The sequence below is a fragment of the Phaeobacter sp. JH20_34 genome (genome assembly GCF_048056095.1).
Classification (GTDB): Bacteria; Pseudomonadota; Alphaproteobacteria; order Rhodobacterales; family Rhodobacteraceae; genus Phaeobacter; species Phaeobacter bryozoorum.
Map to the genome: position 1 here is coordinate 169,741 of NZ_JAYMWT010000021.1, position 115,343 is coordinate 285,083.

A 115,343-nucleotide genomic window follows, 5' to 3' on the forward strand; every position below is an offset into this window, starting at 1 on the left:
CGGCGCAGCACGGCCCTGCCAGCGCCAGACCCATCCCGCCACAGCCCAGACAAAAGCGGCTTCTGGAACGGATCGGCAAAAACAATCGCGCTGTCGTGGATCCTATCTGAGCCGAGCAGCCAGCCGACCCGTCAGCGCTCTCCGGCCTGGAACACCGCCGCCACCTCAGCCCGGATGATGCGCGCGATCTGCGCACAGTCGGAAAGCGAGAAGGTCAATGGCACCCGCATGTCGATGATCCCGTGCAGCACACGATCACTTGCGGGCATTGCCGGTGCCGCCGCGTAGCGCCAGCTGTCATAGCGGGAGGTGAATGCGACCGGCTCAGCCGCACCAAACCATTTGAGTTCGACTCCGCGAGCGCTGCACCGGCGCAGCACCTCACGGATCTTGTCAGCCGACCAGTCCAGCAGCAGGAACTGGATGGAGGAGCCGACATATAGCTCCGCTTGCGGGCGTTCGACGACCTGCAGGCCGGGCGTGTCTCGCAGCCCTGTCTCGATCTGCTGATAGCGTTCGTTCCAGCGCTGCACCTGCTGGTCCAGTTGCCGCAGCTGCGGGCGCAGGATCGCAGCGCGCAGGTTGTCCATACGGCCCGAAATATTGGGGGTTTCATATTTGATCCGTTCGAACACCTCAGGTCCGGGCGCAGCCCGATGCCGTGAGTAGAGCATATAAGACCCCGACAGCATGATGGCGCGGGCCGCGATTTCGGGGTCCGAGGTGATCATCAGACCACCCTCTCCCGAGTTGACGTGCTTATAGGTCTGGCAGGAATAGCAGCCGACAGCGCCATGACGGCCGGACAGAACCCCGTTCCACCGCGCGCCCATGGTATGGGCGCAGTCCTCGATCACGGTGACGCCCGCAGCATCGCAGATGGCCATCAACCGATCCATATCGCAAAGATGCCCCCGCATATGTGACAGCATTAGAACCTTTGGGTGACCATCCGCCGCCAGCTGACGCTCAAGATCCTCAAGATCAAGGGTCAGCGCTTCGGTTACCCCGACATAGACGGGCTGTGCGCCAACAGCGGCAATCGACCCCGGTACCGGCGCGAGGGTGAAGGCATTGGTCAGCACCCTGTCGCCGGGCCGCACCCCGACCGCGCGCAGGGCGGTTGCCAGCGCATAGCCCCCCGACGCCACGGCCAGGGCATAGGGCGCGCCCATCTGTGCCGCAAATTCCTCTTCCAGCAGGGTTACCTCGCCCGCCTCATCCGCTACCACATTGTAGCGATGCAGGCGTCCGTGGCGCATCACCGCGACGGCGGCTTCGATGGCATCTTCGGGGATGGGTTCCTGCTGGGTAAAGCTACCGCTGAATATCTCTGTCATGGTGTTTTTGTCTGCCCCTGATCACAGGAGGTCAAGCCCTGCCATGGAACCACCCGAGAATACGGCGACGATGTCACGACGACATCGCCCGGACGACATCGCCTGACATCAAAGAGGCAGCAAGCGGGCCGCCAGTGCCGGAAGATCCTCAAAACGCTGTAACAGCGCCTCGGGGCGCAGCGCCTCAAGGTCGTCGCCGGACGGACCAAAGGTCACCAGCACCGAGGCCACCCCGGCCGCTGCCGAGGTCTTGCGGTCGGTGTCCGTATCACCGATCAGAATTGTACGCTCAGGATCACCCCCGGCCCGCCGGGCAGCCTCCCGCAGCGGCTCCGGGTCAGGCTTGCGCACCGGCAGCGTATCCGCCCCGACCAGAGAGTGGAACGCATCACGTACGCCCAGACTCTGCATCAGCTTCTCCGCCAGCGCCTCCGGCTTGTTGGTGCAGATCCCCACCCGGAACCCGTCGGTTTTCAACTGCTCCACCGCCGCCATGGCGCCCGGATACAACACCGTGTGATGGTCAATCGCATCGCGGTAATACTCCAGAAGCCGCGGATAGTATTCCTCGACGGTTTCTTCACGATACTCCCCGGCGCGTTTCAGCCCGGTGGTCAACATGCTCTTGCCGCCGCGCAGGGCAACCGCAGCATCCCGTGGCAAGGACAGCAGATTCCCCAGTCCCATCTGACGGAAACAGGCATTCGCCGCAGCCAGAAGATCACCGGATGTATCCGCCAAAGTACCATCGAGATCGAAGATAACAGTTCGCATATCTGCCCTCCCTCGGCGCGTTTCCGCCACCGCTTGTTGCAAGCCGCAACCTTGTTTGATGGCGCTTTGCCTTGCGCGCCTGCTGTTAGCGGATAAAACGGGGGCGCTGAAAAGACAAAGAGAAAACATCACATGAGCACCGCCCTCGTCATTCTGGCCGCAGGCAAAGGCACCCGGATGAACTCCGACCTGCCCAAGGTTTTGCATCCCATTGCCCACGCCCCGATGCTGGAACATACGCTGTCCGCCGGTCGCGCGCTGGCCCCCGAGCGCACCATCGTGGTGGCCGGCCACGGCGCGGATTATGTACGGGCAGCCCTGGCCGATATCGACGAAGATGTCGAAATTGTCGTTCAGGAAGAACAGCTTGGCACAGCTCATGCCGTCGCGCAGGCGCGTGAGGCACTGACCGGTTTCGAGGGCGATATCGTCGTGCTTTATGGCGACACGCCCTTTGTCAGTGCCGAAACGCTGGAACATATGATCGCCGCACGGCAGAACGCCGATCTGGTGGTTCTGGGCTTCACCGCAGCTGATCCGGCACGCTATGGCCGCCTGGTCATGAATGGCGACAGCCTGGAACGTATTGTCGAATACAAGGACGCAACCGAGGCCGAGCGCGCGATTGATTTCTGCAATTCCGGGCTGATGGTCGGCAATGCGGCGCAGATGTTTGCGTTGATTGACCGTGTCGACAGCGCCAATGCCTCCGGCGAATATTATCTCACTGATCTTGTGGAGCTGGCCTGCGCCGATGAGCTTCGGGTCACTGCGGTCTCCTGCGATGAGGCCGAGACCCTTGGCATCAATTCCCGCGCGGATCTGGCCGAAGCCGACCGCATTTTCCAGCGCCGTGCACGTGCCGCGCTGATGGAGGATGGCGTCACGCTGATGGATCCGGAGACGGTCTATCTGGCCTTTGACACCGTCATCGGCCGCGACACGATCATCGAGCCCAATGTAGTCTTCGGCCCCGATGTCACGGTCGAAAGCGGCGTCTTCATCCGGTCATTTTCACATTTTGAGGGCTGCCATATCTCGCGCGGCTCCAAGGTCGGCCCCTATGCCCGCCTGCGCCCCGGTGCAGAGCTGGCAGAGAACACCCACATCGGCAATTTCGTTGAGATCAAGAATGCTGAAATTGCCGAGGGCGCCAAGGTCAACCACCTCAGCTACATCGGCGATGCCAGCGTTGGTGCCGGTACCAATATCGGCGCGGGAACGATCACCTGCAACTACGACGGCGTGATGAAACACCGGACCGAAATCGGAGCCGGTGCCTTTATCGGGTCCAACACCATGCTGGTGGCCCCGGTGCGCGTCGGCAATCAGGCCATGACCGCGACCGGAGCCGTGATCACGAAATCCGTCGAGGACGGCGCATTGGCCATTGCGCGCGCCGAGCAACAGAACAAACCCGGGCGGGCGCGCAAGCTGATGGACATGCTGCGCGCCAAGAAGGCCCGTCTTGGCAAAGGAGCCGAATAATGTGTGGCATCGTCGGCGTTCTTGGCAATCATGAAGCGGCCCCAATCCTGGTCAAGGCTCTCGAGCGGCTGGAGTACCGCGGCTATGACAGCGCCGGGATCGCCACCGTCAGTGACGGCGCGCTGGACCGCCGCCGTGCGGTGGGAAAGCTGGTGAACCTTTCCGATCTTCTTGTTCATGAACCGCTGCGCGGCAAATCCGGTATCGGCCATACCCGCTGGGCCACCCATGGGGCGCCGACGGTCAGCAACGCCCACCCGCATCGGGCCGGCAGGGTTGCCGTTGTCCACAATGGCATCATCGAGAACTTCAAAGAGCTGCGTGTGGAGCTGGGTCAGAAAGGCATCACCTTTGAGACCGAGACAGATACCGAAACCGTCGCCCTGCTCTGCGAGGCGCTGATCAGCGACGGCAAGTCCCCGGTCGAAGCGGCGCGCGAAACCGTGTCGCGTCTGGACGGAGCGTTTGCCCTGGCCTTCCTGTTTGAGGGCGAAGAGGATCTGATGATCGCCACCCGCAAGGGTTCGCCGCTTGCCATCGGCCATGGCGAGGGCGAGGGCGAAATGTTCGTCGGGTCGGACGCGATAGCGCTGGCTCCGTTCACCGACCAGATCACCTATCTGGAAGAAGGCGATTTTGCGGTACTGACGCGGACCAGCCTCGATATCTGGGACCAGCGCGGCGCCATCGCCAACCGCGAAAAACGCCAGATCCAGCTGGCAAATGCGCGCGTCGACAAGGACGGCCACAAGCATTTCATGGCCAAGGAAATCGCCGAACAGCCGGTTGCCATTGACCGCGCGCTGAAAGCCTATCTGAGCGAGGATGGCCAGCTGGCGCTGCCGTCCGAGCTGGACTTCACCAGGATCGAGCGGCTGACCATGGTGGCCTGTGGCACCGCCTATTATGCCTGTATGGTTGCGAAATACTGGTTCGAACAGATCGCCCGGATGCCGGTCGAAGTCGATGTCGCCTCTGAGTTCCGCTACCGCGAGCCGCCGGTGTCGGAGAAGACGATGGCGCTGTTTGTGTCACAATCGGGAGAGACCGCCGACACCCTGGCCGCCCTGCGCTACATGGACGGCAAGGCGCAGCAGATCGTGGGGCTGGTCAATGTCCCCGAAAGCTCCATCGCGCGGGAAAGCGATGTGCTTCTGCCGCTGCACGCCGGCCCGGAAATCTCTGTTGCCTCGACCAAGGCATTTACCTGCCAGCTGACCATCCTGCTGCTGCTCGCCCTGCGGGCGGCCCAACAGCGCGGCATCGCCCTGCCTGCCGGAATGCCCGACGATCTGCGCGCGCTGCCCGGTCTGATCAACCAGTCACTGACGGGCGCCAAGCAGATCACCGCTACGGCACGCGGGCTGGCGAAGGCACGGGATATCATCTTCCTCGGGCGGGGGCAGCTCTATCCGCTGGCGCTGGAAGGCGCGTTGAAGCTCAAGGAGCTGAGCTATATCCATGCCGAAGGCTACGCCAGCGGCGAGCTGAAACACGGCCCCATCGCGCTTATTGACGAGAAGGTGCCGGTGGTGGTTCTGGCGCCGCGTGATGCACTGTTCGACAAGACAGTGTCAAACATGCAGGAGGTCATGGCACGCGGGGGCAAGGTGATCCTGGTGACCGACACCGAAGGCGCCAAGATCGCCGGTGATGGCACCCATGAGGTGATCGTGATGCCGCAGGTACCCGATGCGCTGGCCCCGATCCTCTATGCGGTGCCGGCGCAGCAGATCGCCTATTACACCGCGATCGCCAAGGGCACCGATGTGGACCAGCCCCGCAATCTCGCAAAATCGGTGACGGTGGAATGAGCGATCTGACACTGGAGGTGGCACTCGCCGCGCTGGAGAGCGCCGCCGAGCCTGCGCGCGCGGCTCAGATGGCCAGCTATCACAAGCAGAAGCGCGTTGTGCTGGGGGTTCCGAATCCCACCATCAACAGCCTGAGCCAGGAGTGGCGCAAGCAGCTGAGTTCGGGCGACGATGGGGTTGCCGCGCGCTGCGCGCTGGCGCAGGAGCTCTGGGCCAGCGATGTGTTCGAGGCGCGCATCGCGGCGGCAAAGCTGCTGACACAGGCGCGGATCAGGGACGACGCACCGGTCTGGGACCTGCTGCAAAGCTGGCTGCCGGATTTTGACAGCTGGGCCATTGCAGACCACGCAGCCTCGGCCATCCAGAAACGCCTTCAGGCTGCGCCCGCACGTCTGGATATCGTCGAGGGCTGGACCGGCTCTGATCACATGTGGACCCGCCGGGCAGCCCTGGTTGCCACCCTGCCCTGGGCCAAGCTGCCCAACCCAAAAGCTGAAGAACTGGCCGCACGCGAGCGGATCCTCGGCTGGGCCGCTGGCTACGTGCCGGATCGCAACTGGTTCATTCAGAAATCCATCGCCTGGTGGCTGCGCGATCTGAGCAAACATGACGCTGAGCGCACCCGCGCATTCCTTGCCGAACATGGCGCAGCGATGAAGCCCTTTGCCCGCAAGGAAGCGGCCAAACATCTGCCCGCTGCCAGTCACGCCGACTGAACCGCGCAGGCAGGAAACTCGCAACAGCTGTTACCAACAAAATAGGCGCGCAGGAGCTATCCTTCGCGCCATTTCTTTTTTGGGGGGGCTCGCCGGAGGTGACAACCTCAGGGCCGATCAGGCGGCAGGCAGCACCTCAACTTCGACCAGCTCCGTCAGCGGCAGCCCAAGTGCGCGCATCGCATCAATCGAAAGCCGACTTCCGGCGCCGGTGTCTCCACCGATTGGACGCAGAGTCAGCGTGACCTCGGTGCCCCGAGGCGAGCGCACGCGCGCCACCTGCGCACTATCGACCAAAGGCGTGTCCATCCACAGGCCGGGCTGCGAGGGATCCCCGAGGCTGGCCACGGTTGAGGCGCGCCCGGTATAGCCCGCAGCCGCGCCGACCGGGGCAACCGAACCGTTAGCAGCGTCCAGCGGTGTCTGTTCGACACCCGGCGCCAGCGGGACCGTAGCGGCCGTATCACTGACCGGATCACCAACCGGGCCAGAGGGCCTACCCCCACCCAGAACCGAGGAATTCCACTGCAATTGGCCACAGGCTCCAAGCAGCACGACAGACGACAGGATCAAAACAGAATAACGCATATCGCGACACTAGCTCCGCGCTCACGGCTTTGCCAGCGGCAATCCCGGGTTCGGCCAAACTCAGCCCTTGCCGCAAGCGCCGCCCCGCTTTACCTAAGAAGAATGACAGCGCCACTCATCGATCCCTTCGCCCGCGCCATTACGTATCTGCGCGTTTCGGTCACCGACCGCTGCGATTTTCGCTGCGTCTACTGCATGTCCGAAAACATGACCTTCCTGCCGAAGAAGGATCTTCTGACACTGGAAGAGTTGGATCGCATGTGTTCGACCTTCGTCAATCTTGGTGTTGAGAAACTGCGGATCACCGGTGGTGAGCCACTTGTGCGCCGGGGCATCATGACTTTCTTCCGCGCCATGACCCGGCATCTGGAAAGCGGGGCGTTGAAGGAGCTGACGCTGACCACCAATGGCTCGCAGCTGGAAAAATACGCGCAGGATCTTTATGATGCCGGTGTGCGGCGGGTGAATGTCTCGCTCGACACCATCGACGAGGCCAAATTTGCCGAGATCACCCGCTGGGGCCGCCTGCCCCAGGTGCTGCGCGGGATTGATGCGGCCCAGAAGGCCGGGCTGCGGATCAAGATCAACGCTGTTGCCCTGAAAGGCTTCAACGAGGACGAGCTGCCCGCCATCACCCGCTGGTGCGCCGAGCGCGATATGGATCTGACCTGGATCGAGGTCATGCCGATGGGCGATATCGGCAATGAAAACCGACTGGGTCAATATTGGTCGCTGAAAAACGTGCGCCGCGCCTATGAGGATCACTACAGCGTCACTGATCTGACCGAACGGACCGGCGGACCGGCGCGCTATGTCCGCCTGGAGGAGAGCGGCCAGAAGATCGGATTTATCACGCCGCTGTCGCATAACTTCTGCGAAAGCTGCAACCGGGTGCGCCTGACCTGCACCGGTGAGCTATACATGTGCCTGGGGCAGGAAGACATGGCGGACCTGCGCGCGCCGCTACGGGATCACCCCGAGGATGATCAGGCGCTGGAAGCGGCCATACGGGCTGCGATCACGCTCAAACCCAAGGGCCATGATTTCGACTATTCCCGGCAAAAACTGGACGGGCAGATGCCACGCCACATGAGCCATACCGGCGGCTGACATGGCCAGCCGCAGGACCAGCGCGCCGACGCTGCTGTTTCACCTCTACCGTGGCGTCACTGCGCTGCTGGCACCATTCGCGTTTCGCAAGGTGGCGGGCAAGCTCGCCGACCATGGCGTTTCTCCCACACGGCAGCGCGAGCGTCTGGGCTATGCCAGCCAGCCGCGCCCGACCCCACGCGGACCGGACGGCAGGCCTGCGCCTCTGCTTTGGTTGCACGGGGCATCGGTCGGTGAAAGCCTCGCAGCGCTCAGCCTGGTTGACAAACTGGCCCCACGGCTGCCCGGCGCGGAGTTTCTGCTGACCTCCGGCACCGCCAGCTCGGCTGAGATGATGGCTAAGCGTATGCCCGCCAACTGTCGCCACCAGTTCGCCCCGCTGGATGCCACCGCCCCGGTCGATCGGTTCCTGCGCCATTGGCAGCCCGATGCAGCGCTTTTTGTCGAAAGCGAGCTTTGGCCGGTAACGCTCCATGCCGCTGAACAGACTGCTGTGCGGCTCGCGCTGGTCAATGCCCGCCTCTCGGCCCGGTCTGTGGCGCGGTGGAAATCGAAACCGGCCACCGCGGCGTTTGTGATGCAGAAGTTTGATCTGCTGCTCAGCCAGAACCCGCAGATGGGGGAAAGCCTGATCGAGCTGGGCGCCGCACCGGACAAAGTCCATCCCAGCGGCAACCTCAAGGCCGGTTCCGCTCCACTGCCCGTCGATCAGGCGGCCCTTGATGCGGTCCGCGCAGAGCTTGGCGAGCGCCCGCTCTGGGTGGCCAGCTCCACGCACCGGGGCGAGGAAGAGACCGTGATCGCCGCGCATAAGGCGCTGCTGGCCGAGGACCCGGACATCTGCCTGCTGCTGGCCCCCCGCCACCCGGAACGAGCCGAGGACATCATCGCGCTGATCGAGCAGGCAGGCCTCAGCGTTGCGCGCCGTAGCGCCGGTCAGCCGCTGACAGCGGATACCCAGGTCTATCTTGCCGACACATTGGGCGAAGTCGGCACCTGGTATGCGCTGTCGCCCATCGTGTTTCTTGGTGGCTCCCTTGCGCCCATCGGCGGCCATAACCCCTTTGAGGTGGCACAGGCAGGCGCTGCCGTGATCACGGGTCCGGGATACTCCAACTTCGCCGAGACCTATCCGCCGTTGATCAGCGCGGGCGGCGCGGTCGAGGTCAATGATGCCAAGGGGCTAGCAGGTGCCGTAAGCCACTGGATGGTTGATGATGCCGCCCTCAACGCAGCGCGCAACGCGGCGCGGGGCGTGGTCGCGGCACAGGCGGCAGCGCTTGATGGCGTGGTTGATCTGCTGATCGACAATCTGGCGCTGTCGCCCGCCAGCCAGCCCCATTGAACGGGACCCGCAGATGGCCGACCTTCTTGTCACCAATTTCAATCGCAACTTCACCGGCGTCTCGGCAACCGCCGCCAATGTGATCCGTCAGCAGGCGGGCCGCTATGATATGGCGCTGGTCGGACGCCCCCTGCCCGGCTGCCCGGACCCCATCAGCATCGCCGCTGCCCGCGCGGCCTCACGCAGGCATGATCCCGCCAAACCCTTTGCCATCTGGCATGTGAGGCGCAACACCGAAATGCGTGCGGCGATCTGGGCACGCGACGTCCTGCGCCTGCCCATCCGCATTGTCTTCACCTCGGCGGCGCAGCGGCGCCACTCGGCCTTTCCGCGCTGGCTGATCTCGCGCATGGACGCTGTGATCGCAACCACCGAGGCCGCAGCGGCCTATGTCCCGCATGTCCGCGCGGTGGTGCCACATGGCGTCGATACAGATCTGTTCACACCGGCGGAAAACCGCAGTTCCGCCTGGGCCGCGATGGGGTATGGAGGCCAGCAGGGGATTGCCACCATCGGGCGCATTCGCCCCGAGAAGGGCACCGATCTATTCGTGGACGCCATGCTGCGCCTGCTGCCGGATCACCCCGGTCTGGTGGCTCTGGTGGTCGGCCGCGCCGCGCGGGAGCATCAGGGCTTTCTGAAGGGACTGCAGGCCCGGATTGCGGCGGCTGGCCTTGGCGATCGCATTCTTTTTCCGGGTGAAATTCCGGCTGGCGATCTGCCGCGTGTGATACGGGCGCTGTCCTTGGTGATGCAGCTGCCGCGCTATGAGGGCTATGGCATGGCTCCGCTGGAGGGGCTGGCAAGCGGCGTCCCCTTTGTCGGGTCAGACACAGGCTACTACCGCGCGTTCTCCGCACAGGGAACGGTTGGGACGGTGGTGCCGCTGGGAGCTGCCGAGGCCGCGGCGGCAGCGGCAGATCGCCTGCTGTCGACACCCGATCAGCTGCTGGATTTCGGGCGCGCCGGGCGTGACCTCGCGGTAACGGCCTTTAGCGCAAGCGCCGAGGCCGATGGGATTGACGCGGTCTATCAGGACCTCTGGTCCGCAGGCTGATCCAGCTCCCCTCCCCCGGCGAGAACGCAAATTGCCTGCCCCGATGGGACAGGCAAGCAGGTCACCGACTGGATGACGGGCTGATCAGGCAGCAGGCATGCGCTGCTCGACGATTTCGGCCCACCAGCTACAGCCCGCCGGGATCGCCTCATCGTTGAAGTTGTACTCCGGGTGGTGCACGGCGGCGGTATCGCCGTTGCCGACCAGAATATAGGCACCGGGGCGCTCTTCCAGCATGAAGGCAAAGTCTTCGCCCCCCATCACCAGCGGCGCGTCATCGCAGCTGCCGGAGATGTCGCGGGCCACTTTGGCTGCAAATTCGGTCTGTTCTTCATGATTGACCATCACCGGGTAGCCGCGGTGATAGGTCACCTCAGCCGTGCCGCCATAGGTCGCTGCCACACCGGCACAGATCTCTTTGATGCGCTTCTCCGCAAGATCCCGCATATCGCCCGACATCGTACGCACGGTGCCTTTGATCTGGACACTCTGCGGGATCACATTGAACGCCTTGGAGGAGGTTTCAAAGGAGGTTACGGACACAACGATCTGATGCACCGGGTCTGCATTGCGCGAGGCGATGGTTTGCAGCGCCAGCACCGCCTGCGCCGTCATCACGGTGGTGTCGATGGTTTCCTGCGGCTTTGCGGCATGGCCACCGCGCCCTTCAAAGGTGATGTCGAACTGGTCCGTCGCTGCAAAGAAAGCACCCGGGCGGATCGCAAAGGATCCAACCGGCCGACCCGGCCAGTTATGCATCCCATAGACCTCCTGGATATTCCAGCGATCCATCATGCCGTCGTCGCACATTTCCTTGCCGCCGCCGCCGCCTTCTTCGGCGGGCTGGAAGATCACCACGACAGTACCGTCGAAATTGCGGGTCTCAGACAGGTATTTGGCCGCCCCCAGCAGCATCGCAGTATGGCCGTCATGGCCACAGGCATGCATCGCGCCATCGGTTTTGGAGGCATAATCCAGACCGGTCTGCTCATGGATCGGCAGCGCGTCCATATCGGCGCGCAGACCGATGACCTTGCCGGAGCTGTCAGACTTGCCCTTGATCACGCCCACAACACCGGTCCGGCCAATGCCGGTGACAATCTCGTCGCAGCCGAATTCTTTCAGCTTCTCAGCGACCAGAGCGCTGGTGCGATGGGTCTCGAACAGGATTTCGGGGTTTTCATGAATGTCACGGCGCCAGGCGGTGACTTCCTCTTGCAGTTCGGCAAAGCGGTTCTTCACAGGCATGATAATATCCTCTTTTTTGCTCAATGCGCCGACCGTCATGGTCTGCGCCGTATTCGGGTAATTGGATCAGGGCGCAGCGCGCCTGCCCGTCAGGGCAGCGGCAGCCGCTGCTCAATCAGGGTGACAAACCAGCTGCATCCGCTGGGAATTGCGTCATCGTTGAAATCATAGGCCGGGTGATGCAGCCCAGCAGAGGGACCATTGCCGACGCGGATCATCGCACCGGGGCGTTCCTCCAGCATAAAGGAGAAGTCCTCGCCCCCCATCGCCAGGGGCACCTCCGCGCAACGACCGGCCACAGCAACCGCAGCCGCATGGGCATATTCGGTTGCGGCAGCGTCATTGATGGTCACCGGCACGCCGTTCACGAACTCCACCTCCGCCGAACCGCCAAAGCTCTGCGCGATACCGGCAGTCACCGCGCGCAGCCGTTCCTGGATTTGCGCCCGAACGTCCGGAGAATGGGTGCGAATGGTGCCCTTTACCTCGGCCCGGTCGGGAATGACGTTATAGGCCTTCGATGACGTTTCTGCCGAGGTGACCGATAGAACTGCCTGCATCACCGGATCGACGTTCCGCGACACGATGGATTGCAGGGCGGTGATCAGCTGACACATCATCACCGTGGTATCGACGGTTTCCTGCGGTTTGGCAGCATGGCCGCCGCGCCCCTGAAGACGGATGATAAACTCGTCGACCGATGCCAGAATTGGGCCGGGCCGCAGCGCGAATTGGCCCAGCTCCAGCCCCGGCGAATTGTGGATGGCATAGACTTCGTCGATGCCGAAACGGTCCATCAGCCCATCCTTGCACATGGCCTCCGCACCGTTGCCGCCCTCTTCTGCGGGCTGAAAGATCACCACCGCCGCACCATCGAAATTGCGCGTCTCCGCCAGATATTTCGCAGCCCCGAGCAACATCGCAGTATGACCGTCATGGCCGCAGGCGTGCATTGCCCCGTCGATCTTCGACGCATGTGGCAGGCCGGTATCCTCCGCCATAGGAAGTGCATCCATATCGGCCCGCAGGCCGATCACGCGGCCCTGCGTGTCGCTGCGCCCCCGGATCACCCCGACAACCCCGGTCCTGCCAATACCGGTCACCACCTCGTCGCAGCCAAAGGCCCGCAGTTTCTCGGCAACCAGCGCGCTGGTGCGGTGCGTCTCATACAGAATTTCGGGGTGCTGGTGGATATCCCGACGCCAGGCGGTGATTTCAGCGTGCATTTCGGCAAAGCGGTTCTTCACGGGCATCGGATAATCCTCAGGCTGCGGGCAGACGTCGTTCGACCAGTTCGGCAAACCAGCTACATCCGAGCGGAATTGCCTCATCGTCGAAATCATAGGCCGGGTGGTGGCACATGGCGGTGTCCCCATTGCCGAGGAAGATATAGGCGCCCGGACGTTCTTCCAGCATATAGGCGAAGTCTTCGGAGGGCATGATCGGGTCGGTGTCATCGCTGACCTTGGCCGCAACAGCGCGCGCGGCCTCAACCGCGTATCCGGTCTCAGCCTCAGTATTTACGGTGACCGGATAGCCCGGCGTCCAGATGACCTCGGCATGGGCGCCATAGGCAGAGGCGATATCCTCGGCAATGCGGCGCACACGGGTCTCGGCCTGACCGCGGCACTCCGTTTCCAACGTCCGCACCGTCCCCTGCAGACGCGCAGTATGGGCAATGACATTAGAGGCGGTACTGTCTGTCTCAAATGTGCCAACGGTCAGCACCACACGTTTCAGCGGGTCGATATTGCGCGCCACGATAGACTGGAGCGAGACCACGATCTGTGCCGCGACCAGCGTGGTATCAATCGCCTCATGCGGGGTTGCTGCATGGCCGCCGACCCCAGTCACCCTAATCTCGAACTCATCGGAGGAGGCAAGCAGAGGCCCGGACCGGATGGCAAATTCGCCCACAGGAATCCCCGGAGCATTGTGCAGGCCATAGACTTCCTGAATGTTCCAGCGATCCATCATGCCATCGTCACACATCGCCTTGCCCCCGGCGCCGCCTTCTTCGGCGGGCTGGAAGATCAGCACAACCTTGCCGTCGAAATTGCGGGTCTCGGCCAGGTATTTGGCGGTGCCGAGCAGGATAGAGGTATGACCATCATGGCCACAGGCGTGCATCAGCCCCGGTGTCTGCGACGCATAGTCCAGCCCGGTCGCCTCGGTGATGGGAAGCGCGTCCATATCCGCGCGCAGGCCAATGACCCGGCCAGAGGTGTTCGCCCTGCCCTCGATCACAGCGACAACCCCGGTGCGGCCAATCCCGGTGGTGATGTCTGTGATGCCAAAGCTGCGTAGCTTTTCCTCGACGAAGGCCGCTGTCTTATGCACCTCATAGAGCAGCTCGGGCATCTGATGCAGGTGACGTCGCCAGCCGGTGATTTCGGCGTGCATTTCGGACAGGCGATTCTTGATCGGCATGGGTGTCTCCCTACACTTGATCCGTCGTTCCCCAACCGCACCGCTGGCTGATGCGCACTGAGCCTGCACCTGGGCGATGCGCGTTCAGTCAGGCAGTGCAGACCGGCGACAGCGCTAACCTCCGGGGTCTGCGGCCACTCTCTGCCAGAAAAGTTGCCTTATCAAGTATCGACGTGCAAGCAGATCTCCTTAGGCCGCGATCAGCCCAAACAGCTGCCGCCGACGCGCCGTTGTTCTGGGCTCAGGATGCCAGCCGGTCGACCAGCTGCTGCATGAAGTGGTGGCCAGCGTCGAACTGCGACACCTCGATATATTCATTGGGCTGATGGGCCTGGGCAATGTCACCCGGGCCACAGATCACGGCGGAATAGCCCGCCTCCTGAAACTGTCCGGCCTCGGTGCCATAGCTCACCACATGGGTGCCATTATCCCCGGTGAGCGAGCGCACCAGCGTCTCTGCCTCGCCCTCGACCTCGGGGACCAGCCCCGGAACGTTGAATTTCTTGCTGACGTCGATGCGGGTGTCGGGATGGATCGCCTGCATCTCCGCCTCAACCTCACGCACCCTGGCCAGATAGGCGGCCTCCCAGTCGGCGGCAGATTCGCCCGGCACCACGCGGAAATCCATCACGAAGCGACAGTCCTTTGCGGTGATATTATGCGCGGTTCCGCCGTTGATCATCCCGACATGGCAGGTGGTAAAGGGAGGCGTGAACAGCGCTGCAACCTCATCCGGCGCCTTGGCCATATTCTCGGCATTGCGGGCATTGGCCCAGTCGATCAGCCGGGCGCCCTGCATGATGGCGCTGACACCGGTGTGCATGAGCGAGCTGTGCACCTCAAAACCCACCAGATGGGTGCTGTAGCCGATCCCGCCCTTGTGCCCGGTCACCGGTCGCATCACCGAAGGCTCACCAACGATGACACAGGATCCTTTTGGCAGGACCTCCTGCATCGCGACAATCATGGGCGGCGCGCCGGTGCATCCGACTTCTTCGTCAAAGCTGAGCGCCAGCTGCAAGGGCCGCGCGACGCCGCGATAATGGGCGGCCACCAGCGCCCAGATCGCCAGCGCGTCAAAGCCTTTCATATCGCAGGTGCCGCGCCCGTAATACTTGCCATCCCGCTCGACCACGGTGAAGGGATCGCTGTCCCAGGGCTGGCCTTCGATGGGCACCACATCCGTGTGCCCCGAGAGCACAACAGCCCCCTCGACCTCGGGGCCAACATGGGCAAAAACCGCCGCTTTATGCGGCTGCTCGGGATCGACCCAGCGATGCGCGGTGATGCCGTGGCGTGCCAGATAGCCCTCAACCCAATCCACCAGCGGCAGGTTGGTTTCGCTGCTGACAGTGGGAAAGGAGATCAGCTTGGTCATGATCTCCAGCGGGCTGAGCTGATCTGCCATACCCTTAGTAGCCGCTGTCAGTCGTCAGAACGAAATGCCCCGGTTCCACCTCGATATATTGCGATGGCTCCGGCTCGTAGTTCAGATCATGGATCGGCGATGGGATCGGTTTGAAATTCAGGTCCTTCTCCGATTTGCGCTGATTTGGATCGGCAATCGGCACCGCCTTCATCAAGGCCTGCGTATAGGCGTGCTGCGGGTTCTCAAAGACCCGCGCCCGCGGTCCCAGTTCCACGATACGGCCAAGGTACATCACACCGACCTGATGGCTGACCCGTTCGACCACCGCCATATCGTGACTGATGAACAAGAAGGACAGGCCCAATTCTGATTGCAGTTCCATCATCAGGTTAAGCACCTGCGCCTGCACCGACACATCCAGCGCCGAAACGGCCTCATCCGCGACAATCAGTTTCGGGTTGAGCGCAAGCGCGCGGGCGATGGCAATGCGCTGCCGCTGACCGCCGGACATTTCGTGCGGATAACGGCGCATGAAGCTGCGCGGCAGATGCACCCTGTCGAACAGATTGGCGACGCGGTCCTGCAATTCGGAGCCGGAGGCAAGCCCATAGTTGCGCATCGGCTCCGCCACCTGATCCAGCAGCTGCATCTGCGGATTGAGCGAGGCAAAGGGATCCTGAAAAATCATCTGCATATCAAGGCGCGCCTTGTGCAGCTCCCGCGGGTTCAGACCCAGAATATCGCGCCCTTCAAATTCCACCGACCCGGACAGCGGCTCCACCAGCCGCAGGATCGACCGCCCGGCAGTGGACTTGCCGCAGCCGGATTCCCCGACCAGCGACAGCGTCTGCCCTTTGAACACCTTGAAGGAGACATCCTCCACCGCGTGAACATTGGCTATGGTGCGGCGCAGAACGCCGCCTTTTACCGGGAAGCGGGTCACCAGGTTGCGCACCTCCAGCAGCACCTCGTCGCTGCCCTTGATCGGCTTGATCTCCTGCTGTTCCACACCCATCAGCTTCATCGGCTCCGGGTAGTCCTTGCCGCGCATCTCGCCCAGTTTGGGAACGGCGGCCAGCAGCGCCTTTGTATAGTCGTGCTGCGGGTTCTCGAAGATTTCGGTGACGGTGCCTTCCTCGACCTTGTTGCCGCGATACATGACAACAACGCGATCCGCCATCTGCGCCACGACGGCCATGTCGTGGGTGATGAACATCACCGCAGTGCCGGTCTCGCGCTTCAGTCGGTCCATCAGCGCCAGGATCTCGGCCTGGATGGTCACATCAAGCGCGGTTGTCGGCTCATCCGCGATCAGCAGGCGCGGTTCGCAGGCCATGGCCATGGCAATCACGACCCGCTGGCGCATACCGCCGGACAGTTCGTGTGGATATTGTTTCAGGCGGCGCTCCGGCTCGGGGATCCGCACCTCACGCAGCAGTTCCAGCGCACGGGCCTCGGCCTGTTTCTTGTTGAGGTTCTTGTGGATCCGCAACCCTTCGGTCAGCTGACGGCCAACGGTGAACACCGGGTTGAGCGCGGTCATCGGCTCCTGAAAGATCATCCCGATCTCATTGCCGCGAATCTGTTTCATCAGCGCCTGATCGGTCTTGCCGAGGTCGACCTCCTCGCCGTCGCGACGGTCAAACAGCAGCTGCCCCGAGGTAATGTCGCCGCCGCCGAACTCAACCAGCCGCATCAGCGACAGCGAGGACACTGATTTGCCGGACCCGGATTCGCCAACGATGCAAACGGTTTCGCCGGGATTGATGTCAAAGGAGACATCCTTCACCCCCACAACCGGACCGTCCTTTGTCTGAAACTCCACCCGGAGTCCCTTAATTTGCGCGATTGGTTGATCCAGCACCGTGACGTCCCCTTCGTGTTCTTCTTTTTCGATGGCGTTAACAGAAATGTGTACGCACCTGCGTTGACCCCGTCAAACCCACCTCCTAACCCTGCGCGATTTTTTCTCCGACGGAAGTCTTGCAATTTGGCAGGAGTCTGTATTCGATACCTTCAGTGCAGCCACGCCTGCCTCCGGTTGCAAGCCATGATCGCGGTAACGTGATCGCAGCCATTGCCCGGCAGATAGCGCGTGCTCAAACGCACAGACCGCAGTGATGTGGCAAATCTCCGGGGCGCCAAAGCCCCGGTCATAAAGAAGGCACATACGTGTCCGACAAGGAGTGAATTATGAAAATCAAGACCCTTTTGCTGGGTGCAATTGCGTCAGCCGCGCTTGCTCCCGCAGCCTTTGCCGAACGGGGATCCGACGGCCAGGTTAACATTATTTATTGGCAAGCGCCCTCGATCCTGAACCCCTTCCTTTCGGGTGGCACCAAGGATGTGGAGTCCGCCTCCCTCGTGATCGAGCCGCTGGCCCGCTACGACCCGCAAGGTGAGATGGTTCCCTACCTGGTTGAGGACATTCCCACCGTCGACAATGGCGGCGTGAGCGAAGACCTCACCTCGATCACCTGGAAAATCAAACCCGGCATCCTGTGGTCCGACGGCACGCCCTTCACCGCGAATGACGTGAAATTCACCGCCGAATACTGTATGCACCCCGAGGGCGGCTGCGCGCAGGTGACCAAATTCGAAGGTGTCACCAATGTCGAGGCCGTTGACGATCTGACCGTCAAGGTCACCTTCGACAAGCCGACCCCCTTCCCCTATGGCCCGTTTGTCGGCGGCGAAAGCCCGATCATTCAGGCGGCACAATTTGCCGAATGCCTGGGCGCCAAGGCACCTGAGTGTACCGAAGCGAACTTTGCCCCGATCGGCACCGGCCCGTTTGTCGTGGATGAGTTCAAGCCCAACGACGTGATCACCATGTCGGCCAACAACAACTACCGCGACCCGGCCAAGCCGGCCTTTGCCAAGCTCCTGTTCAAAGGGGGCGGCGACGCAACTGCTGCGGGCCGTGCGGTGATGGAAACCGGTGAATTCGACTACGCCTGGAACCTTCAGCTGGCGCCCGAAGTGGTCGCCCAGATGGAAGCCGGCGGCAAAGGCGTGCCAGTTGCTGGCTTCGGCCCGCTGGTCGAACGCATCATGCTGAACAACACCAACCCCGATCCGGCACTTGGCCCGGATGAGCGTTCGGTGATCCGCCCGCATCCGTTCCTCAGCGATCCTGCGGTCTACAAAGCCATGTCGATGGCCATCGACCGCCCGCTGCTGGTGGAAATCGGCTATGGCAAGGCTGGTAAGGTCACCTGTAACTGGGTACCGGCACCTGCGGCCTTCAACTCCGACTCGATGACCTGTGACACCCAGGACATCGCAGGCGCAAACGCCATGCTGGACGAAGCAGGCTACAAGGACACCAATGGCGACGGCGTACGGGAAACCCCCGATGGCAAGCCGATGAAGATCCTGTATCAGACCTCGACCAACGCTGTGCGTCAGGACTTCCAGGCGCTGATCAAACAGTGGTGGAGCGAAATCGGCATCGAAACCGAGCTGCGCAACATCAACGCATCCGTCTTCTTCGGTGGTGATCCGGGTTCCCCCGACACCTTCCAGAAGTTCTATGCTGACGTCGAAATGTACGCCAACACCTTCAATGGCACCGATCCGCAGTCCTACCTGGGCAACGGTCTGTGCGACAAGGCACCGCGTCCCGAGACCCAGTGGCAGGGCGAGAACATCTCCCGCTTCTGTGACGAAGAGTTCGACAAGCTGCACGCAGAGCTGGCGCAGACCGCAGGTCTGGAAGCCCGCGCGGAAATCGCCAAGCGCCTGAACGACATCATTGTCGAAAAAGGTGGCATGATTCCGCTGGTGCACCGTGGTCGCCTCTCCGCGCGCTCCAACACCCTTGGCGGTGTGGATCTGAACGTCTGGGACAGCGAACTGTGGAACGCCGCTGACTGGCACCGCACCGAGTAAGCAGCGTCAAACGCCTGCAGAGGCCCCGGTTAACGCGCTGGGGCCTCTTGCCATTCACGTCCGAATGACGTCATTGCGTCGGCCAGAAATGGATCTCAGGCAAAAGACCGCCCAGTTCCACCCCATTCTTCCAATTGCAAAGGCGCCTACTGGATGCTGACCTTTACAATCAGACGCCTTGTCCTGTCGGTACCGACGCTTCTGTTCATCAGCCTGGTGATCTTCCTGCTGCTTGAACTTGCGCCCGGTGACCCGATGGCTCAGGTCCCTCTGACCGTCCCCCCCGAAGTCAAAGAAAAGATGCGCGAAGCGCTTGGCCTTGGCCAACCCGCGCATATCCGATTCTGGAAATGGATCGTGCAGTTCTTCTGGATCGAACCTCAGGTTCTGATCGATTATTATTTTGGCACCAGCTTCTCCGCAGGTGACCTGCGGGTGATCTCCTGGCAGACCCGCTCGCCGGTGATGGATATCGTCGTGCAGCGTATTCCCCAGACCCTGTGGGTCGTGGGCACCGCCTATCTGGTCGCCATCGCCATCGCCCTGCCCATCGGCATCTATTCGGCCTATCGCCAGTATAGCTGGTTCGATCAGGTCGGCACATTTGTGTCGATGGTGGGTTTCTCGGTGCCGCCCTTCTTCTCCGGCGTACTGGTGATTGTGATCTTCTCGGTCCAGCTGGGCTGGTTCCCATCGATCTACGACACCACTCATGTTGTGAACAGTTGGGAGTCTTTTGTTAAGCAGCTGCAACAGATGATCATGCCGGTCATGGTGCTGGCGCTGCAAATCACCGCACAGCTGAGCCGGTTCATGCGGGCCTCGATGCTGGACAACCTCAATCAGGATTACGTCCGCACCGCCCGCGCCAAGGGCCTCAGCGAATATGTGGTCGTCATGGTCCATGTTCTGCGCAACTCGATGATCCCGGTCGTGACCGTGATCGCGCTGGGGATTCCGTCGATCTTCGGTGGCGCCATCATCACCGAACAGGTGTTCAAGGTGAACGGCATCGGCCAGCTGCTGATCGGCGCGATCGAGGCCAACGACCTGCCGATGGTGCAGACGCTGACCTTCATCTTTGCCGTGCTGATCGTGCTGTTCAACCTGATTGCCGACGTGCTCTATGGCATTCTAGACCCGAGGATCCGCTATGACTGATAAGGACCGTCTGGTGCCCGACGAAGGGATTGTGCCCGCCTCGACCGCGCTACCTGCGGCAGGCGTGATCGAAGAACTGGACCAACCGCCCCGCAGCCAGTGGCTGGATGTGTGGGATCAGTTCAAGTCACACAAGGGCGCCATGCTTGGCGGGGCATTGTTCCTGCTGATCGTACTGGCCGTCTATCTCGGCCCGTTTTTCTGGGACATTGATGCCACCCGCATTGATATCCGTGCCCGCAACCAGAGCCCAAGCTGGGCGCATCCTTTTGGCACGGATCAGCTGGGGCGTGACATGCTGGCCCGGATGATGGCAGGCGGCGCGACCTCGGTCTCCGTTGGCCTGACCGCGATGCTTCTGGCGCTGTTCCTCGGCTCATTGGTTGGCGTTCTCGCAGGGTTCTTCAAACGTCTCGACGGACCGTTGATGCGCCTGACCGATCTGTTCCTGGCGCTGCCGCTGTTGCCGCTTCTGCTGGTGATGATGCTGTTGTTCCGCGAGCCGCTGAACGCCGCCTTCGGCCCGGAACAGGGGATCTTTATCCTGATCGTGGCCTCGATCGGCATCACCAGCTGGATGCCCACCGCGCGGATCGTGCGTGGCGATGTCCTGGCGATCAAGGAACGGGAATTCGTTCTTGCGGCCCGCTCCATCGGCACCACCAACAGCAAGCTGATTTCGCGGCACATCCTGCCCAACGTGCTGTCACCGATCATGGTTTCGGCCACGCTGGGGATTGCAACCGCGATCATCACCGAATCCGCCCTATCCTTCCTCGGCCTGGGCTTCCCGCCTGATTTCCCGACATGGGGGCGTCTGCTCTACGATGCGACGGACTATCTCCAGCAATACCCGGAGCGGGTGTTCTGGCCCGGTATGGCGATCTCTCTCACCGTGCTGAGCGTGAACTACCTCGGCGACGGTCTGCGCGACGCCTTGGACCCACGGATCCGCGGGCGCTGACCACACCAGAGATGTGAGGCCCGAACGGCTCAACACATTCAAATAAAAACATATCAACCGGCCACTTCTCCCAGGTGGCCGGTTTGTTTTTGCCCGCAGCGGCAGGGCTGGGACACATAGCCTGCGAAGGGCACCTAGCAGAGAACATCATTCTGCCGGATGCCGCGCCAGCTTGGTGCCATAGGGTTGCTCAGATCACAAAAACCGGCCATTTCGGGAAAATATTCCAAACGCGACGAATCCGCTCGCAGCAATGGAGGCCGCATATGTTCGAGACACTTGGCTTTGAAGACACCACCGCGCGGGCGGTTTCGGTTCTGTTTGCACTCTCTGTCGGTGTCCTGTTCGGCGGGCTGGCGCAATTGACCCGCTTCTGTTTCCGCCGCGCTGTTGTCGGCGCGGATCGCCGTCAGGCCGCAGGCGTCTGGACAATGGCGCTGGCCGTTGCTGTTCTGGGCACGCAGGCCGCCGTGGCGCAGGGCTGGATCAGCTTTGCCGAGCACCGCCTGATGGTCGCGGATCTGCCGATTGCTGCGGTGGTACTGGGCGGCCTTATGTTCGGGGCCGGCATGGTGCTGACCCGTGGCTGCGTCTCGCGCCTGATGGTTCTGACCGGCAGCGGCAACCTGCGGGCGCTGGTTGTGATCGTGACCTTTGCAATTGTCGCCCACGCCACGCTCAAAGGCGTGCTGGCACCGCTGCGCAGCTGGATCGGCGGCATCACGGTGCCGATTGGGGATTTCGCCTCTCTCACCGCACTGCCCGGCGGCGCGCTGACGGGCGCCGGGCTGATCGTTGCGGCCGCTCTTGTCATCGCTCTGCGCTCGGGCAATCATCCGCTGATGCTGGCCGGGGGGGCCGCCATCGGCGCGCTGGTGCCGCTGGCCTGGGTCGGCACCGGCTATGTGCTGTATGATGAATTTGACCCGATCGCCATGGAGAGCCTCTCCTTCACCGCGCCTTCGGCGGAAACACTATTCTACACGCTGGCGTCCAGCGCCGTGCCTGCGGGCTTCGGGACCGGGCTGGTGGGCGGCGTGCTGATTGGCGCGCTGGTCGCCGCCCTGCTGAGCGGTCGCTTCCAGTGGCAGAGCTTTGAAAGCCCGCGGCAGACCGGCCGCTACCTCACTGGCGCGGTGCTGATGGGGATTGGCGGTGTACTGGCTGGCGGCTGCACAGTCGGGGCCGGTCTCGCCGGTATCCCAACCCTCAGCCTAGCGGCTGTTCTGGCACTGCTGTCGATTGGCGCAGGCGGTTTGGCGGCAGACGCCCTGCTCAATGCAGCCGCTTCCGGATCTGCCGCACCGCGAGCCAGACCAGCAGCACAACCGGCAGAGTAAGTGCTGCCGTCATCATCCCCTTGCTGAGGTCCAGCACCGCCGCGAGGGGATAGAGCGCATAAGACGCCAGCGACACAGCGTAATAGCTGATCGCCACCACTGACAGCCCTTCCACCGTATGTTGCAGCCGCAGCGCCATATCGGCGCGGCGGTCCATGCTTTCCAGCAGGGCCTGGTTCTGGGCACTGCGTTCCACATCGACACGGGTTCGCAGCAGCTCCCCGGCGCGACGCGCCCGGTCTGCCAGCGTAGCGAGCCGCCCTTCGGTTGACTTCACCGTGCGCATCGCCGGTTCAAATCGGCGCAGCATGAACTCAGCAAAGGTCTGATACCCTTCAAACCGGGTCTCGCGCAGCAGGGCGATCCGTTGGTTGACCAGCGCATCATAGGCCCCCGTCGCACCAAAGCGGAACGCTGCCTGCGCCGCCATCGCCTCCAGCTCAGCCGAGACCGTGAGCAGCTGCGCAAGGGTCTGTTCCGCCGGCATACGATCCCCGGTCATCTCGGCCATCATCTCGCTCAGATGGGTGTCGAGCGCGCCAATCGTCGGACTCAGCCCGCGCGCCCGCGAAAACCCGAGCATCGACATCGCCCGATAGGTCTCAATCTCGCAAAGGCGCTGCACCACCCGGCCGATCCGCTGGGCGCCGGTTTCCCGGTTCGGGAAAACCGCAAACCGCATATGCCCAGCCGGATCAATGCGGAAATCCCCCGCCACCACGCAGCTGTCGTCCAGCACTCGGGCCACGGCGAGGCTTTCCGGCACAAACCAATCGGTCAGAGCCGCCCGAACGTCAGAGGTTTCGCCACGAGGCAAGACCCGCAGCATGATCGAAGTGATGCGCTGACCCGGAGCCTCCGCCAGCCAGTCCGACGGGAAGACATCAAAATCCGCAGGATCATACGGGCGGGCGCTGATACCGTCGAAATACAGGGTGTAGGACACAAATTCAGTATGCTGTTCCCATTTGAGCGTATGGCGGCCCAGCTGCACCGAATGATGGGTCGCCCCCGGCGTCGGGTGGGCGACACCGTGACGGTCCAAGAGATCGACCAGATGCGCAAGGTCCCGGCTGCGATCCCGATGCACGGCCTCCTGCGGCTGCTTGATCGCCAGGTAGATCACCGTCGAGGGGTTGCTCATCGTCGGGAACGGGCGGGCGTGCAGCTCATTGGCCAGCTGGTAGCGCAGCGGGTGGTCTTGGATCGGCGGCATCTGTGGTCTCCCTGAGCAGCAGACCACAGGTTAGCCGAGGTGGAGCAACCTGTAAAGAATTACGTTTTTTCAATACCTTAACTGGATACAACCGTATACAATTATGGGGCAGCCCTCGACTCTCGCCGACATTATGCCGCCTCGAACACCTCAATCGCCGCATTCAAACCATTGATGGCCGCAGGCATGCCGCCATAGACCGCCATCTGCCAGATGACCTCCAGAATCTCGCCTTCACTTGCCCCTGCGGCGAGGGTGTTGGCGATATTCACCTTGAGCTGCGGCGCGGTCTGACCGCCAAGCGCAGTCAACGCCGCAACCGTACAGAGCTGCCGTGTCCGCAGGTCCAGCCCCGCGCGTGCGTAGTGGCGCCCATAGGCCCATTCCACCAGGCTCTCCGACATTCCGGGCAGATGGGCGTCATAGCGCTCTGCCAGGATATTCTCCAACTCCGGGTTCAATTCGGCCAACAGATTACGGCCCTTGGTCACTGCGTCAGACATCTGCGCTTTCCTTCTCCAGCTCGTGGTAGATCGCAACCTTGCGATCCATCAGGGCAAGCGTGTCATGAAGCTGCTCCAGCTGCTGGCGGATCACCTCGCGGTGGGCCTCCAGCATTGCGCGGCGTTCGGCCAGGGTTTCGCGCCCCCGCGCCCGCAACCGGGCATAGCGGACCCGATCCGCCTGTTTCATTCCGGTGGCGTTCAACTGCCCCAGAAAGCGGATCCAGCCGAGGATTTCGCGATCATAGACCCGCCGCCCGGCGGCATCCCGCGCCGGCGGATCAATCAACCCGATCTTCTCGTAAAAGCGCAGGGTATCCACGCTCAGCCCCGTGGCCATCGCCACCTCTGAAATCTTCATGCACATCTCTCTTGCTGCCCACCCCTCATGGGTGAGTCGGGACACCCTAGCGGTTGGAGTACACTCCAGCTCAAGCGGTATCTGCGGCGCGTCCGATCGGCTGCCAGAGTTCTATCGGATTGCCCTCCGGGTCATGCAACCGCGCGAAATAGCCAATCTCGCCGTCCCACTCCGGCCGGGTCTCAACAGCGATACCGGCGGCGGTCAGCTGGGCGATCATCGCGGCCAGATCCGTTACCCGGAAATTGATCATCCACTGTTTGCTGGTATCTCCGAAATAATCGGTATCCTCGGCAAATGGAGCAAAGACGGTGTAGCCGCCGCCCTGCATCCAGGGGGTTCCGCCGACGGGGTCAATCCCCAGATGGTCATTGTACCACCGGCTCAGCGCTTCGGGGTCTTTGGCGCGGAAAAACACGCCACCTATGCCTTGGGCCTTTTCCATATCATCCTCCTCGGCTGGCGAATGATACCACAGGATCACGAAAAAAGAGCGCCCCGGCAGGAGCGCTCTTTCGGTATGTGCAGCGATACGCCGAACAATCAGCTGATCATGGTCAGCAGTTTATCCAGGCTGGCCTTGGCATCGCCATAGAACATGCGGGTATTCTCCTTGAAGAACAGCGGGTTCTCGATGCCCGAGTAGCCCGTACCCTGCCCGCGCTTAGAGACGAACACCTGTTTCGCCTTCCAGCATTCCAGCACCGGCATACCGGCGATGGGCGAGTTCGGGTCTTCCTGTGCCGCCGGGTTCACAATGTCGTTGGAGCCAATGACGATCGCCACATCCGTGTCCGGGAAGTCCTCGTTGATCTCGTCCATTTCCAGCACGATATCGTAGGGCACTTTCGCCTCGGCGAGGAGCACGTTCATATGACCCGGCAGACGACCGGCAACCGGATGGATCGCAAAGCGGACGTTCTTGCCCTTGGCACGCAGACGGCGGGTCAGCTCAGCCACATTCTGCTGGGCCTGTGCCACTGCCATACCGTAGCCGGGGATGATGACGACACTGTCGGCCTCATCCAGGGCAGCGGCCACACCATCGGCATCAATCGCGATCTGCTCGCCGTCGATTTCCATCGCCGGACCAGCCGTGCCGCCAAAGCCGCCCAGAATCACCGAGATGAAGGACCGGTTCATCGCCTTACACATGATGTAGCTGAGGATCGCACCGGAGGAGCCCACAAGCGCGCCAACCACGATCAAGAGATCGTTGCCGAGCGAAAAGCCAATCGCCGCCGCGGCCCAGCCGGAGTAGCTGTTCAGCATCGAGACAACCACGGGCATATCCGCGCCGCCGATGCCCATGATCAGGTGGTAGCCGATGAACAGCGCTGCCAGGGTCATCAGGAACAGCGGGAAGAAACCGCCAGTGTTAAAATACCAGATCAGACAGATCAGCGAGAGACCCGCAGCACCAGCGTTCAGCATATGACCGCCGGGCAGCTTGGTCGCCGCCGAGGACACTTTGCCTGCCAGCTTGCCATAGGCAATCACCGACCCGGTGAAGGTCACGGCACCGATGAAGACACCGAGGAAGAGTTCCACCCGCAGGATCGCGATCTCGACACCGTCTTTCTTGGCCAGAAGCGCACCAAAGCCTTCGAGCGCCTTTTTCGCAGTGTCATCCATCGCCAGAACGCGGCCCAGCTCGATATGGGCGATGAAGCCCACGAACACCGCAGCCAGACCCACCAGCGAGTGCATCGCCGCCACCAGCTGCGGCATTTCGGTCATCTGCACGCGTTTGGCGACGTAGTAGCCGATGATACCGCCTGCGGCGATCAGGACGATCGACAACAGCCAAAGACCGGCACCGGGACCAATCAGGGTTGCCAGAACCGCCAGCGCCATACCCGCAATGCCGTACCAGACCGCGCGTTTCGCACTTTCCTGACCGCTCAGGCCGCCCAGCGACAAGATGAAGAGAACAGCCGCAACCACATAGGCGGCAGTTGTAAAGCCAAAGTCCATACTCCCGGCCTCCTTAAGATTTCTGGAACATGGCAAGCATGCGCCGCGTGACGAGGAACCCGCCGAAGATATTGATCCCGGCCATGAACACCGACAGCGCCGCAAGGAAGATCACCAGGAACGACCCGGATCCGATCTGCATCAACGCGCCGAGGATGATGATCGAGGAAATCGCATTGGTGACAGCCATCAACGGCGTATGCAGCGAATGGGCAACGCCCCAGATCACCTGGAAGCCCACGAAACAGGCCAGTGCAAACACGATGAAATGCTGCATGAAGCTCGCGGGGGCAAACAGCCCCACAAACAGCACCAAGGCACCGCCCACAGCCAGCAGGGTGACCTGGTTCTTGGTCTGCTGCTTGAAGGCTTCGACCTCCTGCGCCCGCTTCTCTTCGGGCGTCAGTTCCTTCACCTCTTTCTTCGGCTGGGCCGCGATGGCCTGCACCTTGGGCGGTGGCGGCGGGAAGGTGATTTCCTTCTCGAAGGTCACCGTGGCGCCGCGGATTACGTCGTCTTCCATGTTGTGATTGATCTGACCGTCCTTCTCGGGCGTCAGGTCAGTCATCATATGGCGGATGTTGGTGGCATAAAGCGTCGACGCCTGCGCGGCCATCCGGCTCGGGAAATCGGTATAGCCGATGATGGTCACGCCATTCTCGGTTACCACTTTCTCGTCCATCACCGTGCCTTCGACGTTGCCGCCCTTTTCGGCTGCAAGGTCAACGATCACCGAACCCGGCTTCATCGCGGCGACCATATCCTCAAGCCACAGCTTGGGAGCCTCACGGTTGGGGATCAGCGCGGTGGTGATGACGATATCGACATCGGGAGCCAGTTCGCGGAACTTCGCGAGCTGCGCTTCACGGAACTCCGGGCTGGAGACCGCAGCATAGCCGCCGGTTGCCGCGCCATCCTGCTGGTCTTCCTCGAAATCCAGATAGACGAATTCGGCCCCCATGCTTTCGACCTGCTCCGCCACTTCGGGGCGCACGTCAAAGGCGTAGGTCACCGCACCCAGGCTGGTAGAGGCGCCAATCGCCGCAAGGCCTGCAACCCCTGCACCAACCACCAGAACCTTGGCCGGAGGAACCTTGCCCGCAGCTGTGATCTGACCGGTGAAGAACCGGCCAAAGTTATTCCCGGCCTCAATGACGGCGCGGTAACCTGCGATATTGGCCATCGACGACAGCGCGTCCATTTTCTGGGCACGGCTGATACGTGGCACCATTTCCATGGCGATCACATTGGCGCCCTTGGATTTGGCGAGTTCCAGACCTTCGCTATTGCCGCCGGGATTGAAGAAGGAGATCAGCGTCTTGCCCGCTGTCATCCGCTTCAGCTCCGCTTCGGTGGGCTGACGCACCTTGGCAACGATATCGCAGGCTTTCCACAATGCGGCCGGTGTCTTGATGATCTCGACGCCGACAGCCTCGTAGGTGGCGTCAGAAAAACCTGCCGCTGCCCCGGCACCGCTTTCAATCGCGCAGTCGTACCCCAGCTTTTGCAGTTGAACCGCGGAGTCCGGGGTCATCGCAACCCGCGCCTCGCCGTCAAACACTTCTTTTGGTGTGCCTATTTTCACCTTGTCGGTCCCCCTCTTTGTGTCCGCATCAGACTGACTGAGCACGGATCGCAAATATTTTGACTACATTGCGCAATATTTTTGCGCAACAGTTTCGCTGCGTCGCCGCAACACTTTGCTGCGGTGCCGCAAATCCGTCACAGCCATCGTCCTGTGTCTTTTTCGTAGCGCCCCCACTGCGCCCTGAACTGCCGCCGCAACCGGTTTTCCTCGGGCAGGATGAAACGGCGTTCCAACACCCAGACAAAGACCGGCAGCAGTATCAGCGACAGCACCGCGTCAAACCGCAGGATCAGTCCGAGCAGCAGCAGGCAATCACCTAGGTAGATCGGATTGCGGCTGCGTTTGAAAATACCCGATTGAACCAGCTGGCTTGGCTGCCCGTGTGGATGCAGCGTCGTCCTATGACGCCGCATTTCCATCACCGCGAGCAGCATCAGAATGACTCCCGCTCCGATCAAGAGGCCGCTGACCAGCCCGACGACGGCGCCGATCACGCCATGCGACAATTCGAGCCCCATAGGCAGGAAACGTGCCTGACACCAGGCCAGCACTGCAAACCCCAGCAACCACACAGGAGGCACGTCAATCCATTTCATTGCAGACGGCACTCCGGGTGATCCTTGTCGGTCTTGATGCGCATCAGCGGCAGTTTTCCCTCATGTGGCCAGAACGTCCAGCCTTCGGAGATGACTTCCGAAGGATAAGGACAGATTGCCCAAAATGGTCGTGAAACGGCGAATCCGTTCCGTTTGCGGCATGATCCTGCATATATTGTTGCGAATGACCACGTATACTTTTGCATGCCTGCCGCAACTGATCGGCATGCTGAGTTCTGCTACCGCTCACAGTTCTTGTCGCAAGGATCACGATGGGCGCAGATCACCGGGTGGGCGCGCTATTCCCACTCCATCTCCTCATAGACACGCCCGGCATTCTTGGTCGCCAGTTCCTCAAAAGTATCGAGCTGCTGCCAGCGGGCCTGATCCACGTAATAGGCCGAGGCCAGATCGCCGCCCTCCTCGATATGGGCGCCAATCTTGCTGCGCAGATCGAGCAGATACTCCAGAGTGTAGCGCCGGACCTGATCCAGGTTGGTCGGATGACCATGGCCGGGGATCACATAGGTCGGCGCCAGCGGTTCCAGCTTGTCCTGCCAGGTCTCGATCCAGCAGCTGGTGCAGGTATGTTCAAAAATCGGCAACATCCGCTCGTGAAAGGCAATATCGCCTGCGATCAGCATCCCCCACTGCGGAATCCAGACCTGCGTGTCACCCGGATCATGGGCCGGACCAAGATGCAGGACCTGAAAGTCGATCCCGCCAAGCGACAGATCGTAACGATCTTCAAAACTCAGGTTCGCAGGCTCCACCCGCGTGTCCCCGGCCCTGTCCTTATTGTAGCCTTGCATCCCCTGAAGGATAAAATGACCGTTCTGCGTCACCTCGGCCGTGGCATCTACATGCGCCAGAACGTCAACGCCCCGATCGCGCCAATAGCCGTTGCCCAACATCGCATGGCCCTGCCCGTTTTCATTGATCACCAGAACCACCGGCTGATCGGTCACCGCCTTGATCTCGGCATGGAGCGCGGCAGCCAGCGCATCAGACGCCCCCGCATTGATCACCACAACACCCGCCTCGGTCACAACGAAGCTCAGGTTATTGTTATGGCCGGCATTTTCATAGGTTGGCGGCGCGGTGGCTCCAATAGCCGAAAACACATGCGGGATCACCTCCACGGGCTTTGAGTACAACTCGGACTGCGGGTATTGATCCGCGATATCTTCGCTGGCCAGCCCGCATAGAGGCAACATCAGCGCGGTTGCCACGCCACAGACAAGAGCTTTCATGGGATCCTCCGTCAGCCTTGGTGGCGGTTCGTCGCCACATGCCGTTACATTCACACATAGGAATATTTCTGTAAACCATTTCTCCGAGACCCGCCGCCGCAAGCGTTGTGCCCGTGCCGGTTGATAAAGTGACGGAACGGAGATCTTGCCAGCCTCCCTGCGGCGGTTAGGCTCATATCAAGATCCGGGTTGCATGTGGGGATCACCCGCATGGCCCCAACAGTTACGAACAACAGCGGAGCAACACCATGACACTCAAGGGAAAACACGCATTGATCACCGGCGGAGGCACCGGCATTGGTCTGGCGATGGCCAAGGCGCTGGCCGCCGAGGGGGCTGCGGTGACGATCACCGGCCGTCGGCAGGAGGTGCTGGAGGAGGTCGCAACCGATGGGCTGCATCCGCTCGCCATGGATGTGCGCGACGAACAGGACGTGATCGCAAAAATTGACGCCGCCACCGCAGCTCGCGGTCCGGTGCAGATCTGCGTCCCCAATGCAGGCATCGCCGAGGGCAAGGCCCTGCACAAGATGTCGATGGACTTCTGGCGCAACATGATGGCAACCAACCTCGACGGCGCTTTTCTGACGATCCGCGAATGTATGAAATCCATGCGCCAGACCGACTGGGGCCGTGTCGTCACCGTATCCTCCATCGCAGGCCTGCGCGGGCTGCAAGGCGCGCCCTGCTATTCGGCCAGCAAACACGGGCTGATCGGCCTGACCCGATCGCTGAGCGAGGATTATCTGGGCACGCCCTATACCTTCAACGCGCTCTGCCCGGGCTATGTCGATACGCCGATCATCGACCGCAACGTCACCTCGATCTCTCAGCGCGCCGGAGTGAGCGAAGAACAGGCGCTGAAGATCATGGTCTCTGCGAACCGGCACAAGCGGCTGATCCAACCGGATGAGGTTGCCGCCGCGCTGCTGTGGCTCTGTGGTCCCGGCTCTCAGTCTATCAATGGACAAACCATCGAAATCGCAGGTGGGCAGACCTGATGACCCGCGAGGAGTTCAACGCCTTCTGCGCCAGCTTCCCCGCTACATCGCATGTCATCCAATGGGGCGATGCCGACGTGTGGAAGGCAGGAGGCAAGGTCTTTGCCATCTGCGGCTGGGCCGAGGGCAAGGACGCCTTTACCTTCAAGACGGGCGAGATCGCCTTTGAGGTTTTGCAGGAGCGACCGGGCGTCCGCCCGGCGCCCTATCTGGCCTCGCGCGGAATGAAGTGGCTGCAACATTTCAAAGATCCCGGCCTGACCGATGCCGAGCTGAAAGAGCAGATCAGCCTGTCGTACAGTCTGGTGACCGCCGGTCTGTCGAAACGAAAACGAACTGAACTGGGCATTCCGGAACCGCAGCTGGATCCCACCAGCCGCTAATCTCTGGACAGGACAGATCCGATGCGGTAGCACTCGAGAAGCTTTAAGCCTAAAATAAACCACTCCGTCCGTCAGGCCGCCCATGATCACGAGGTTCAGATGACCGATTTCGCCGCAACCAAGGCTATGTTTTCCCTGCCCGAAGGGATGATCTACCTCGATGGCAATTCTCTGGGTCCGATGCCGCGTGCAACCGCCGAACGGGTGCGCAGCACGATCGAGGACGAATGGGGCGAGATGCTGATCACCGGCTGGAACAGGGCCGGGTGGATGCAGAAACCAACCGCCATCGGCGACCGGATTGCCCGGCTGATCGGCGCAGAACCCGGCCATGTGGTGATGGGTGACACCCTGTCGATCAAGGTCTATCAGGCCGTCGCCTCGGCACTGGAGCTGAACCCATCGCGCAAGGTGGTCCTGTCTGACAGCGGCAACTTCCCTTCCGATCTCTATATGGTCGAAGGTCTGGTGAAATCGCTTGGCCCGGACTATTCGCTTCGCGTGGTCGCACCGGAGGAGGTCAGCGCCCATATCACCGACGACATTGCCGTGCTGATGCTGACCGAAGTCGATTACCGCAGCGGTCGCAAGCACGATATGAAGGCGCTGACCGAACAGGCCCATGCTGCCGGTGTCGTGACGGTCTGGGATCTGGCCCATTCCGCAGGTGCGCTGCCGGTCGATCTGGCAGGCTGCAAGGCCGATTTCGCCGTAGGATGTACCTATAAATACCTCAATAGCGGCCCCGGTGGTCCAGCGTTCATCTATGTGGCGCCGCGCCATGCCGACACGGCCCGCCCGGCGCTCTCCGGCTGGCTGGGTCACGCCGCGCCGTTTGAATTCGACCTGAATTACAAACCAGGCAGCGGGATCGAACGGATGCGCGTCGGCACGCCGCCGGTGTTACAGCTGGCCGCACTCGAGGCCTCGATGGATATCTGGGACATGGCCGATATGGCCGATGTGCGCGCCAGATCCATCGAACTTTGCGATCTGTTCATTGCCGAGGTGGAATCCCGCTGCCCCGATCTCACTCTTGCGTCGCCGCGCGACGGCAACGCCCGTGGCAGCCAGGTGTCCTTCCGCTTCCATGAAGGTTATGCCGCCATGCAGGCGCTCATCGCCCGTGGTGTGGTGGGAGACTTCCGCGCGCCGGATATCATGCGCTTCGGCTTCACCCCGCTCTACATTGACGAAGGTGACGTCAGGGCCGCTGTTGATATCATCGAGGACGTGATGACCAACGCGCTCTGGGATCGCCCGGAATACAAAACCCGCAACGCCGTCACCTGATGGCGAGCCTGCCCGCATATCGCCTGCCACTGTGTCGGCCAGCGGGCTGGATCGCCCTGTGGCGACGACTGGCCCAATGCGGTACGCTCAACGCAAGAAAGGCCCCCGTTCCCGCAATCTGATACACTACCGGAACACCAAGGAGCCTTTCCATGTCCACCCCCTATGATCCCGCCAAGGAAGGCGCGCAGATGTCGTTTGACGGGCGCATGTCCTATGGCGACTACCTGTCACTCGACACGCTGCTGACCGCGCAGAAGACCTGGACCAACACCCATGACGAGATGCTGTTCATCATCCAGCATCAGACCTCAGAGCTTTGGATGCGCCTCGCCATTCACGAGCTGACCGCCGCGCGCGCGCGCCTGCTGGCGGAAAAACCGCATGAGGCGTTCAAGATGCTGGCCCGCGTTGCGCGGATCTTCGAACAGCTGAACTCTGCCTGGGATGTGCTGCGCACCATGACACCCTCGGATTATTCTGCCTTTCGCAATGAACTGGGGCAGAGTTCCGGCTTTCAGTCGCATCAGTATCGCCAGATCGAATTCATGCTCGGCAACCGCAACAAGGCGATGCTGCGCCCGCACGCCCACCGCCCCGACATTCTGGCGCTTCTGGAAGAAGAACTGCGCCAGCCCTCGCTCTATGATGTTGCCCTGCGCGCCCTGTCCAAGCGGTTTGAGCTGCCCGAAGAGGTGCTGAACCGTGACCTCTCCGAAACCTATAGCCCCAATCCGGCGGTTGAGGCGGCCTGGACCGAGGTCTACCGCAATACCGAAGTGCATTGGGATCTCTACGAGCTGGCCGAGAAGCTGGTGGATTTTGAGGATTATTTCCGCCGCTGGCGTTTCAACCATGTCACCACGGTGGAACGGGTCATCGGCTTCAAACGCGGCACCGGCGGCACCGGTGGCGTCAGCTATCTGAAACGTATGCTGGAGGTGGAGCTGTTCCCCGAGCTCTGGCACCTGCGCACCACGCTCTGACGCCAGATGGGATCGGCGGCAGGCCAGCCCTGCCCGCCCCCCCCAGGCTGCCCCATTTGGACCTGCCCTCAGTCAACCTGCTCCAGTCAGCGCGGCGACAGCGCAGCCACAAACAACAGCGCCAACTGGCGAACGCCCGAGCGGTAGGCGGCATAATCTGCCGAGGTATGTTTGACGCCCTTCATGGCACTGCAAAAGCTGCGCGCCACATCCTGCGGCGTGCCGGCCAACCGCACCAGTCCCGCAGCCGCCATATCCTTTAGCCAATCCGCATAAACCCCGCGCATCAGGCATTCGCCGGCCTCAATGTGATCGCCGGCCGCGTTCATGCTGGCTTCCAGCGTTTCCATCCCGTGGGGCGTGCTCAGCATAGCCTCTATAGCCGGGCCGCCCTGCGCGTCGAATGCGTTCAGAACCTTCGACTGAAGTTCCCCGTCTGCGGTCAGCGCTGCGTGGACCGCTCGCGCTGTCTCGGCGTAATAGGCATCAATCAACGCCTTCAGGATGGCTTCCTTGTTCTTGAAATGCAGATAGACCGCAGGGCGAGACATCCCCGCCCGCTTGGCAATGTCATCCATTGAAGTCTTGCGAAACCCATAGGTCGCAAAGGCTTCCCAGGCGGATTCCAGAATGTTGCGCTGTTTGGGGTCGATCTGCTGCATGTCCATAGCGCAGTTCTGACATTCGATACCAAATTTGTCAATTGACACACTGACACATATGCATCATTTTGTCACGAAGTCACGCAGCCAGCACAGAAAGGACACCCAATGTCCACCAGCCTTCGCATCAACGGGAAATCCCATCAGATTGACCTGCCTGACGACGTGCCGCTTCTTTGGGTCCTGCGCGATGAAGTCGGCCTGACCGGCACCAAATTCGGCTGTGGCGTCGCGGCCTGTGGCGCCTGCACCGTGCATATTGACGGCGAGGCCGTGCGCTCCTGCCAGGTGGCGCTGTCCGATGTCTGGGGTGAGGTCACCACCATCGAGGGGATCGGCACACCCGACGCCATGGTCGCTGTGCAAAAAGCCTGGGTCGCCAATCAGGTCGCGCAATGTGGCTACTGCCAGTCCGGCCAGATCATGCAGGCCGCGAGCCTGCTGGCGGAAAACCCCGCCCCCTCGGATGCCGATATCGACGAGGCGATGCAGGGCAACCTCTGCCGCTGTGGCACCTACCCCCGAATCCGCGCCGCCATCCATGACGCCGCCAAAATGATGAAGGAGGTCTGAGCCATGGCCAGCATTCGCAGAATCGCCCGCCGCAGCTTTCTCATCGGCTCTGCTGCCATCGTAGGTGGCGTCGCCTTTGGCACCTATAAGTACCACCAGCCCGCTCCCAACCCGCTCGACCAGAAGGATGGTCGCGCGGTGCTCAACCCCTTTGTGTTTGTGGATCAATCCGGCGTCACTCTGATTGCGCCCCGGGCGGAGATGGGACAGGGCGTCAAATCCGCCTGGGCCAGTCTGATCGCCGAAGAGCTGGACGTCGATCCGGCCAAGGTCACGGTCCTGCACGGCCCCGCCGCCAAGGCCTATTACAACAGCGCCATGATGTCAGAGGCGCTGCCCGGACGGGGCTATGACAGCTCGCCTCTGCAGCATTCACTGGGCGAAATCGTCGGTCACATGGCCAAGTTCCTTGATCTTCAGGTCACCGGCGGCTCCTCTTCCATGCGCGACGGCTTTGAGCGGATGCGCCATGCGGGCGCCAGCGCCCGCGAGACCCTGAAACAGGCCGCTGCGGAGCAGCTGGCAGTCGGACGCGATCAGCTCGCCACCGAAGATGGTCATGTCATCGCGCCGGATGGCACCCGCCTGCCCTATGGCAGCCTTGCCGTTGCAGCCGCCGCCCTTGACCCTGTCGAGGCGGATCTGCGCCCGGCGTCGAGCTGGCGCCTGATCGGCAAGGATGTGCCCCGCATCGACATGGTTGCCAAATCCACCGGCACCGCAGAATTCGGCGTCGACGTCCGCCTGCCCGGCATGAAATTCGCCGCCATCAAACAAAGCCCGCATTTCGGCGTGGGCAAGACCGCCTTTGACGCCAGCGCAGCCGAAGGCATGGCCGGTGTGGAAAAGGTACTGGATCTTGGCGATGCTGTCGCGGTGGTTGCCAGCAACACCTGGCTCGCGCAGCAGGCCGTGGATGCCATTGACGTAACGTGGGAGGCAGCCCCCTACCCCGAGACAACCGGCGCGATTTTTGACGAGATCGCCCGCAGTTTTGACACTGCCCCCAACTCGACCCTGCGCGATGACGGCGATGTGGACGCGCTGCCAGAGGGCGCAACCGTGATCGAAGCGGAATATCGCCTGCCCTATCTGGCCCATGCCACGATGGAGCCGATGAACGCGACCGCGCTTTACACCGGGGATGCGCTGCAAATCTGGGCGCCCAATCAGGGGCCAACCGTGGTGCAGAAAAACGCCGCAGCGCTTGCCGGGCTCGATGCCGAGGCGGTTGAGGTCAATACAACCTACCTCGGCGGCGGATTTGGGCGGCGGATTGAAACCGATTATACCGACCGCGCCGTTCAGATCGCATTGCAGATGCCCGACACCCCGGTGCAGCTGACATGGAGCCGCGAGGAAGACATGACCCATGACTTCTACCGCCCAGGCGCCATCGCCCGCTACCGCGCCGCGGTAAAGGACGGCAAGGCGGTGATGGTCCACGGCAAAATCGCCGCGCAATCGACCACCGTCGAAGGCGCTGGCCGGATGCTCGGCCTGCCAATGTCCGGCCCGGACAAGGGGCATGTGGATACCGCTTTCAACCAGCCGCTCGCCATCCCCAATTTCCGCGTCGAAGGCTATCTGGCCAAACCGATGATTCCCGTCGGCTTCTGGCGCTCGGTGGGGGCCTCCTTCAACGGCTTCTTCTCCGATTGTATCATCGACGAAATGGCCCATGCCGCCGGGCGCGATCCGCTGGAATTCCGGCTGGAGCTGGCCCGCGCCGAGTGGGAGCCTGCTGCCAAGGTGCTGGAAACCGTGCGCGACATGTCCGGCTGGACCGGCAAGACAGCCGATGGCATCGGCCGGGGTGTGGCGCTTGCCTATAGTTTCGGCACGCCAGTCGCGCAGGTTATCGAGGTCGCCGACCAGGACGGGCAGATTCGCATGACCAAAGCCTGGATCGCCGCAGATCTGGGCCGTGTCATCGACCCGCAGAACACCCGCGCGCAGATGTTTGGCGGCATGGTCTACGGTCTGTCTGCGGCCTGCTTTGGCGAGATCACCTTTGACGGTGGCGCGGTCCAGCAGCAGAATTTCCCCGACTATGACGCCCTGCGCATACACACAATGCCCGAGGTGCAGGTCGCGCTGCTGGAAAACCAGCCCCGCATGGGCGGCGCCGGGGAACCCGGCACGCCCCCGGCGGCCCCGGCGCTGGCCAATGCGATCTTCGATCTGACCGGCAAACGCGCCCGTCAGCTGCCGCTGATACATGAGTTTGATCTGCTGGTCTGAAAGACCAACGGCACCGCCCTAAAGGCGGTGCCGATTGAGGTGTCTACGGGTAGTCAAAGACCGGATGCCTCAGGCCGATGTCGTGTCTCAGGCCGATTTCCGTTGGGTTGGTCTGCCCGCACCCTCGGCCCAGGCGCGCACCGCGTCACCAAAGGCGGTGAACAAAGGCCGCGACACCGGGTCATTCGCGGCGTCCCACTCTGGATGCCATTGCACCGCAAGGGTAAAACCGGGAGCGTCTTTCACATAGATCGCCTCGGGCGTGCTATCAGGGGCGGTTCCGTCGATCACGATCCGCTTGCCCGGCACCTTGATCCCCTGCCCATGCAGCGAATTGGTCATCACCTCCGCCGCACCGAACAGACGATGGAAAACGCCGCCTTCACTCAGCTCAACGATGTGGCGCATGGCGAATTTCTCTTCCAGTGTCCCGTCGGGGGGCATCCGGTGGTTCATCCGTCCCGGCAGATCGCGGATTTCCGGGTAAAGCGTGCCACCCATGGCCACATTCACCTCCTGAAAGCCACGACAGATGCCAAGAAATGGCTGCCCCCGCTCGACGCAGGCGCGCACCAGCGGCAGGGTGATGGCATCACGCGCCCGGTCAAAGGCGCCATGGGCATCCGTCTCGGCCTCGCCGTATTCATGCGGGTGCACATTCGGCCGCCCGCCGGTCAATAGAAAGCCATCAAAGCTCTCCAGCAGCTCCTCCACCGTCAGAAACCGGGGATCCGACGGAATCAGCAGCGGCATACAGCCTGCAACCTCGGCCACCGCCTCGGAGTTCATCGTCCCCCCGGCATGGGCGGGGTATTCATCATTGATGAGATAGGAATTGCCAATAATGCCGACTTTGGGGCGTGTCATTCTGTCCTCAGCGGTTTGGGCGCCGGCCCTTCTGTCCATCCTCGGACAGCATCTCCGGGTCACGGCAATCCTACAGCCCTGCCGCGGCGGGTTGCAATTCCCCTATGGGGCGCAACCTGCCGCTTTGCCGTAAAAAGCTGTATCTCCGCCGCAGCTTTCGGCAGATCGCGATCATCTGCCAGCTCGTCAGCGGGCGCCTCGGCTCACGCTTCCCCGGTCAGCCCGGTGGCGCGGATCCCGGCCATCGCCGCCTCGGCGTCATTGTCGGAGGTATCGCCGGTGACCCCCACAGCCCCGATCACCGCACCTGCATCACTGCGCAGCAATACGCCACCGGGGACCGGTACGACCTGCCCGCCGTAGACACCGTTCACGGCCGCCATGAAATAGGCCTGCTGTTCAGCGCGCGCCATCTGCGCAGTGCCAGCCATGCCCAGCATCACCGCGCCATAGGCCTTGCCATGGGCGATGGCAAAGCGGCCGGGCGCGGCGCCGTCCTCGCGTTCAAAGGCAAGCACATGTCCGCCCGCGTCCAAGACGACGACAGAGAGCGGTTTCAGCGCCATCTCCCGCCCCTTGGCGCGGGTATGTTCGATGATGCTGCGGGCCTGATCCAGAGTGAGGGTCATGTCTATTGTCCTTGATGTGCACATAAAAAAGGGGCCGGGCAGACCGCCCGACCCCAGTCGTTTTTCTCAGCCCTGCGCCTTCAGCTCCAGGCGGCGGGCGTGCAGCACCGGCTCGGTATAGCCGGAGGGCTGGACGCGACCACGGAACACCAGATCGCAGGCCGCCTGAAAGGCAACCCCGTCAAATCCGGGTGCCATCGGCGTATAGCTCGGATCACCCGCATTCTGCTGGTCCACAACCGCCGCCATTTTCTGCATCGCGGCCATGACCTGCGCCTCGTCCACCACGCCATGATGCAGCCAGTTGGCCAGCGCCTGGCTGGAAATCCGACAGGTCGCCCGATCTTCCATCAGCCCGACGTCGTGGATATCGGGCACCTTGGAGCAGCCGACGCCCTGATCAACCCAGCGCACCACATAGCCCAGGATGCCCTGCGCGTTGTTCTCGATCTCTTGCGCGATATCGGCGTCCGAAAGGTTCTGACCATCCATCACCGGAATGGTGAGCAGATCCGCAAGGGTTCCGCGCGCACCGGCTGCCTTCAGGCTGTCCTGCACCGCGTGGACATCAACATGGTGGTAATGGGTGGCGTGCAGGGTCGCCGCCGTCGGCGACGGCACCCATGCACAGGTCGCGCCGGATTTCGGGTGGCCGATCTTGGCCTCCAGCATCTCGCCCATGCGATCCGGCATCGCCCACATCCCCTTGCCGATCTGCGCCCGCCCCTTCAGACCGCAGGCCAGACCGATATCGACATTGCGATCCTCGTAGGAGGCAATCCAGGGGGTCGATTTCATCTCGCCCTTGCGCAGCATCGGGCCTGCTTCCATCGAGGTGTGGATCTCATCGCCGGTCCGATCCAGGAAGCCGGTGTTGATAAAGGCCACACGATGCTTGGCCGCTCGGATACATGCCTTGAGGTTCACCGAGGTGCGGCGTTCCTCATCCATGATACCAATCTTGACCGTGTGGCGCGGCAGGCCCAGCGCGTCTTCGACATGGTCAAAGATCCGGTTGGTAAAGGCGACTTCCTCGGGCCCGTGCATCTTCGGCTTCACCACATAGACCGAACCATGCAGCGAATTGCCGCCCTCCGCCTGGAGGTCGTGCATGGCGCAGAGCACGGTGATCATCGCATCCATGAAGCCTTCGCCCGCCTCACGGCCTTCGCTGTCCAGAACCGCTGGATTGGTCATCAGATGGCCGACGTTGCGCACCAGCAGCAGCGAGCGCCCCTTCAGCCGCAGATCGGACCCATCCGGCGCGGTGAAGGACAGATCGTCATTCAGCACGCGGGTAAAGGTGGTCCCGCCCTTGCTCACCTCCTCGGAAAGGTCACGCTTCATCAGGCCCAGCCAGTTGGAATAGGCCGTGACCTTGTCCTCACTGTCCACGCAGGCAACGGAGTCTTCGCAATCCATGATGGTCGACAGCGCGGATTCCAGGATGATATCGTTGATCCCAGCCTGATCGCCCTTGCCGATATTGCCCTCGGCATCGACCACGATCACTGCATGCAGCCCGTTGTTTTTTAGCAGGATCCTGCCCGGCGTGGCGGCGGCGCCGTCATAGCCTGCAAACTGCGTCGCATCCTTGAGCGCAGGCACCAGCGCGCCATCCTCAACCGACAGGCCAGTGCAGTCCGACCACGACCCGTCAGCAAGCGGGAAGGTCTGATCGAGGAACCCACGCCCCCATGCGATCACCCGCGCGCCCCGCCCGGCATCATAGCCTTTGCCCTCCGGCAGGTCGCCCATGGCATCGGTGCCATAAAGCGCATCATACAGGCTGCCCCAGCGCGCATTGGCCGCATTCAGGGCAAATCGCGCGTTGGTGATCGGCACCACCAGCTGCGGCCCCGGAACATTGGCGATTTCATCATCAACATTCTGCGTCTCGATCTCGAAATCATCCCCTTCGGGCAGCAGGTAGCCGATCTCGCGCAAAAACGTCTCATAGGCCGCCGCGTCATGGGCCTGGCCCCGGCGCGCGATATGCCAGGCATCAATCTGTCCCTGAAGATCGGCGCGTTTGGCCAGCAATGCGCGATTTTCGTCACCCATGCCGTTGACCAGACCGGCCAGACCACCCCAGAAGGCATCTGTCGTGACACCGGTGCCGGGCAGCGCCTTGTCCTCGATGAAGGACACCAGCGTGTCAGCCACCTGCATATCATGACGTTCCTGCATCCCGCTCATGGGGCCATCCTCCTGTTAACTGGGCGTATTACTGCCCCCGATACACCAATAGTTCCGTATCATCAACGTCGGCGGTAATATTAGTTTACCAATTCATGCGAAACTGCTTCAAATAATCTCTACAGATGCCCGACAGCGCTGACCCTCTCTCAGACTAGCGACACTCTCCAAACAGAAAAAGCCCGGTAGCGAGCTACCGGGCAAGTCGGGGAGGAATATCAGATTGTCATACACGGTCAGTCACCGGCGATGGTCGCCTGCACTTCGGCGGCGGTCTGCGGTGCTTCGACCACGTCCTGCTCGCCACCTTTGTTGAAAACCCACAACAGGAAGACGGCGAACATCAAAAGCACCGCAACAACGACGCCCCGAATGCCCAACAGGGCCGGTTTGTGCAGTTTCTCTTCGCGTTCAACATTGGTGTCAGGTGCCGACATGGGCCGCTCCTTTGTCTACAAGTTTGCGCGGTTGCTGGCGCGGGGCCGCAGCCGCTGCTACATAGTCTTGGTATAGATACGCTGACGGACCCATCCGGGTTCCATGGAACAGGAAAAAACCATGAAAGATGCCGCGCCCGCCACCGCACCGGAGACGATTTATCTAAAGGATTACAAACCCTTCGGATTTGAGGTGGAGAAGGTCGAGCTGACGTTTAAACTCTCGCCGAATGCCACCCGCGTTCTGAGCAAGATCCGGTTTTCGCCCAAAGCCGAGGCCGCCGATCCCCGGTTCTTCCTACATGGCGAAGCGCTGAAGCTGATCTCGGCCAAAATCGACGGCGCGCCGGTGACACCCGAGCTGATCGACGGCGGGCTGACCTGCGCCACCCCCGATACCCCCTTCGTCTGGGAGGCCGAGGTGGAAATCGACCCCGCCGCCAACACCGCGCTGGAAGGGCTTTACATGTCCAGCGGCATGTATTGCACCCAATGCGAGGCCGAAGGGTTCCGCAAGATCACCTACTACCCGGACCGCCCGGACGTGATGTCGACGTTCTCGGTGCGGATTGAAGGCGACGCGCCGGTGATGCTGTCGAACGGCAACCCGGTGGGCGCAGGCGAGGGTTGGGCCGAATGGCACGACCCCTGGCCCAAACCGGCCTATCTCTTTGCGCTGGTGGCCGGCGATCTGGTGAACCACCCCGACCGCTTCACCACCAAATCCGGCAAGGATGTCGAGCTGAACATCTGGGTCCGTCCGGGGGATGAGGGCAAATGCGCCTTTGGCATGGAGGCGCTGAAGAAGTCGATGAAATGGGACGAGGACGTCTATGGCCTCGAATATGACCTCGATCTGTTCAACATCGTCGCGGTTGACGACTTCAACATGGGTGCGATGGAAAACAAGGGGCTGAATATCTTCAACTCCTCCTGCGTACTGGCATCGCCCGAAACCTCCACGGATGCCAATTTCGAACGGATCGAGGCGATTATCGCCCATGAGTATTTCCACAACTGGACCGGCAACCGCATCACCTGCCGCGACTGGTTCCAGCTCTGCCTCAAGGAAGGGCTGACCGTCTATCGCGACGCCCAGTTCACCGCCGACATGCGATCGGAGCCGGTGAAGCGGATCGAAGACGTCATCGCCCTGCGCGCCCGCCAGTTCCCGGAGGACGGCGGCCCCCTCGCCCATCCGCCGCGCCCGGAACAGTTTCAGGAAATCAACAACTTCTACACTGCCACCGTCTATGAAAAAGGCGCCGAGGTAATCGGCATGCTGAAGCGGCTGGTCGGCGATGAAAACTACTACAAGGCGCTGAAGCTCTATTTCGAGCGCCACGACGGGCAGGCCTGCACCATCGAGGATTGGCTAAAGGTGTTCGAGGACGCAACCGGCCGCGACCTGACCCAATTCAAGCTGTGGTACAGCGAGGCAGGCACGCCGCGGGTAAAAGTGTCCGAGGATTACGCCGACGGCACCTATACCCTGACATTTGAGCAATCAACGCCGCCGACACCCGGCCAGCAGAACAAGGCGCCGCGGGTCATTCCGATCGCGGTGGGCCTGTTGTCCCCCAACGGCGACGACCTGCGCGGCACCGAAGTGCTGGAGCTGACCGAAGCCAGACAGAGCTTCACCTTTGACGGCCTCGCCTCGAAACCGGTGCCCTCCATCCTGCGGGAGTTTTCGGCCCCGGTGATCCTGGAGCGCGAGACCACCAACACAGAACGCGCCTTCCTGCTGGCCCATGACACCGACCCGTTCAACCGCTGGGAGGCCGGCAATCTCCTCGCGACAGAAACCCGCGTCGCCATCGTGACCGATGGCATCGCCCCCGATACGGCCTATCTTGATGCGCTGGTCAAACTGGTGCGCGACGATGCGCTGGACCCCGCCTTCCGCGCGCTGGTTCTGTCTCCCCCCAGCCAGTCGGAAATCGCCCAGACCCTGCACGATCGTGGGGTCACACCCGACCCGCAGACAATCTATGACGCGGCGGAGACCTTCACCCAGACCCTGGCGCAGCAGCTGGAAACCAGCCTGCCCCGGCTCTATGCCGCCACCACTGTCGATGGCCCCTATCAGCCCGACGCCCATGGCGCGGGCCTGCGGGCGCTGAACGGCCGTATTCTGGCGCTGCTGACCCGTCTCGACGGTGGCGATCAGGCTGCGCGCCAGTATCAGACCGCCGACAACATGACCCAGCAATATGCCGCACTGGCAAGCCTGATGAAGGCGGAGAAAGGCGCGGACCAGAGCCAGGCCTTCTTTGATCAGTGGCAGGACGACCGTCTGGTGATGGACAAATGGTTTGCCCTGCAAGTGGCCTGCGCCGCGCCAGACGTCGCCGCTCGCACGGCCGCAGAGCTGACCCAGCACCCGCTGTTCAGCATGAAGAACCCCAACCGGTTCCGCGCCGTCATGGGCGCGCTTGCCGGCCATCACGCAGGCTTTCACCACGACAGTGGTGCAGGCTATTCCCTGCTGGCGCAGAACCTCATCGCGCTGGACCCGCTGAACCCGCAGACCACCGCACGGATGTGTGCTGCCTTCCAGACCTGGACGCGCTACGACAGCACGCGTCGGGCGCTGATCCGGGCCGAGCTGGAGCGCATTCTGGCCACTGATGGGCTGAGCCGGGACACCCATGAAATGGTCAGCCGGATCCTGAAGGGGTGATGCGACAGGCCGCGCAGAAGAGCGGGCCATATCATGGCCCGTTCGCAATCCGCCGCCGCTCCTCCGCGCCCCGGCGCGAACCATCTGTCATCGAGGCCCCGCCTCATGGCTGATGCTCCGATGACAGATCCGCCGACGAGCCGCCGGGCAGTCATTCCCGCCTATCGCTACAGCCGGGCCGCCCGCTCGCCACGCCTGCTGCTCGCCCTCGGCCTGTGGGGGGCCGGGATTGCGGCGCTGTCGCTGGCGCTTTCCGTCGCGCTCTGGATCTCGCTGCTGCTGATCCTGCCAATGCTGCCCGGCCTCTGGGAACTCTGGCGCAACCCGACTGCCAGTCTGAAGCTGGATGCAACACGGCTCTGCTGGCGCAATGCCTCCGGCGCCGTAGACCTGCCGATCAATCGGATAAGCCATGTTACGCTCGACCGGCGCTGGGACTTTTCTCACCGCGCCACCGTTCATACGGAGGCGGGCAAGCGGTTGCGCATTCCCCCCAATTGCCTGCCACCGCATCAGATCCTTGAACAGGCCCTCACCGCAGCAGGCCTGCCCGTCAGGCGGCATCACTTCCGCATCTATTGAGCGCGGACCTCCCCAAAACGACTCCCCGCCGCCACGCAGGCAAATCTTAACCCCCGTTAACCTGCCACTGGAATATCCCAATCGTCCATCGCAATGGCGCGCGCCCGCCATGATTGCGCCCCAAAGAACGGCCAGTCTGATTGCAGTGATTTCAGCTGCCAGCACGCGGACATGGATATGCTCAACAAAAACACCCCAGCGCGCGACCTTATCAGACAGGTATTTTCAACTCTGCTACCCGGTGAAGGCCGGGCGACCCTCACGCAAAACACAGCGGCGCACCCCTGCGCTGCCGCCCGCAGCAGGCAGGATCAGGCAACCGCCCCCCGCCGCGCCGCAGACCGCCCGGATCACCCGCCGCAGCAGCTCATCGTGCCGGTCTGCGAGCCGGATCAGGGCGAAAGCGACTGCGCAACGCTTCAGGACAAGGGACAGTTTCTGGCCCGTCAGGACCGCTGGACCGACCTCTCCGCAGAGATCGCAAAAGCCGACAAGGCCCGCCAGAATACGCCGCATGGCCTGCCCGTTGCCGAGCTTCTGGCCCATGGCGCGCGCAGCGATGTGGTCAATGCCGTCGAACATGCGCTCAGCCTTGGCCACGCCGGAGACCGGCGCAAGATGATCGAAGGCGTCATGGGGCTGGAGACGATGTGCGTGGAACACCGCGACGATCCCTATCTGCGCACTCTGGTGGCCCTCGCCCATATTGATGTGGCCTGGATCTGGCGCGGCTATTCCGATGTCCTGTCAATCACCGTGGCCAATGGCCAGCGCTGCGCCGCCCATTTCGACAGGGCAGCCGCCTTGCTGCATCCGCTGGATGGTATTGCCCTCGACAGCCCGTTTATTGCCGCAGCGAAAACCGCGCTGCTCGCCGGGCAACGATCCGCCAGCGCGACGCAGGTGGCGGATGATTTCGCCGCACTCATCGACCTGGACCCCGACAATCACCGCCACATGCGCAGTCTCGGCACCCATATGCTGCCGCGCTGGTTCGGCAGCTACGATGCCCTCGACCTCGAAGCGCGCCGCATTGCCGCCCGTACACAAGAGATCTGGGGCGACGGCGGCTACGCCTGGGTCTATTTCGACGCCATCGCATTGGACCCGGAAGCCTGCGCCCGCGTCGACATCGACTTCTTCATGGATGGCTTGCGCGATATAGTCTCACGCCGACCGGATCAGGAAATGATCAACCTGCTGGCCTCTTACTGCGCGGTGGCGCTGCGTTATGTCGAAGAGACCGCAACGACCACCACCGGGCAGCGCGCCGAGATCGCCGGGGCGGCGGATTGGCTGATCCGCGACCACCTGCGCGAAATTCATCCGCTGATCTGGGCCCACGCCGCGCAGCGGTTCGACAACAACCTGCGCATCGCCTCACCGCGCCGGTTTGCCGACCATGGCCGCCGGGACGCGCTGCGCTTCATCGCCGGCCTGTTTCGCAGCGAAATCGAGGCCGGCCAGCGGGTGGAGTTTTCCGCCAAAGGGCTGCGCGTCTCGCCTGACTAGGCGGGCCGCGCAGCATCGCTCAGGTTTTTTTGAACGCATCCAACAGGGCCGCACCCAGCGCGCCCGTGGTTTGGCCAGAGCTTTGCCCAGAGCCTTGACCTGAACCCTGCCCCCTGCCCTGACCACCCTTTGGGCCAGCGGACGTCTGGCGCTTGCCGCCGCCCGAATGCCCACCGGGCTTGCCACCACGCTGCGGAGCTGCGCCCTTGGCCGGGCCGCGAGCATTGCGCTCCTCTCTGGCTGAGGCACCGCCGTCCTTCTTCATGGTGAGCGCGATCCGCTTGCGCGGCACATCCACCTCGGTGACAGTGACCTTGACCACCTGTCCTGTCTTCACCACCTCATGCGGGTCTTTCACGAAGCGGTCGGCCAGCTGGCTCACGTGCACCAGCCCATCCTGATGCACCCCAATGTCTACAAAGGCGCCAAAACCCGCGACATTGGTGACCGTGCCCTCCAGCACCATGCCGGGTTTCAGGTCGGTGATCGTCTCCACCCCATCCTTGAAGGACGCCGTCACAAAAGACGGGCGCGGGTCACGGCCCGGTTTCTCCAGTTCCGCAAAGATATCCCGAACGGTCGGCAGGCCCACGTCGCCGCCCACGAATTCCTCTGCCCGCAAGGATTTAAGCGCCGCACCATCGCCCATGATCTGGCGGATATCACGGCCGCAGGCCGCCACGATCTTGCGCGCCACATTATAGCTTTCCGGATGGACCGAGGATGCGTCCAGCGGCTCCTTGCCATCGCGGATCCGCAGGAATCCCGCGCATTGCTCAAACGCCTTGGGGCCGAGGCGCGCCACCTTCAGCAGCTGCTTGCGCGAGCTGAATGCGCCGTTCATGTCGCGGTGCGCCACAATCGCCTCCGCCAGGCCGGGACCAAGCCCCGAGACATGCGACAAAAGCGGCGCCGACGCCATGTTGAGGTCTACCCCAACGGCGTTCACCACATCCTCGATCACCGCTTCCAGCGATTTCGAGAGTTTGTGCTGGTCCACATCATGCTGGTACTGGCCAACGCCGATGCTCTTGGGCTCGATCTTCACCAGTTCCGCCAGCGGATCCTGGAGGCGGCGGGCAATCGAGACCGCACCGCGCAAGGAGACATCCAGATCCGGGAACTCCCGCGCCGCCAGCTCAGAGGCGGAATAGACCGAGGCACCAGCCTCAGACACCACCACCTTGGTCGGCGCCTTCACCTTGGCCGGCAGGTGTTGCAGCACCTCCGCCACCATCCGCTCGGTCTCGCGGCTGGCGGTCCCGTTGCCAATGGCGATCAGCTCAACGCCATGTTCGGCAATCAGCTTCACAATCGACACCTGCGCCCCGCGCAGATCGTTCTTCGGCTGGAACGGGTACAACGTCTCGGTGGCCACCAGTTTTCCGGTTGCGTCAACCACCGCCGCCTTGACGCCGGTGCGAATGCCCGGATCCAGCCCGAGCGTCGGCCGCGCACCGGCTGGCGCGGCAAACAACAGATCCTTCAGATTGCGGGCAAAAACCTGAATCGCATCTTCTTGCGCCCGGCCGCGCAGATCGCCCATCAGCTCCAGCATCATCGAGAGCGACAGCTTCACCCGCCAGCACCAGCCCGCGACCTTGCGCAGCCAGACATCTCCCGGCCCGTTGCCGCCCGCGCCCAGCACCGCCGCCACCATCGCCTCGGCGCGCGCCACGCCTTCCTCCGGCTCCGGCCCGACGTCCAGCGTCAGCACGCCCTCGTTTGATCCCCGCAGCATCGCCAGCGCCCGGTGCGAGGGCACATCCGCCCAGCGTTCGGAATGCGCGAAATAGTCGGAGAATTTCGCCCCCTCCTGCTCCTTGCCCTCGACCACCTTGGCGGTGAGCACCGCCTCCTTCTGCAGGAACTCCCGCAGTCGACCCAAGAGGGTTGCATTCTCCGTCAGCCGTTCGGTCAGGATATCCCGGGCGCCGTTCAGCGCGTCCTTCACCGTCACGACCGCCTCGGTAACATAGCCTTCGGCCAGCGCCTCCGGCTCGGTGCTGCGGTCGGCCAGAATGGCATCCGCCAGCGGCTCCAGCCCGTTCTCCTTGGCGATCATCGCCTTGGTGCGCCGCTTCGGCTTGTAGGGCAGATAGATATCCTCCAGCTGCGCTTTGGTCTCCGCCTTGGCAATCGAGGCGGCCAGATCGTCGGTCAGCTTGTCCTGCCCCTTGATCGAGTCGAGGATGGCCGCCCGACGCTTTTCCAGCTCGCGCAGATAGTCCAGCCGCTCCGCCAGCGTGCGCAGCTGGGTGTCATCCAGCCCGCCCGTGGCCTCCTTCCGGTAGCGCGCGACAAAGGGCACTGTGGCGCCTTCATCCAGCAGCGCAACGGCGGCACTCACCTGTTTGGCGGCGGCGCCGATTTCCGTAGCAATGGTCTGGCTGATGCGGGCGGATGTGTCCAAGGCGGCCTCCTGAAAATTCTGCTCGGGCTGCCAGTACTAGCCCTGCCGGAACGTCTCGCCAAGAGGCTGAATCAGCCCCGAGCGAACCATTGCGAAGGGCAGAGTCCGTCCCGAGGGTGGGCGTGAAGCGCCCGTCCATGGGCACGGGACGGGCGCTGCCCGGACCTGCGGCCCATGCAAAAGGGCAAATCAATGTACCCTTCTGCCCCTCAATGCCCCCTTGCCCCTGCCCGCGCGGGGGCCTAGAACGCTTGCCAACATCGGACATTCGGATACGGCGGAAAACCATGCTCGACCTGACATATGAACTCCCCAAGCCCAAGGTGATCGCGGGCGCCAAGCATGACTGGGAACTGGTCATCGGTATGGAGGTGCATGCTCAGGTCAGCTCCAATGCAAAGCTGTTCTCCGGCGCCTCCACCAAATTCGGCGCCGAGCCGAACTCCAACGTGGCCTTTGTGGACGCGGCGATGCCCGGTATGCTGCCGGTGATCAACGAATACTGCATTGAACAGGCGGTGCGCACCGGTCTGGGCCTGAAGGCCGATATCAACCTGTGGTCGGCTTTTGACCGCAAGAACTACTTCTACCCCGACCTGCCGCAGGGCTACCAGATTTCCCAGCTTTACCACCCGATTGTGGGCGAAGGCGAAGTGCTGGTGGAACTGGGCGACGGCACCGCGCGCAACGTGCGTGTGGAGCGGATCCACATGGAGCAGGACGCGGGCAAGTCGATCCACGACATGGATCCCAACATGTCCTTTGTCGACCTGAACCGGACCGGCGTCTGCCTGATGGAGATCGTCTCGCGCCCCGACATCCGCGGCCCGGAAGAAGCCGCCGCCTATATCGCCAAGCTGCGCCAGATCATGCAGTATCTCGGCACCTGCGACGGCAATATGCAGAACGGCAACCTGCGCGCCGACGTCAACGTCTCCGTCTGCCTGCCGGGCCAGTACGAGAAGTACAAGGAGACCCAGGACTTCAGCCACCTCGGCACCCGCTGCGAGATCAAGAACATGAACTCGATGCGCTTCATCCAGCAGGCGATCGAGGTCGAAGCCCGCCGCCAGATTGCCATCATCGAGGCAGGTGGCGAGATCATGCAGGAAACCCGCCTGTACGATCCGGACAAGGGCGAAACCCGCTCCATGCGCTCCAAGGAAGAGGCGCATGACTACCGCTATTTCCCCGATCCCGACCTCTTGCCGCTGGAAATCGAACAGGCCTGGGTGGATGAGATCAAAGCCAATCTGCCGGAACTGCCGGACGAGAAAAAGGCACGTTTCATCAAAGACTTCGGCCTCAGCGACTATGACGCCTCGGTACTGACCGCGGATGTGGAATCCGCCGCCTTCTTCGAGGAAACCGCCAAGGGCCGCAGCGGCAAGCTGGCTGCAAACTGGGTCATCAACGAGCTGTTCGGCCGCCTGAAGAAAGAAGACCACACGATCACCGACTCCCCGGTCTCACCTGCCCAGCTGGGCGGCATCATCGACCTGATCGCCTCCGACGCGATCTCCGGCAAGATCGCCAAGGACCTCTTTGAGATCGTCTATACCGAAGGCGGCGACCCCGCTCAGATCGTCGAAGAGCGCGGCATGAAGCAGGTGACAGATACCGGCGCCATCGAAGCCGCGCTGGACGAGATCATCGCCGCCAACCCCGCGCAGGTGGAGAAGGCCAAGGTGAACCCGAAACTGGCAGGCTGGTTTGTCGGCCAGGTGATGAAGGCCACCGGCGGAAAGGCGAATCCGGCCGCCGTGAACAAGCTGGTGGCGCAGAAACTGGGCGGCTGATCCGGCCACCGGGCACGCAACGCCCCTCAGATAAGAACCACGCAAGGGCGCCCCGGTGGCGCCCTTTGTCGTGTGAAAGGCGCTGCCACCCCCCAACCCGAACGCGATGATCTGGAAGCCGCAGCGGCAATTGGGGTATACTGCCGCCCGACAGGTCCCCGCCCATGGGGAACGCGGACGCTTGACCCCCCGCACGCTTGCGCTAAACCTGCCGCCGACACAGGAGACGTTTATGCAAGCTTTTGAATACAAAGTTGTCCCCGCCCCCGCCAAGGGCACCAAGGCCAAGGGCGTCAAAACCGCCGAAGCCCGCTTTGCCAATTCCATTGATATCCTGCTGAACGACATGGCGGCAGAGGGCTGGGAATATCAGCGCGCGGAGCTGCTGCCATCCGAAGAGCGCAGCGGGCTGACCGGCTCGACGACGAACTGGCGCAACGTGCTGATCTTCCGCCGTGCGCTGCCAGCCGCCGCCGAGCAGTTGCAGGCTCAGGCCGTGGCTCAGCTGGCCGCCCAGATCACCGCGCAGCTCGCAGCGCAGTCCCCCGCCCAAGCGGCGGATCACGGCACAGCAGCAGCTGCCACAGCGACCCCCGCGGAGGAGACACCAGCAGTCCCGACGCTTGGCCCGGCCACCACCAGCGCTGTCGCGCCACCCATCGCCATCGCCGGCGACCCAGAGGCCCCGGCAGGCGCAATTGCCGTTCCGGGCCGGGGCGCCCGCTCCATGGTCGCCGATGACGGCGTCGAGGAGCTGAGCCCGGTCTCCGGCCTGACCGCCGCCCTGAAAGCCCGCGCCAGCCTTGCCGCCACCCCGAAAGATGGCGCCGCCAAACCCGCGCCAAAAGCAGAACCAAAACTGACCAGATCGGAAAAATCCTCCGAGGATCCGGCAAACAGCTGACCAGCCCCCGGATGCAATTCCCCGCCAGCGTTGCCATTGTGGCACATCGGCGGGGCTTTGCCTGACTTTGGCCGCTAGACTCCGATATCCAGCGCCAGCGCGTGGATGCGCGGCACGATATCGCCCAGCGCCTTATGCACGGCGCGATGCTGCGCCACGCGGGACATCTCGGCAAAGCCATCGGCCCGGATATATACGTTGAAATGGCTTTCGCCACGCCCGTCGTGACCGGCGTGGCCGACGTGCTGGTCGCTCTCATCCTCAACCCGCAATGCGCGTGGTGCAAATGCGTCGCGCAGACGCGTCTCGATCTCTTCACGGATGCTCATTCTGGCGTGTCCTGCATAAAAATCCCCGTATTAATTTTCCCAGCCCCCTTCAATCTGCCGCCCCTTAGACTAAACTGCTGCCTCCGAGTCGAACAGTTGCGTCTAGAAGGTGCGCCCCATGACCAAGTCAGATCCCTTTGGTTTCGATATGTCCATCCGGTCAGCGAAGAAAAAGAACCCCCGCGGCCGGCGGGCCGCCACCGGCGCGTCCGAGACCTCGCAGCGCATCTGCGACAAGGATGGCTGCGATGAACCCGGCAAATTCCGCGCGCCCAAGGCACCGGATGTGCTGGATGATTACTACTGGTTCTGCCAGGAGCACGTGCGCGAATACAATACCAAGTGGAACTTCTTTGAAGGCACCACCGAGGCCGAATTGAACGCCCAGCAATCCAAGGACAAGGTCTGGGAACGCCAGACCAAACCGATGGGTGACCCCGAGGCGCGCGCCTGGGCGCGGCTGGGCATCGAGGATCCGCATCAGGTGCTGGGCCAGAACGCCACCCGGAATCCGGGTCGCTCAGCCCAGGCCGGGCGCCGCCTGCCCCCGACCGAGCGCCGCGCGCTGGAAGTGCTTGAGGCCAAGGACGACTGGAGCAAGGCAGACATCCGCAAAGCCTATAAGAAGCTGATCAAGGTGCTGCACCCCGACATGAACGGTGGCGACCGCAGCCAGGAAGAACAGCTGCAAGAGGTGGTCTGGGCATGGGACCAGATCAAGGACAGCCGCAGTTTCAAATAAGCGGTGGTTGCGCCCCGAACCAGCCAGACAGAAAACCAGAGCGTCGCGCAAGCGGCGCTTTTTCTTTGTGCAACCTCTGGGCTTTGCAACGCCGGAAGCTTGCAGCGTTCAGACGCCCGCCACGGGACAGCTACGGATCGGCGCGGGGCAGAGATTTGTCCCCAAATGAAAAAGCCACGGCAGATCGGTGCCGTGGCTTTCTGTCTTGCTGACAGGCTCGGATGTTAGCTACCCTTGCGCTGCGGCCGCGCCGCTCCGCCGGTTTTGGCAACTGCTGCCCGGGCCTTGTTCTTCTTGCTGGTCGGCTTGCCCTTTGGTGGCGGTGCGCCCTTGCGGCCCGATTTCCCCGGATTGGACCAATCGCCCTTGGGCTTGCCCGGAACCGCCGGTTTGGCGGGTTTTGAGGGGCTTGCGGCACGATCCGACGGGCCGCGCGCAGTCACCGTGGCCTTGCCGCCTTCGCCAGTACGCTTTGGTTTGTCAAAGCGCGGCTTGTCGCCATAGCTGGGCTTGTCGCCACGGGGTTTGTCGCCATAGGGCTTGCTGCTCCGTGGCTTGTCACCATAGGCAGGCTTGTCACCATAGGCAGGCTTGTCGCCCCGGGGTTTGTCACCGCGCGGCTTGTCATAGCTGGGTTTGTCGCCGTAGGGCTTGCGCTCACCACGATCCTGGCCACGGGGGCCACGCTTGTCATCGCGGAAACCATCGCGGTCCCGGTTCTGCGGGCGCGGCGATTTCGGCAGATCTGGCGCCTTGTCCAGACGCGTTACCGTGGCGCCCTCTTCCAGCTCACCATGTTTGACCGCACCCCAGAACGCATCGGCACTGCTTTCGCGCACCTCGACATAGCTCTGGTCGAACTGAATGCGGATCGCGCCGATGTCGTCTTTGGTCAGATTGCCGGCATTGCACAGCATCGGCAGCAGGCGGCGCGGCTCTGCACCGGCCTTGCGACCACCACTGACCGCAAACCAGACGGAGGGGCCAAAGGGCGCCCGCTCTTCCCGCTCGCGCTTGTCCATCTGCGGATCGCTCAGCTCTTCCGGCGCGCTGTGGCGGTCGTGGAACAGGCGCAGATAGGCGGCGGCCAGCTGCTCGGGAGAGAAACGCTCGACCAGTTCCGCCACCGGGGCGGTCTCATTTTCGCTGACCGGCTCGCTCCAGGCCTTGTCACCCAAGAGACGTTCAAAGTCGCGGGCGCGCACATCATCGGCACTGGGGGCCGGGCTGGTTTCTGCGGTGATCTTGGCGGCACGCAGCAGGCGCAGGGCCTTGCCCTTGGCCTTTGGGGGCACGATCAGCGCGGACACACCCTGGCGCCCGGCACGGCCGGTACGGCCCGAGCGGTGCAACAGGGTTTCGTGGCTGGACGGCAGATCCGCATGAATCACCAGATCCAGCTTCGGCAGGTCGATCCCGCGCGCCGCCACATCGGTGGCCACGCAAACCCGCGCCCGCCCGTCGCGCAGCGATTGCAACGCGTTGCTCCGCTCCGCCTGGGACAGCTCGCCCGACAATGCAACCACGGAAAATCCGCGATTGCTCAGCCGCGTGGTCATCCGGTTCACCACCGCACGGGTGTTGCAGAACACGATCGCATTGGGCGACTCGTGGAAGCGCAGCACGTTGATAACGGCGTTTTCGACGTCGCGCTGCGCCACAGCCAGCATCTGGTATTCGATATCCGCGTGCTGCGAGGCTTCAGCCACGGTTTTGATCCGCTGGTGATCCTTGAGATAGGTCTCCGCAAGACGCGCGATACCGGTCGGCACAGTTGCCGAGAACATCAGGGTGCGGCGGTCTTCCGGGGATTCGCCCAGAATGAACTCCAGATCCTCGCGGAAGCCCAGATCCAGCATCTCGTCTGCTTCGTCCAGCACCACGGCGCGTACCTGCGACAGGTTGATCGAGCCGCGCATGATGTGATCGCGCAGACGGCCGGGGGTGGCCACGACGATATGCGCGCCACGCTCCAGCGCGCGGCGTTCGTCGCGCATGTCCATACCGCCCACGGTGGAGACGACCTGCGCACCGGCCTCGGCATAGAGCCAGCCCAGTTCGCGTTTCACCTGCAACGCCAGTTCGCGCGTCGGCGCGATGACCAGCGCCAGCGGCAGCTCGGCCCGGTCCAGTTTCTCGGCCTCACCCAGCAATGTAGGGGCCATCGCCAGGCCGAAGCCTACGGTTTTGCCGGAACCGGTCTGCGCCGACACCAGAAGGTCGGACTGATCCAGCTCGGGCGCGGTGACGGCCTGTTGAACGGGTGTCAAATGCTCGTAGCCGCGCGCCTGAAGCGCTTGTTCGAGTGCTGTTTTCAAGATTTCATTTCGCTTGCTGCGGGGCGCGCCGCCAAAGGGCACGCCGAATATCGGGAATGTCCCCGACTGCGCAGGAACGCGGATGGCATCATCCAAGTGCGCGCTGATATCGGCTTTGCCCCCTTTTGTACAGGGTTCATTTGGCTCATCCGGCACCAGAAGCCACCAGCAGACGCAACCCCGCTATGCGTTTGCCGCCACACCCTGCCACCGGCAGAACACAGGGGCGCGGGCCGGAATGCCCCCCCGACACGCGCGCAACTGGCCCGGCCAGGCGCGGCCTTAGTGCCAGATTGAGACCAAACGTCACGACAGCTGGTCAAACCCGGCCTTGGCCCCTTGCGATTGCAGACAAGATCAGGCACCAATCCACCGGATTGCCGCCAGCCGACGGACGCTGCGCGGATGAGGATAAGGATCGATTGCGATGACCGACGGTATGCTGGATATGAACGCGAAACCCACCGAGACCCTTTCGGTGCGCGATGTGTTCGGAATTGATACGGATATGACCGTCAAGGGCTTCGCCGACGGCTCCGACCGGGTTCCGGCTCTGGATCCGACCTATAAATTCGATCCCGAGACCACGTTGGCCATTCTGGCAGGCTTCAGCCACAATCGCCGCGTGATGATCCAGGGCTACCACGGCACCGGTAAATCGACCCATATCGAACAGGTCGCCGCGCGCCTGAACTGGCCCTCCGTCCGGGTGAACCTCGACAGCCACATCTCCCGGATCGACCTCATTGGCAAGGACGCGATCAAGCTGCGCGACGGCAAGCAGGTCACTGAATTCCACGAAGGCATCCTGCCCTGGGCGCTGCGCAACCCGGTTGCCATCGTGTTCGACGAATATGACGCGGGCCGCGCGGACGTGATGTTCGTGATCCAGCGCGTTCTGGAGCATGACGGCAAGCTGACGCTCCTCGATCAGAACGAGATCATCACCCCGAACCCGTTCTTCCGCCTGTTTGCCACCGCCAACACCGTTGGTCTGGGCGATACCACTGGCCTCTATCACGGCACCCAGCAGATCAACCAGGCCCAGATGGACCGCTGGTCGCTGGTGGCCACGCTGAACTACCTCAGCCACGACGCCGAAAGCGCCATCGTCCTGTCCAAGGCGCCGCATTACAACACCGAGAAGGGCCGCAAGACCATCAGCCAGATGGTCACCGTCGCCGATCTCACCCGCACCGCCTTCATGAACGGCGATCTCTCCACCGTGATGTCGCCGCGGACGGTGATCAACTGGGCGCAGAACGCCGAGATTTTCCGCGATGTGGGCTATGCCTTCCGCCTGTCGTTCCTGAACAAATGTGACGAGCTGGAGCGCCAGACCGTGGCCGAGTTCTACCAGCGCTGCTTTGACGAAGAGCTGCCGGAAAGCGCCGCGAGCGTTTCGCTGGGCTAACAGCAATGTGCCGCCCGGCCGCAAGGCCGGGCAGCGCCCGAACTGCCCCCGCCAGACCGAAGGTTTGCCTCCGGCAAAACGGGCGGGCGCTTCGCCTCTCACCCCGCCGGGACCGGCGCTGCCCTATCCGCAGCAGTGCCACTGGACTTTTCCGACACGAGGGGGGATGCTCACAAGGGACTAGGTGCGACCATGAAAAAGCCCAACGACAACCCCGCCGATCCGTTCAAGAAGGCGCTGGCCGAAGCCACAAAGGTCATGGCCAATGATTCCGAGCTGAACGTCTCCTACTCGGTCGACCCTGCCGGTCTGTCCGGCGACAATATGCGGCTGCCTCAGGTCTCCCGACGGATGACCCGCGAAGAGGTGCTGCTGGCCCGTGGCACCGCCGATGCGCTGGCGTTGCGCCACAAATTCCACGACCCCGCCACCCATGCCCGCTATGCCCCGCCCGGCGACATGGCGCTTGATCTCTACGAGGCGCTGGAATCCGCCCGCTGCGAGGCGATGGGCGCGCGGCACATGCCCGGCACCGCCTCCAATATCGACGTTAAGATCCAGAACGAAGCCCTGCGCAAGGGTTACGACCAGATCAAATCCGCAACCGAGGCGCCGCTGGCGGTATCCGCCGGCTATCTGATCCGCCATCTGGCCACCGGCCGCCCGATGCCCGAGGCCGCCGCCAACGTCATGGAACTGTGGCGCGGTTTCATTGAGCAGCAGGCCGGCGACACGCTGGCCAATCTCGGTGACACCATCGAGGATCAGGCCGCATTCGCCAAATTCGCGCGGCAGGTGATCACCGATCTGGGCTATGGCGACCAGCTGGGCGACGACCCGGATCAGCTCGACGACGAACAGGACAGCGACGCCGAAGACGACGCCGAGGAGCAGCAGGACCCCGACAGCAGCGGTCAGGACGACTCCGAAGAGGAAGAGGCCGACGCCAACCCCGAACAGGCCCAGGAGCAGCAGCAGGACGAAAGCCAGGCGCAGGTCTCGATGGACGAGATGGCCGATGAAGAGCTGGCTGAAGATACCGAAATGCCCGATGGCGAGGCTCCGCTGGACCCGCCACCGCCGCCGGCCGTGTCGGAGGCTGATCCCGACTATAAGGTCTTCGATGATGCCCATGACGAGGAAATCGCCGCCGAGGATCTCGCCGAACCGGCGGAGCTGGAACGGCTGCGCGCCTATCTGGACCAGCAGCTGGAACCGCTGAAAGGGGCCGTCTCGCGGCTTGCCAACAAATTGCAGCGCCGCCTTCAGGCGCAGCAGAACCGCTCGTGGGAGTTCGACCTCGAAGAGGGCATTCTGGACGCCGGCCGTCTGGCCCGCGTGGTGGCCAACCCCACCACGCCGCTGTCGTTCAAACGGGAGAAAGACACCGAATTCCGCGACACCGTGGTGACGCTCCTCTTGGACAACTCCGGTTCCATGCGCGGTCGGCCAATCTCAATCGCCGCGATCTGCGCCGACGTTCTGGCCCGCACTCTGGAGCGCTGCAACCTGAAGGTCGAAATCCTCGGCTTTACCACCCGCGCGTGGAAAGGCGGGCTCGCGCGTGAGGCCTGGCTCAATGACGGTCGCCCGCAGCTCCCCGGCCGTCTGAACGACCTGCGCCACATCATCTACAAAGCCGCCGATGCGCCGATGCGCCGGACCCGCGACAATCTTGGCCTGATGATGAAAGAGGGCCTGCTGAAGGAGAATATCGACGGCGAGGCGCTGGAATGGGCGCACCGCCGCATGGTCGCCCGTCAGGAAGCCCGCAAGATCCTGATGGTGATCTCCGATGGCGCGCCGGTGGATGACAGCACGCTGTCGGTGAACCCGGCCAACTATCTGGAAAAACACCTGCGTGATGTGATTGCGATGGTGGAGCGGCGCAAACAGGTCGAACTGCTGGCCATCGGCATCGGCCATGACGTCACCCGCTATTACGATCGCGCCGTGACCATCACCGATGTTGAACAGCTGGCAGGCGCCATGACCGAGCAGCTGGCCGCTCTCTTTGACAGTGACCCGCGCGCTCGCGCCCGGGTGATGGGCATCAAACGCGCGAGCTGAGCACGCCAGCCGCGCCGCTCTGAATCAAAGCCCCGCGCCGCTTCGGTGCGGGGCTTTGTGTTACAGGGGTTGCGGGACGTCGCCGGATTTGGAACAAGTGTTCGCGACAGAGCGCGCCGTGACTGCCGCGCCATTTCCTTGTTCCTGCCGACGTTGCGCAACACCCGCCCAGAAGGGCCGGCCGCTGCGCCCTGACCAACCGTCGCGGACCACCCGAAACAGATGGAGGGAGCCGATGTTCCAGACCTTCGACGTGACAGCCCGCCCGGAACAGGGCCCGCCCCGCCTCAAGGCTTTGCGCACTGAATTGCAGCGCGAGGGGCTCGACGGCTTTCTGGTGCCGCGCAGCGATGCCCATCAGGGCGAATATGTCGCCCCCGGCGACGAACGTCTGGCCTGGCTCACCGGATTTACCGGCTCTGCGGGCTTCTGTGCCGTGCTGCGTGATGTGGCCGGGGTGTTTATCGACGGGCGTTACCGCACGCAGGTAAAACAGCAGGTCGCGGAGGTCTTTACCCCGGTGCACTGGCCCGAGGTACAGCTGGCCGATTGGCTGAAGGAGCAGCTGCCGACCGGGGGGCGCATCGGCTATGACCCCTGGCTGCATTCGGCCAGCCAGATGCAGGGGCTCGATCTGCACGGGTTTGAATTCGTGCCGGTCGACAATCTGGTGGATCGCATCTGGCAGGATCAGCCCACCCCGCCGGTGCAGCCCGTCATCGCCCATCCGCTCAGCTATGCAGGTACATCCGCCTCCGAAAAGACCGCCTCTCTGGCCCAAGAGCTGCGCGACGCCGGACATAGCGCCGCCGTGATCACCCTGCCAGATAGCATCATGTGGCTCCTGAACATCCGCGGCAGCGATATCGCCCACAACCCGGTCGCCCACGGGTTTGCCATCCTGCACGCCGACGCGCGGGTCGATCTGTTCATGGCGGAAGAGAAGCTGACGGGTGTCAGGGATCACCTCGGCGCGGATGTGGCCGTTCATGCGCCGCAGACCTTCCTGTCAGCCGTGGCAGAGCTGGCACAGGCCAAAGATGCCTCCGTCACCGTCGATCTGACGACCCTGCCCCGGATCGTCGCCGATCAGCTCGGCGATGCGCTGGTTGCGGCCGGTGACCCCTGCGCCCTGCCCAAGGCCCGCAAATGCGCCGCCGAGATCGCAGGCAGCGCCGCCGCTCATCTGCGCGATGGTGCCGCCGTGGTGGAAACCCTCGCCTGGCTGGACGCCCAGCCCCCCGGCAGCATCACCGAAATCGACGTGGTCAAACATCTCGAAGCCACCCGCCGCAAGGATCCGAAGCTGCGCGACATCAGCTTTGAAACCATTTCGGGCACCGGCCCCAATGGCGCCATCATCCACTACCGGGTCAGCGAGGACAGCAATGCCGCGCTGCTGGACGGGCATCTGCTGGTGCTGGACAGCGGCGGGCAATATCTGGACGGCACCACCGACATCACCCGCACCCTCGCCATCGGCACCCCACCGCAGGAAGCCCGCGAGGCCTATACCCGCGTTCTGCAGGGCATGATCGCCATGTCCCGCCTGCGCTGGCCCAAGGGGCTTGCCGGTCGCGACATCGAGGCGGTGGGACGAATGCCGCTCTGGCTGGCCGGGCAGGACTTCAACCACGGGCTTGGCCACGGGGTCGGCGCCTTCCTCAGCGTACATGAAGGCCCCCAGCGGCTCAGCCGTGCCGGCACCGTACCGCTGGAACCCGGCATGATCCTCTCCAATGAACCGGGATATTACCGCGAAGGCGCTTTTGGTATTCGCATTGAGAACCTGTTGGTGGTAGAACCGGCGCCTGAGCTGGACAGCGCCGACGCCGAACGCGAAATGCTGAGCTGGCGCACCCTGACCTACGCCCCGCTGGACCGCCGCCTGATCGTGGTGGACCTGCTCACCACGGCAGAGCGGGACTGGCTGAACGCCTATCATGCGGATGTAGCCGCCAAGATAGGACCCAACGTAACAGACCCGGCACAACGCTGGCTGGATGCCGCAACGGCGCCGCTGTGATACCGCAGTGTTACATCTGAAGACGACATTGATCCGTGACGAACGACGTGAAGGAAAAGACCATGACAAAGATCCATATTCGCAAAGCAGAAGGCACCTGGGTGGTGCGCTCCGGTGGTGCCGTGCTGGGCGAGAGCAGCAACGCGCTTGAGCTGAGCGAGGGCGATCTGGCGCCCGTCATCTATTTTCCCCGTGGCGACATCGCGACAGCCTTCCTTGACCGTAGCGACAAGACCACCCACTGCCCGGCCAAAGGCGATGCCAGCTACTTCTCGATTGTGAACAAATCATCCGTGACCGAAAACGCGGTCTGGAGCTACGAAACACCCAATGAGGCCGTAGCGCAGATCAAGGACCACCTTGCCTTCGTCACCGGTGACACCGTGAAAGTGGAGCGGATCTAGGCCCGGCTCGATCGGCAAAAACACGCTCTTATGCAGTCAGGGCGCCCCGTCTCGGGGCGCCTTTTTCGTGGATAAGCAGCCTTTCGCTCATCAGGAAACCGCGCTGGGAACCGACAACCCACCGCCCGCAGGCCCCGGCGCAGCGGCGCGCGATTGTCGGAAAACGCCATCTGATGGGTCGCGAACGGATCCGAAAAACGGCCACTGACGCGGTCGGAAAATTCGGACTTCACATATTCACCCGATACAGCAATTAGAAAGATGCACGTATAACGATCATATTGATCGTTATTTCGCTACCGTTTTTGCAGGCCAAAGAGAGCCCGCCCGGAACCCTGCCCCAGGACCAAATAAGATACCGACGAAGAAACAAATAGGCGCGACGGATGTCGCATGCCCCCCTAGTTCAGGATGGTCTGACAAAGATGCTGACGCGCGGCCTCGACGGCCTCACCGGTACAGAACATCTGTGCATCCCGTGCGCTTTGAACGACATAGTCGATCAGGGCCTCATAAGACGCCCGCTCATTTTCCTGCTCTACTGCCTTCGCCACTGTTTCAGCCTCTGTCGGGCTGATTGTTTTGTGTTGCATGTTTTCACTTCCGAAGAATGATCACCATTATCCTTATGTTAACCATATTTAAGCCGCTGGGCCGATAAAGGTTAAAATTTCTTCTGGAAAAAAGCGAACACCCGTTTCAGAAATATCACATATTTGGGATCGTCTTTTGCGGGTAAACTTGTCTTTAAGCGACGGCTTTATGGGAAATGTCGCAAATTGACGATGAGCCGCCGTAGTTTTCAATCCTCAACTATGCTCCTCCGCAGCCGCCGCAGCCAGCGCGCGGGTGTAGGCTTTCAGCGAATCAATGTGGTAAAGGGCTCCGATGAGATTCGGCGGATTATCGCCGCCCTCCCCTTCGGCCAGTACCGGCAGATAGCTGAGATCGGCCCGGTCGAAGATCGGCATCGCGGCCTCCAGCGAGGCCGAGGCGCGGACCGACAGCCCCTGGTCAATCAGCGCGGCGCAGTCCTCCGCGCTGGCGCAACGCGGATCGCCCAGGGGCCGCATCACCGCTCCGGCGCGCAGCATCGACAGCAGATAGGCCTGTGGCCCCGCCGCGCAATGAATATTGCGCCGCTCCAGCTGGGTGAGAAAGAACGACCGGTCGACAATCCGCGACGCCAGCGCCGTCGACATCGACACCGCCACCATCACCGCCAGGCCGATCTGCCAGTCGCCGGTCAGTTCGAACACGATCAGCGTCGTGGAAATCGGCGCGCCCAGCACCGCCGCCGCCACGGCGCCCATCCCGGCAAAGGCATAGAGCGTATGCGTCCCCGACACATCCGGCAGCACAGCGGTCGCAATCAACCCGAAGGCGAGCCCGGTCAGCGCCCCGACCATCAGCGACGGCGAGAACACCCCGCCCCCCATGCGCCCGCCCATGGTGATCGCCACGGCCGCGGTTTTGACCATGGCAAAGAGAATGGTCTGATGCAGCACCAGCGCGCCCGTGAGGGCCAGAACCGTGGTTTCATAGCCAACGCCAATGATATGGGGAAACCAGACCGCAAGCCCGCCCAGCAGCAGGCCAGAGGCCGCCGGACGCAGCCATCGCGGCAGACCCAGCTTTGTCTGCACAGCATTGCCGATTTCCTCGGCAAAGAAGATCGACCGCATCAGCACCACCGCCACGATCCCGCAGATCAGCCCAAGCATCAGAAAGGCCGGCAGCTCGACGTAGAATTGCAGCGCCCCCGGCGTGATCAGGTCGAACTCCGTCACATCGCCATATTCCAGCCGGTTGATCACGGTTCCGGCCACCGAGGCGATGACAATGGGCGCAAAGGCATGGACCGCGAAATGCCGCAGCACCACCTCCAGCGCAAAGAGCGCCCCGGCAATAGGCGCATTGAAGCTGGCAGAAACCGCCGCCGCCACCGCACAGCCCAGGAGATCGCGCCCGGTGATGCCATCGGCCTGAATGCGATTGCTGACCCAGGTCGAGATCACCCCCGCCATATGCACCACCGGCCCCTCGCGACCGGTTGATCCGCCGGTACTGAGCGTGATCAGAGAGGCACAGGCAGACGCCAGACCGGCGCGAATTTCCACCCGCCCATCGCCAAGCGCGGCCCCCTCGATCACATCGGCAACGGATCGCACCCGGGCATCCGGCGTAAACCGGTGCAGGATCAGCCCCACCACCAGCCCGCCAAGGGTCGGAATGATCATCAGCCAGTACCAGGGCATGTCCTGTGCGAAACTATGCAGGAAATTCACATCCTCCGCGCCATAGACCCAGGCCTGAAAGGCGGTGATCCCCTTGCGGAAGAACAGCGCCGCAAACCCGGCAGCGATCCCGATCAGCAAGGCGATAAACCAGAATTGAAACTGGCTCGGCCCCCGGTGGCGCAGCACCCGCCAGACATCCCGCACGCCAGCAACCCCCTGAGCCAGCTGGGCGGAAATGGCGGAGCGTATGGTCTGTGGCATGAGCCCGATTGTCCCGGTGTCGTTCTTGTCTGTTTACGCGGCAAACTATCGGCAGGTTGGTTAAGCCATCGTGAAAACTCAACAGCTTAGAACGATCCGGGCAACAGTTTTAGCTCAGCCCACCAGCAGCGCCCTGGCGGCGGCGCGGGCCTCAGAGGTGATTGTATCACCTGAAACCATACGCGCCAGCTCATCGACCCGTTCGTCCTCATCCAGCGGCACCACCTGCGACAGCGTCTGCCCGTCGACAACCTGCTTCTGCACCCGCCAATGATGCGCGCCCTGGGCCGCCACCTGCGGCGAATGGGTCACAACCAGCACCTGCCCGCCATCGGCCAGCGCCTTCAGCCGCCGCCCCACGGCATCCGCCGTCGCGCCGCCCACGCCGCGGTCGATCTCGTCAAAGATCATCGTCTGATTGCCGGTCTCGCCGCGCAGGCAGACCTTCAGCGCCAGCAAAAAGCGGCTCAGCTCACCGCCCGAAGCGATCTTGTTCAGCGGTCCCGCCGGCGCGCCAGGGTTTGTGGCCACGGTAAAGGCAACCGCGTCCTTGCCCTCCGGTCCCGGCTCGGCCTCGGTCAGCCGTGTTTCAAACACCGCGCGTTCCATCTTGAGCGGGGCCAGCTCAGCCATCACCGCCGCATCCAGTGCCGCCGCCGTCTCCCGCCGCGCCGCCGAGAGCTGCGCCGCCGCCCCCGCATAGGCCGCCTCGGCCTCGGCCAGTGCGGCCTCCTGATCGGCGAGATCCTGATCCCCGGCGTCCACCGCCGCCAGTTTCTCGCGCAGGGTTTCAGCATAGCCGCCCAGATCATCAGGCAGCACATCATGTTTGCGGGCCAGCGCGCGGATGGCAAACAGCCGCTCCTCGCTCTCTTCCAGCTCACCGGGATTGAACTCCAGCCCGTCGAGCACACGGGCAACGCCATCCTGCGCCTCACCCAGTTCGATCATCGCCCGCAACAGCGCCGCAATCGGCGCATCCAGCGCCGAGTCTGCCTGCGCAGAGACCCCTTCCAGCCAGCGCTGCGCATCCCCCAGTGCCGTCTCGGCACCATCGGTCAGGATGCTCTGCGCGCGCTGGATATCGCCACGGATCCGCTCGGCGGACTGCATCTCGCGGCGGCGCTGATCCAGTGCAGCATCCTCGCCGGGCTGCGGGTCAAGCGCGTCCAGCTCCGCCACCGCATGGCGCAGGAAATCCTCTTCGGCGCGGATAGCCTCCAGCGCGGCGCGGGTTTCGGCAACGCTCTTTCGGGCGCGGCTGGCAGCGGCCCAGCGATCGCGGACGGTCCGCAGAAGATCGCCAAGACCGGCAAACTCATCCAGCATGGCGCGGTGGCCGCGCGGGTTCAGCAGGCCCCGGTCATCATGCTGGCCATGCAATTCCAGCAGCGTGTCCGACAGCGCCCGCAGTACCTCGCCCGAACAGCGCCGGTCATTCACCCAGGCGGTCTTGCGTCCCTCGGCGGTGTTCACCCGGCGCAACAGCAGCGTATCGCCTCCGGGCAGCCCCGCCTCAGCCAGCACCGCATGGGCCGGATGGTCTGGCGACAACTCGAACTCGGCCAGCACCTCCCCCTGTTTGGCGCCCTGGCGCACCAGTTCGGCCCGGCCCCGCCAGCCCAGCACAAAACCAAGCGAATCCAGCAGGATCGACTTGCCGGCCCCGGTCTCCCCGGTCAGCACATTGAGACCCGGCTGAAAATTCAGCTCAAGATGGTCGATGATCAGGATATCGCGAATATCAAGCGCGCGCAGCATGGCCCGGCCCCAATTGCGGAAGTGGCAATTACAGCCACTCCCCCTTGATGGACTGACGGTAGATCTGGCTCAGCCAGTTGTTGCCAACATCGCGCATTTTCAGCCCGTTGTCTGTCAGCAGCTTAAAGCTGTCCTCATACCATTCGGTCGATTGATAGTTATGGCCCAGAATGGCACCGGCGGTCTGCGCCTCATTCACCAGCCCTAGCGACAGATAGGCCTCGACCAGACGGTGCAGCGCCTCTGCGGTATGGGTTGTGGTCTGGAAATCCTCGACCACAACGCGGAACCGGTTCACCGCCGAGGTATAATGCCCCTTGCGCAGATAGTAGCGGCCGATCTCCATCTCCTTGCCCGCCAGATGGTCAAAGGCAAGGTCGAACTTCAGGATTGCCGAGCTGGCATATTCGCTGTCCGGGTAGACCTCGATCACGGTGCGCAGCGATTGCAGCGCCTGAAAGGTCAGGCCCTGATCGCGGCCCACTTCGTCGATCTGATCATAGTAGCTCAGCGCCAGCAGATACTGCGCATAAGCGGCGTCTTCTTCGGTCGGGTAGAAGTCGATATAGCGCTGTGCGGCAGCGCGGCTATCCTCGTAGTCACGCCCCAGATGATAGGCATAGGCCTGCATGATCAGGGCCTGTTTCGCCCAAGAGGAGTAGGGGTAAAGACGTTCGATCTCGGAGAAGTAAAAGGCCGCATCCTCGGTCCGGTTGCGCTCCATCTCGAATTCGCCGCGCTCGTAGATCTGCTCCGGGGTGAACCCGTCAAGTGGCTGCGAACTCTTGGCCGCGCCCCCGTCTCCGCCACATCCCGAAAGCGCAGCTACGAGTAGAACCGCGCCGATGGTTTTGGCTGCCGCCCCCATGCCCATCATGTTCGCCTAACCTCACCGTCATTTACTTACGGGTGTGAACCCCGGTTCTGCCCGGTCTAGCACATTCAATTGACGCGCAAAACGTCTTTAACCGATTTCCCGCCCACTTGGCAGAGAAAGCGCGGCGGGGTCAAGAGTGCGAAGCAGCCCCGGCCCGCCACAACATGGCCCACGCCAGCCGATACCCCATGCCGCGCCGGGGTTCGCCGCAACCGAAAACATTGGTCAATATGAGGTGAGCGCTGCAAGGGTTCGAACCAAACGGGATCTGGACAAATCCCGGCAAGCCGCGTTGGGGCACGCTGAGGCCGCGCGCTGCGCCGTGAAGCCGCCGGTGTGATCTTCGAACCGCCCCGCCCCTCTAGGGTCACGACCTAAGGACGGCTCGAAGATCTCCCCCGGTGCCCCCGGCGCAATCTGCCCCGGTCGGGCTGCGCCAACGCATAGGCCTGTATTGGATCGAACTGTGGTGCAGTCTGCGCCCGGCGTCTGTGCTGCAATCATCAGTTCGAGAGTGACCGGAGTGCTGTCGTTGCAGCCCGCGGTCCGGTTGGCGCCGGGTGCACCCCGATTGTCCGGGGGAACCCAGGTTGAACGTCAGGCCCCCCAGCCGACGTTCCCGCCCGATAGCCTCAATTCAGTTACGCAACGCGGCGCGCATCGGTCGGGATCTCCGCCCAGACCAGCCCCTGCCCCGGCAGGCGCGCTGTCATCGCCGCATCGCAGCTCACCTGACGCACCGCGCCGGGTGTCGCAAAGACCGCCCGCAGCAATGTGTTGGTCAGCGAATGACCGGCACGCTCGCCGATATAGTGGCCAAAGACCGGGCCACCCGCCAGCGACAGATCACCAAGCGCGTCCAGCATCTTGTGGCGCACCGGCTCATCCGAGTGGCGCAGCCCCGCGCCGCTCTCGACCTGCGGGCCGTCGAACACAACCGCGTTCTCGCCGGGGACACCCCCCAGCGCCAGACCATTGGCCTGCATGCTTTCGACGTCAACGCGACGGCAGAAGGTGCGGCTGTCGCAAAGCTCACGCGCAAAGGCACCATTGCGCAGATCCAGCGTCTTGCTCTGACGGCCAATCGCCGTCTCGGCGAAGTCGATGTGGAACTCGATGGTCAGGCGGTTGCTCGGCAACAGGGTGGCGGTGGCACCGTCATGGCTGACACTCACCGGCTTCAGGATCTGATAGGCGGTGACCGGCGCCGCAAGGCGCTGAATACCGGTCTGCATGATGCCCCGCACGAAATGCGCCGAAGACCCATCCATGATCGGCACTTCCGGGCCGTCGATATCAATCATCACATTGTGGATGCCACAGCCCGCCAGCGCGGCCATGATATGCTCCACCGTGGAAACCGAAACACCGGAGGCATTGACCAGCCGCGTGCACAATGGCGTCCGCTCGACCCGGTCCCAAAGCGCCGGCACCATGGTGTTGCCCAAAGCGATGTCAGTGCGCCGGAAGCAGATGCCGTGGCCAGCCGATGCAGGCTTCAGGATCATGCGAACGGGTTTGCCGGAGTGGAGCCCCACACCGTCAAACGTCACTGATGCTTTAAGCGTATTCTGCACGATGGCCTCATTCCGTAAGGGTGGGCCGTACTTGGGCCCTTGTTGCGGAACAGAGGTAAGGTGTCACTTCGTTAGGCTCAACTCAATCTTTGTAACGGAATGAAACATCCCTGTAACAGATCGGCAAAACCCTGCCCAACCGGCACCAACTTGCTGATTCAAAACGAAAAAAGGTCGCCATATGGCGACCTTTTTGACTTATATGTGATCAGCTCAGTTGGCTTGACGGCGCAGGAATGCGGGAATTTCGATGCGTTCCTGCTCAGGGTTCGCCTGCCGCTGCGGCTGCGCTGCGGGTGCCGCCTGCTGGCCGTGATGCGCAACCTGGGGCTGGTGCATCGGGGCCTGCTGTGCGGCGGCCTGCTGCATGGGCGGCTGCTGACGTGCCGGTTGCTGCGGCTTGGCGGTCTGGCCTTCAGCGGCGCTGCCGGTCATGCGGTGGATCAGCGAATTGAGCCCAAAGCGGCGCTGTTCGTGACCCGCTGCTGCGGGCTGCTGCACCTGCTGAGGCTGCTGCTGGACCTGCTGCGGAGCCCGCGGCTGAACCGTGTCGATCGACGGGCGCTGCTGCATCTGTGTCTGCTGCATCGGCTGCTGAGGCTGGGCGCGCTGCGCAGCCGCCTGAAGCCGCACGATCGCCTCTGGCGACGGGGTACCGGGTGCGGGCGCCTTTGGTGCCACAAAGCTCTCGGCCTGATGGGCCGCAACTTCGGCCTGCGGCTGAAATTCCGGCGCGGGCGTGCCCTGATAGGCCGGTGCGGGCAGACCGTCGGCGCCCAGCTGTTCGCCTGCGTCCTCCAGCACCTCTTCATAGTGACCTTCAGCGGCGGCCTGACCATCGTCGAATTCCGCAAACAGCGACGGCTCTTCCTGAGCGGCGGCCACGGGTTCGGCGGCAGCTGCGGGCTGCTCAACCGGGGTGCTCAGCTCCAGCGGCGCGGCGCTGCGGCTGTCTTCGACGCTGACGGTCTGCTTCAGCGGTGCCGACATCGGACGGCGCGGTACCGGAATGTCGGAGTGCACATCCACGGCATCAATACCGGTCGCCACAACGGAAACCCGCATCTTGCCTTCCATCGCGGTGTCGAGGGTCGAGCCGACGATGATGTTTGCGTTGGGATCGACCTCTTCGCGAATGCGGTTGGCCGCTTCGTCCAGTTCAAACAGGGTCAGGTCATGTGCGCCGGTGATGTTGATCAGAACACCCTTCGCGCCCTTGAGGCTGATTTCGTCCAGCAGCGGGTTCGCGATGGCCTTCTCGGCGGCCTGCACGGCGCGATCTTCGCCCTCGGCCTCGCCGGTGCCCATCATCGCCTTGCCCATCTCGTCCATCACGGCGCGCACGTCCGCAAAGTCGAGGTTGATGAGACCCGGACGCACCATCAGATCGGTCACGCCTTTGACACCTTGATAAAGGACATCATCCGCCATCGAGAACGCCTCGGTGAAGGTGGTCTTTTCATTGGCCAGACGGAACAGATTCTGGTTCGGAATGATGATCAGCGTATCGACGACCTTTTGCAGGGCTTCGACACCCTCCTCGGCCTGACGCATCCGCTTGTTGCCTTCGAACTGGAACGGCTTGGTGACAACACCAACGGTCAGCACACCCAGTTCACGGGCGGCCTGCGCGATGATCGGCGCAGCCCCGGTGCCGGTGCCGCCACCCATACCTGCGGTGATAAAGCACATGTGCGCGCCCGCGAGGTGATCAACGATCTGTTCAATGCTTTCTTCAGCAGCGGCAGACCCAACCGAGGGGCGCGCGCCGGCGCCCAGACCTTCGGTGACTTTGATGCCCAGCTGGACGCGGCTTTTGGAGGCGCTTTGCTGCAGCGCCTGCGCGTCGGTATTGGCGACGACAAAATCCACGCCGTCCAGCTGTTTGTCGATCATGTTGTTGACGGCATTGCCGCCTGCCCCGCCGACGCCAAACACGGTAATCCGGGGCTTCAGCTCTTCCTGGCCGGGCATCGAAAGGTTCAAGGTCATGCTCGTTCCGCCTGTGTTATCAGCCCTCCCGCAAGGGCCTATTCCTGTCCATCTTTGCGACAATCCTACCGCGCAGCACGAGTCGCGTCATCCAAAAAAGCGCTATTTTCCACAAAATATAGACATAGTATTGTCTAATTTCGCGACATTTCGCCGATTTTGGCAAATGCTGTGGAAAGCCCAGCAACACACCACAACATGACGGCAGCCTCCGAAAACCAAAGCCCTCGAAAGCACATCTCGTCACTGATACTGGTGGCCACTGCTCGGCCTACATGCGCCGCATGATGCGGTCGTTACCGGAACATTAACGCGGCAGGATTTCGCTGTCACCCGCGAAACCGCCTTGCCAGCGAAGTTTTTCGTTAACATTTGATTAATGAAGGCGGCACTGCGAAGGCGCGGAGCGGGCCTGTCCCCCCTACTCCGACAGAGGCCTCACCAGTTGTCGCGGAACCATTTTACCGCCCGTTTCAGCGTGCCGCTGGCGTTGCGGTCCACCGGCATCTCAAAATCCCACCACTCATCCTGCGGATGGGCGGCAAACAGGCTGAGACCAACGGCGGAGGCAAAGCCGGGACCGGTTGCCGACTGCGGCAGGCCGTGAACCCGCAAAGGCCGGCCGAGGCGCACCTGCTGCCCCAGAACCCGGCTCGCCAACCCGTCCAGACCCATAATCTGGCTGGAGCCTCCGGTCAGCACGATCTGCTGGCTTGGCAGGCTGTCAAACCCTGCCGCATCCAGACGGGCGCGCACCTCTTCAAGGATCTCTTCGACGCGCGGCCGCATGATCCCGATCAGTTCAGCCCGGCTGACAGTGCGGCGGTCATGTTCCCAGTCGCCGGTATCGGCGTGGATATCAATCATCTCGCGGTCATCGGCGCCGGTGGCATGGACGCCACCGTGAAAGGTCTTGATCCGCTCGGCGTTGGCCGTTGGCACCCCCAGCCCCATCGAAATATCGCTGGTGATGTGATCACCGCCCATACGCACCGCATCGGCATAGATCATATGTTTCTTCATAAAGACCGAAATCGAGGTCGAGCCGCCGCCCATGTCGATACAGGCCGCCCCCAGCTCCTGCTCATCCTCAACCAGTGCCGCGAACCCGGACGCATAGGCGGAGGACGCGATGCCCGCCAGCTCCAGATCACAGCGCTGGATGCAGCGCACCAGATTCTGCACGGTCAGCGCATCAACCGTCAGCATGTGCATATCCGCCGCCAGCGTCTGCCCCATCTGTCCGCGCGGGTCATTCAGACCCGACCGGTTGTCCAGCGCAAAGTTCACCGGCTGGGCATGCAGCACCTCGCGTCCGGCGCCATATTCCGGCACCTCGCAGGCCGCCAGCACGCGGGCGATTTCATTCTCGGTCACCACCTGACCTTCCAGATCCACCTGCGCATCCAGCCCGTAGGATCGCGGATTGGCCCCGGAAAAACAGGCGATCACATGATCCACCCGCACCTCGGCCATCTTCTGCGCGGCCTGAACCGCCGTGCGGATCGCGCGTTCGGTTTCCTGCATGGCCGTGATCTCGCCGAACTGCACCCCGCGCGAGCGCGTGGTGGCCGCACCGATCACCCGGAACCCCGACTGCCCCGCCAGAGACCCAATGGAATTATCCTCGCTCAGCCGCCCGGTGCCGTCGAAACGCAGCACCAGACAGGCAATCTTGGAACTGCCCACATCCAGAATGGCCACAACACCGCGCTGCATCGCCTGACGTCGCATCTGCCGCATGGCTCTTTGGGATTGGTAGAGATCGGTCATATCATAGCCCGCCTGCGTTCAACTGTCGGATCCGCCACCAGTCCTCGACGGCGTTTTCGGTCATTCTTACGGTTGGACGCGCCGCCAGGCGCATATCCACCACCGCCACATCACGCTCCAGAAGGTCGCGCACTTCGCTGACGGCAATCACCCGCTCCAATGCGGGCACCGGATTTTCGGCCGGCAGCATGATCCGCTGGCCACGGTCCAGCACCAGATCCCAGCGCCGTTCGCCAATCCGCACCAGCCCACGCATCCGCGGTCCCAGCGGCTTGGCCACCGCAAACAGCCGCAGCGCCTCCTCAATGGCGTCGTCGGCATTGCGCCCGGCCACCAGCGGCAGATCCGGGTGCATATTGCGCGCGCCCAGCTCAGCCACATGCACGCCATTGGCATCCAGCAGCGCCAGACCTTCGCGGCTGCGCCAGACAACTGCGGGTTTGCGCTCTTCCACCGTGACCTGAAGCACCCCACCCGGGCGGATCCGCACATCCGCCGTCCGCACCGGATCCAGACCGGTGATTTCGTCGCGGATCTGGGCCAGATCCAGATCGAAGGAGCTGATGGGAAAATCAATCGGCACCACTTCGCGAATATCTTCGGCCACGCTGCGCCCCGCCCCGTCGATGGCCATCACATTGACCATGAATTCGGGGCGCTCCTCGATCGAGGCCCGCAGATCGCTGATCATCACCTGCAACCGGTCGCGTCGCGCCTCATCCGCCATGAACACGGTGCCGGCCACAAAGACCAGACAGAAGGGAATGCCAAAACGCACACCAAAGCGAATGCCCGGGGTCAGCATCCAGCGCTGGATGCGATAGGTCAGACGAGAGGGGGCAGGATCGGAACGCCCCTCGCGGGGTTTGCGAAACCGCGTGATCAGCGAGGGCATGTCGCATCCTCAACCAACCAGGCGCAGAGCTGCCCGAATGTCATACCCACATGTTCCGCCTGCTCCGGCGTCAGCGACGTCGGCGTCATTCCGGGCTGGGTATTGGTCTCCAGCAGGATCAGCCCCTCGGCGCCGCGCGTCTCGTCCCAGCGAAAATCGGTGCGGCTGATGCCCCGGCACCCCAGCGCCTCATGGGCCTTCACTGCATATTCGAGACAGAGCGCAAAGATCTCCTCCGGGAGATCCGCAGGCAGCACATGACGCGAGCCACCGGGTTTGTACTTGGCGTCATAGTCATACCAGCCGTCGGTCAGGATATCGGTCACCGTCAGTGGTCTGTCGCCCAGTACGGTGGTGGTCAGCTCGCGGCCGGGGGCAAAGCTCTCGACCATCACCTGATCGGGCATGTCCTGCGACAGCTGCGGCGGACCGTTGGCGACTTCATTCACCAGATAGACCCCCACGCTGGAGCCTTCGTTATTCGGCTTCACCACATAGGGCGGCGCCATCACATGGCCGGCCATCACCTCGGTCTTGGAATAGATGCCGCTCTCGACAACGGGCAGACCTGCGGCGCGATAGATGGATTTGGCCCGCTGCTTGTCCATCGCCAGGGCAGAGGCCAGCACGCCGGAGTGGGTATAGGGGATGCCGAGCCATTCCAGCAGCCCCTGCACGCAGCCATCCTCGCCCCAGCGGCCATGCAGGGCGTTGAACACCACGTCAGGACGATCCGCCTGCAAACGCGCCGCGAGATCCGGACCCGCGTCCAGTTCTGTAACCTGATATCCCTCGTCCCGCAGCGCGGTGGCGCATTCGCGCCCTGTGGACAAAGACACCTCGCGTTCAGCCGAGGGGCCACCCATCAATACCGCCACTTTCGGGAGTGTCCTGCTCGACTTACTCACGACAAGCGCCTCAAATGTTCCGGGGCTTCTCGCCCCTTGTTATGCGGTCGTAAATTGACCCCAATTCGCGCAGGCCAAGGCCTGCTTTTTCGTCTTGCGAGGTCTATTCCCCGCACCGGACGGACCACTGTGGTTCGCTGTCACCACATTAACGTCATAAACGTTACCGGCCCGTTAACAGTGCCTTTACCAAGATCGCGCTTTTCCAGTTCGCCAGCTGCTGCGATTCCCACAGGAACAACCTGCTGATCAGAGGTAACCCCCTGAAAAACATGGCCTTTATCGGCTATTTGGAAAGCGGATCCCCCACCCGCATGATTTCCCACTCTAGCGTTATGCCAGAATTGGCGTAAACCTCTTTTCTGACATCTTCGCCCAATCCCTCAAGATCTGCGGCAGATGCGCCACCTGTGTTAATCAAGAAATTGGAATGCTTCTCGCTCATCTGGGCACCGCCGCGCCGGGCGCCGCGCATTCCGGCATCATCAATCACTTTCCAGGCCTTCAGATCATGGACATCATCGGCCTGACCGGTCGATGAAAACCCCGCCGGATTGCGAAAGGTCGACCCGGCTGACCGGTCCTTTGTCGGCTGGGTGGCATCGCGTTTGGCCAGCTGCTCTTCCATGCGCGCATGCAGGGCTTCGGGATCACCCATCGGGCCGCGCAACACCGCCGACACCAGCACCGCCCCCTCCGGCAGGTCGCTCTGGCGGTAGGCGAACTTCAGGTCCTCACCGCTCAGCCTCACGACTTCACCGCTGCGCAGCACCACCGTTGCCGACTGAAAGACATCTGCGACATAGCTGCCATAGCAACCGGCATTCATCCGCACCGCGCCACCGATCGAACCGGGGATGGTGCGCAGAAATGTCAGATCCACCCCCGCATCCGCGGCCTTGCGGGCCACATGGGCATCCAGCGCAGCAGCGCCAGCGGTCACCGTGTCGCCCTCGACCTCAATCGCGTTGAACCCGCGCCCCAGCCGGATCACCAGCGCCCGCAACCCGCCATCACGCACGATCAGGTTTGAGCCGACGCCCATCGGGAACACCGGCACCGACGGATCCAGAGACCGCAAAACATGCGCCAGATCCTCCACATCGGCAGGCTGAAACAGATAGTCCGCCGGTCCGCCAACCCGCAGCCAGGTCAACCCTGCCAGATCGCGATTCGGATGAAGCTTGCCGCGCAGCCCGTCGATGTTCATATGCTCTGCCCCTGCCTGTCTTGGCGTCCACCCCGGCCAAGCGAGCCGACGCAGCACCCAGCGGGCAAACGACGACGAGACTCAGCAGCCCGGACCGACCCTGCGTGTACTCCGGTTTTGCCCATGCACACAATGGCCCAGCCCGCAGCCCGGCGCAAAGGGCAGAGCGCTCATTCGTGGAAATCGGCGGGGTTCAGCTGCGGCTCAGGCGATTGCGCAGCCAGCGGCCCAGATAGATCACCGGCCAGCGCAGCATCGACATGCCCGCAAACAGCGCCGCCAGCCCCCACCAGGGACCGTTTTCATAGGTGACATAGCCCAGCAGCGGGATGCCAAAGGCAATCAGGAGATAGGCGCGCGACCAGTGATTGTCCCGGCTTGGCAGCATCGCCAGCACATTGGCGGCCACCACCCAGAGACAGGCCAGGATCAGCGACTGCGTCATTCGCCAACCTCCGGCCCGGAGGCTCGGCGCAGGCGCGACAGCACATGCAGCAGCGGACGGCGGAACATCGACACCAGCGCAAAACAGCCAAAGGCAGCGGCAAACCAGCCGTGGTCACGCCCCAGGAAATAGATCAGCACCGGCGCCACAGCGACCAGCGCAATCCCCGGCCCGCGCTGCCAGCGAACCGGCAGGGCGGCCACGCCGGTGGCAATGAACACCCACAGGACAGAGGCCAGCAGGCTCAGCATGGCGCTGCCTCAACCGCCGGGACCCTCGCCCGCGGATAGGAGATCACGCCAGCCACCCTCAGCCCCGCAACCGCTCGGGCAGACCATTGGCCCAGGCGCTGATGGTACCCGCCCCAAGGCAGACGACCATATCGCCGGGTCGGGCCTGTTCACGCACCAGCCGCTCCAGATCGGGTTCGTCCAGCAGCGCGCGGGCATGGCGATGGCCATGACGGATCAGACCGGCCACCAGATCGTCGCGCCCGGCGCCCTCGATCGGGTCTTCGCCCGCGGCAAAGACCTCGGCGATGGCGACCACATCGGCCTCGTTGAAACAGGCGCAGAAATCCTCGAACAGGCTGGACAGGCGCGAATAACGGTGCGGCTGATGCACCGCGATCACCCGGCCCTCGCAGGCCTGCCGGGCCGCTTTCAGCACGGCAGTGATCTCGACCGGGTGGTGGCCGTAGTCGTCAATAATGGTGACACCGTCCACTTCGCCCACTTTGGTGAAGCGGCGGTTGACGCCGCCAAAGGCCGCCAGAGCCTCGCGGATCTCGCTGCTTTTCATGCCCAGATGGCGCGCCACGGCCACTGCCGACAGCGCGTTGGAGACATTGTGATCCCCCGGCATCGGCAGAGTGCAGCCCTCGATCACGCGATCCTCGGCCTGAAGATGAATATCAAAATGCGCCACGCCCGCCTTGTAGGTCAGGTTGACCGCCCGCACATCTGCCTGCGCGTTGAACCCATAGGTCACGACCCGGCGGTCGGTGATCCGGCCAACCAGAGCCTGCACCTCGGGATGGTCGGTGCAGCAGACCGCGACGCCGTAGAAGGGAATATTGGAGACAAAGTCATAAAACCCGTCGCGCAGCGTGTCGAAATCGCCCCAATGCTCCATATGCTCAGGGTCGATATTGGTGACGATCGCAATGGTTGCGGGCAGGCGGTTAAAGGTGCCGTCGCTTTCGTCGGCCTCAACCACCATCCACTCGCCCTGGCCCATCCGTGCGTTCGACCCATAGGCGTGAATGATGCCGCCATTGACAATGGTCGGGTCGAAATGACCGGCCACCATCAGCTCCGCCATCATGGTGGTGGTCGTTGTCTTGCCATGGGTGCCTGCGATGGCGATGTTGGATTTGAGCCGCATCAGCTCGGCCAGCATTTCGGCCCGGCGGACCACCGGCAGGCCACGCAGGCGCGCCTCGTCCAGCTCTGGATTGCCCGGTTTGATCGCCGAGGAAATGACCACAACCGCCGCATCTTCCAGATTTTCTGCCGCCTGCCCGACAAAGATCCGCGCGCCCAGCTCTTCCAGCCGGTTGGTGATCTTTGACGCTTTCAGATCCGAGCCCTGCACCACATAGCCAAGGTTCAGCAGCACTTCGGCGATGCCGGACATGCCGATGCCGCCGATGCCAACAAAATGGATCGGGCCCACATCACCGGGGAGTTTGGTCGCAGGGTTCATGTCATTCCTTCCTCGGACAGCTGTTCAACAAGCCCCACCAGCCGCTCGGTCGCATCGGGAATACCCACTTGCAAGGCGGCCCGTGCCATCTGGCTGGCACCATCGGGATTGCTGAGAACCGCGCTCATTTGCTCTGTCAGCGCCGAAACGTCAAGAGCGCTTTCCGGGATCAGGATCGCCGCCCCGGCATCGACCAGCCCACGGGCATTGGCGCTCTGGTGATCGCCAGCCGCCGCGGCAAAGGGGATCAGGATCGACGGGCGGCCGATCACCGAGATATCAGCAACCGACGACGCACCGGAGCGCGAGATCACCAGCTGCGCCTCCGACATGCGGGCGGGCACATCGGTGAAAAACGGCTGCACATCCGCCGCGATCCCCTGTTCGGCGTAGAATTGCGCAACCCGCGCACCATCTTCATCGCGCGCCTGATGCGAGACCCGCAACCGGCTGCGCAGCGCCTCTGGCAGTGCGGCAATCGCTGCGGGCACCACATCCGACAGAATCCGCGCGCCCTGGCTGCCGCCCATTACCAGCACCGACATCGGATAGTCACCCGGCGGAATATAACCAGCCCCTGCCCGCTCCAGCACCGCAGCGCGCACCGGGTTGCCGACATGGACGCCATCAACCCCCTCCGGCAGCGCCGTGGGCCAGACGCCACAGGCCACCCCGGCCACACGGGGAGCAAACAGCTGATTGACCCGGCCCAGCACGCCGTTCTGTTCATGGATCATACGCGGCAGCTTCAGCAGGGTCGCAGCCCCCAGTGCCGGGATCGACGGATAGCCGCCAAAGCCGACCACCACGTCAGGCCGGTCCCGCCGCATCTGCATCGCCATCCTTGTGACACCTGCGGCGATCTTCGGCGCGACCATCGCCTTGGCCAGCAGCCCGCCGCGGGCAAAGGTGGCCGAGGGCACCTCGGCAATCTCGGTGGTATGCGGATAGCCGCCGGTGTACCGCGCGCCCCGCGCGTCCGTTGACAGTTTCACCCGCCAGCCGCGTCTCAGCATCGCCTCGGCCAGGGCCTGCGCGGGGAACATATGCCCCCCAGTGCCACCCGCCGCCATCAAGAGCAATTTCTGGGCCATCGTATTTTCGGTCTTTCTGTCTCTGCTCACTCACCCCCCCGACCGCGCAGGGCAGACCGAGGGGTGCGCTTCAATCGGGCAGGCTCAGCCGCGCCCGTGTCCGCGCAGGAAATCTGCAATCTCGCCCTGCGGGCGCGACCGCGAAAACGCCAGCAACATCCCCACCGCGATCCCGCCGGCAATCAGCGAGGAGCCACCGTAGCTCACAAACGGCAGGGTCATGCCCTTGGCCGGCAAGAGCCGCACCGCAACGCCCATGTTGATCATCGCCTGCACGCCAAAGGTACAGACAAGACCGGTTCCGGCAAGCCGTATAAACGTGTCGCGCTCCCGCATCAGGCGGAACAGCGTGCGGGCCACCACCGCCGAATAAAGCAGGATCAGGATCACCACCAGCACCAGCCCGTATTCCTCGGCCGCCACTGCGATGATGAAATCGGTATGGGCATCCGGCAGCGACCATTTCACCTCGCCCTCGCCAACGCCGACACCGAACAACCCACCTTCGCGGATGGCATTGGTGGCATAGCCCATCTGGGTGGTCGGGTCGATTTCAGGGTTCAGGAAGCCGTCGATGCGGCGGGCAAAATGCTCGGAGCTGGAATAGGCCACAACCCCGCCCATCACGACCACCGCCGCCATAATCACCAACAGCAGCATCGGCGCACCGGCCACGAAATACATCACGCCCCAGCCAAACAGCACCAGACAGGCCTGGCCAAAGTCAGGCTGCATCACCAGCATCAGCACCACCGTCAGGCACAGGCCAAAGGACATCAGCGTGCCCGGCGGGCCGTTGATCTGCTGGCTCGCGGCGATCATCCAGGCCGCCACCACGATGAATCCGGGCTTCAGGAACTCCGACGGCTGCAACGAGGCAAAGCCGAGGCTGTACCAGCGCGTCGCGCCCTTGCCGAAATCGGTGCCAAAAACCGGCAGCAGCGCCAGCGCGACAAAGGCGCAGACAAACCCGATCACCGCCAGTCGCCGCACCAGCGTTGGCGACATCATCGAGGTGATCAGCATCGCCACCAGCCCGGTGATGCCAAAAATCGCCTGCCGCTCGACATAGTGGAAATTGTCAAACCCGTTGCGCTCGGCCAGCGGCACCGAAGCGGCCAGCCCCAAGAGCAGCCCGATGACAAACAACATCAGGACGCAGGACATCGTCCATTTGTCCAGCGTCCGCCACCATTTGGGTAGAATCGGCTCGCCCGCCTGTACGGGGAGCGCGCCATAGACCATTTCAGTCATGGAAGTACCGCCACTATCTGCCTCGTCATCCGTCCCGTTTTCGGGATCGTTAGGCAAACAGTAACCGGAAACTTTGCCTCAGGCCACCCTCTTCCTCTTGCCTTTGGCAGTTATCCGCGCCTATGGCCGGGCATGGCATATGAAACCCTGATCCTTGGCGCCGGCGCGGCCGGCATGATGTGTGCAACCCGCTCCGGCGCAGGCACGCTGGTGATTGATCACGCCAAGGCGCCGGGCGAGAAAATCCGCATTTCCGGCGGCGGGCGCTGCAATTTCACCAATATGTACGCCAGCCCCGAAAACTACCTGTCGCAGAACCCGCATTTCTGCAAATCCGCCATGGCGCGCTACACCCAGTGGGATTTCATCGAGCTGGTGGACCGACACGGCATCGCCTGGCATGAAAAGACACTGGGCCAGCTGTTCTGTGATGGCTCGGCCAAGCAGATTGTCGCGATGCTGGTAGAGGAAATGAAGACAACAGGTGCCGATCTGTGGCTGCAGACCAGCGTGACCTCCGTGACGCGCACCGCTGATGGGTTCCGCGTCGAAGTAGAGCGAGAGGGCAAGCCGCAGGTGCTGACCGCGCGCAATCTGGTGATTGCCACGGGCGGCAAGTCGATCCCGAAGATGGGCGCGACCGGTCTGGCCTATGATCTGGCGCGCCAGTTTGAGCTGCCGCTGACCGAAACCCGCCCGGCACTGGTACCGTTCACCTTCTCCGAAGACCGCTTCAAACCTCTTGCGGGCGTCGCCCTGCCCGCACGGCTTTCCAATGAGCGCACCAGTTTTGACGAGGCGCTGTTGTTCACCCATCGCGGCCTCTCCGGCCCCTCGGTGCTGCAACTGTCGTCCTACTGGCGCGAGGGGGAGCAGATCCGCGTCAACCTGATCCCGGAAACGCCGCTGTTTGATCACCTGCGCCGCCAGCGTCAGGAAACCGGGCGCAAGGATCTGACCACCGAACTGGCCCGTCACCTGCCCGGACGGCTGGTGGAGTTCCTGGCCCCTGAATTCGCCCTGAAGGGGCGGCTCGCCGACCAGTCCGACGCCGCCTTGCGCGATCTCTGCGACCAACTGGAAAACTGGACGCTCACCCCTTCGGGCAGCGAAGGCTATCGCACCGCCGAGGTGACGCTGGGCGGTATCGACACCGATGCGCTGTCGTCAAAGAGCATGGAGGCCAAGACGGTTCCGGGGCTTTATGCGATTGGCGAAGCGGTTGATGTGACCGGATGGCTGGGCGGCTATAACTTCCAATGGGCCTGGGCCTCCGGCGTCGCGGCCGGAACCGCAATCGCCGCCAAGGGCTGAGCCTCGGGCGTCTTCGCTCGGGCCAGCCCGAAACGCCGCCCCGTTCACCCCTCGCATCACTCCTCGATAAACACCTTATTGGCCGGCGTGACGCCGCGCGTATAGGTGCAGAAGGTGTCATGCGCATCAGGCGTGGTGGTATGGATCTTGATATTGGTGATCACCTCCACCGCCCCGGCATCAAGACAGGCCTGTTCGGCCTGTTTCACGATCCCCAGCAGCTGATCCAGCTCACCACGCTTCGTGGTCTCCATCGCCCCCACCTGAAACGGCAGGCCTGAGGCCTTCACCACATCAATCGCGCGGTCCACAACCTCGAAGTTATTGCCCTCACGCAGCCGGGGAATGACCTGAAAGGCCAGCATCACCGTGTTCTGCGGCGCTGTCGTCTCGGCCATCAGATTGCCTCCCCATCGGGTTGCACCGGGGCCTCCCCCTGTCGCTTCTGCACCTCGGCGATGAAATCCTCTCCGCGCTGCTCGAAGTTGTCATATTGGTCGAAACTCGCTGCCGCCGGGGCCAGCAGGACGGTATCACCCGCCTCCGCCTCAGCGGCGGCCCGGGCCACCGCCTGCGCCATGGTGATGCAGACCTCAGCCTCCACATCCAGCTGCATGGCAAAGCCTGCCGCCTCGCGACCGATCACATAGGCCTTGCGCACCTTCCCGGTCTGGCCGCGCAGAGCGTCCAGGCCGCCCTCTTTCTCCAGCCCGCCACAGATCCAGCGTATATTGTCAAACGCGCTCAGCGCCTTGGCCGCGCTGTCAAGGTTGGTGGCCTTGCTGTCATTCACATAGCGCACCCCCTGATGGGTCGCGATGGTCTGGCTGCGATGCGGCAGACCCGGATAGCTGGCCAGCGCCTCCTCGATCAGGCGCGGGGCCAGTCCCAGCGCCCGCGCCGCCGCATAGGCCGCACAGGCATTCTGATGGTTATGCGCGCCCGGCAGCCCCTGCATCTGACGCAGATCAATCGAGGCCGCCTGCCGCCCCTTGCGGTATTCGCTCAGGAACCCTTTGCGGGCAAAGACCTGCCAGCCCGGTCCGGTCAGTTTCTGGCTGGCAGAAATGCGGATCACCCGGTCATCGCTGGCCGCCTCCGACAGCTGACCGGCCAGATACAGCCCCTCATCCTCATCGACGCCAATGACCGCGCGATCCGGGCCGCCTTCGGCAAACAGCCGGCGTTTGGCCGCGAAATAGCCGCCCATGCCCGCGTGCCGGTCCAGATGATCGGGGCTGAGGTTGGTGAACACCGCCACATCCGGCGTCAGCGCCCGCGCCAGATCGGTCTGATAGCTCGACAGCTCCAGCACCACCACGCCCCCGGAGCCCGGCGGATCAATATCCAGCACACCGCGGCCGATATTGCCCGCCAGCTGGCTTTCGCGACCGGCCTCCTCCAGGATGTGGTGCAGCAGCGCCACCGTGGTGGATTTGCCGTTGGAGCCAGTAACCGCCACGATGCGCGGCGCCTGATCGTATTGCTCCCAGCCCTGGGTCGCAATGGACCGGAAGAACAACCCGATATCATTGTCCACCGGCACCCCCGCCACCAGCGCTGCGCGGATCACCGGGTTGGGTTTGGGGTAGAGATGCGGAATACCCGGCGAGACGATCAGCGATGCAACATCGTCAAAGGCGCCGGATTTCAGCAGATCCCGGCAGGTGAACCCCTCGACCTCGGCCCGCGCCCGCGCGCCGGGGTTGTCATCCCAGCAGACCGGCTCTGCCCCGCCTGCACGCAAGGCCCGCGCGGTGGCAAGGCCAGACCGTCCAAGCCCCAGCACCGCTACAGTTGCGCCTTCGAATCCGGTCACAGGGATCATCGCCTGCCCTCCCATTTGATCTTTGCTCGAATCGCTACCCGATCACGGGAACCAACACCAGTCCCGTTGCGTTTGCCAGTCCGCCGACACCCGGCTAGTGTCGGCCAAAAATTGGGAGGCCCCACAGCCATGGACGCGCGATTGCAGCAGATCCTCGATGCCATCAACCGCGATCTTCGCGACGATCCCGACCGGGGCGAGGTGGCCAGCTACATTCCCGAACTGGGGCAAGTCGATCCCCACCAGTTTGCCATCTCCGTGGCCACCGCCGACGGCCAGATCTACAGCGCCGGGGATGCCGCCACGCGGTTCTCGGCCCAGAGCATCACCAAGCTTTTTACGCTGGCGATTGCGCTCGGGCGCTCCGGCGATCAGCTCTGGCAGCGGGTTGGTCGCGAACCCTCCGGCACCGCCTTCAACTCCATCGTGCAGCTGGAACATGAACGCGGCCGGCCGCGCAATCCATTTGTGAATGCAGGCGCCATTGTCACCACGGATGAGGTGCTGGCGGGCCGCGAACCGCGCGATGCGCTGGCCGAATTCCTGGGCTTTATCCGCGCCGCCGCCGAGGATGACGATATCCACATCAATGGCGCGGTTGCCCGCTCCGAAACCGCCCATGGGCACCGCAATTTCGCCCATGCCCATTTCCTTGCCTCCTGCGGTAATCTCAAGAATGACCCGGACAAGGTGCTCGGCACCTATTTCCACCATTGCGCCACCGAGCTGACCACCACCCAGCTGGCCCGTGCCGGCCGTTTCCTGATCGGCGCCGGTGTCGGTCCGCGGCTGGTCTCGCTGGACCGGGTGCGGCGGCTCAATGCGCTGATGCTGACCTGCGGGCATTACGATGGCTCGGGCGAGTTCGCCTATCGCGTCGGCCTGCCCGCCAAAAGCGGGGTTGGCGGTGGTATTCTGGCCAGCGTACCGGGCAAGGCCAGCATCGCCGTCTGGTCGCCGGGGCTGGACCGCAACGGCAATTCGAAACTGGGCACCGAAGCGATGGAGCGGCTGGCGCGGGAGATGGACTGGTCGGTGTTCTGAGCCGCCGTTGCCAGCCCGGCGCACGCAGGGCTTACCATCCGTTCAGGCGGCAGCGCTATGCTCACATCCGTTGCAACACCAAGATCAGGAGAACGTCCCCGCCCAACTGACCCTTTCAAGGTCAAGACTCCGGGCGTATGGGGATCCGCACAGGCCGACAGACGGAGATGACCCCTGGCAAAGGTCATCCACCCTCCGCCCCTCCGGCGGCGCCGCCTTCTTCTTACGCAAAACCGCCCGAAGCATTTTCAGCCCCGAGCGGTTTCAGATATCAGACCAGATCGGCACACCGCCCCGCAGGATGACCTGCGCGGCGGCGATCCTGCGGGGCTCAGCGCACTTTCAGCGTGGCCAGACCAATCATCGCGAGGATCAGCGAGATGATCCAGAAGCGGATCACGATGGTCGGCTCCGCCCAGCCCTTTTTCTCATAGTGGTGATGGATCGGCGCCATCAGGAAGACCCGTTTGCCGGTGCGCTTGAAATAGAGCACCTGAATGATCACCGACAGCGCCTCCACCACGAACAGCCCGCCGACAATCGCCAGCACCAGCTCGTGTTTGGTGACCACCGCGATGGCGCCCAAGGCGCCGCCAAGGGCGAGCGAGCCGGTATCGCCCATGAACACCGCCGCTGGCGGCGCATTGTACCAAAGGAAGCCCAGACCGCCGCCAAACAGCGCCGCGGCAAAGATCAGGATTTCACCGGTGCCGGGCACGTAATGCACATCCAGATATTCGGTAAAGTCGACACGCCCCACCGCATAGGCAATCACCCCAAGGGTCGAGGTGGCAATCATCACCGGCATAATCGCCAGCCCGTCAAGCCCATCGGTCAGGTTCACCGCATTGGCCGCGCCGACGATCACGCAGATCGAAAACGGCACGTAGAACAGACCAAGGTTGATCAGCGTATCCTTGAACACCGGCAGCGCCAGCTGGTTCTGCAACTCCACCGGATGATAGGCCGAGGCCCAGAGGGCTGCGATCACCGCAATGGTGATCCCAAGCGCCAGCCGCAGCTTGCCCGGTACGCCTGCGGTGTTCTGCTTGGAGACCTTGGCATAATCATCGGCAAAACCGATCAGCGCAAAGGACAGCGTCACAAACAGCACCAGCCAGACAAAGGGATTGTCCCAGCGCGCCCAGAGCAGCGTCGCCGTCACCAGCGCGCCGACGATGAGCAGCCCGCCCATGGTGGGCGTGCCAGCCTTTGCCAGATGCCCTTCGGGGCCGTCATCACGGATCGGCTGACCTTTGCCCTGCTTCTTGCGCAGCACATTGATCAGCGGTGGCCCAAACAGAAACCCAAACAGAAGCGCCGTCAGAAACGCCCCGCCCGCGCGGAAGGTGATGTAGCGGAAGAGGTTGAAAAGATCGCCCCCATCCGACAGCGCGGTTAACCAATAGAGCATGTCAGCCGGTCCTCAGTTCGTCAAAGTTCAGAAAGTGGCCTCGCCATGGCCCAATTCGCGGATGCCGTCAACAACCTTGGCCAGCGCCATGCTGAGCGACCCCTTGGCCAGAACCACATCCCCCGCCGCGATCTGACCCGCCAGATCCGCCTGCACATCACCGCTGCTGGCATAGTGACCACCACGTTTGTCCGCAGGCAACGCCGCATGAAGTGCCCCCATCAGCGGGCCGATGCAATGCACCACATCGAGATCCGCCATCGCGGGCAGATCGGCAAGGGCCGCGTGCAGCTCGGCCTCCTGCGGTCCCAGCTCCTTCATATCGCCCAGATAGGCAATCCGCCGTCCCGCGCAGGGGGTCGCGGCCAGCACCGCCAGCGCCGCCGCGACCGAGGTCGGATTGGCGTTGTAACTGTCATCCAGCAGCAGGATCTCGCCCTGCCCCGCGCCAAGCGTCACGGTTTCACGCGCCCCGCGCCCGGTGACCGGCGACCAGAGCGACAGGCTTTGCACGGCCTTGGCCAGATCCAGATCCAGCGCCGCCAGACAGGCCAGCGCGCCAAGCGCGTTCATCGCAAAATGGGCGCCAAGCGACTGGATATTCAGGCGATATCGCTGCCCATCCGGCAGCGTGATCTCGGCCTCTGTCTCATCCCTGCGTGAGGCGGTTCCGGTCAGGCGATAGCCCGGCACGATCGGCCCCTGACCGGTGCCAAACCACTGCGCAGGGCGCGCTGCCTCCTCGGCAACGGAGTGCAGGATCGGAGCCTCGGCAATATCGGCGTTCAGCACCGCAACACCGCCCGGCTCCAGCCCGTCGATGATGGCGGCTTTCTCGGCGGCGATGCCCTCGATCCCGTCAAAGGCCTCCAGATGCACCGGCGCCACGGTGGTGACCATCGCCACATGCGGACGCGCCTGTTTGGCAAGCGGGCTGATTTCACCGGGGTGATTCATGCCGATCTCGATGACGGCAAATTCGGTGTCCCGCGGCATCCGCGCCAGCGTCAGCGGCACGCCCCAATGGTTGTTATAGCTGGCAACAGCCGCATGGGTGCGCCCCTGATCGGACAGCATGCGCGCCAGCATTTCCTTGGTCGAGGTCTTGCCGACCGATCCGGTGACCGCGATCACCCGTGCATCCGTGCGCGCACGACCTGCCCGGCCCAGAGCCTCCAGCCCGGCCTGCACGTCATTCACCAGCAACAGCGGCGCATCGTCACCGACGCCCTCGGGCCTGCGCGAGACCAGCGCCGCACCAGCGCCTTTCTCCAGCGCCTGCGCCACGAAGTCATGGCCATCCCGCGCCGCCTTCAGCGCCACAAAGAGATCGCCCGCCGCAATGCTGCGGGTGTCGATGGAGATGCCATTCACGCTCCAGTCGCCAATTGCCTGACCACTGGTGGCCGCTGCCGCCTCCTCAGCTGTCCAAAGGCTCATACCAACCTCCCGTCCAGAGCCGCGACCGCCATGCTGGCCTGCTCCACATCATCAAAGGGCAAAACATCACTGCCAACGATCTGGCCGGTCTCATGGCCCTTGCCACAGATCAGCAGCGCGTCACCCGGTCCCAGCGCATCAACGCCGCGCAGGATCGCCTCAGCCCGGTCGCCAACTTCCATCGCATCCGGCGCGCCGCCCTTGACGGCGGCGCGGATCACGGCCGGGTCCTCGCTGCGGGGGTTGTCATCGGTCACGATCACCAGATCGGCATTGTCCTGCGCCGCCTGCCCCATCAGCGGGCGTTTGGCGGCATCGCGATCACCACCGGCACCAACAATGGCGACCAGCCGGCCCAGCACATGCGGGCGCAGTGCCTTGATCGCGGTGGCCACGGCATCAGGCGTGTGGGCGTAATCCACAAAAACCGTCGCGCCATTTTCGCGCGTGGCCGCCAGTTGCATCCGGCCGCGCACCGTCTGCAAATGCGGCAGCGTCGCAAAGACCGCATCCGGGTCCTCGCCGCTTGCAATCACCAGACCGCAGGCCAAAAGGATATTCTCCGCCTGAAAGCCGCCAATAAGGTTGAGCCGCGCCTGATAGGGCCGGTCATGCCAGGTAAAGCGCATGTCCTGCCCCGAGGCGTCATAACGCGCACCGACAAGGCTCAGATCACCGAGACCGCGCCCGACCGATATCACCTCATGCCCGCGCGCAGCGGCGACCGCCCGCATCTCGGCGCCGCGCGGGTCGTCCATGTTGATGACGGCCACGCCATCATCGGGCAGCACCCGGCGGAACAGGCCCGCCTTGGCGGCGAAATATGCCTCAAACGTCTCGTGGTAATCGAGGTGGTCCTGGGTAAAATTGGTGAACCCCGCCGCCGCCAGATGCACACCGTCCAGACGCCGCTGATCCAGCCCGTGCGAGGAGGCCTCCATTGCGGCATGGGTAACCCCCGCCGCCGCCGCTTTTGCCAGCGCGTCATGCAGGGTAACCGGCTCCGGGGTGGTGTGGTTGAGCGGATGGCTCCAGGCGCCCTCAACCCCCGTGGTGCCGAGGTTCACCGCCTTATGGCCCAGCTCCACCCAGATCTGGCGCACAAAGCTCGCCACCGAGGTTTTGCCATTGGTGCCGGTCACTGCCACCATGGTTTCGGGCTGTGCGCCGAACCACAGCGCCGAGGCATAGGCCAGCGCCTGACGCGGGTCTTCGACCACCACCAGCGCCACGGTCGACTCGCGCAGCAGCTCCGCCGCAATCGACGCGCCTGCCGCATCGGTGAGAATCGCAGCCGCCCCATTGCCGAGAGCGGCGGGCACAAATTTGGCGCCATGCACCTGACTGCCCGGAAGGGCTGCAAACAGCCCCCCTTCGACCACCTTGCGGCTGTCCACGGCAATGCCATGGATCGTCGGATCGACACCGCCGCGAGCGGTCAGCCCCAGCTGGCTAAGAGGACGGTTTTCAATGGTGTCCATAGCAACCCCACCTGATCAGTTTGAGGTGAGGGTTATAGCAGCCATCTCATCCGGTTCAACTTGCGGTCTGAGGCCAAGCAGCGGCGCGATCCGACCGATCATTTCGCCAGCGACGGGCACAGCGGTCCAGCCTGCGGTGCGGCGCTCCTCGCCATGGGCGATGACCGAGGGTTCATCCAGCGTCACCACCAGCACATATTTCGGATCATGGGCCGGGAACATCGCGGCGAAGGTGGCGATGACCTTGCTTTCGTAATAGCCGCCGCGTGGTTTGGGTTTATCGGCGGTGCCGGTCTTGCCGCCCACCTGATAACCCGGAACCTCGCCAAAGGAAGCGGTGCCGCTGGTCACCACCTTGCGCAGCATGGCGCGGGCCTGACGGGCCGCCTCAGCCGACATCACCCGGTGGCCCAGCTGCGGCCCCTTCTGGCGCAGGATGGTGGGGCTGACATATTGGCCGCCATTGGCGATGGCCGCATAACCGGCTGCCAGATGCATCGGGCTGGTGGACAGCCCGTGCCCATAGGAAATCGTCACCGTGCTCAGCTCGCCCCATTTGCTGGGTTTGAGCGGCTTACCGCCTGCGGCCTCGGCGATTTCGATCGGCGTCGGATCAAACATCCCCATGGCGCGCAGGAAATCCTGCTGCCGCTGGGCACCGATCTGCAGCGCCAGGCGCCCGGTGCCCCGGTTGGAGCTGTTGACGATGATATCGGCGACACTCAGCTTGCCGTAGTTCTTGTTGTGGAACTCGCCAATCGGAAAGCGCCCGATCCGCATTGGACCGGAGGTGTCGATAATGGTCTCGGAATTCACCAGCCCCAGATCAACGGCCTGAGCTGCGGTGAAAATCTTGAAGGTCGAGCCGAGTTCATAGACGCCCTGCACCGCGCGGTTGAACAACGGGCTGTCGGAGGGATCGAAACCGGAGGTCGGCGGACGTGGGCGGTCATTGGGATCGAAATCCGGCAGCGACACCACCGAAATCACCTCGCCGGTGTGAACATCCATCAAGATCGAGGTGGCGCCTTTGGCGTTCATCAGCTTCATGCCGCCGAAAAGCACCCGCTCGGATGCCGCCTGCACCGTCAGATCCAGCGAGAGCTGCAAGGGCCGCCCGCCGTTGGCCGGGTCGCGCAGATAGTCGTCGAACTGTTTTTCGACCCCGGCAACACCGATCACCTCGGCAGCGCTGACGCCTTCCTTGCCGAAACCGGCGCCGCCCAGCACATGGGCCGCCAGGCTGCCATTGGGGTAAAGACGCATTTCGCGCGGACCAAACAGCAGCCCCGGATCGCCGATGTCATGGACGGCCTGTTTCTGTTCGGGGCTGATTTTTTTCTTGATCCAGATGAACTTACGCTTGCCGGAAAAATCCTTCAGCAGGCGTTCCAGCTCCAGATCGGGGAAAATCTCCACCAGACGCCGCGCCGCCCCTTCCGGGTCGACCATCTGCGGTGGCTGGGCATAGAGCGAATGGGTCTCGAAGTTGGTTGCCAGAATGCGGCCCTTGCGGTCGACGATATCGGCGCGCTGCATGGCAATGGCGCTGCCCGGCGCACTGGCGACCGGTTCGACCGGCTCCGAGGTGGCCAGCGTTGCCATACGGGCGCCAATCGCGGTGAAAGCGCAGAGGAAGAACATGCCCAGAACCAGCAGCCGCCCCTCGGCGCGCTGGCGGGCATGGGCCTGCATCTCGGCGTGGCGCTGGCGCAGGTTTTCGCGTTCGATGGCATCCGGGTTCTCGCCCCGCGCGCGCGCGGTCAGGATCCGCGCCAGCGGGCGTAGCGGCGTGCGGATCATGGCTGTGTCCCCGTTGCGGTCTGCCCATTGGCCCCAAGCGAGGAAACCTCAACCCCGTTGGTGAAATCCAGCAGCTCATCCTCCTGCGGCGGATAGGCGACCTCATCCACGCGGCCAAACTGTTCCGGGCGCAGCGGCAGCAGGCTGAGGCGATCAAAATTGAGTTCCGCCAGTTCGCGCAGCCGGTCGGGACGGTTGAGATAGGCCCATTCGGCGCGCAGCACGCTGAGCCGGACCTGCGATGCGCCGATCTGGCGTTGCAGGCTGCGGGTTTCCTTCAGTACCTGCTGGGTGGTGTAATTCTCGCGGTAGGCCCAGAAAGCCAGCCCAAAGACGGCGAGACAGGTGGCGATATAAAGCAGGGTCTTCATCAGCGTTTCTCTCTTGCCTGCGCCTGTTTCAGCCGCGGCATGCCAATATCCTTGGCGCTGATCTCAATCGGCGCGGCCCCGGTGCGGCGACCGACGCGCAGCCGGGCGGAGCGGGAGCGCGGGTTGTCCGCCAGCTCCTGATCGTCCGGCCCGACGGCCTTGCGGGTGACCAGCGTGAATTGCGACGGCGTTTCCTCGACCTCGGGGGCGTAGCGGTTGGCGCGACCGGTTTTGCCCGCGCGATGCTGGAAGAAGCGTTTGACCATGCGATCTTCGATGGAATGGAAGGTCACAACCGCCAGCAGACCGCCGGGTTTCAGCGCGCGTTCGGCGGCCAGCAGCCCCTCGAACAGCTCTTCATATTCGGCGTTCACCGCGATGCGCAGACCCTGAAAACTGCGGGTTGCCGGATGTGACTGGCCGGGTTTGGAGCGCGGCAGGCAGCTCTCGATGATTCCGGCGAGCTGGAGTGTCGTGGTGATCGGCGCCTCGGTGCGGGCCTTCACGATGGCGCGGGCAATACGGCGGCTGGCGCGTTCCTCGCCAAAGAGGAACAGGATATCGGCCAGCGCCGCCTCGTCCAGTTCCGCGACCAGATCGGCGGCAGAGGGGCCATCCTGCGACATCCGCATATCCAGCGGCCCGTCGCGCATGAAGGAAAAGCCGCGTTCGGCCAGATCCAGCTGCATGGAGGAGACGCCAAGATCGAGGACGACGCCGTCGAGATCCTGCGCATATTCATCCATGCGGGAGAACACCCCCTGTTGCAGGGTCAGGCGGCCATCGTAGTCGCCGATCCAGCTTTCAGCCATTTCAAAGGCCAGCGGATCGCGATCAACGCCGATCACGTGATCGGCCCCTGCCTCCAGCAGGCCCCGGCTGTAGCCCCCGGCCCCGAAGGTGCCATCGAGCCAGCGCCCGGAAACCGGCGCCACGGCTTTCAGCAGCGGACGCAGAAGGACCGGTACGTGAGGACCGGTTGAGGTTGGGCGGTCCGTTGTCATGGATCAAGCGCCTCCGGCGCCATCGAGGAATTCCGCCGGGTCAAAGTCCTCGGGCAGATCGTCCAGCCACTCCTCGGATTTTGCCAGTTCTTCCTCTTCATAGGTTTCAGGCTTCCAGATCTGGAAGGTGTCGCCGGCGGCGATGAAGAACGCCTCGGCCTCCAGATTGATCTTGTTGCGCAGCTTGGCGGGCAGCACCAGCCGCCCGGTTTCATCAACGGTGGTCGGGAAGGACTGACCGTGGAACATGCGCTGCAACATCTTGCGCGGCATCGAGCCGCGCGGCAAGGCGTCGATTTTGGCGTCGACTTCCTCGATCGCCTCCATCGTGTAGCATTCCAGGAAATTGCGGCGGTGGTCACCATAGACGATGACCAGTTCGGGGTTGCTGCCGGATTGCCAGTTGGGGTCACCCGCTTCCAGAACACGGCGAAAGGAGGCCGGAATCGAGACCCGCCCCTTTGTATCCACCTTGTGGTGGCTTTCACCTCTGAACCTACGGCCCAATCTATCGTCCCTTTTTTCAGCGTCCCTCGTGCCGAAGCTATCCCCAGAAGCAAAAGGGGCGGGCTGATCTGCTGCCACTGATCAACCCGCCTCCTTATCCCGACTTGCGGGGTGTCCGACTGCGCGCGCCACCTGGGGGGATGTCTGCTCGCTCGCGCGCCGGATCTCTCTATTTTCGATGAAAGCGAAGGCCTGTATGAAACCTGCTTCTTAGTAGTCTTGGTTGGGGTCGTTTGGTGCCCCTGCTCTTCGTCTCATTCGATGAACTAGGGATACTATGGGAATACGTGGGCGACAACTGTTTTTTATGGACCACATCTGCACATCTAGATAACGACGCGCCGATTCTGCGGGAAAGAATCGCAGATACGCCCAGTGGTAGATTAAGCCACCATAAAGGCCACTATATGTAGGGTCACATCTGGCTTGGAAAAAGTGCCATGATTTCCCAGAAATTTTGAGAGCGAGTCTGGAGAATCAGAATGTTCACATTCTGTTCATGGGTGCGTGTGGCAGTTGGACCGGGGCAATTCCCGTGATCCGGGCGATATCGCCTGAAAATCACGCCAGAACAGCACAGTGATTCGGGAAAGCGGGCCAAAATGTCTCGACGCCGCCCATAATTTCCCACATGGCCCATCAATTCCCACGCGGCCCATGATTTCCCAGCAGCGCCGGGAGCGTTTCAGCTTCGCGATCTAGGCCATGCCGCCGCGGATCAGACCTTCGGCCATTTTTGCATAGGCTTCGGCCATCAGACCGTCACCGGCAGCGATGGGAGTGCCATTGTCACCGGCCAGCCGGGTCTCAAGATCAATCGGCAGCGCCCCGAGCAAGGGCACCCCGATGCGCTCAGCCTCGGCAGCAACCCCTCCGTGACCAAAGATGTGATGTTCGCCGCCACAATCCGGGCAGGCAAAGAAGGACATGTTTTCGATCAGGCCCAGCACCGGCGTTTTCAGGGTGTTGAACATGTCAATCGCCTTGCGCGCATCCAGCAGCGCCACATCCTGCGGGGTGGAAACAACGATGGCACCGGACAGCTCGGCCTTGGTGCACAAGGTCAGCTGCACATCGCCGGTGCCGGGCGGCAGATCGACGATCAGCACGTCAAGCTCCCCCCAGTTCACCTGCCCCAGCATCTGCTGAAGCGCGCCCATCAGCATCGGGCCGCGCCAGACCACCGCCTTGGCCTCGTCAACCATGAAGCCGATCGACATCAGCGTGACGCCATGGGCGTGCAGCGGTTCGATGATCTTGCCGTCAGGGCTGGCGGGGCGGCCGCTCGCCCCCATCATGCGCGGCTGGCTGGGCCCATATATGTCAGCGTCGAGCAGGCCCACCTTGCGCCCCTGCCGGGTGAGCGCCACGGCGAGATTGGCGCTGACGGTGGATTTGCCCACGCCGCCCTTGCCCGATCCCACGGCGAGAATGCGTTTCACCCCGCTGGGTTTCAGCGGCCCCTGCTGCGGCTTGGGGTGGCCGCCCAGTTTCAGGGTCGGCGCGGGCCGCGCGGCGGCATCGGAGTGGGCGGTCAGCGCCGCGGAGACGCTCTCCACCCCCGGCAGCGCCAGAACGGTTGCCTCGGCGGCGCGGCGCAGCGGCTCCATCTGGGCGGCGATCTGCGGGCTGGGCGCCTCGATCACGAAGCTGACGCGACCTCCCTCCACCATCAGCGCGCGCAGCATGTCGCGCGAGACCAGCGTTCCGCCATCGGGCAGTTGCAGCCGCGCAAGGGCGTCGCGAATCTCATCCTGGGTGGGGGTCATGGCCTGTCTCCTGTTGGTTACCCGCCATATAAGACCTGCGGCCGACAAGCCCAAGACCGCATCGGCCCCTGTATAGGCTCCCGGTCGGCCCCAATCTGCGCGCGGCCTGTAGCCTGCCCGTTTGCCGCCTGCCGCGAATTTAGGCATCAGCACACCGATTGGCGCATACCTCGGCAAGATCAACCCGGTTTCCGCAAGGAAACCCATGCGTTTGCTGCATAGCAGAAATGCCCCTTTCAGGGATTGTGCGTGTGCAGCATTATCATATTTATGAGGCCAAGAGAGGCCGGGAACGGCCAGACATTCATAGACGTTAAGGACAACACCGATGGCCGCTGTTGACAATATCACAACCCGCAAAGGCGCTCTGGCCTTCAGCCCGCGCGCCATGTTCGACGAGCTGAAAGGCAAGATTGCACGCTACCGCCTGTATCGCCAGACCATGGATGAGCTGTCGACACTCTCCGGTCGCGAGCTGGCTGACCTGGGGCTGAGCCGCTCCATGCTGCGCAGCGTCGCCTATGAGGCCGCATACGGCACGAAATAAAGAGATCAGGCTCTCTTCTCCTCCTCCCTTGGGAGCCTGCTATCGCGGTGACATCCTCCTCCTCCCTGATGTCACCGCACCCTATACCGGCGTCATAGCCGGACCCTGATACACCATGCCTCCTCCTCCCTGATGGTATGGTGTTGTACAGAACGGCGGTGCCCTCCTCCTCCCTGGCACCGCCGTTTTTTTGTGCCTGATTGCCTGATCGGCAGCGCCTCCCATTGATGACAGGACGCAAAAAGGCGCCGGCAAACTGCCGACGCCCGAGCTGGTGCCCGCCTGCCGATGGCGGGGATCTATCGGTGCTGGATCAGACCCGCAGTCGGCGCGGTCAGAACGGCACGTCCTCTGCTGCGGTGACGAAACGGGCGACAACCTTTTTCGTGCCGGCCTTCTCGAATGCGACTTCCAGCTTGTCTCCCTCGATCGCGGTGATCGCGCCATAGCCGAATTTCTGGTGGAACACCCGTTCACCGGCAGTGAAGGCGGAGGTGGCGGTGAGGTCGATGACGCTGGACTTGCTTTCCTTGGGCTGGGACAGGCCACGCTCTCCGGCGCGGGACTGCATGCGTTTCCAGCCCGGCGAGTTGTACCCATCGGCAGAGGCCATGCGGTCCTCAATCGTGGAGCGCACGCCCCCGAAACCGCCCGGAGCCGCCGCGCCGTAGCCGCCGCCGTAGAGACCGGGCGGGGTCAGCACCTCGACATGTTCTTCGGGCAGCTCATCAATGAAACGGGAGGGCAGCTGCGATTGCCACTGACCAAAGACACGGCGGTTGCCGGCAAAGGAGATCGTGCAGATGTCCTCGGCCCGCGTGATACCGACATAGGCCAGACGGCGTTCTTCCTCGAGGCCCTTCAGGCCGCTTTCGTCCATCGAGCGCTGCGAGGGAAAGAGACCATCCTCCCAGCCGGGCAGGAAGACGGCAGGAAATTCCAGCCCCTTGGCGGCGTGCAGCGTCATGATGGAGACCTTCTGCGCCGCATCCTGTTTGTCATTGTCCATGATCAGGCTGACATGTTCGAGGAAGCCCTGCAGGTTTTCAAACGCCTCCAGCGCCTTGACCAGTTCCTTGAGGTTTTCCAGACGGCCCGGCGAATCCGGGTTCTTGTCGGTCTGCCACATGGTGGTGTAGCCGCTCTCGTCGAGGATGGTTTCGGCCAGCTCCATATGGGTCATGTCGGCGTCGCCCGCCAGACGTCCCCAGCGGGAAAGATCGGTGACCAGCTGGCGCAGGGCATTGCCGCCCTTGCCCTTGATCTGGCCGCTCTCCACCGCAAGCCGCGCCCCCTCGACCAATGAGACGCCATTGCTGCGCGCCATGGTCTGGATGGTCTGCTGCGCCTTGTCGCCAAGACCACGTTTGGGGGTATTGACGATCCGCTCAAACGCCAGATCGTCCTCCGGGCTGACCACCAGCCGGAAATAGGCCATGGCATCGCGAATTTCGAGCCGCTCGTAGAAGCGCGGCCCGCCGATGACCCGGTACGGCAGACCAATGGTCAGAAAGCGGTCTTCAAAGGCGCGCATCTGATGCGAGGCCCGCACCAGAATCGCCATATTGTTGAGGTCGATGGGGGCAAGGCCACGGGTGCCGCGCTGCATCGCCTCGATCTCCTCGCCGATCCAGCGGGCCTCCTCCTCGCCGTCCCAATGGCCGATCAGACGCACCTTCTCGCCGCCGCGTGCCTCGGTCCAGAGTTCCTTGCCCAGACGTCCGCTGTTGCCCCGGATCACCCCGGAGGCGGCGCTGAGAATATGTTCGGTCGAGCGGTAGTTCTGTTCCAGCCGGACCACATTGGCGCCCGGAAAATCCTTTTCAAACCGCAGGATATTGCCCACCTCGGCCCCGCGCCAACCATAGATCGACTGATCGTCGTCACCAACGCAGCAGATGTTCTTATGCGCGCCCGCGAGAAGCCGCAGCCAGAGATACTGGGCCACGTTGGTATCCTGATATTCGTCCACCATGATAAAGCGGAACCAGCGCTGATATTGTTCCAGCACATCCGGGTTGTCCTGAAAGATGGTGACCATGTGCAGCAGAAGATCGCCGAAATCGACCGCATTCAGATCCTTCAGCCGCACCTGATACTGCGCATAGAGGTCCACGCCACGGTGATTATAGGCGCTGGCATCCGCGACCGGCACCCGGGAAGGCGTCAGCGCGCGGTTTTTCCAATCGTCGATCACCCCCGCGAGCATCCGCGCAGGCCAGCGTTTGTCATCTATGCCTTCGGCCTTGATCAGCTGTTTCAGCAGCCGGATCTGATCGTCGGTGTCCAGAATGGTGAAATTGGATTTCAGCCCGACCAGTTCGGCGTGACGGCGCAGCAGTTTCACGCAAATCGAGTGGAAGGTGCCAAGCCAGGGCATCCCCTCAACCGCCTGCCCCAGCATTCCGGCGACGCGCTCCTTCATCTCGCGCGCGGCCTTGTTGGTGAAGGTCACGGCAAGGATCTCGTTTGGTTTGGCCGTGCCGGTGGTCAGCAGATGGACAATCCGCGCAGTCAGCGCCTTGGTCTTGCCGGTGCCGGCCCCTGCCAGCATCAGCACGGGCCCTTCCAGACATTCGACGGCGGCGCGCTGTGCGGGGTTCAGCCCGTCAAGATAGGGCATCGGCCGCGCCGCCATGGCCCGCGCGGACAGCGAAATCCCCTCATAGGGGTCGATATCGTCAAAACTGCTCATGGGCAGGACATTAACGTGATTCAATCCCGGCGGAAAGAGGGCGTTCACAGTCTGTTCCGCAGACATCCGCAACAGATCAACCGAGCAAATCCCGAAAATCTTCAGTAGTTTAAACCCCGACATACCGGAATTTAGGTTAACGATTAACACAATTGAAAACTCAACCGACCAGCATGGACCAGCGGCCATAGCGCCGTGAGGGCACTCTCAATCGGACGGCAGACGGCACCATGAAACCTGATCTCAAAACCAGCGTCGCGGAGAGAACCCGCAGCATGTCACTCCTTTTCGTGCTGGTTGTGGCCGCGGCCGCCTCGGTCTGGGCCGTTTTTGCGGTGCCAACCCCCATCGTCGATCACATGCTGGAAGCCGACATCCGCAAACAGGCGGAACTCTGGCAGCGGCGGATCGTCCTGCATATGGCAAACCCGGAGGAGTCGTTCGAGGAGGGCATCATCCAGCCGCATGACGCCCATATGCTGGCGCTGTTCACCGAGGAAACCGATGTCTACCGCTATCGCCTGCTGACCAGCTCGGGCGAAATTTTCTGGTCCTCGCGCAGCGATGAAATCGGCGAGTTTGAGGCAAATGTCTTTTTCACCACCAAGGTCGCCAAAGGTGAGGTCTACTATATGCACGATGCCTTGCCCGCCTATGACGTCGACGGGCTGACCCTGGCAACCGGCAACTACAACAGCGAGGTCACGCGGGAGATCGCACAGGTATACATGCCCCTTATTCATAACGGGCATTTCGACGGTGCGATTGATTTCTATACCGATATCACCGAGCTGCGGAATATCTTCATCAACCGGGTGCGGCTGTCGCTGATCGTGCTGACATCCATAGCACTGCTGGCAATGACAATTGCTGTTTATGTCGTGTTCAAATCGAACCGATTCCGCATGAACCAGCTGCGCCAGCGCAACGAGACCGAGCGCGAGATCCTGGACGAACAGCTGCGGCTTGCCCGTGAAGTGCAGCTGCTGGGCGAGCTGAACGAATGGCTGCAATCCAGCCGTTCGCTCGACGAGCTGTTCGACATGGTGGCCCGTTTCATGACCCATATCCTGCCGACGGCTGAGGGCAGCGTCTATGTCTACTCCAACTCGCGCGATGTGCTTGACGGCTGTGCCAGCTGGAATGGCGGCAGTCACAAGGACCACATCCACCCGGAAGAATGCTGGGGGCTGCGTCGCGGCCGCAGCTATGAATTCGGCTCCTCCGAGATTGATTTTGTCTGCGAACATGCCGAGCCGCATGACGGCCGCGCCTATTACTGTTTCCCGATTCTGGCCCATGGCGAGACCGTCGGCCTGATGCATCTGCGCGCGCTGAGCGACGCCACGGAAGAGTTCCGCAGCAGCAAGAAACTGGCCCAGATGTGCGCCGAACAGATCTCCATGGCGATCGCCAATGTGCGGATGCGCGACCAGCTGCATGATCAGTCGGTGCGTGATCCGCTGACCGGTCTGTTCAACCGCCGCCACATGACGGAGACCCTGCGCAAGAGCATCTCCAGCAGCCAGAAGAGCGGCACACCGCTGAGCCTGATTGCGGTGGATGTGGATCACTTCAAGAAGTTCAATGACAATCACGGCCATGATGCCGGTGACATGGTCCTGCGGGCGGTCGGCTCGGTGCTGGAACAGGCCTGTGACGGCGATGAAGTGGCCTGCCGTCCGGGCGGAGAGGAATTCACGCTGATCCTTCCCGGGGTCAGCCAGCAGGATGTGATGACCAAGGCCGAGCTGCTGCGCCAGGCCGTGGAGGCGATTGTCGTCCGCTACGGCGAGAAGGCGCTGCCGGGGATTTCGATCTCGCTTGGCGTGGCCCATTATCCGCGCCACGGCACGATGCCACAGGACCTGCTGCGCGCCTCCGACGAGGCGCTCTACGATGCAAAAGCGAAAGGCCGCAACCAGGTCTGTGTCGCCTCCGCCGCAGAGCAGGCGCCACGCAACCCTGTCGCGCAGACAGGTCCCTCAAAGCCGTCGGATTCGGGCAGCTCGATCGCTGCGGAGTAGGCCGGAGACCCCTGCCCCCGCAGCAGGAACCGGGCCGACGGGCATTGACCAAAGCCCCGTCACAGCGACCAAACGATGCACCCGGCGCCAGCGCCCCAGTTGCGGCGGCTGGATTGACGGCGTGACCGGGCAACTGGGCGCGTGGGCAGACCGCCTTCGACACGGGCTTCGCGCTCGCTGCGCGATCCTTCGGATCGGTCATTGACCAGCCAACAGGATGACACGCCCCGACGCCGACCGTTGGCCCATCGGGCGCGCAATAGCCCTCTTTTACAATTGGCGGACACATCGCGCGCCCGATGGGCCTGGCTCTGGGCCTGGCGTGGCCCCTCGACCCGGCGTGATCCCCGCAAGGCCGCGACAAGACACCGATCAGAAGGCTCGCAAGCAATAGAGGCACGCACAATGCACCGGGGTGGTAACGGATGGCAGCGACCCGCGAGAAAGGCACCAAAAGGGCGCGCAGCGGGTGGCGCATACGGACGACAACAGCGCCGGAGATGGAACGGGTGCGGTCCAAATAGTTACAAAAATGTTTCAATGCTGCACTCCACACTAGACTTTTGCTGCAAGGCAGCGACAAATGCGCAGCATGGATCTGCACCAGCGTTACCCCGCTCTCAGTGACCTTCGCCAGCGCGCCCGGCGGCGCCTGCCCCGTTTCGTTTGGGAGTATCTGGACAGTGGCACCGGGCGAGAGGCGACCACCGCCCGCAACCGCAAAGCGCTGGATTGTATCGGCTTTGCCCCGTCGATTCTGCATGGGCCGCAACAGCCCTCGCTCAGCTCCAAGTTTCTGGGCGTGTCGCGCCCGCTGCCGTTTGGCATTGCGCCAGTTGGCATGTCGGGGCTGATCTGGCCCGACGCGGAACGCCAGCTGGCCCGCTGCGCCGCGGCGCAGGGCCTGCCCTACTGCCTGTCGACCGTGGCAAGCCAGTCCCCCGAAGATCTGGCCGATGACCTCGGGGCGGCGCCGTGGTTCCAGCTTTACCCGCCGAAGGATCCCGCCATCCGCCGCGATATGCTGCAGCGCGCCAAATCCGCAGGCTTTGCCGGTCTGGTGCTGACAGTTGATGTGCCCGTGGCCTCGCGCCGGGAACGGCAGACGCGCTCCGGGTTGACGCAGCCCCCCCGGCTGACGCCCCGGTTGCTGGCACAGGTGGCGATGCGACCGGCCTGGGCCCTGGGCATGGCGCGCCGGGGGATGCCGCATATGCGGACGCTGGATAAATATGTGACCGGCCAGAGCGGCAGCCTGTCGTCGACGGCCCATGTCGGCTACCTGCTGCGCACCTCGCCCGATTGGGACTATGTGAAATGGCTGCGCGACCATTGGGAGGGGCCGCTGATCATCAAGGGGGTGATGCGCGCCGAGGATGCCGCACCGCTGGAGGCGCTTGGCGTCGATGCGCTGTGGGTATCGAACCATGCCGGGCGCCAGTTCGATGCGGCCCGCGCCACCATCGAGGCCCTGCCGGATATTCGTGCGGCCACCACCCTGCCGCTGATTTTCGACAGCGGTATCGAAGGTGGTCTGGATATCCTGCGCGCGCTGGCGCTGGGGGCGGACTATGTCATGTTAGGCCGCGCGTTCCACTTTGCCCTGGCAGCGCTTGGCCCGCAGGGGCCGGACCATCTGATCGATCTTTTGCGCCTGGATCTGCTGGCAAACATGGGCCAGCTGGGGGCGGAGGACCTGACGATGCTGCCGCAACCGCTCCCACTTCAGCCGATTGCGCCGCCATTTGCGACATTTAAGACCGATACGGACCTAAAATCTCCGCCGTAATCGTATTTTTTGCCGGATTCTGGCCTCAGGTCAGCGCTATCACGCTGTCCATACCCAGAACTACGTCTATACCGGACCCTAATTTGCGCTTATCACTCCGCCAAACTGCACGACCCCGAGGAAGCCATGACTGACTTCAAGAAAATCCTGATCGCCAACCGCGGCGAAATCGCCATCCGCGTCATGCGGGCAGCCAATGAGATGGGCAAGAAGACGGTTGCCGTCTATGCCGAAGAGGACAAGCTGGGCCTGCACCGGTTCAAGGCGGATGAAGCCTATCGGATCGGCGAAGGTCTGGGACCGGTGGCCGCCTATCTGTCGATTGACGAGATCATCCGCGTGGCCAAGGAAAGTGGCGCCGATGCGATCCACCCCGGCTACGGCCTGCTGTCGGAGAACCCGGATTTCGTGGATGCCTGCGCCCGCAACGGCATCACCTTTATCGGTCCGAAGGCGGAAACCATGCGCGCGCTCGGCGACAAGGCCAGTGCCCGCCGCGTCGCAATCGAGGCCGGCGTGCCGGTGATCCCCGCCACCGAAGTGCTGGGCGATGACATGGATGCGATCCGCGCCGAAGCGGCTGAGGTCGGCTATCCCTTGATGCTGAAAGCCTCCTGGGGCGGCGGCGGTCGCGGTATGCGCCCGATCCACAGCGAATCCGAACTTGAGGAAAAGGTGCTGGAAGGCCGCCGCGAAGCGGAAGCGGCCTTTGGCAATGGCGAGGGCTATCTGGAAAAGATGATCACCCGCGCCCGCCACGTCGAGGTACAGATCCTGGGCGACAAACATGGGCAAATCTACCACCTTTATGAGCGGGACTGCTCGGTGCAGCGCCGCAACCAGAAAGTGGTCGAGCGTGCGCCCGCCCCCTATCTGACCGAGGAACAGCGCGCCGAAATCTGCGATCTGGGCCGCAAGATCTGCCAGCATGTGAACTATGAATGCGCAGGCACCGTCGAATTCCTGATGGATATGAACGACGGCAAATTCTACTTCATCGAGGTGAACCCGCGGGTGCAGGTGGAGCATACGGTGACCGAGGAAGTCACCGGCATCGACATCGTGCAGGCGCAGATCCTGATCGCCGAGGGCAAGACCATTGCCGAGGCCACCGGCAAGGCGTCGCAGGACGAGATCCAGCTCAATGGTCATGCGCTACAGACCCGGGTGACTACCGAGGATCCGCTCAACAACTTCATCCCGGATTACGGTCGAATCACCGCCTACCGCTCGGCCACGGGCATGGGCATCCGTCTGGATGGCGGCACCGCCTATGCGGGCGGCGTGATCACCCGTTACTATGATTCGCTGCTGACCAAGGTGACGGCCAAGGCCCCCACCCCGGAAAAGGCGATTGCCCGCATGGACCGCGCGCTGCGTGAATTCCGGGTGCGCGGTGTCAGCACCAATATCGCCTTTGTCGAGAACCTGCTGAAACACCCGACCTTCCTGTCGAATGAATACACCACCAAATTCATCGACGAGACGCCGGAGCTGTTCCAATTCGCCAAGCGCCGCGACCGCGGCACCAAGGTGCTGACCTATATCGCCGATATCTCGGTGAACGGGCATCCCGAAACCGAAGGTCGCCCGGCGCCTCATCCCGATCTGAAAGAGCCGCGCGCGCCCAAGGCCGATGCCGCGACGCAGCCCTATGGCACCCGCAACCTGCTGGAGCAAAAGGGCGCGCAGGCGGTGGCCGACTGGATGAAGGCGCAGCGCCAGCTGCAGCTGACTGATACCACGATGCGCGACGGCCACCAGTCGCTGCTGGCCACCCGGATGCGCAGCCATGACATGATCAAGGTGGCCCCGGCCTATGCCCAGAACCTGAGCCAGCTGTTCTCGGTCGAGTGCTGGGGCGGTGCGACCTTCGACGTGGCCTATCGCTTCCTTCAGGAATGTCCCTGGCAGCGCCTGCGCGACCTGCGCGAGCGGATGCCAAACCTGATGACCCAGATGCTGCTGCGCGCCTCCAATGGTGTCGGCTATACCAACTATCCCGACAATGTGGTGCAGAGCTTTGTGAAACAGGCAGCCACCGGCGTTGATGTGTTCCGCGTCTTTGACAGCCTGAACTGGGTCGAGAACATGCGCGTCGCCATGGATGCGGTCGTTGAAAGCGGCAAGATCTGCGAAGGCACCATCTGCTATACCGGCGATATCCTGGATCCGAACCGCGCCAAATACGACCTGAAGTATTATGTCGGCATGGCCAAGGAGCTGGAAGCGGCAGGCGCGCATATTCTGGGCCTGAAGGACATGGCGGGCCTGCTGAAGCCGGCCGCTGCCCGCCAGCTGGTCAAGGCGCTGAAAGAAGAGGTTGGCCTGCCGGTCCATTTCCACACCCATGACACCTCGGGTGTGGCTGGTGCCACCATCCTGGCGGCAGCGGATGCCGGCGTCGATGCGGTGGACGCCGCTATGGACGCCTTCAGTGGCGGCACCTCGCAGCCCTGCCTCGGCTCCATCGTCGAAGCGTTGCGCAACACCGACCGCGACACCGGGCTGGACATCGCCAAGATCCGCGAAATCTCGGACTATTGGGAACAGGTGCGGATGCAATATGCCGCCTTTGAATCCGGGTTGCAGGCGCCCGCCTCGGAGGTCTATCTGCACGAGATGCCCGGCGGCCAGTTCACCAACCTGAAGGCACAGGCGCGCAGCCTGGGGCTGGAGGATCGCTGGCATGAGGTCGCCCAGACCTATGCCGATGTGAACCAGATGTTCGGCGATATCGTGAAGGTGACGCCCTCGTCCAAAGTGGTTGGCGACATGGCACTGATGATGGTCAGCCAGGGTCTGAGCCGTGACGACGTCGAGGATCCGAAGAGTGATGTGGCCTTCCCGGACTCGGTTGTCGACATGATGCGCGGCAACCTCGGCCAGCCTCCGGGTGGCTTCCCTGAGGGGATCGTCTCCAAGGTGCTGAAAGGCGACGCGCCCAATCTGGATCGCCCCGGCGCCCATCTGGACCCGGTCGATCTGGAAGCGACCCGTGCGGAGCTGTCGCGGGAGCTGGAAGGCAAGGCCGTCGATGACGAGGATCTGAACGGCTACCTGATGTATCCCAAGGTGTTCCTCGACTACATGGGCCGCCATCGCCAATATGGTCCGGTCCGTAGCCTGCCCACCCGCACCTTCTTTTACGGGATGGAACCGGGCGAGGAGATCACCGCAGAAATCGACCCCGGCAAGACGCTGGAAATCCGCCTGCAGGCCATCGGCGATACCGATGACAAGGGCGAGGTGAAAGTCTTTTTCGAACTCAACGGCCAGCCCCGCGTCATCCGCGTGCCGAACCGTCTGGTCAAGGCGACGACGCAGGCCCGGCCCAAGGCCGAGCAGGGCAATGCAAACCATGTCGGCGCGCCGATGCCCGGTGTCGTGGCCACCGTTGCTGTGCAGGTTGGCCAGCCGGTGCATGAGGGCGACCTGCTGCTGACCATCGAGGCGATGAAGATGGAAACCGGCATCCATGCCGAGCGCGATGCGGTGGTGAAGGCCCTGCATGTGCAGGCAGGCGGGCAGATCGACGCCAAGGATCTGCTGATCGAGCTGGAGTGATCACAGCCCGCGCCTGTCACCGATGACAGGCACTGCGACTATCATATGAAGGCGTCCCCGCATTCCGGGGGCGCCTTTTTCTGTCGGATGGCGCGGTCTGCCAGATGCGCGGTGGTCAGATCAGCGCCTGTGTCTCGATCTGTGGTGGCATCAACACCGGGGCCTCGGCGGTATGAAGACCCCCAGCCTGCCCATCCGTGGTGAGTTTGGCGCCGATCGCCAGACCAATGGCGACGGTCAGGCCAAGGATGCGCAATGTGTCCAGCCTGTCGTCCAAGGATTTACCCATCCGGTCGCGCAGCGGTTTGCTAAGCAGTGTCATCTCGGGGCTCCCTTTCGGTTTCGCAGATATCTCCGCGGGTTGGCCCGGCTCGTTGGCTCGCAAACATCAGGTCGTCTTGGCCAGGCTCATGTCATCATCATAAGGGTAAAACGCCGCACGTGGCGGCTTCCGTCGCTCAAAACACCGTGACGGTCATTTTTTGCCGACGGCTTTGCGTTTTTCCCTTGCAGCCCTGCCTGTGAATGACTAAATCCGCTTCACCGAATGGCAGCGCGGGCGTAGCTCAGGGGTAGAGCATAACCTTGCCAAGGTTAGGGTCGGGCGTTCGAATCGCCTCGCCCGCTCCATTTGGATACATGAAAAGGCCACCGCTTGCAGACGCAACGGTGGCCTTTCGCGTTTGTGAAATACGACATAGCCTCTGGCTTGCGCGGAATCACTTCAGCGCCTAAGAACAGAGCGCGAACAGCTGCAACGGCAGCATGAGAACAGGTGATACGGCAGCATGCTCACATCGGTAGAACTCTGCGCTGGTGCAGGCGGCCAGGCACTGGGGCTTGAGAAAGCCGGCTTTGACCACACCGCGCTGGTCGAAATCGACAAACATTGCTGCGCCACCCTGCGCCATAACCGGCCCCAGTGGAATGTGCTGGAAGAGGATGTGCGCGCCTTCAAGGCGGATGCCGACGCCTATCGCGGCATTGACCTGCTGGCCGGCGGGCTGCCCTGCCCACCATTTTCGGTGGCCGGCAAACAGCTGGGCGAGAAGGACGAGCGCAACCTCTTTGACGATGCCATCGAAATCGTCGCCGCCACCCGCCCCCGCGCGGTGATGATCGAGAATGTGCGCGGCTTTCTGGATGCGGTGTTCCATGACTACCGCGAGAAGCTGAAGAAACAGCTGGCCAAACTGGGCTATGAGACCGACTGGCGCCTGCTGAATGCTTCCGACTTCGGCGTGCCGCAGCTGCGCCCGCGGGTGGCCATCGTCGCCCTGCGCAAGGAATTCTCCGGCCAGTTCAACTGGCCCGAGCCGCTGCCGCATAATCCCCGCACCGTGGGCGAGACCCTGCTTGACCTGATGAAGGAACGCGGCTGGGGCGGGGCCGAGGATTGGGCCGCCAGGGCCGATGAGATTGCGCCAACGATTGTGGGCGGCTCCAAGAAACATGGCGGGCCGGACCTCGGCCCCACCCGGGCGCGGCGCGCCTGGGCCGCCTTGGGCGTCGAGGGGCGCACCATCGCCTATGAGGCGCCGGATCCCTTTCACAACGACATGCCGCGCCTCACCGTGCGGATGGTGGCGCGCATTCAGGGCTTCCCCGACAGCTGGCATTTCACCGGGGCCAAGACCAACGCCTATCGCCAGGTCGGCAATGCCTTTCCGCCGCCGGTGGCCGAAGCCGTGGCCCGGCAGATCCGTCAGGCCATCGCACGCCCCAGCCTGAAGGTGGTGACCAGCCCTGCCACCGGGCGTTGATCGGGCCGTCGTGATGGCGCTGCGCGATGTGGGGCCACATCCTGCCCTGTCACCTTTCCCAAAATACTCAAGCCACGGCTGCAACCGGGAACAGGCTCTGCGATGAAACAGAAACTGCCGCCCAGCCGGATCCATCCCGGCCATGCTGATCACCTGCTGCTCAGCGCGCTGGCACAGGATATCACCAGCCGCGCAGGCGGCCCGATGGAGCTGGCGGCGGGCTTTCCGCTGATGCTGCGCACGTGCATCGACGATGTGATCCTGACCGCCAAGACAGGGCGGCGCGCCTATGAGGATCTGGAAAAAACCGAGAAGACCTATATCGGCACCCGCGTCGAGATTGAGCTGCGGGCGCTGCTGCGCCTGCCAAAGGGGCGGCTGGATACCGTGATCCTCGGCCATGATGTGGATATCAAACACACCATGGGCAGCAATTGGATGATCCCGACCGAAGCCGTCGACCAGCCCTGTATCCTGGTGGCGGCGGATGAGCCGCGGGCGCGCTGTTACCTCGGGCTGATCGTCGCGCGGCAGGCCTATCTGACCGCCGGTCAGAACAAGGACGCCAAACGCTCGATCTCGGCCGAGGGGTTTGGCAATATTCTCTGGCTGCTCTGCGATCAGCCCTATCCGGCCAATTTCTGGCGCCTGCTGCCGGAGCGGGTGGTGGCGCGTATCTTTGCCGGGGAGAGTGGCAATGCCCGGATGGCGACGCTGTTCCGGGAGGTGCAGCGTCAGCCGATTCCCCGTGACGTCGTCGAGGCGGTGGCCGCGCAGAAGGATTTCATGCGGCGGATCCGCTCGGATGGCGGCCATGGCACGCGGGACCTGCTGGGGCGGGAGGGCATCGTTATCCTCGAGGGGCGCAAGGATGCGCAGCTGATCCGCGCGCTTGACCTGCCCCATTGCGGCGGCTCGGAGTTCATATCGGCGCAGCTCTCCAACCTGATGCAGGCGCGGCTGGCCGCCAGCGCTGGTCACACGATCCGCGAAGATTTTTTCGATCCGGGGTGAAAACCCGCTGTTTTTCGGTTGCAGCCCTGCGCGCAATTGCCTATTCACCGCCTCACCGGATGGCAGCGCGGGCGTAGCTCAGGGGTAGAGCATAACCTTGCCAAGGTTAGGGTCGGGCGTTCGAATCGCCTCGCCCGCTCCATCAGGATCACAAAGGCCGCTCTTTTGAGCGGCTTTTTGTTTTTCTACCAAAAACACAGGGTTACCCGGCCATCTGCGGTGTCTTTACGGCGATGATGCTTGCGGCGATCTGGATCTGCGCGCAGGGCTGACGTGCGGGTGGGCGTCCGATTAATTTCTTCACGCAGCTGTCATTTTTCCTCTTGCAGGTGCTGCGTCAATTTCCTAAACACCGCCTCACAAATGGCAGCGCGGGCGTAGCTCAGGGGTAGAGCATAACCTTGCCAAGGTTAGGGTCGGGCGTTCGAATCGCCTCGCCCGCTCCATTTGGACTGCAAAGGCCGCTCTTTACGAGCGGCCTTTTGCGTTTCCGCACCCGGATCAGCGCCACGATGCGCTTGCGCGAACATTTGATCAAATTCCTTTGACGCGACTCTCAAAACCCGCCAATGCTGTGCCAAAGGGGCCAGAGCCCCATCGCCTATGCGCCACAGGTCTGGCGCTTCAGCTCAGGAGGACAACAGCCCATGGCCCCGGTCATCTATCCCACCACCAATTTCACCGCCACCGAACAGCTCTGCCTTGAGCGCGGCGAGGGCATCTATGTGTTCGACAGCGAGGGCAACAAATATATCGAAGGGCTGGCCGGGCTCTGGTGTACATCGCTGGGCTACAGCAATACCGAAGTGATGGATGCGATCACCGAGCAGCTGCATAAGCTGCCATTTTCGCACACCTTTGGCGGCAAGACCCATCAGCCGATCCAGGATCTGGCGAAGAAGCTGGCCGCGATGGTGCCGGTGGAGGACGCCTATATCTTCTTTGGCAACTCAGGCTCCGACGCCAATGACACCCATTACAAGATGCTGCGCTATTACTTCAACGCAATCGGCAAGCCGGAGAAGCGCAAGATCATCACCCGCGAGCGCGGCTATCACGGGGTCACGGTTGCAGCCGGTTCGCTGACCTCCCTGCCCGCGAATCTCGCGCATTTTGATGCCCCACTGGAGGCGCTGTCGATCCTGCGCGCCGACTCGCCGCATTATTACACCGCCCGCAAGGGCAATGAGACCGAGGCGCAGTTTGTCGAGCGCATCCTTCAGAACCTCGAAGACCAGATCCTGGCGGAAGATCCCGACACGATTGCGGCGATGATCGTGGAGCCGATCACCGGCGCCTCTGGCGTGATCGTGCCGCCGGAGGGCTACTATGAGGGGCTACAGGCGCTGCTGCGCAAATATGGCATTCTGGTCTGGGCCGATGAGGTGATCTGTGGCTTTGGGCGCACCGGCGCCGATTTCGGCTGCACCACCATGGGCATCAAGCCGGATCTGATGACCTTTGCCAAGCAGTTGTCCTCGGCCTATTTCCCGATCTCGGCCTCGGTCATTCCGGGCTGGATGTATGAGGCGATGGTGGATCAGACCAATCAGGTCGGCGTGTTTGGGCATGGCTATACCTACTCCGGGCACCCGGTCGCCTGTGCTGCCGCGCTGAAGACGCTCGAAATCTACGAGCGCGACAATCTGTTCGACCACGCCGCCGAGGTTGGCAGCTACATGCAGGCGCAGCTGCGCGAGATCTTCACCGATCATCCGCTGGTGGGCGAAGTGCGCGGCAAGGGGCTGATCGCGGCGCTGGAACTGGTGTCGAACAAGACCACCGGCGCAAGCTTTGACAGGGGCCTTGCCGGGGCCACCGCGCAAAGGCTGTGTCAGGACAATGGTCTGATCCTGCGGGCCGTGGCCGGGAATGCGGTCGCGCTCTGCCCGCCGCTGATCATCACGAAGGATGAGGTGGACGACATGCTGGCACGCCTGAAAACCGCGATCGACGCCAGTTTCGAAGAGCTGAAAGCAGCCGGTCACCTGGCGCATTGAGGCCGCAGACGCCCCAGTGTGCGACGACGGACCGACAAGAGCAGCGCCCCGGCTGAGGCGCTGCTTTTTTATCGCCCCCAAGACCTCCGCCTCGCCAGACAACAGGCTGATAGCGACACCCGCGAGATCTGTGCGATATCCGATAATGTCACAATCTTGCGGTTTTTCCCCGTGAAAGGATCACAAATTACTGCGAGGTTTGTCTTATCCCAAGGGTGTTCCAAACCTTGCATTTCAGCACCAGCGCATTTCGCGATCCCGCATGGCCCTGTGGTCGGATGGTTTCGGGGGGAACCTGATGGTCCGGGACCTGTGGGATACGGAGACCAATGGGTCCGGGGACCACTGTATCCGGTAGGTCGGGGGAACCGGGGCATGGGACGTGAGGCGGCACGGACCGCGTCACTCCCTGCCGCCGGACAGTCTGGCTGAAACTCTGCGTGAAGTTCTGCCTGACAGGCTGCGGGCCGCAGAGCTTACTGTCTGAGCCTTTGAGCCGGATCCCAGGTCAGAACACCTTGAACGTCATCGTTGTCAGCGAGCGTTCGATTCCCTCGATATCGAGCAGCTGATCGTTGATGTATTTGCCAACATCCTGATCGCTGGGAATGTAGAGTTTCATCAGGAGATCATAATCGCCACTGGTGGAATACAGCTCGGAGTGGATTTCACGCAGGGCAATCTCTTCGGCCACTTTGTAGGTGGTGCCGGGTTTGCAGCGGATCTGGATAAAGACGCAGGTGGACATGATGGCCCTCAACTGTTTGGGAATGCGTGGTTTGCGCGCCAAGCTGGCATGCGGGCGCAGCGGAGGCAATCCCCGGCGACGGGCATGAGAGGCTGGCCGCAGACAATTGGCGCAACAGTTTTGCGCCAATTGACGCGGCAGGCTTGAGCGCGGCCCCGCCCTGCCCCTATAAGCAGCGGCAGGATATCAAGGACATGCCGACCATGCGTACCGCTCAGATCACCCGCAAGACCGCCGAAACCGAGATCAGTGTCGAGATCAACCTCGATGGCACTGGTGCCTATGACAATCAGACCGGCGTCGGTTTCTTTGATCACATGCTGGACCAGCTGTCGCGCCACTCGCTGATCGACATGACCATCCGCGCCAAGGGTGACTATCACATCGACGACCACCACACGGTGGAGGACACCGGCATTGCACTGGGTCAGGCGCTGGTTGCCGCACTTGGCGATAAGAAAGGCATCAACCGTTATGGCGAATGCCACCTGCCGATGGATGACGCCCAGGTGCGCTGTGCGCTGGATCTGTCGGCACGCCCCTTCCTGATCTGGAACGTTGAGCTGCCAACCCAGAAGATCGGCAGCTTTGATACCGAGCTGGTGCGGGAGTTCTTTCAAGCCTTGAGCACCCATGGCGGCATCACCCTGCACATCGACCAGCTGCACGGGTTCAACAGCCACCATATTGCCGAGGCCGCGTTCAAGGCGGTGGCGCGCGCGCTGCGCACCGCCGTTGAGACCGACCCGCGCAAGGCGGATGCGATCCCGTCCACCAAAGGCGCTCTGTAAATGCTGACCGCGATCATCGACTATGAATCGGGCAATCTCCACTCCGCCGAAAAAGCCTTTCAGCGCATGGCGCGGGAGGTGAATGGTGGCGAGGTGATCGTGACCTCTGACGCGGATGTGGTGGCGCGGGCCGATCGGCTGGTGCTGCCCGGCGACGGCGCCTTTCCGGCCTGCGCAGAAGAACTGCGCGGCCATCGCGGCATCTATGAGGCGATGGTGGAGGCGGTCGAGCAGAACGGCCGACCCTTCCTCGGCATCTGTGTCGGCATGCAGCTGATGGCCACCACCGGTCATGAGTATCGCGAGACGCCCGGCCTTGGCTGGGTTGAGGGCGATGTGGTCAAGATCACCCCCAGCGACCACAGTCTGAAAGTGCCGCATATGGGCTGGAACAATCTGGTGATCGACCATGACCACGCGATTTTTGATGGTATTTCCTCAGGCGATCACTGCTATTTCGTGCATTCCTATCATTTCCGCGTCACCGATCCGGCGGAACGGCTGGCGCATGTGGACTATGGCGGCGATGTCACGGCCGTCATCGGGCGCGACACCATGGTGGGGATGCAGTTTCACCCGGAGAAAAGCCAGGATATCGGCCTGCGGATGATCGGGAACTTTCTGACCTGGCGACCGTGACGCAGCGGTTGACCCGCAGCATATGATAAAGCCGCCTGCTGCACAGGCGGCTTTTGTTTTTGAGTATTTATGGAAAGATGACAGGCGGGGCGCGATCAGGCCGCTGCCCTGCGCAGCGAGAGCGGCGCCGCGCCATAGGCCTTGCGAAAGGCACGGCTGAAGCCTTCGGGGCTGGCATAGGCATAGCGGCGGGCCACCGCCTCCACCCGGTCGCCGCGCGTGAGATCCTGATGCGCCAGAATCAACCGCCAGCGGCGCAGGTACCCCATCGGGGTTTCGCCGACAGCGGCCCCGAACAGCTCGGCAAAGCGGGACAGCGACAGGCCGGCGACCTCGGCCAGATCGGCATTGCTCCAAAGGCGGCCGGGGTGATCGTGCATCGCCACAATCGCCCGGCTGAGACGCGGGTCGGACAGCCCTGCCAGCAGCCCCGGCTCCGTAGCACCCTCGCGGATCTGATGCCGCAGCAGCCGCACCATCAGCACCTCCCCCAGCCGGTTGATCACCGATTGCGCCCCACAGCGCTGCGCATCAGCCTCATCCCGCATCAACCGCAGCAGATCCCGGGCCTCCGGCTTGTCGGCGATGTCATAATCCACCAGCCCGGGCAGTGCGGCGATGAGCGGATTGCGGCGCCCTGACCAATCCACCCGTGCCGCCCACATCACCCTGTCGGGCGGTTGCGCCGGGGCATCATCACAACTGCTGTAGAGCAGCCGCACCGGCTCCCCCGACGCATCCGCCAGAGCGATAAGATTGGCCTCTCCCGGTGCGGCAGCGCGAACGGAGAGCTGGAAACGCTCCATCAATGTGGTCAGGCGGTCCATGATATCGGTGTTTCCATCAGATTTTTCGGATTTATCTGATACTATGCTGCGTCATACTTCGAGACAAGCCCCCAGGGCTGACTTCGAACAAGGAGCGACAACATGTTGATGCCACGCCAACCCACGCCCGATCTGACCCTGCCAACGCTGGACCATGGACCGTTTGACCTGTCGCGGGAAGACAGCCAGCGCGGCACCGTGATCTGCTTTTATCGCGGACTGCACTGCCCGATCTGTGCCAACTACCTCAAGGAACTGGAAAAACGGGTGGCCGATTTCGCCAGCCGTGGCGTGAACTGCATTGCGGTCAGTTCGGACGGCGAAGAGCGCACCCGCGCTATGGCCGAGAAGATCGAGGCGAAGAACCTACGGTTTGGCTATGATCTGCCCCTGAATGTCGCCCGCCAATGGGGTCTGTACCTGTCGACCTCACGCGGGAAGACATCAATCGGGATCGAGGAGCCGGCGCTGTTCTCCGAACCGGGCCTGTTCATGGTGACCCCGGAGCAGACGCTCTACTATGGGTCGGTGCAGACCATGCCCTTTGTCCGGCCGCATTTTTCAGAGCTGGTATCGGCGCTGGATTTCGCCATCGCCAACGACTATCCGGCGCGCGGCGAATACGACGGCGACGTCTGACGCGGGCTGCGCCAGGTCGCGGCGCCAGTCGGCCACGGCGTGCTGTGGCCGGATCGCCACCTGCCTCAGGTCGACAGGCAGAAATCCGGGCAAGAATGGATGGACAGCGGTGCCGCACAAGGGCATACACCGCAGACCCAGATATCCCAGTCGCTTGCAGGTCACCGTCCGGTGCAGATCCGTCTTGAAAAATTCGACCACCAGGAAGGCCAGCACCGCTATTGCGTGCTGCATCTGAGCCGAACCCTGTTTGGCGAATGGTGTGTCGAGCAGACCAGCGGGCCCTTGGGTGAGGCCGGAGGGCAGCAGCGGCGCAGCTACTATGCCTCGCAGGAGATCGCGCTGGCCGCAGCGGCGCAGCAGCGCGACCGTCAGATCAAACGCGGCTTTGTCCCGATTCCGGTTCAGCTGGGGCTGTTCTAGACGGGCACAAAAAAGGCGGCGCAGACATCCCCTCCACGCCGCCCGTCCGATCACTCACAGCAATCCGGCTGTTTACTTCACGCGGCTCCAGGTCTGTTTGGAGCAGATCAGCCCGCCCGCGACACAGCCCCGCAGAGCCAGCGATGCGCCCGACAGGTTCATCTTGCCGATGTAGATCTTGTTGTTCGACGGCCGCCAGACCTTGCCCGCATAAGACCCGTCGCCATTGGCCACCATATCGATCACCAATGTCTTGCCGATATTGGGGGATATATACTCTCCCTCGGCATTGAAGGTCCGGCTGATCTTGCCGCAGACCGCCGCGCCGCAGGGCGCCATGGTGACATGCGCATAAGAGCCGTCATCCGTCTGCGTCTTCCAGGTGCCCAGCACCGGATCCGCCGCCGCCATGCCCGCCAGCCCCAGTGCAAATGTCACGCCAAGTGCCAGTTTCTTCATGTGTCATCCTCCCTTTTGCAGCCAGTCTGGCCGCCAACAGGCAATTCAGGCAAGCTTGACCTCGGGTCGCGTTGCAATCACGGGCCGCCTTGTGCAAAAGAGGCGTCAGAGCAGGCCCGCCCCCGATCACCGGCGACCGGAGGCGGCGGTCCCGGCTCAGACAGTTCTGGCAGTACCGATAAGGGCACGCGATATGATCCTCTACCCCGCAATTGATCTCAAGGACGGGCAAGCCGTTCGCCTGCTGCATGGCGATATGGACAAGACAACGGTCTTCAACGACGATCCGGCCGCGCAGGCGCTGGAGTTTGTCGCCGCAGGCTGCGAATGGCTGCATCTGGTCGATCTCAACGGTGCCTTTGCAGGCGAGCCGGTCAATGCGGCCCCGGTCGAGGACATTCTGAAACGGTGCCAGGTGCCCGCACAGCTGGGCGGCGGTATTCGCGATATGGCGACCATCGAACGCTGGATCGACAAGGGGCTGGCGCGGGTGATCCTTGGCACCGTGGCGGTGGAAAATCCCGATCTGGTCCGCGAGGCGGCACGTGCATTCCCGGGCAAGGTTGCCGTCGGCATTGACGCGCGCAATGGCCGCGTTGCGACCAAAGGCTGGGCCGAGGAAACCGATGTGATGGTTACGGATCTGGCAAAATCCTTCGAAGACGCAGGTGTTGCCGCGATCATCTACACCGATATTCTGCGCGACGGCGCCATGAAGGGGCCGAATATCGAGGCAACGGCAGATCTGGCCAATGCCGTCAGCATCCCGGTGATCGCCTCGGGCGGCGTGTCCTCGCTCGACGATTTGCAGGCCCTGAAATCCTGCGGCGCGCCGCTCAATGGCGCGATTTCCGGCCGCGCCCTCTACGATGGGGCCATCGACCTCGCGCAGGCGCTGAAGATCCTGAAGGGCTGAGACCTGGTCTTCTTCTGGCCGAAAATATCCCGGGGGTGAATGGGCCAAAGGCCCAGAGGGGGCAGCGCCCCCGCCCCGGCCCCCGGCCCCCGCTCCCGGTTGGCTCCAGCTGCCCCCGCAGCGGATCAGCGCGCGGCGGCCGCCGTCAGTTTTGCCAGCGCGCCCTGCATCTTGGCGATGACATCGGCATCAGCCGCGATATCCAGACCCGCCAGCATCTCTGACGGGTTTTCATAGGTCAGCCAGACCTGCCCCTCGGCATCCTCATGGACCAGAACCTTCAGCGGCAGGAAAAGCCCCGCCCGCATATCCGCCTGCATCGCGGGGGTGCCCAGCTGGGGGTTGCCAAAGATCAGGAGTTGCGCCTCGGCGAGGGACATATCCACGGCTGCCGCACCCGCAGCGTGGTCCACCCGGGCAAAAACCGTGGCCCCGGCGCCTTCGACCGCCGCCTGTAGCGCATCCATGGTGTCAGACACGGAACTCGGGCTCGGAACCGTCATCAGTTCGGCTGCGGCCGGGATCGCGGAGAGGGCAGCAAGAGTTCCGGCAAGGGCGAGGGATTTGATCATGGCGATGGCTCCGAGAAAATGACAACATGCCAGCAGCACAGGCCAAGCTGGGCAAACAGGCAATTCACATCTCAGGCATCGGCAGAGTGTCGCTGACCTGACCGCCCCTCGGTGGCCCACCCTCTGCCAGGCAAGACCCGCGGTCGACACCCCAGGGCCACGCGCGGCCTGCGGCACCGCGCCTGCTTTCCATTCCTCACGTAATGGCGTCTATTGCGCGGCGACAGCGCAACCGGCGCCTCCGGTTGCGATCACAGACACGAAAGTTCTCCCATGCCCCGCGTCCGCAAGACCCGCCTCCCAGACAGCGCCCGTTTGTGGCAGATGGTATCGCCCGGTGATTTTGTCGATGGCTATGCGGTCGACAGCCCGCTCACCCCGCGCGAGGCCGCCGATATCGGCCTGTCGATGCCGGGCTGGGCAGCCGCACTCCTGCGGCTGCGCAATGCCTTGGTCCGGCCGCTCGGACTGAAGACCGAGGTGAGCGACAGCGGCGAGGGCGCGATTTTTCCGGTGACATTCGAGGACAGCCGCGAGCTGATCCTGGGCGCCGATGATGCTCATCTCGATTTCCGGATCACCGTATTGCGGCACGAAGGACGGATTCACATGGCCACCTGGGTGCATCGTCACAATCTGCTGGGACGGATCTATCTGGCGCTGGTGATGCCGTTTCACATCCTGATCATCCGTGACAGCATGCGCCGCATCGCGCGGCACCGCCCGATGATTGCATCCCAACCACCCGCGCAGTAAAGACACAAGGCACCCCCAGCGGCAAAGGGATCGCCATGCTGAAGACCCGTATCATCCCCTGTCTCGACGTGGCTGACGGCCGCGTGGTCAAAGGTGTCAATTTTGTCGGCCTGCGCGATGCCGGAGACCCGGTTGAGGCGGCCAAGGCCTATGACGCGGCAGGCGCGGATGAAATCTGCTTTCTCGACATTCATGCAACCCACGAAAATCGCGGCACCATGTTCGATATGGTGCGACGCACCGCAGAGCAGTGTTTTGTGCCGCTGACCGTGGGCGGTGGGGTGCGCACAAAGGATGATGTGCGCGCGTTGCTGCTGGCAGGCGCCGATAAAGTGTCGTTCAATTCCGCAGCCGTGGCCAACCCGGATGTGATCCGCGAGGCGGCCGATCAGTTTGGCAGCCAGTGCATCGTCTGCGCCATCGACGCCAAGACCGTGGCCCCCGGCAAATGGGAGATCTTCACCCATGGCGGGCGCCGCGAAACCGGCATTGATGCGGTGGACTTTGCCCGGCTGGTCGTTGCCAAGGGCGCCGGGGAAATCCTGCTCACCTCGATGGATCGCGACGGCACGAAATCCGGCTTCAACCTGCCGCTCA

General features: G+C 62.9%; 98 protein-coding genes and 3 tRNA genes (2 of these 101 only partly in view). 46 read left to right on the forward strand and 55 right to left on the reverse strand.

Annotated elements, in window-relative coordinates; translation table 11 throughout:
• Nucleotides 1-110, forward strand: the final stretch of a protein-coding gene (locus tag VWZ81_RS15435) for a Hint domain-containing protein (RefSeq protein WP_416543641.1). 955 nt of this gene lie to the left of the window's left edge; 110 of the gene's 1,065 nt are visible here — the last part of the coding sequence; its start codon lies off the left edge, out of view; it ends in the stop codon at nt 108-110.
• A 21-nt stretch (nt 111-131) separates the two neighbouring features.
• On the opposite strand, the gene VWZ81_RS15440 is transcribed toward VWZ81_RS15435, so the two are convergent.
• Entirely contained in the window at nt 132-1,340 is a 1,209-nt protein-coding gene (locus VWZ81_RS15440) for a DegT/DnrJ/EryC1/StrS family aminotransferase (RefSeq protein WP_340545105.1), read from the reverse strand.
• Nucleotides 1,341-1,448: 108 nt separating this feature from the next.
• Nucleotides 1,449-2,114 (reverse strand): HAD-IA family hydrolase, encoded by a 666-nt coding sequence (locus tag VWZ81_RS15445; RefSeq protein ID WP_416536802.1) that lies wholly within the window; start codon nt 2,112-2,114, stop codon nt 1,449-1,451.
• A gap of 132 nt (nt 2,115-2,246) precedes the next feature.
• Between VWZ81_RS15445 and glmU the strand changes: the two genes are divergently transcribed.
• The 3 genes from glmU to VWZ81_RS15460 are packed head-to-tail and all read left to right on the forward strand — an operon-like array spanning nt 2,247 to nt 6,132.
• Entirely contained in the window at nt 2,247-3,602 is a 1,356-nt protein-coding gene (gene glmU / locus VWZ81_RS15450; RefSeq protein ID WP_416543640.1) for a bifunctional UDP-N-acetylglucosamine diphosphorylase/glucosamine-1-phosphate N-acetyltransferase GlmU, read from the forward strand.
• Nucleotides 3,602-5,416, forward strand: coding sequence for a glutamine--fructose-6-phosphate transaminase (isomerizing) (glmS, locus tag VWZ81_RS15455; protein WP_416543639.1), 1,815 nt, complete (start codon nt 3,602-3,604; stop codon nt 5,414-5,416). The genes glmU and glmS overlap by 1 nt, the downstream gene beginning before the upstream one ends.
• The gene (locus VWZ81_RS15460) at nt 5,413-6,132 is read left to right on the forward strand and encodes a DNA alkylation repair protein (RefSeq protein ID WP_416543638.1); all 720 of its coding nucleotides are present in this window, start codon (nt 5,413-5,415) and stop codon (nt 6,130-6,132) included. Before glmS ends, VWZ81_RS15460 begins: the two co-directional genes overlap by 4 nt.
• Before the next feature lie 117 nt (nt 6,133-6,249).
• On the opposite strand, the gene VWZ81_RS15465 is transcribed toward VWZ81_RS15460, so the two are convergent.
• On the reverse strand, nt 6,250-6,720 hold the full coding sequence (locus tag VWZ81_RS15465) for a hypothetical protein (RefSeq protein ID WP_416543637.1): 471 nt from the start codon (nt 6,718-6,720) through the stop codon (nt 6,250-6,252).
• Nucleotides 6,721-6,822: 102 nt separating this feature from the next.
• Here VWZ81_RS15465 and moaA point away from each other — a divergent pair, with 102 nt between their 5' ends.
• The 3 genes from moaA to VWZ81_RS15480 are packed head-to-tail and all read left to right on the forward strand — an operon-like array spanning nt 6,823 to nt 10,232.
• The gene (gene moaA, locus VWZ81_RS15470) at nt 6,823-7,830 is read left to right on the forward strand and encodes a GTP 3',8-cyclase MoaA (RefSeq protein WP_416543636.1); all 1,008 of its coding nucleotides are present in this window, start codon (nt 6,823-6,825) and stop codon (nt 7,828-7,830) included.
• 1 nt (nt 7,831) lies between these two features.
• Nucleotides 7,832-9,175: a 3-deoxy-D-manno-octulosonic acid transferase gene (locus tag VWZ81_RS15475; RefSeq protein ID WP_416543635.1), complete on the forward strand. Its 1,344-nt coding sequence runs from the start codon at nt 7,832-7,834 to the stop codon at nt 9,173-9,175.
• A gap of 13 nt (nt 9,176-9,188) precedes the next feature.
• The gene (locus tag VWZ81_RS15480; protein WP_416543634.1) at nt 9,189-10,232 is read left to right on the forward strand and encodes a glycosyltransferase family 4 protein; all 1,044 of its coding nucleotides are present in this window, start codon (nt 9,189-9,191) and stop codon (nt 10,230-10,232) included.
• Nucleotides 10,233-10,316: 84 nt separating this feature from the next.
• On the opposite strand, the gene VWZ81_RS15485 is transcribed toward VWZ81_RS15480, so the two are convergent.
• The 5 genes from VWZ81_RS15485 to VWZ81_RS15505 form a co-directional block, all read right to left on the reverse strand.
• Nucleotides 10,317-11,480 (reverse strand): M20 aminoacylase family protein, encoded by a 1,164-nt coding sequence (locus tag VWZ81_RS15485; protein WP_340545096.1) that lies wholly within the window; start codon nt 11,478-11,480, stop codon nt 10,317-10,319.
• An 89-nt stretch (nt 11,481-11,569) separates the two neighbouring features.
• Complete coding sequence (locus VWZ81_RS15490) at nt 11,570-12,733, reverse strand: M20 aminoacylase family protein (protein ID WP_416543633.1); 1,164 nt, start codon at nt 12,731-12,733, stop codon at nt 11,570-11,572.
• Nucleotides 12,734-12,743: 10 nt separating this feature from the next.
• A complete protein-coding gene (locus VWZ81_RS15495) occupies nt 12,744-13,910 on the reverse strand; it encodes a M20 aminoacylase family protein (protein WP_416543632.1) in 1,167 nt (388 codons plus the stop codon).
• A 241-nt stretch (nt 13,911-14,151) separates the two neighbouring features.
• The gene (argE, locus tag VWZ81_RS15500; protein WP_416543631.1) at nt 14,152-15,318 is read right to left on the reverse strand and encodes an acetylornithine deacetylase; all 1,167 of its coding nucleotides are present in this window, start codon (nt 15,316-15,318) and stop codon (nt 14,152-14,154) included.
• 4 nt (nt 15,319-15,322) lie between these two features.
• Nucleotides 15,323-17,143, reverse strand: a complete 1,821-nt coding sequence (locus tag VWZ81_RS15505; protein WP_340545092.1) for an ABC transporter ATP-binding protein — start codon at nt 17,141-17,143, stop codon at nt 15,323-15,325.
• 329 nt (nt 17,144-17,472) lie between these two features.
• On the opposite strand from VWZ81_RS15505, the gene VWZ81_RS15510 reads away from it, so the two are divergent.
• The 4 genes from VWZ81_RS15510 to VWZ81_RS15525 all read left to right on the forward strand — a co-directional run bounded on the left by VWZ81_RS15510 (nt 17,473) and on the right by VWZ81_RS15525 (nt 22,638).
• Nucleotides 17,473-19,173 carry a peptide ABC transporter substrate-binding protein gene (locus VWZ81_RS15510; RefSeq protein WP_416536791.1) on the forward strand — a complete coding sequence of 567 codons (1,701 nt, stop codon included), beginning with the start codon at nt 17,473-17,475 and terminating at the stop codon, nt 19,171-19,173.
• Between the two features lie 153 nt (nt 19,174-19,326).
• Nucleotides 19,327-20,334, forward strand: a complete 1,008-nt coding sequence (locus tag VWZ81_RS15515) for an ABC transporter permease (RefSeq protein WP_416536790.1) — start codon at nt 19,327-19,329, stop codon at nt 20,332-20,334.
• Nucleotides 20,327-21,298: an ABC transporter permease gene (locus VWZ81_RS15520; protein WP_416536789.1), complete on the forward strand. Its 972-nt coding sequence runs from the start codon at nt 20,327-20,329 to the stop codon at nt 21,296-21,298. The genes VWZ81_RS15515 and VWZ81_RS15520 overlap by 8 nt, the downstream gene beginning before the upstream one ends.
• 266 nt (nt 21,299-21,564) lie before the next feature.
• Nucleotides 21,565-22,638: a YeeE/YedE family protein gene (locus VWZ81_RS15525; protein WP_416543630.1), complete on the forward strand. Its 1,074-nt coding sequence runs from the start codon at nt 21,565-21,567 to the stop codon at nt 22,636-22,638.
• On the opposite strand, the gene VWZ81_RS15530 is transcribed toward VWZ81_RS15525, so the two are convergent.
• The 8 genes from VWZ81_RS15530 to VWZ81_RS15565 all read right to left on the reverse strand — a co-directional run bounded on the left by VWZ81_RS15530 (nt 22,574) and on the right by VWZ81_RS15565 (nt 30,132).
• Nucleotides 22,574-23,854 carry a DUF3422 family protein gene (locus VWZ81_RS15530; RefSeq protein WP_340545087.1) on the reverse strand — a complete coding sequence of 427 codons (1,281 nt, stop codon included), beginning with the start codon at nt 23,852-23,854 and terminating at the stop codon, nt 22,574-22,576. The two genes, VWZ81_RS15525 and VWZ81_RS15530, sit on opposite strands and share 65 nt — an antisense overlap.
• Nucleotides 23,855-23,985: 131 nt before the next feature.
• Nucleotides 23,986-24,357, reverse strand: coding sequence for a carboxymuconolactone decarboxylase family protein (locus VWZ81_RS15535; protein ID WP_416539221.1), 372 nt, complete (start codon nt 24,355-24,357; stop codon nt 23,986-23,988).
• The gene (locus VWZ81_RS15540; protein ID WP_416539220.1) at nt 24,350-24,718 is read right to left on the reverse strand and encodes a MerR family transcriptional regulator; all 369 of its coding nucleotides are present in this window, start codon (nt 24,716-24,718) and stop codon (nt 24,350-24,352) included. The genes VWZ81_RS15535 and VWZ81_RS15540 overlap by 8 nt, the downstream gene beginning before the upstream one ends.
• A 70-nt stretch (nt 24,719-24,788) precedes the next feature.
• On the reverse strand, nt 24,789-25,163 hold the full coding sequence (locus VWZ81_RS15545; protein WP_416536785.1) for a VOC family protein: 375 nt from the start codon (nt 25,161-25,163) through the stop codon (nt 24,789-24,791).
• Nucleotides 25,164-25,261: 98 nt separating this feature from the next.
• Nucleotides 25,262-26,695, reverse strand: a complete 1,434-nt coding sequence (locus tag VWZ81_RS15550; protein ID WP_416539218.1) for an NAD(P)(+) transhydrogenase (Re/Si-specific) subunit beta — start codon at nt 26,693-26,695, stop codon at nt 25,262-25,264.
• Nucleotides 26,696-26,708: 13 nt separating this feature from the next.
• Nucleotides 26,709-28,280, reverse strand: a complete 1,572-nt coding sequence (locus VWZ81_RS15555) for a Re/Si-specific NAD(P)(+) transhydrogenase subunit alpha (protein ID WP_340545082.1) — start codon at nt 28,278-28,280, stop codon at nt 26,709-26,711.
• A 137-nt stretch (nt 28,281-28,417) separates the two neighbouring features.
• Nucleotides 28,418-28,879, reverse strand: a complete 462-nt coding sequence (locus VWZ81_RS15560; RefSeq protein WP_340545081.1) for a methyltransferase family protein — start codon at nt 28,877-28,879, stop codon at nt 28,418-28,420.
• 299 nt (nt 28,880-29,178) lie between these two features.
• Nucleotides 29,179-30,132 (reverse strand): MBL fold metallo-hydrolase, encoded by a 954-nt coding sequence (locus VWZ81_RS15565; protein ID WP_416543629.1) that lies wholly within the window; start codon nt 30,130-30,132, stop codon nt 29,179-29,181.
• A 248-nt stretch (nt 30,133-30,380) separates the two neighbouring features.
• Here VWZ81_RS15565 and VWZ81_RS15570 point away from each other — a divergent pair, with 248 nt between their 5' ends.
• From VWZ81_RS15570 to kynA, 4 genes are all read left to right on the forward strand, one after another.
• Complete coding sequence (locus VWZ81_RS15570; RefSeq protein ID WP_340545079.1) at nt 30,381-31,133, forward strand: SDR family NAD(P)-dependent oxidoreductase; 753 nt, start codon at nt 30,381-30,383, stop codon at nt 31,131-31,133.
• Nucleotides 31,133-31,516: an MmcQ/YjbR family DNA-binding protein gene (locus VWZ81_RS15575; RefSeq protein ID WP_416539214.1), complete on the forward strand. Its 384-nt coding sequence runs from the start codon at nt 31,133-31,135 to the stop codon at nt 31,514-31,516. The genes VWZ81_RS15570 and VWZ81_RS15575 overlap by 1 nt, the downstream gene beginning before the upstream one ends.
• A 99-nt stretch (nt 31,517-31,615) precedes the next feature.
• Nucleotides 31,616-32,809 (forward strand): kynureninase, encoded by a 1,194-nt coding sequence (gene kynU / locus VWZ81_RS15580; protein WP_416540416.1) that lies wholly within the window; start codon nt 31,616-31,618, stop codon nt 32,807-32,809.
• A gap of 152 nt (nt 32,810-32,961) precedes the next feature.
• A complete protein-coding gene (kynA, locus tag VWZ81_RS15585; RefSeq protein ID WP_416543628.1) occupies nt 32,962-33,795 on the forward strand; it encodes a tryptophan 2,3-dioxygenase in 834 nt (277 codons plus the stop codon).
• A gap of 86 nt (nt 33,796-33,881) precedes the next feature.
• On the opposite strand, the gene VWZ81_RS15590 is transcribed toward kynA, so the two are convergent.
• Nucleotides 33,882-34,505 (reverse strand): TetR/AcrR family transcriptional regulator, encoded by a 624-nt coding sequence (locus VWZ81_RS15590; protein ID WP_416543627.1) that lies wholly within the window; start codon nt 34,503-34,505, stop codon nt 33,882-33,884.
• A gap of 60 nt (nt 34,506-34,565) precedes the next feature.
• Between VWZ81_RS15590 and VWZ81_RS15595 the strand changes: the two genes are divergently transcribed.
• Nucleotides 34,566-35,030 carry a (2Fe-2S)-binding protein gene (locus tag VWZ81_RS15595; protein WP_416543626.1) on the forward strand — a complete coding sequence of 155 codons (465 nt, stop codon included), beginning with the start codon at nt 34,566-34,568 and terminating at the stop codon, nt 35,028-35,030.
• 3 nt (nt 35,031-35,033) lie between these two features.
• On the forward strand, nt 35,034-37,274 hold the full coding sequence (locus VWZ81_RS15600) for a molybdopterin cofactor-binding domain-containing protein (RefSeq protein WP_416543625.1): 2,241 nt from the start codon (nt 35,034-35,036) through the stop codon (nt 37,272-37,274).
• An 87-nt stretch (nt 37,275-37,361) separates the two neighbouring features.
• Here the strand turns inward: VWZ81_RS15600 and VWZ81_RS15605 are convergent, their stop codons facing one another.
• The 4 genes from VWZ81_RS15605 to VWZ81_RS15620 all read right to left on the reverse strand — a co-directional run bounded on the left by VWZ81_RS15605 (nt 37,362) and on the right by VWZ81_RS15620 (nt 41,406).
• The gene (locus VWZ81_RS15605) at nt 37,362-38,141 is read right to left on the reverse strand and encodes a gamma-glutamyl-gamma-aminobutyrate hydrolase family protein (RefSeq protein ID WP_340545072.1); all 780 of its coding nucleotides are present in this window, start codon (nt 38,139-38,141) and stop codon (nt 37,362-37,364) included.
• A gap of 203 nt (nt 38,142-38,344) precedes the next feature.
• Nucleotides 38,345-38,770: a GlcG/HbpS family heme-binding protein gene (locus tag VWZ81_RS15610; protein ID WP_340545071.1), complete on the reverse strand. Its 426-nt coding sequence runs from the start codon at nt 38,768-38,770 to the stop codon at nt 38,345-38,347.
• A gap of 66 nt (nt 38,771-38,836) precedes the next feature.
• Entirely contained in the window at nt 38,837-40,969 is a 2,133-nt protein-coding gene (locus VWZ81_RS15615; RefSeq protein ID WP_416543623.1) for a malate synthase G, read from the reverse strand.
• Between the two features lie 236 nt (nt 40,970-41,205).
• On the reverse strand, nt 41,206-41,406 hold the full coding sequence (locus tag VWZ81_RS15620) for a hypothetical protein (protein ID WP_340545069.1): 201 nt from the start codon (nt 41,404-41,406) through the stop codon (nt 41,206-41,208).
• 121 nt (nt 41,407-41,527) lie between these two features.
• On the opposite strand from VWZ81_RS15620, the gene pepN reads away from it, so the two are divergent.
• The 3 genes from pepN (at nt 41,528) to VWZ81_RS15635 (ending at nt 46,186) form a co-directional block, all read left to right on the forward strand.
• A complete protein-coding gene (gene pepN, locus VWZ81_RS15625; protein WP_416543621.1) occupies nt 41,528-44,092 on the forward strand; it encodes an aminopeptidase N in 2,565 nt (854 codons plus the stop codon).
• Between the two features lie 105 nt (nt 44,093-44,197).
• On the forward strand, nt 44,198-44,674 hold the full coding sequence (locus tag VWZ81_RS15630; RefSeq protein WP_416543619.1) for a hypothetical protein: 477 nt from the start codon (nt 44,198-44,200) through the stop codon (nt 44,672-44,674).
• A 177-nt stretch (nt 44,675-44,851) separates the two neighbouring features.
• Entirely contained in the window at nt 44,852-46,186 is a 1,335-nt protein-coding gene (locus VWZ81_RS15635; protein ID WP_416543646.1) for a hypothetical protein, read from the forward strand.
• 19 nt (nt 46,187-46,205) lie between these two features.
• On the opposite strand, the gene VWZ81_RS15640 is transcribed toward VWZ81_RS15635, so the two are convergent.
• The gene (locus VWZ81_RS15640; RefSeq protein WP_416543617.1) at nt 46,206-48,599 is read right to left on the reverse strand and encodes a Tex family protein; all 2,394 of its coding nucleotides are present in this window, start codon (nt 48,597-48,599) and stop codon (nt 46,206-46,208) included.
• Between the two features lie 287 nt (nt 48,600-48,886).
• Here VWZ81_RS15640 and gatB point away from each other — a divergent pair, with 287 nt between their 5' ends.
• Together gatB and VWZ81_RS15650 are read left to right on the forward strand one after the other, a co-directional pair.
• On the forward strand, nt 48,887-50,398 hold the full coding sequence (gene gatB, locus VWZ81_RS15645; protein WP_416543615.1) for an Asp-tRNA(Asn)/Glu-tRNA(Gln) amidotransferase subunit GatB: 1,512 nt from the start codon (nt 48,887-48,889) through the stop codon (nt 50,396-50,398).
• 232 nt (nt 50,399-50,630) lie between these two features.
• Nucleotides 50,631-51,302 (forward strand): DUF4177 domain-containing protein, encoded by a 672-nt coding sequence (locus VWZ81_RS15650; protein ID WP_416540428.1) that lies wholly within the window; start codon nt 50,631-50,633, stop codon nt 51,300-51,302.
• 74 nt (nt 51,303-51,376) lie between these two features.
• Here VWZ81_RS15650 and VWZ81_RS15655 read toward each other — a convergent pair whose 3' ends face one another.
• Complete coding sequence (locus VWZ81_RS15655) at nt 51,377-51,631, reverse strand: BolA family protein (protein WP_340545062.1); 255 nt, start codon at nt 51,629-51,631, stop codon at nt 51,377-51,379.
• A 118-nt stretch (nt 51,632-51,749) separates the two neighbouring features.
• On the opposite strand from VWZ81_RS15655, the gene VWZ81_RS15660 reads away from it, so the two are divergent.
• Complete coding sequence (locus tag VWZ81_RS15660; protein ID WP_340545061.1) at nt 51,750-52,373, forward strand: DnaJ domain-containing protein; 624 nt, start codon at nt 51,750-51,752, stop codon at nt 52,371-52,373.
• A gap of 224 nt (nt 52,374-52,597) precedes the next feature.
• Here the strand turns inward: VWZ81_RS15660 and VWZ81_RS15665 are convergent, their stop codons facing one another.
• On the reverse strand, nt 52,598-54,691 hold the full coding sequence (locus VWZ81_RS15665) for a DEAD/DEAH box helicase (RefSeq protein WP_416540430.1): 2,094 nt from the start codon (nt 54,689-54,691) through the stop codon (nt 52,598-52,600).
• 427 nt (nt 54,692-55,118) lie between these two features.
• On the opposite strand from VWZ81_RS15665, the gene cobS reads away from it, so the two are divergent.
• From cobS to VWZ81_RS15685, 4 genes are all read left to right on the forward strand, one after another.
• A complete protein-coding gene (gene cobS / locus VWZ81_RS15670) occupies nt 55,119-56,105 on the forward strand; it encodes a cobaltochelatase subunit CobS (protein WP_416536769.1) in 987 nt (328 codons plus the stop codon).
• A gap of 192 nt (nt 56,106-56,297) precedes the next feature.
• Entirely contained in the window at nt 56,298-58,175 is a 1,878-nt protein-coding gene (cobT, locus tag VWZ81_RS15675) for a cobaltochelatase subunit CobT (protein ID WP_416543613.1), read from the forward strand.
• Nucleotides 58,176-58,410: 235 nt separating this feature from the next.
• A complete protein-coding gene (locus VWZ81_RS15680; protein ID WP_416543611.1) occupies nt 58,411-60,201 on the forward strand; it encodes an aminopeptidase P family protein in 1,791 nt (596 codons plus the stop codon).
• A 62-nt stretch (nt 60,202-60,263) separates the two neighbouring features.
• Nucleotides 60,264-60,605, forward strand: a complete 342-nt coding sequence (locus VWZ81_RS15685; RefSeq protein ID WP_340545056.1) for a DUF427 domain-containing protein — start codon at nt 60,264-60,266, stop codon at nt 60,603-60,605.
• A gap of 401 nt (nt 60,606-61,006) precedes the next feature.
• Here VWZ81_RS15685 and VWZ81_RS15690 read toward each other — a convergent pair whose 3' ends face one another.
• The 15 genes from VWZ81_RS15690 to ftsW all read right to left on the reverse strand — a co-directional run bounded on the left by VWZ81_RS15690 (nt 61,007) and on the right by ftsW (nt 78,599).
• A complete protein-coding gene (locus VWZ81_RS15690) occupies nt 61,007-61,198 on the reverse strand; it encodes a hypothetical protein (protein WP_340545054.1) in 192 nt (63 codons plus the stop codon).
• 216 nt (nt 61,199-61,414) lie between these two features.
• Nucleotides 61,415-63,106, reverse strand: coding sequence for a chloride channel protein (locus tag VWZ81_RS15695; protein WP_340545053.1), 1,692 nt, complete (start codon nt 63,104-63,106; stop codon nt 61,415-61,417).
• 114 nt (nt 63,107-63,220) lie between these two features.
• Nucleotides 63,221-64,867, reverse strand: a complete 1,647-nt coding sequence (gene recN, locus VWZ81_RS15700) for a DNA repair protein RecN (protein WP_416540436.1) — start codon at nt 64,865-64,867, stop codon at nt 63,221-63,223.
• A 28-nt stretch (nt 64,868-64,895) separates the two neighbouring features.
• Nucleotides 64,896-65,744, reverse strand: coding sequence for an outer membrane protein assembly factor BamD (locus tag VWZ81_RS15705; protein ID WP_340545051.1), 849 nt, complete (start codon nt 65,742-65,744; stop codon nt 64,896-64,898).
• A 641-nt stretch (nt 65,745-66,385) separates the two neighbouring features.
• Nucleotides 66,386-67,321: a UDP-3-O-acyl-N-acetylglucosamine deacetylase gene (lpxC, locus tag VWZ81_RS15710; protein ID WP_416536765.1), complete on the reverse strand. Its 936-nt coding sequence runs from the start codon at nt 67,319-67,321 to the stop codon at nt 66,386-66,388.
• 213 nt (nt 67,322-67,534) lie between these two features.
• Nucleotides 67,535-69,313: a cell division protein FtsZ gene (gene ftsZ / locus VWZ81_RS15715; protein WP_416543609.1), complete on the reverse strand. Its 1,779-nt coding sequence runs from the start codon at nt 69,311-69,313 to the stop codon at nt 67,535-67,537.
• A gap of 438 nt (nt 69,314-69,751) precedes the next feature.
• Nucleotides 69,752-71,086: a cell division protein FtsA gene (gene ftsA, locus VWZ81_RS15720; protein ID WP_014874087.1), complete on the reverse strand. Its 1,335-nt coding sequence runs from the start codon at nt 71,084-71,086 to the stop codon at nt 69,752-69,754.
• A gap of 1 nt (nt 71,087) precedes the next feature.
• Nucleotides 71,088-71,981 carry a cell division protein FtsQ/DivIB gene (locus tag VWZ81_RS15725; RefSeq protein WP_340545048.1) on the reverse strand — a complete coding sequence of 298 codons (894 nt, stop codon included), beginning with the start codon at nt 71,979-71,981 and terminating at the stop codon, nt 71,088-71,090.
• Nucleotides 71,969-72,889, reverse strand: coding sequence for a D-alanine--D-alanine ligase (locus VWZ81_RS15730; RefSeq protein WP_340545047.1), 921 nt, complete (start codon nt 72,887-72,889; stop codon nt 71,969-71,971). Before VWZ81_RS15730 ends, VWZ81_RS15725 begins: the two co-directional genes overlap by 13 nt.
• Nucleotides 72,890-73,175: 286 nt before the next feature.
• A complete protein-coding gene (murB, locus tag VWZ81_RS15735; RefSeq protein ID WP_340545046.1) occupies nt 73,176-74,099 on the reverse strand; it encodes a UDP-N-acetylmuramate dehydrogenase in 924 nt (307 codons plus the stop codon).
• A gap of 193 nt (nt 74,100-74,292) precedes the next feature.
• Complete coding sequence (locus VWZ81_RS15740) at nt 74,293-74,544, reverse strand: DUF2484 family protein (protein WP_340545045.1); 252 nt, start codon at nt 74,542-74,544, stop codon at nt 74,293-74,295.
• Nucleotides 74,541-74,795: a DUF2484 family protein gene (locus tag VWZ81_RS15745; RefSeq protein WP_340545044.1), complete on the reverse strand. Its 255-nt coding sequence runs from the start codon at nt 74,793-74,795 to the stop codon at nt 74,541-74,543. The genes VWZ81_RS15740 and VWZ81_RS15745 overlap by 4 nt, the downstream gene beginning before the upstream one ends.
• A gap of 58 nt (nt 74,796-74,853) precedes the next feature.
• Nucleotides 74,854-76,251, reverse strand: coding sequence for a UDP-N-acetylmuramate--L-alanine ligase (gene murC, locus VWZ81_RS15750; RefSeq protein WP_340545043.1), 1,398 nt, complete (start codon nt 76,249-76,251; stop codon nt 74,854-74,856).
• Entirely contained in the window at nt 76,248-77,345 is a 1,098-nt protein-coding gene (locus VWZ81_RS15755) for a UDP-N-acetylglucosamine--N-acetylmuramyl-(pentapeptide) pyrophosphoryl-undecaprenol N-acetylglucosamine transferase (RefSeq protein WP_340545042.1), read from the reverse strand. The genes murC and VWZ81_RS15755 overlap by 4 nt, the downstream gene beginning before the upstream one ends.
• A gap of 84 nt (nt 77,346-77,429) precedes the next feature.
• The gene (gene ftsW, locus VWZ81_RS15760; protein WP_340546293.1) at nt 77,430-78,599 is read right to left on the reverse strand and encodes a putative lipid II flippase FtsW; all 1,170 of its coding nucleotides are present in this window, start codon (nt 78,597-78,599) and stop codon (nt 77,430-77,432) included.
• 132 nt (nt 78,600-78,731) lie between these two features.
• Here ftsW and VWZ81_RS15765 point away from each other — a divergent pair, with 132 nt between their 5' ends.
• A complete protein-coding gene (locus VWZ81_RS15765; protein WP_416543607.1) occupies nt 78,732-79,913 on the forward strand; it encodes an NAD(P)/FAD-dependent oxidoreductase in 1,182 nt (393 codons plus the stop codon).
• A gap of 56 nt (nt 79,914-79,969) precedes the next feature.
• On the opposite strand, the gene VWZ81_RS15770 is transcribed toward VWZ81_RS15765, so the two are convergent.
• Together VWZ81_RS15770 and murD are read right to left on the reverse strand one after the other, a co-directional pair.
• The gene (locus VWZ81_RS15770; protein ID WP_416543605.1) at nt 79,970-80,311 is read right to left on the reverse strand and encodes a thiamine-binding protein; all 342 of its coding nucleotides are present in this window, start codon (nt 80,309-80,311) and stop codon (nt 79,970-79,972) included.
• Entirely contained in the window at nt 80,311-81,741 is a 1,431-nt protein-coding gene (gene murD, locus VWZ81_RS15775; protein ID WP_416543603.1) for a UDP-N-acetylmuramoyl-L-alanine--D-glutamate ligase, read from the reverse strand. The genes VWZ81_RS15770 and murD overlap by 1 nt, the downstream gene beginning before the upstream one ends.
• A gap of 129 nt (nt 81,742-81,870) precedes the next feature.
• Here murD and VWZ81_RS15780 point away from each other — a divergent pair, with 129 nt between their 5' ends.
• Nucleotides 81,871-82,785 carry a glutaminase gene (locus VWZ81_RS15780; protein WP_416536756.1) on the forward strand — a complete coding sequence of 305 codons (915 nt, stop codon included), beginning with the start codon at nt 81,871-81,873 and terminating at the stop codon, nt 82,783-82,785.
• A 331-nt stretch (nt 82,786-83,116) separates the two neighbouring features.
• Here VWZ81_RS15780 and mraY read toward each other — a convergent pair whose 3' ends face one another.
• From mraY to VWZ81_RS15820, 8 genes are all read right to left on the reverse strand, one after another.
• Nucleotides 83,117-84,199, reverse strand: a complete 1,083-nt coding sequence (gene mraY / locus VWZ81_RS15785) for a phospho-N-acetylmuramoyl-pentapeptide-transferase (RefSeq protein WP_061048820.1) — start codon at nt 84,197-84,199, stop codon at nt 83,117-83,119.
• Between the two features lie 27 nt (nt 84,200-84,226).
• A complete protein-coding gene (locus VWZ81_RS15790; protein WP_416543601.1) occupies nt 84,227-85,639 on the reverse strand; it encodes a UDP-N-acetylmuramoyl-tripeptide--D-alanyl-D-alanine ligase in 1,413 nt (470 codons plus the stop codon).
• Entirely contained in the window at nt 85,636-87,120 is a 1,485-nt protein-coding gene (locus VWZ81_RS15795; RefSeq protein ID WP_416543599.1) for a UDP-N-acetylmuramoyl-L-alanyl-D-glutamate--2,6-diaminopimelate ligase, read from the reverse strand. The genes VWZ81_RS15790 and VWZ81_RS15795 overlap by 4 nt, the downstream gene beginning before the upstream one ends.
• A gap of 15 nt (nt 87,121-87,135) precedes the next feature.
• Nucleotides 87,136-88,923 (reverse strand): peptidoglycan D,D-transpeptidase FtsI family protein, encoded by a 1,788-nt coding sequence (locus tag VWZ81_RS15800; RefSeq protein WP_416543597.1) that lies wholly within the window; start codon nt 88,921-88,923, stop codon nt 87,136-87,138.
• The gene (gene ftsL / locus VWZ81_RS15805; RefSeq protein ID WP_014874069.1) at nt 88,920-89,294 is read right to left on the reverse strand and encodes a cell division protein FtsL; all 375 of its coding nucleotides are present in this window, start codon (nt 89,292-89,294) and stop codon (nt 88,920-88,922) included. Before ftsL ends, VWZ81_RS15800 begins: the two co-directional genes overlap by 4 nt.
• Nucleotides 89,294-90,298: a 16S rRNA (cytosine(1402)-N(4))-methyltransferase RsmH gene (rsmH, locus tag VWZ81_RS15810; RefSeq protein ID WP_416543595.1), complete on the reverse strand. Its 1,005-nt coding sequence runs from the start codon at nt 90,296-90,298 to the stop codon at nt 89,294-89,296. Before rsmH ends, ftsL begins: the two co-directional genes overlap by 1 nt.
• A 3-nt stretch (nt 90,299-90,301) precedes the next feature.
• On the reverse strand, nt 90,302-90,805 hold the full coding sequence (mraZ, locus tag VWZ81_RS15815; RefSeq protein ID WP_340545033.1) for a division/cell wall cluster transcriptional repressor MraZ: 504 nt from the start codon (nt 90,803-90,805) through the stop codon (nt 90,302-90,304).
• Between the two features lie 698 nt (nt 90,806-91,503).
• Nucleotides 91,504-92,574, reverse strand: coding sequence for an Mrp/NBP35 family ATP-binding protein (locus VWZ81_RS15820; protein ID WP_340545032.1), 1,071 nt, complete (start codon nt 92,572-92,574; stop codon nt 91,504-91,506).
• A gap of 328 nt (nt 92,575-92,902) precedes the next feature.
• Here VWZ81_RS15820 and VWZ81_RS15825 point away from each other — a divergent pair, with 328 nt between their 5' ends.
• Nucleotides 92,903-93,121 (forward strand): DUF1127 domain-containing protein, encoded by a 219-nt coding sequence (locus VWZ81_RS15825; RefSeq protein WP_340545031.1) that lies wholly within the window; start codon nt 92,903-92,905, stop codon nt 93,119-93,121.
• A 334-nt stretch (nt 93,122-93,455) separates the two neighbouring features.
• Here VWZ81_RS15825 and VWZ81_RS15830 read toward each other — a convergent pair whose 3' ends face one another.
• Complete coding sequence (locus tag VWZ81_RS15830; protein ID WP_340545030.1) at nt 93,456-95,816, reverse strand: ATP-dependent helicase; 2,361 nt, start codon at nt 95,814-95,816, stop codon at nt 93,456-93,458.
• 230 nt (nt 95,817-96,046) lie between these two features.
• Here VWZ81_RS15830 and VWZ81_RS15835 point away from each other — a divergent pair, with 230 nt between their 5' ends.
• From VWZ81_RS15835 to VWZ81_RS15845, 3 genes are all read left to right on the forward strand, one after another.
• Entirely contained in the window at nt 96,047-97,843 is a 1,797-nt protein-coding gene (locus VWZ81_RS15835) for a diguanylate cyclase (protein ID WP_416543593.1), read from the forward strand.
• Nucleotides 97,844-98,426: 583 nt separating this feature from the next.
• A complete protein-coding gene (locus VWZ81_RS15840) occupies nt 98,427-99,632 on the forward strand; it encodes an alpha-hydroxy acid oxidase (protein WP_416543591.1) in 1,206 nt (401 codons plus the stop codon).
• 126 nt (nt 99,633-99,758) lie between these two features.
• The gene (locus VWZ81_RS15845) at nt 99,759-103,199 is read left to right on the forward strand and encodes a pyruvate carboxylase (RefSeq protein ID WP_416543589.1); all 3,441 of its coding nucleotides are present in this window, start codon (nt 99,759-99,761) and stop codon (nt 103,197-103,199) included.
• 115 nt (nt 103,200-103,314) lie between these two features.
• Here VWZ81_RS15845 and VWZ81_RS15850 read toward each other — a convergent pair whose 3' ends face one another.
• Nucleotides 103,315-103,521, reverse strand: a complete 207-nt coding sequence (locus VWZ81_RS15850; RefSeq protein ID WP_416536746.1) for a hypothetical protein — start codon at nt 103,519-103,521, stop codon at nt 103,315-103,317.
• Nucleotides 103,522-103,754: 233 nt separating this feature from the next.
• On the opposite strand from VWZ81_RS15850, the gene VWZ81_RS15855 reads away from it, so the two are divergent.
• The 6 genes from VWZ81_RS15855 to VWZ81_RS15880 all read left to right on the forward strand — a co-directional run bounded on the left by VWZ81_RS15855 (nt 103,755) and on the right by VWZ81_RS15880 (nt 107,976).
• Nucleotides 103,755-103,829: transfer RNA gene (locus tag VWZ81_RS15855), tRNA-Gly, on the forward strand.
• A gap of 158 nt (nt 103,830-103,987) precedes the next feature.
• Complete coding sequence (locus VWZ81_RS15860) at nt 103,988-104,962, forward strand: DNA cytosine methyltransferase (protein ID WP_416543587.1); 975 nt, start codon at nt 103,988-103,990, stop codon at nt 104,960-104,962.
• A gap of 102 nt (nt 104,963-105,064) precedes the next feature.
• Entirely contained in the window at nt 105,065-105,976 is a 912-nt protein-coding gene (locus tag VWZ81_RS15865) for a NaeI family type II restriction endonuclease (RefSeq protein ID WP_416543585.1), read from the forward strand.
• Nucleotides 105,977-106,043: 67 nt separating this feature from the next.
• Nucleotides 106,044-106,118: transfer RNA gene (locus VWZ81_RS15870), tRNA-Gly, on the forward strand.
• A gap of 229 nt (nt 106,119-106,347) precedes the next feature.
• Nucleotides 106,348-106,422, forward strand: a tRNA-Gly gene (locus VWZ81_RS15875).
• Nucleotides 106,423-106,623: 201 nt separating this feature from the next.
• Nucleotides 106,624-107,976 (forward strand): aminotransferase, encoded by a 1,353-nt coding sequence (locus VWZ81_RS15880; protein WP_416543583.1) that lies wholly within the window; start codon nt 106,624-106,626, stop codon nt 107,974-107,976.
• A 508-nt stretch (nt 107,977-108,484) separates the two neighbouring features.
• Here VWZ81_RS15880 and VWZ81_RS15885 read toward each other — a convergent pair.
• Nucleotides 108,485-108,724, reverse strand: a complete 240-nt coding sequence (locus VWZ81_RS15885; protein WP_340545022.1) for an Lrp/AsnC family transcriptional regulator — start codon at nt 108,722-108,724, stop codon at nt 108,485-108,487.
• Between the two features lie 203 nt (nt 108,725-108,927).
• Between VWZ81_RS15885 and hisB the strand changes: the two genes are divergently transcribed.
• Nucleotides 108,928-109,515 (forward strand): imidazoleglycerol-phosphate dehydratase HisB, encoded by a 588-nt coding sequence (hisB, locus tag VWZ81_RS15890; protein ID WP_340545021.1) that lies wholly within the window; start codon nt 108,928-108,930, stop codon nt 109,513-109,515.
• Nucleotides 109,516-110,154 carry an imidazole glycerol phosphate synthase subunit HisH gene (gene hisH / locus VWZ81_RS15895; RefSeq protein ID WP_340545020.1) on the forward strand — a complete coding sequence of 213 codons (639 nt, stop codon included), beginning with the start codon at nt 109,516-109,518 and terminating at the stop codon, nt 110,152-110,154.
• 95 nt (nt 110,155-110,249) lie between these two features.
• Here the strand turns inward: hisH and VWZ81_RS15900 are convergent, their stop codons facing one another.
• Nucleotides 110,250-110,981: an AraC family transcriptional regulator gene (locus tag VWZ81_RS15900; protein WP_416536741.1), complete on the reverse strand. Its 732-nt coding sequence runs from the start codon at nt 110,979-110,981 to the stop codon at nt 110,250-110,252.
• A 102-nt stretch (nt 110,982-111,083) separates the two neighbouring features.
• Here VWZ81_RS15900 and VWZ81_RS15905 point away from each other — a divergent pair, with 102 nt between their 5' ends.
• Together VWZ81_RS15905 and VWZ81_RS15910 are read left to right on the forward strand one after the other, a co-directional pair.
• Entirely contained in the window at nt 111,084-111,620 is a 537-nt protein-coding gene (locus tag VWZ81_RS15905) for a peroxiredoxin-like family protein (protein ID WP_340545018.1), read from the forward strand.
• Nucleotides 111,621-111,791: 171 nt separating this feature from the next.
• The gene (locus VWZ81_RS15910) at nt 111,792-112,043 is read left to right on the forward strand and encodes a WGR domain-containing protein (protein WP_416536740.1); all 252 of its coding nucleotides are present in this window, start codon (nt 111,792-111,794) and stop codon (nt 112,041-112,043) included.
• A 72-nt stretch (nt 112,044-112,115) separates the two neighbouring features.
• Here VWZ81_RS15910 and VWZ81_RS15915 read toward each other — a convergent pair whose 3' ends face one another.
• A complete protein-coding gene (locus VWZ81_RS15915; protein ID WP_416543582.1) occupies nt 112,116-112,502 on the reverse strand; it encodes a DUF2147 domain-containing protein in 387 nt (128 codons plus the stop codon).
• Nucleotides 112,503-112,695: 193 nt separating this feature from the next.
• Between VWZ81_RS15915 and hisA the strand changes: the two genes are divergently transcribed.
• A complete protein-coding gene (gene hisA / locus VWZ81_RS15920; RefSeq protein WP_340545015.1) occupies nt 112,696-113,418 on the forward strand; it encodes a 1-(5-phosphoribosyl)-5-[(5-phosphoribosylamino)methylideneamino]imidazole-4-carboxamide isomerase in 723 nt (240 codons plus the stop codon).
• 125 nt (nt 113,419-113,543) lie between these two features.
• Here the strand turns inward: hisA and VWZ81_RS15925 are convergent, their stop codons facing one another.
• On the reverse strand, nt 113,544-113,990 hold the full coding sequence (locus tag VWZ81_RS15925) for a DUF302 domain-containing protein (protein WP_340545014.1): 447 nt from the start codon (nt 113,988-113,990) through the stop codon (nt 113,544-113,546).
• Between the two features lie 273 nt (nt 113,991-114,263).
• On the opposite strand from VWZ81_RS15925, the gene VWZ81_RS15930 reads away from it, so the two are divergent.
• The gene (locus VWZ81_RS15930) at nt 114,264-114,746 is read left to right on the forward strand and encodes a DUF2867 domain-containing protein (RefSeq protein WP_416535526.1); all 483 of its coding nucleotides are present in this window, start codon (nt 114,264-114,266) and stop codon (nt 114,744-114,746) included.
• Between the two features lie 35 nt (nt 114,747-114,781).
• Nucleotides 114,782-115,343 carry the 5' portion of an imidazole glycerol phosphate synthase subunit HisF gene (gene hisF / locus VWZ81_RS15935; RefSeq protein ID WP_340545012.1) on the forward strand. 200 nt of this gene lie beyond the right edge of the window, so the window shows 562 of its 762 coding nt (coding positions 1-562); it begins with the start codon at nt 114,782-114,784; its stop codon lies off the right edge, out of view.

Coding starts and splice junctions, on each gene's coding strand:
- VWZ81_RS15930 (WP_416535526.1), top strand. CDS start 114,264: ATGCCCCGCGTCCGCAAGACCCGCCTCCCAGACAGCGCCCGTTTGTGG.
- VWZ81_RS15800 (WP_416543597.1), bottom strand. CDS start 88,923: ATGATCCGCACGCCGCTACGCCCGCTGGCGCGGATCCTGACCGCGCGC.
- VWZ81_RS15795 (WP_416543599.1), bottom strand. CDS start 87,120: ATGGACACCATTGAAAACCGTCCTCTTAGCCAGCTGGGGCTGACCGCT.
- murD (WP_416543603.1), bottom strand. CDS start 81,741: ATGATCCCTGTGACCGGATTCGAAGGCGCAACTGTAGCGGTGCTGGGG.
- VWZ81_RS15650 (WP_416540428.1), top strand. CDS start 50,631: ATGCAAGCTTTTGAATACAAAGTTGTCCCCGCCCCCGCCAAGGGCACC.
- VWZ81_RS15660 (WP_340545061.1), top strand. CDS start 51,750: ATGACCAAGTCAGATCCCTTTGGTTTCGATATGTCCATCCGGTCAGCG.
- VWZ81_RS15620 (WP_340545069.1), bottom strand. CDS start 41,406: ATGTCGGCACCTGACACCAATGTTGAACGCGAAGAGAAACTGCACAAA.
- VWZ81_RS15485 (WP_340545096.1), bottom strand. CDS start 11,480: ATGCCTGTGAAGAACCGCTTTGCCGAACTGCAAGAGGAAGTCACCGCC.
- VWZ81_RS15605 (WP_340545072.1), bottom strand. CDS start 38,141: ATGACACGCCCCAAAGTCGGCATTATTGGCAATTCCTATCTCATCAAT.
- pepN (WP_416543621.1), top strand. CDS start 41,528: ATGAAAGATGCCGCGCCCGCCACCGCACCGGAGACGATTTATCTAAAG.
- VWZ81_RS15690 (WP_340545054.1), bottom strand. CDS start 61,198: ATGCAACACAAAACAATCAGCCCGACAGAGGCTGAAACAGTGGCGAAG.
- VWZ81_RS15840 (WP_416543591.1), top strand. CDS start 98,427: ATGCGCAGCATGGATCTGCACCAGCGTTACCCCGCTCTCAGTGACCTT.
- kynA (WP_416543628.1), top strand. CDS start 32,962: ATGTCCACCCCCTATGATCCCGCCAAGGAAGGCGCGCAGATGTCGTTT.
- VWZ81_RS15465 (WP_416543637.1), bottom strand. CDS start 6,720: ATGCGTTATTCTGTTTTGATCCTGTCGTCTGTCGTGCTGCTTGGAGCC.
- hisA (WP_340545015.1), top strand. CDS start 112,696: ATGATCCTCTACCCCGCAATTGATCTCAAGGACGGGCAAGCCGTTCGC.
- VWZ81_RS15445 (WP_416536802.1), bottom strand. CDS start 2,114: ATGCGAACTGTTATCTTCGATCTCGATGGTACTTTGGCGGATACATCC.
- VWZ81_RS15490 (WP_416543633.1), bottom strand. CDS start 12,733: ATGCCCGTGAAGAACCGCTTTGCCGAAATGCACGCTGAAATCACCGCC.
- VWZ81_RS15560 (WP_340545081.1), bottom strand. CDS start 28,879: ATGAAATGGATTGACGTGCCTCCTGTGTGGTTGCTGGGGTTTGCAGTG.
- VWZ81_RS15635 (WP_416543646.1), top strand. CDS start 44,852: ATGCTCAACAAAAACACCCCAGCGCGCGACCTTATCAGACAGGTATTT.
- VWZ81_RS15680 (WP_416543611.1), top strand. CDS start 58,411: ATGTTCCAGACCTTCGACGTGACAGCCCGCCCGGAACAGGGCCCGCCC.
- VWZ81_RS15900 (WP_416536741.1), bottom strand. CDS start 110,981: ATGGACCGCCTGACCACATTGATGGAGCGTTTCCAGCTCTCCGTTCGC.
- rsmH (WP_416543595.1), bottom strand. CDS start 90,298: ATGACAACGGACCGCCCAACCTCAACCGGTCCTCACGTACCGGTCCTT.
- glmU (WP_416543640.1), top strand. CDS start 2,247: ATGAGCACCGCCCTCGTCATTCTGGCCGCAGGCAAAGGCACCCGGATG.
- cobT (WP_416543613.1), top strand. CDS start 56,298: ATGAAAAAGCCCAACGACAACCCCGCCGATCCGTTCAAGAAGGCGCTG.
- VWZ81_RS15480 (WP_416543634.1), top strand. CDS start 9,189: ATGGCCGACCTTCTTGTCACCAATTTCAATCGCAACTTCACCGGCGTC.
- kynU (WP_416540416.1), top strand. CDS start 31,616: ATGACCGATTTCGCCGCAACCAAGGCTATGTTTTCCCTGCCCGAAGGG.
- VWZ81_RS15570 (WP_340545079.1), top strand. CDS start 30,381: ATGACACTCAAGGGAAAACACGCATTGATCACCGGCGGAGGCACCGGC.
- VWZ81_RS15740 (WP_340545045.1), bottom strand. CDS start 74,544: ATGACGCAGTCGCTGATCCTGGCCTGTCTCTGGGTGGTGGCCGCCAAT.
- ftsZ (WP_416543609.1), bottom strand. CDS start 69,313: ATGACCTTGAACCTTTCGATGCCCGGCCAGGAAGAGCTGAAGCCCCGG.
- VWZ81_RS15915 (WP_416543582.1), bottom strand. CDS start 112,502: ATGAAGAAACTGGCACTTGGCGTGACATTTGCACTGGGGCTGGCGGGC.
- VWZ81_RS15755 (WP_340545042.1), bottom strand. CDS start 77,345: ATGGCCCAGAAATTGCTCTTGATGGCGGCGGGTGGCACTGGGGGGCAT.
- recN (WP_416540436.1), bottom strand. CDS start 64,867: ATGCTGCGCGCGCTTGATATTCGCGATATCCTGATCATCGACCATCTT.
- VWZ81_RS15850 (WP_416536746.1), bottom strand. CDS start 103,521: ATGACACTGCTTAGCAAACCGCTGCGCGACCGGATGGGTAAATCCTTG.
- VWZ81_RS15535 (WP_416539221.1), bottom strand. CDS start 24,357: ATGTCTGACGCAGTGACCAAGGGCCGTAATCTGTTGGCCGAATTGAAC.
- murB (WP_340545046.1), bottom strand. CDS start 74,099: ATGAACATCGACGGGCTGCGCGGCAAGCTTCATCCGAATCGCGATCTG.
- VWZ81_RS15495 (WP_416543632.1), bottom strand. CDS start 13,910: ATGCCGATCAAGAATCGCCTGTCCGAAATGCACGCCGAAATCACCGGC.
- VWZ81_RS15770 (WP_416543605.1), bottom strand. CDS start 80,311: ATGGCCGAGACGACAGCGCCGCAGAACACGGTGATGCTGGCCTTTCAG.
- VWZ81_RS15830 (WP_340545030.1), bottom strand. CDS start 95,816: ATGAGCAGTTTTGACGATATCGACCCCTATGAGGGGATTTCGCTGTCC.
- hisH (WP_340545020.1), top strand. CDS start 109,516: ATGCTGACCGCGATCATCGACTATGAATCGGGCAATCTCCACTCCGCC.
- VWZ81_RS15550 (WP_416539218.1), bottom strand. CDS start 26,695: ATGGACTTTGGCTTTACAACTGCCGCCTATGTGGTTGCGGCTGTTCTC.
- VWZ81_RS15865 (WP_416543585.1), top strand. CDS start 105,065: ATGAAACAGAAACTGCCGCCCAGCCGGATCCATCCCGGCCATGCTGAT.
- cobS (WP_416536769.1), top strand. CDS start 55,119: ATGACCGACGGTATGCTGGATATGAACGCGAAACCCACCGAGACCCTT.
- VWZ81_RS15745 (WP_340545044.1), bottom strand. CDS start 74,795: ATGCTGAGCCTGCTGGCCTCTGTCCTGTGGGTGTTCATTGCCACCGGC.
- hisB (WP_340545021.1), top strand. CDS start 108,928: ATGCGTACCGCTCAGATCACCCGCAAGACCGCCGAAACCGAGATCAGT.
- VWZ81_RS15655 (WP_340545062.1), bottom strand. CDS start 51,631: ATGAGCATCCGTGAAGAGATCGAGACGCGTCTGCGCGACGCATTTGCA.
- VWZ81_RS15460 (WP_416543638.1), top strand. CDS start 5,413: ATGAGCGATCTGACACTGGAGGTGGCACTCGCCGCGCTGGAGAGCGCC.
- VWZ81_RS15825 (WP_340545031.1), top strand. CDS start 92,903: ATGGCCGCTGTTGACAATATCACAACCCGCAAAGGCGCTCTGGCCTTC.
- gatB (WP_416543615.1), top strand. CDS start 48,887: ATGCTCGACCTGACATATGAACTCCCCAAGCCCAAGGTGATCGCGGGC.
- VWZ81_RS15510 (WP_416536791.1), top strand. CDS start 17,473: ATGAAAATCAAGACCCTTTTGCTGGGTGCAATTGCGTCAGCCGCGCTT.
- murC (WP_340545043.1), bottom strand. CDS start 76,251: ATGAACCCTGCGACCAAACTCCCCGGTGATGTGGGCCCGATCCATTTT.
- VWZ81_RS15820 (WP_340545032.1), bottom strand. CDS start 92,574: ATGACCCCCACCCAGGATGAGATTCGCGACGCCCTTGCGCGGCTGCAA.
- VWZ81_RS15515 (WP_416536790.1), top strand. CDS start 19,327: ATGCTGACCTTTACAATCAGACGCCTTGTCCTGTCGGTACCGACGCTT.
- VWZ81_RS15545 (WP_416536785.1), bottom strand. CDS start 25,163: ATGGAAAAGGCCCAAGGCATAGGTGGCGTGTTTTTCCGCGCCAAAGAC.
- VWZ81_RS15860 (WP_416543587.1), top strand. CDS start 103,988: ATGCTCACATCGGTAGAACTCTGCGCTGGTGCAGGCGGCCAGGCACTG.
- VWZ81_RS15595 (WP_416543626.1), top strand. CDS start 34,566: ATGTCCACCAGCCTTCGCATCAACGGGAAATCCCATCAGATTGACCTG.
- VWZ81_RS15525 (WP_416543630.1), top strand. CDS start 21,565: ATGTTCGAGACACTTGGCTTTGAAGACACCACCGCGCGGGCGGTTTCG.
- VWZ81_RS15725 (WP_340545048.1), bottom strand. CDS start 71,981: ATGCCCTCGCTGATCACGCGGTTTCGCAAACCCCGCGAGGGGCGTTCC.
- VWZ81_RS15540 (WP_416539220.1), bottom strand. CDS start 24,718: ATGAAGATTTCAGAGGTGGCGATGGCCACGGGGCTGAGCGTGGATACC.
- ftsA (WP_014874087.1), bottom strand. CDS start 71,086: ATGACCGATCTCTACCAATCCCAAAGAGCCATGCGGCAGATGCGACGT.
- VWZ81_RS15615 (WP_416543623.1), bottom strand. CDS start 40,969: ATGAGCGGGATGCAGGAACGTCATGATATGCAGGTGGCTGACACGCTG.
- VWZ81_RS15685 (WP_340545056.1), top strand. CDS start 60,264: ATGACAAAGATCCATATTCGCAAAGCAGAAGGCACCTGGGTGGTGCGC.
- VWZ81_RS15520 (WP_416536789.1), top strand. CDS start 20,327: ATGACTGATAAGGACCGTCTGGTGCCCGACGAAGGGATTGTGCCCGCC.
- VWZ81_RS15925 (WP_340545014.1), bottom strand. CDS start 113,990: ATGATCAAATCCCTCGCCCTTGCCGGAACTCTTGCTGCCCTCTCCGCG.
- glmS (WP_416543639.1), top strand. CDS start 3,602: ATGTGTGGCATCGTCGGCGTTCTTGGCAATCATGAAGCGGCCCCAATC.
- ftsL (WP_014874069.1), bottom strand. CDS start 89,294: ATGAAGACCCTGCTTTATATCGCCACCTGTCTCGCCGTCTTTGGGCTG.
- VWZ81_RS15835 (WP_416543593.1), top strand. CDS start 96,047: ATGAAACCTGATCTCAAAACCAGCGTCGCGGAGAGAACCCGCAGCATG.
- VWZ81_RS15530 (WP_340545087.1), bottom strand. CDS start 23,854: ATGCCGCCGATCCAAGACCACCCGCTGCGCTACCAGCTGGCCAATGAG.
- VWZ81_RS15475 (WP_416543635.1), top strand. CDS start 7,832: ATGGCCAGCCGCAGGACCAGCGCGCCGACGCTGCTGTTTCACCTCTAC.
- VWZ81_RS15630 (WP_416543619.1), top strand. CDS start 44,198: ATGGCTGATGCTCCGATGACAGATCCGCCGACGAGCCGCCGGGCAGTC.
- VWZ81_RS15905 (WP_340545018.1), top strand. CDS start 111,084: ATGTTGATGCCACGCCAACCCACGCCCGATCTGACCCTGCCAACGCTG.
- VWZ81_RS15880 (WP_416543583.1), top strand. CDS start 106,624: ATGGCCCCGGTCATCTATCCCACCACCAATTTCACCGCCACCGAACAG.
- VWZ81_RS15565 (WP_416543629.1), bottom strand. CDS start 30,132: ATGAAAGCTCTTGTCTGTGGCGTGGCAACCGCGCTGATGTTGCCTCTA.
- argE (WP_416543631.1), bottom strand. CDS start 15,318: ATGGCAGATCAGCTCAGCCCGCTGGAGATCATGACCAAGCTGATCTCC.
- VWZ81_RS15780 (WP_416536756.1), top strand. CDS start 81,871: ATGGACGCGCGATTGCAGCAGATCCTCGATGCCATCAACCGCGATCTT.
- ftsW (WP_340546293.1), bottom strand. CDS start 78,599: ATGACTGAAATGGTCTATGGCGCGCTCCCCGTACAGGCGGGCGAGCCG.
- VWZ81_RS15600 (WP_416543625.1), top strand. CDS start 35,034: ATGGCCAGCATTCGCAGAATCGCCCGCCGCAGCTTTCTCATCGGCTCT.
- VWZ81_RS15695 (WP_340545053.1), bottom strand. CDS start 63,106: ATGCCACAGACCATACGCTCCGCCATTTCCGCCCAGCTGGCTCAGGGG.
- VWZ81_RS15610 (WP_340545071.1), bottom strand. CDS start 38,770: ATGACCCTCACTCTGGATCAGGCCCGCAGCATCATCGAACATACCCGC.
- VWZ81_RS15790 (WP_416543601.1), bottom strand. CDS start 85,639: ATGAGCCTTTGGACAGCTGAGGAGGCGGCAGCGGCCACCAGTGGTCAG.
- VWZ81_RS15845 (WP_416543589.1), top strand. CDS start 99,759: ATGACTGACTTCAAGAAAATCCTGATCGCCAACCGCGGCGAAATCGCC.
- VWZ81_RS15705 (WP_340545051.1), bottom strand. CDS start 65,744: ATGATGGGCATGGGGGCGGCAGCCAAAACCATCGGCGCGGTTCTACTC.
- VWZ81_RS15765 (WP_416543607.1), top strand. CDS start 78,732: ATGGCATATGAAACCCTGATCCTTGGCGCCGGCGCGGCCGGCATGATG.
- moaA (WP_416543636.1), top strand. CDS start 6,823: ATGACAGCGCCACTCATCGATCCCTTCGCCCGCGCCATTACGTATCTG.
- VWZ81_RS15440 (WP_340545105.1), bottom strand. CDS start 1,340: ATGACAGAGATATTCAGCGGTAGCTTTACCCAGCAGGAACCCATCCCC.
- mraY (WP_061048820.1), bottom strand. CDS start 84,199: ATGCTCTATTGGTTAACCGCGCTGTCGGATGGGGGCGATCTTTTCAAC.
- VWZ81_RS15575 (WP_416539214.1), top strand. CDS start 31,133: ATGACCCGCGAGGAGTTCAACGCCTTCTGCGCCAGCTTCCCCGCTACA.
- VWZ81_RS15885 (WP_340545022.1), bottom strand. CDS start 108,724: ATGTCCACCTGCGTCTTTATCCAGATCCGCTGCAAACCCGGCACCACC.